The organism is Streptomyces peucetius (genome assembly GCF_025854275.1).
In the GTDB taxonomy this organism is placed as follows: Bacteria; Actinomycetota; Actinomycetes; order Streptomycetales; family Streptomycetaceae; genus Streptomyces; species Streptomyces peucetius_A.
On sequence record NZ_CP107567.1, the window covers coordinates 1,933,117 to 2,047,368 of the forward strand.

General features: G+C 71.8%; 103 protein-coding genes and 1 riboswitch (2 of these 104 cut by a window edge). Of the genes, 36 read left to right on the plus strand and 67 right to left on the minus strand.

All coding sequences use genetic code 11. From position 1 onward, the window contains the following. Positions 1–48, minus strand: the 5' end (the start) of a protein-coding gene (gene hisI / locus OGH68_RS08880) for a phosphoribosyl-AMP cyclohydrolase (protein WP_264242792.1). The gene continues 315 nt to the left of window position 1, outside the view; the window shows 48 of its 363 coding nt (coding positions 1–48); its start codon is at positions 46–48; its stop codon lies beyond the left edge, outside the window. A gap of 84 nt (positions 49–132) precedes the next feature. Here hisI and OGH68_RS08885 point away from each other — a divergent pair, with 84 nt between their 5' ends. Beyond that, a complete protein-coding gene (locus OGH68_RS08885) occupies positions 133–765 on the plus strand; it encodes a TIGR03085 family metal-binding protein (RefSeq protein ID WP_264242793.1) in 633 nt (210 codons plus the stop codon). A gap of 33 nt (positions 766–798) precedes the next feature. Here OGH68_RS08885 and OGH68_RS08890 read toward each other — a convergent pair whose 3' ends face one another. The 12 genes from OGH68_RS08890 to hisD all read right to left on the minus strand — a co-directional run bounded on the left by OGH68_RS08890 (position 799) and on the right by hisD (position 14,227). Beyond that, positions 799–2,439, minus strand: a complete 1,641-nt coding sequence (locus OGH68_RS08890) for a sodium:solute symporter family transporter (protein WP_264242794.1) — start codon at positions 2,437–2,439, stop codon at positions 799–801. A 107-nt stretch (positions 2,440–2,546) separates the two neighbouring features. Then, a complete protein-coding gene (locus tag OGH68_RS08895) occupies positions 2,547–3,869 on the minus strand; it encodes a PucR family transcriptional regulator (protein WP_264242795.1) in 1,323 nt (440 codons plus the stop codon). A gap of 163 nt (positions 3,870–4,032) precedes the next feature. Further along, the gene (locus OGH68_RS08900) at positions 4,033–6,984 is read right to left on the minus strand and encodes a LuxR family transcriptional regulator (protein WP_264242796.1); all 2,952 of its coding nucleotides are present in this window, start codon (positions 6,982–6,984) and stop codon (positions 4,033–4,035) included. Positions 6,985–7,165: 181 nt separating this feature from the next. Continuing rightward, complete coding sequence (locus OGH68_RS08905) at positions 7,166–8,092, minus strand: alpha/beta hydrolase (RefSeq protein WP_264242797.1); 927 nt, start codon at positions 8,090–8,092, stop codon at positions 7,166–7,168. Between the two features lie 290 nt (positions 8,093–8,382). Beyond that, positions 8,383–9,138: an imidazole glycerol phosphate synthase subunit HisF gene (hisF, locus tag OGH68_RS08910; RefSeq protein WP_264242798.1), complete on the minus strand. Its 756-nt coding sequence runs from the start codon at positions 9,136–9,138 to the stop codon at positions 8,383–8,385. Further along, a complete protein-coding gene (locus tag OGH68_RS08915) occupies positions 9,135–9,548 on the minus strand; it encodes a RidA family protein (protein WP_264242799.1) in 414 nt (137 codons plus the stop codon). The genes hisF and OGH68_RS08915 overlap by 4 nt, the downstream gene beginning before the upstream one ends. Beyond that, positions 9,545–10,270, minus strand: coding sequence for a bifunctional 1-(5-phosphoribosyl)-5-((5-phosphoribosylamino)methylideneamino)imidazole-4-carboxamide isomerase/phosphoribosylanthranilate isomerase PriA (gene priA / locus OGH68_RS08920; protein WP_264242800.1), 726 nt, complete (start codon positions 10,268–10,270; stop codon positions 9,545–9,547). Before priA ends, OGH68_RS08915 begins: the two co-directional genes overlap by 4 nt. Next, positions 10,270–10,920, minus strand: a complete 651-nt coding sequence (gene hisH / locus OGH68_RS08925; RefSeq protein WP_264242801.1) for an imidazole glycerol phosphate synthase subunit HisH — start codon at positions 10,918–10,920, stop codon at positions 10,270–10,272. Before hisH ends, priA begins: the two co-directional genes overlap by 1 nt. Beyond that, a complete protein-coding gene (locus OGH68_RS08930) occupies positions 10,917–11,084 on the minus strand; it encodes a hypothetical protein (RefSeq protein ID WP_264242802.1) in 168 nt (55 codons plus the stop codon). The genes hisH and OGH68_RS08930 overlap by 4 nt, the downstream gene beginning before the upstream one ends. An 88-nt stretch (positions 11,085–11,172) precedes the next feature. Then, positions 11,173–11,769 (minus strand): imidazoleglycerol-phosphate dehydratase HisB, encoded by a 597-nt coding sequence (gene hisB, locus OGH68_RS08935; protein WP_264242803.1) that lies wholly within the window; start codon positions 11,767–11,769, stop codon positions 11,173–11,175. Next, positions 11,766–12,878, minus strand: coding sequence for a histidinol-phosphate transaminase (locus tag OGH68_RS08940; protein WP_264242804.1), 1,113 nt, complete (start codon positions 12,876–12,878; stop codon positions 11,766–11,768). Before OGH68_RS08940 ends, hisB begins: the two co-directional genes overlap by 4 nt. Further along, complete coding sequence (gene hisD / locus OGH68_RS08945; protein WP_264249980.1) at positions 12,875–14,227, minus strand: histidinol dehydrogenase; 1,353 nt, start codon at positions 14,225–14,227, stop codon at positions 12,875–12,877. The genes OGH68_RS08940 and hisD overlap by 4 nt, the downstream gene beginning before the upstream one ends. Before the next feature lie 151 nt (positions 14,228–14,378). Between hisD and OGH68_RS08950 the strand changes: the two genes are divergently transcribed. The 4 genes from OGH68_RS08950 to ybaK all read left to right on the plus strand — a co-directional run bounded on the left by OGH68_RS08950 (position 14,379) and on the right by ybaK (position 18,545). After that, positions 14,379–15,983, plus strand: a complete 1,605-nt coding sequence (locus tag OGH68_RS08950) for an oxidoreductase (protein WP_264242805.1) — start codon at positions 14,379–14,381, stop codon at positions 15,981–15,983. 103 nt (positions 15,984–16,086) lie between these two features. Beyond that, the gene (locus tag OGH68_RS08955) at positions 16,087–17,154 is read left to right on the plus strand and encodes a hypothetical protein (RefSeq protein ID WP_264242806.1); all 1,068 of its coding nucleotides are present in this window, start codon (positions 16,087–16,089) and stop codon (positions 17,152–17,154) included. Between the two features lie 123 nt (positions 17,155–17,277). Next, positions 17,278–18,018: an LON peptidase substrate-binding domain-containing protein gene (locus tag OGH68_RS08960; RefSeq protein WP_264242807.1), complete on the plus strand. Its 741-nt coding sequence runs from the start codon at positions 17,278–17,280 to the stop codon at positions 18,016–18,018. Then, complete coding sequence (gene ybaK, locus OGH68_RS08965) at positions 17,994–18,545, plus strand: Cys-tRNA(Pro) deacylase (RefSeq protein ID WP_264242808.1); 552 nt, start codon at positions 17,994–17,996, stop codon at positions 18,543–18,545. The genes OGH68_RS08960 and ybaK overlap by 25 nt, the downstream gene beginning before the upstream one ends. 299 nt (positions 18,546–18,844) lie before the next feature. On the opposite strand, the gene OGH68_RS08970 is transcribed toward ybaK, so the two are convergent. Genes OGH68_RS08970 through OGH68_RS08985 form a run of 4 tightly spaced genes read right to left on the minus strand, consistent with a single transcriptional unit; the run spans position 18,845 to position 22,644 of the window. After that, the gene (locus OGH68_RS08970; protein ID WP_264242809.1) at positions 18,845–19,513 is read right to left on the minus strand and encodes an ABC transporter permease; all 669 of its coding nucleotides are present in this window, start codon (positions 19,511–19,513) and stop codon (positions 18,845–18,847) included. Positions 19,514–19,547: 34 nt separating this feature from the next. Beyond that, positions 19,548–20,375, minus strand: coding sequence for an ABC transporter permease (locus OGH68_RS08975; RefSeq protein WP_413470955.1), 828 nt, complete (start codon positions 20,373–20,375; stop codon positions 19,548–19,550). Then, entirely contained in the window at positions 20,372–21,346 is a 975-nt protein-coding gene (locus tag OGH68_RS08980; protein WP_264249984.1) for an ABC transporter ATP-binding protein, read from the minus strand. The genes OGH68_RS08975 and OGH68_RS08980 overlap by 4 nt, the downstream gene beginning before the upstream one ends. A gap of 20 nt (positions 21,347–21,366) precedes the next feature. Further along, a complete protein-coding gene (locus OGH68_RS08985; RefSeq protein WP_264242810.1) occupies positions 21,367–22,644 on the minus strand; it encodes an NYN domain-containing protein in 1,278 nt (425 codons plus the stop codon). 243 nt (positions 22,645–22,887) lie between these two features. Between OGH68_RS08985 and OGH68_RS08990 the strand changes: the two genes are divergently transcribed. Continuing rightward, positions 22,888–23,061 carry a hypothetical protein gene (locus OGH68_RS08990; protein ID WP_264242811.1) on the plus strand — a complete coding sequence of 58 codons (174 nt, stop codon included), beginning with the start codon at positions 22,888–22,890 and terminating at the stop codon, positions 23,059–23,061. A gap of 112 nt (positions 23,062–23,173) precedes the next feature. Here OGH68_RS08990 and dnaE read toward each other — a convergent pair whose 3' ends face one another. Then, positions 23,174–26,713 carry a DNA polymerase III subunit alpha gene (gene dnaE / locus OGH68_RS08995; RefSeq protein ID WP_264242812.1) on the minus strand — a complete coding sequence of 1,180 codons (3,540 nt, stop codon included), beginning with the start codon at positions 26,711–26,713 and terminating at the stop codon, positions 23,174–23,176. A 225-nt stretch (positions 26,714–26,938) separates the two neighbouring features. On the opposite strand from dnaE, the gene OGH68_RS09000 reads away from it, so the two are divergent. The 5 genes from OGH68_RS09000 to OGH68_RS09020 all read left to right on the plus strand — a co-directional run bounded on the left by OGH68_RS09000 (position 26,939) and on the right by OGH68_RS09020 (position 32,990). Next, entirely contained in the window at positions 26,939–28,264 is a 1,326-nt protein-coding gene (locus OGH68_RS09000) for a DUF2252 domain-containing protein (RefSeq protein WP_264242813.1), read from the plus strand. 65 nt (positions 28,265–28,329) lie between these two features. Next, the gene (locus tag OGH68_RS09005) at positions 28,330–29,022 is read left to right on the plus strand and encodes a hypothetical protein (RefSeq protein WP_264242814.1); all 693 of its coding nucleotides are present in this window, start codon (positions 28,330–28,332) and stop codon (positions 29,020–29,022) included. Positions 29,023–29,082: 60 nt separating this feature from the next. Continuing rightward, entirely contained in the window at positions 29,083–29,898 is an 816-nt protein-coding gene (locus OGH68_RS09010) for a DsbA family protein (RefSeq protein WP_264242815.1), read from the plus strand. Positions 29,899–30,063: 165 nt separating this feature from the next. Then, complete coding sequence (locus tag OGH68_RS09015; RefSeq protein WP_264242816.1) at positions 30,064–31,710, plus strand: alkaline phosphatase D family protein; 1,647 nt, start codon at positions 30,064–30,066, stop codon at positions 31,708–31,710. Between the two features lie 284 nt (positions 31,711–31,994). Continuing rightward, on the plus strand, positions 31,995–32,990 hold the full coding sequence (locus OGH68_RS09020) for a zinc metalloprotease (protein WP_264242817.1): 996 nt from the start codon (positions 31,995–31,997) through the stop codon (positions 32,988–32,990). A gap of 73 nt (positions 32,991–33,063) precedes the next feature. Here the strand turns inward: OGH68_RS09020 and OGH68_RS09025 are convergent, their stop codons facing one another. Next, on the minus strand, positions 33,064–33,633 hold the full coding sequence (locus OGH68_RS09025) for a dienelactone hydrolase family protein (protein ID WP_264242818.1): 570 nt from the start codon (positions 33,631–33,633) through the stop codon (positions 33,064–33,066). Positions 33,634–33,678: 45 nt separating this feature from the next. On the opposite strand from OGH68_RS09025, the gene OGH68_RS09030 reads away from it, so the two are divergent. Continuing rightward, positions 33,679–34,833, plus strand: a complete 1,155-nt coding sequence (locus OGH68_RS09030; RefSeq protein WP_264242819.1) for a mechanosensitive ion channel family protein — start codon at positions 33,679–33,681, stop codon at positions 34,831–34,833. Between the two features lie 38 nt (positions 34,834–34,871). Here OGH68_RS09030 and OGH68_RS09035 read toward each other — a convergent pair whose 3' ends face one another. From OGH68_RS09035 to OGH68_RS09050, 4 genes are read right to left on the minus strand one after another with little or no spacing between them, the layout of a single operon-like run. Next, the gene (locus OGH68_RS09035; RefSeq protein ID WP_264242820.1) at positions 34,872–35,357 is read right to left on the minus strand and encodes a GNAT family N-acetyltransferase; all 486 of its coding nucleotides are present in this window, start codon (positions 35,355–35,357) and stop codon (positions 34,872–34,874) included. Continuing rightward, positions 35,354–36,295 (minus strand): RluA family pseudouridine synthase, encoded by a 942-nt coding sequence (locus OGH68_RS09040; RefSeq protein WP_264242822.1) that lies wholly within the window; start codon positions 36,293–36,295, stop codon positions 35,354–35,356. The genes OGH68_RS09035 and OGH68_RS09040 overlap by 4 nt, the downstream gene beginning before the upstream one ends. A 17-nt stretch (positions 36,296–36,312) precedes the next feature. Next, a complete protein-coding gene (lspA, locus tag OGH68_RS09045; protein WP_264242823.1) occupies positions 36,313–36,873 on the minus strand; it encodes a signal peptidase II in 561 nt (186 codons plus the stop codon). Positions 36,874–36,932: 59 nt separating this feature from the next. After that, on the minus strand, positions 36,933–38,123 hold the full coding sequence (locus OGH68_RS09050; RefSeq protein WP_264242824.1) for a TraR/DksA family transcriptional regulator: 1,191 nt from the start codon (positions 38,121–38,123) through the stop codon (positions 36,933–36,935). Positions 38,124–38,677: 554 nt separating this feature from the next. Between OGH68_RS09050 and ileS the strand changes: the two genes are divergently transcribed. Beyond that, positions 38,678–41,815 carry an isoleucine--tRNA ligase gene (gene ileS, locus OGH68_RS09055; RefSeq protein WP_264242825.1) on the plus strand — a complete coding sequence of 1,046 codons (3,138 nt, stop codon included), beginning with the start codon at positions 38,678–38,680 and terminating at the stop codon, positions 41,813–41,815. A 417-nt stretch (positions 41,816–42,232) separates the two neighbouring features. Here the strand turns inward: ileS and OGH68_RS09060 are convergent, their stop codons facing one another. From OGH68_RS09060 to rsmH, 16 genes are all read right to left on the minus strand, one after another. After that, a complete protein-coding gene (locus OGH68_RS09060; RefSeq protein ID WP_264242826.1) occupies positions 42,233–43,375 on the minus strand; it encodes a DivIVA domain-containing protein in 1,143 nt (380 codons plus the stop codon). A gap of 49 nt (positions 43,376–43,424) precedes the next feature. Then, a complete protein-coding gene (locus OGH68_RS09065; RefSeq protein WP_177148724.1) occupies positions 43,425–43,721 on the minus strand; it encodes a YggT family protein in 297 nt (98 codons plus the stop codon). Between the two features lie 70 nt (positions 43,722–43,791). Beyond that, positions 43,792–44,397 carry a cell division protein SepF gene (locus OGH68_RS09070; RefSeq protein ID WP_264242827.1) on the minus strand — a complete coding sequence of 202 codons (606 nt, stop codon included), beginning with the start codon at positions 44,395–44,397 and terminating at the stop codon, positions 43,792–43,794. Positions 44,398–44,521: 124 nt separating this feature from the next. Continuing rightward, positions 44,522–45,241, minus strand: coding sequence for a YggS family pyridoxal phosphate-dependent enzyme (locus OGH68_RS09075; protein ID WP_264242828.1), 720 nt, complete (start codon positions 45,239–45,241; stop codon positions 44,522–44,524). Continuing rightward, a complete protein-coding gene (gene pgeF, locus OGH68_RS09080) occupies positions 45,238–45,987 on the minus strand; it encodes a peptidoglycan editing factor PgeF (protein ID WP_264242829.1) in 750 nt (249 codons plus the stop codon). Before pgeF ends, OGH68_RS09075 begins: the two co-directional genes overlap by 4 nt. Next, a complete protein-coding gene (gene ftsZ, locus OGH68_RS09085) occupies positions 45,984–47,198 on the minus strand; it encodes a cell division protein FtsZ (protein WP_264242830.1) in 1,215 nt (404 codons plus the stop codon). Before ftsZ ends, pgeF begins: the two co-directional genes overlap by 4 nt. Positions 47,199–47,482: 284 nt before the next feature. Further along, complete coding sequence (locus OGH68_RS09090) at positions 47,483–48,298, minus strand: cell division protein FtsQ/DivIB (protein ID WP_264242831.1); 816 nt, start codon at positions 48,296–48,298, stop codon at positions 47,483–47,485. Positions 48,299–48,311: 13 nt separating this feature from the next. After that, on the minus strand, positions 48,312–49,406 hold the full coding sequence (gene murG / locus OGH68_RS09095) for an undecaprenyldiphospho-muramoylpentapeptide beta-N-acetylglucosaminyltransferase (RefSeq protein WP_264242832.1): 1,095 nt from the start codon (positions 49,404–49,406) through the stop codon (positions 48,312–48,314). Between the two features lie 6 nt (positions 49,407–49,412). Further along, positions 49,413–50,819, minus strand: coding sequence for a putative lipid II flippase FtsW (gene ftsW / locus OGH68_RS09100; protein ID WP_413470956.1), 1,407 nt, complete (start codon positions 50,817–50,819; stop codon positions 49,413–49,415). 731 nt (positions 50,820–51,550) lie between these two features. Continuing rightward, positions 51,551–52,978 (minus strand): UDP-N-acetylmuramoyl-L-alanine--D-glutamate ligase, encoded by a 1,428-nt coding sequence (murD, locus tag OGH68_RS09105; protein ID WP_264242833.1) that lies wholly within the window; start codon positions 52,976–52,978, stop codon positions 51,551–51,553. Then, positions 52,960–54,030 (minus strand): phospho-N-acetylmuramoyl-pentapeptide-transferase, encoded by a 1,071-nt coding sequence (gene mraY / locus OGH68_RS09110; protein WP_264242834.1) that lies wholly within the window; start codon positions 54,028–54,030, stop codon positions 52,960–52,962. The genes murD and mraY overlap by 19 nt, the downstream gene beginning before the upstream one ends. Further along, positions 54,027–55,445 carry a UDP-N-acetylmuramoyl-tripeptide--D-alanyl-D-alanine ligase gene (locus OGH68_RS09115; protein ID WP_264242835.1) on the minus strand — a complete coding sequence of 473 codons (1,419 nt, stop codon included), beginning with the start codon at positions 55,443–55,445 and terminating at the stop codon, positions 54,027–54,029. Before OGH68_RS09115 ends, mraY begins: the two co-directional genes overlap by 4 nt. Positions 55,446–55,449: 4 nt before the next feature. Beyond that, positions 55,450–57,132, minus strand: a complete 1,683-nt coding sequence (locus OGH68_RS09120) for a UDP-N-acetylmuramoyl-L-alanyl-D-glutamate--2,6-diaminopimelate ligase (RefSeq protein ID WP_264242836.1) — start codon at positions 57,130–57,132, stop codon at positions 55,450–55,452. A gap of 16 nt (positions 57,133–57,148) precedes the next feature. After that, positions 57,149–59,122, minus strand: coding sequence for a peptidoglycan D,D-transpeptidase FtsI family protein (locus tag OGH68_RS09125; protein WP_264242837.1), 1,974 nt, complete (start codon positions 59,120–59,122; stop codon positions 57,149–57,151). A 4-nt stretch (positions 59,123–59,126) separates the two neighbouring features. Then, the gene (locus tag OGH68_RS09130) at positions 59,127–59,723 is read right to left on the minus strand and encodes a septum formation initiator family protein (protein WP_264242838.1); all 597 of its coding nucleotides are present in this window, start codon (positions 59,721–59,723) and stop codon (positions 59,127–59,129) included. Positions 59,724–59,778: 55 nt separating this feature from the next. Further along, positions 59,779–60,735 (minus strand): 16S rRNA (cytosine(1402)-N(4))-methyltransferase RsmH, encoded by a 957-nt coding sequence (gene rsmH / locus OGH68_RS09135; protein WP_264242839.1) that lies wholly within the window; start codon positions 60,733–60,735, stop codon positions 59,779–59,781. A gap of 274 nt (positions 60,736–61,009) precedes the next feature. Here rsmH and OGH68_RS09140 point away from each other — a divergent pair, with 274 nt between their 5' ends. The 4 genes from OGH68_RS09140 (at position 61,010) to OGH68_RS09155 (ending at position 66,692) form a co-directional block, all read left to right on the plus strand. Beyond that, complete coding sequence (locus OGH68_RS09140; protein ID WP_264242840.1) at positions 61,010–61,555, plus strand: beta-class carbonic anhydrase; 546 nt, start codon at positions 61,010–61,012, stop codon at positions 61,553–61,555. A gap of 198 nt (positions 61,556–61,753) precedes the next feature. Continuing rightward, entirely contained in the window at positions 61,754–62,800 is a 1,047-nt protein-coding gene (locus tag OGH68_RS09145) for an AAA family ATPase (protein ID WP_264242841.1), read from the plus strand. After that, entirely contained in the window at positions 62,800–64,164 is a 1,365-nt protein-coding gene (locus OGH68_RS09150) for a DUF58 domain-containing protein (RefSeq protein ID WP_264242842.1), read from the plus strand. The genes OGH68_RS09145 and OGH68_RS09150 overlap by 1 nt, the downstream gene beginning before the upstream one ends. Continuing rightward, positions 64,161–66,692: a DUF3488 and transglutaminase-like domain-containing protein gene (locus OGH68_RS09155; RefSeq protein ID WP_264242843.1), complete on the plus strand. Its 2,532-nt coding sequence runs from the start codon at positions 64,161–64,163 to the stop codon at positions 66,690–66,692. The genes OGH68_RS09150 and OGH68_RS09155 overlap by 4 nt, the downstream gene beginning before the upstream one ends. A 277-nt stretch (positions 66,693–66,969) precedes the next feature. Here the strand turns inward: OGH68_RS09155 and OGH68_RS09160 are convergent, their stop codons facing one another. From OGH68_RS09160 to OGH68_RS09170, 3 genes are all read right to left on the minus strand, one after another. Further along, positions 66,970–67,371 (minus strand): DUF3040 domain-containing protein, encoded by a 402-nt coding sequence (locus OGH68_RS09160; protein WP_264242844.1) that lies wholly within the window; start codon positions 67,369–67,371, stop codon positions 66,970–66,972. A 245-nt stretch (positions 67,372–67,616) separates the two neighbouring features. After that, on the minus strand, positions 67,617–68,333 hold the full coding sequence (locus tag OGH68_RS09165) for a class I SAM-dependent methyltransferase (RefSeq protein WP_413471094.1): 717 nt from the start codon (positions 68,331–68,333) through the stop codon (positions 67,617–67,619). A 379-nt stretch (positions 68,334–68,712) separates the two neighbouring features. Next, positions 68,713–69,273, minus strand: a complete 561-nt coding sequence (locus OGH68_RS09170) for an SAV_6107 family HEPN domain-containing protein (protein WP_264242846.1) — start codon at positions 69,271–69,273, stop codon at positions 68,713–68,715. A gap of 162 nt (positions 69,274–69,435) precedes the next feature. Here OGH68_RS09170 and OGH68_RS09175 point away from each other — a divergent pair, with 162 nt between their 5' ends. From OGH68_RS09175 to OGH68_RS09195, 5 genes are all read left to right on the plus strand, one after another. Beyond that, complete coding sequence (locus OGH68_RS09175; RefSeq protein WP_264242847.1) at positions 69,436–70,317, plus strand: ATP-binding cassette domain-containing protein; 882 nt, start codon at positions 69,436–69,438, stop codon at positions 70,315–70,317. After that, on the plus strand, positions 70,289–72,376 hold the full coding sequence (locus OGH68_RS09180; protein WP_264242849.1) for a YhgE/Pip domain-containing protein: 2,088 nt from the start codon (positions 70,289–70,291) through the stop codon (positions 72,374–72,376). Before OGH68_RS09175 ends, OGH68_RS09180 begins: the two co-directional genes overlap by 29 nt. 29 nt (positions 72,377–72,405) lie before the next feature. Beyond that, positions 72,406–73,020 carry a TetR/AcrR family transcriptional regulator gene (locus tag OGH68_RS09185; protein WP_264242850.1) on the plus strand — a complete coding sequence of 205 codons (615 nt, stop codon included), beginning with the start codon at positions 72,406–72,408 and terminating at the stop codon, positions 73,018–73,020. 361 nt (positions 73,021–73,381) lie between these two features. Continuing rightward, complete coding sequence (locus tag OGH68_RS09190) at positions 73,382–73,981, plus strand: DUF4126 domain-containing protein (RefSeq protein ID WP_264242851.1); 600 nt, start codon at positions 73,382–73,384, stop codon at positions 73,979–73,981. Between the two features lie 72 nt (positions 73,982–74,053). Next, positions 74,054–75,550 (plus strand): phytoene desaturase family protein, encoded by a 1,497-nt coding sequence (locus OGH68_RS09195; RefSeq protein WP_264242852.1) that lies wholly within the window; start codon positions 74,054–74,056, stop codon positions 75,548–75,550. Positions 75,551–75,604: 54 nt separating this feature from the next. Here the strand turns inward: OGH68_RS09195 and OGH68_RS09200 are convergent, their stop codons facing one another. The 5 genes from OGH68_RS09200 to OGH68_RS09220 all read right to left on the minus strand — a co-directional run bounded on the left by OGH68_RS09200 (position 75,605) and on the right by OGH68_RS09220 (position 80,040). Then, positions 75,605–76,468 carry an INSIG family protein gene (locus OGH68_RS09200; protein WP_264242853.1) on the minus strand — a complete coding sequence of 288 codons (864 nt, stop codon included), beginning with the start codon at positions 76,466–76,468 and terminating at the stop codon, positions 75,605–75,607. 51 nt (positions 76,469–76,519) lie between these two features. Then, positions 76,520–77,437, minus strand: coding sequence for a methylenetetrahydrofolate reductase [NAD(P)H] (gene metF, locus OGH68_RS09205; RefSeq protein WP_264242854.1), 918 nt, complete (start codon positions 77,435–77,437; stop codon positions 76,520–76,522). 200 nt (positions 77,438–77,637) lie between these two features. Then, positions 77,638–78,285, minus strand: coding sequence for a thiamine phosphate synthase (thiE, locus tag OGH68_RS09210; RefSeq protein ID WP_264242855.1), 648 nt, complete (start codon positions 78,283–78,285; stop codon positions 77,638–77,640). Between the two features lie 86 nt (positions 78,286–78,371). Next, positions 78,372–78,737 (minus strand): Rv2175c family DNA-binding protein, encoded by a 366-nt coding sequence (locus OGH68_RS09215; RefSeq protein WP_264242857.1) that lies wholly within the window; start codon positions 78,735–78,737, stop codon positions 78,372–78,374. Between the two features lie 127 nt (positions 78,738–78,864). Beyond that, positions 78,865–80,040, minus strand: a complete 1,176-nt coding sequence (locus OGH68_RS09220; protein ID WP_413471095.1) for an NAD(P)/FAD-dependent oxidoreductase — start codon at positions 80,038–80,040, stop codon at positions 78,865–78,867. 224 nt (positions 80,041–80,264) lie between these two features. Next, positions 80,265–80,377: riboswitch (TPP riboswitch) on the plus strand. On the opposite strand from OGH68_RS09220, the gene thiO reads away from it, so the two are divergent. The 6 genes from thiO (at position 80,375) to OGH68_RS09250 (ending at position 86,279) form a co-directional block, all read left to right on the plus strand. Further along, positions 80,375–81,598: a glycine oxidase ThiO gene (gene thiO, locus OGH68_RS09225; protein WP_264242859.1), complete on the plus strand. Its 1,224-nt coding sequence runs from the start codon at positions 80,375–80,377 to the stop codon at positions 81,596–81,598. Its footprint overlaps the riboswitch before it by 3 nt. Continuing rightward, the gene (gene thiS / locus OGH68_RS09230) at positions 81,595–81,801 is read left to right on the plus strand and encodes a sulfur carrier protein ThiS (RefSeq protein WP_264242860.1); all 207 of its coding nucleotides are present in this window, start codon (positions 81,595–81,597) and stop codon (positions 81,799–81,801) included. Before thiO ends, thiS begins: the two co-directional genes overlap by 4 nt. 6 nt (positions 81,802–81,807) lie before the next feature. After that, a complete protein-coding gene (locus OGH68_RS09235) occupies positions 81,808–82,602 on the plus strand; it encodes a thiazole synthase (protein WP_264242861.1) in 795 nt (264 codons plus the stop codon). 252 nt (positions 82,603–82,854) lie between these two features. Further along, positions 82,855–84,804 (plus strand): Stk1 family PASTA domain-containing Ser/Thr kinase, encoded by a 1,950-nt coding sequence (pknB, locus tag OGH68_RS09240; RefSeq protein ID WP_264242862.1) that lies wholly within the window; start codon positions 82,855–82,857, stop codon positions 84,802–84,804. Between the two features lie 5 nt (positions 84,805–84,809). After that, positions 84,810–85,658, plus strand: coding sequence for a deoxyribonuclease IV (locus tag OGH68_RS09245; protein ID WP_264242863.1), 849 nt, complete (start codon positions 84,810–84,812; stop codon positions 85,656–85,658). Between the two features lie 105 nt (positions 85,659–85,763). Continuing rightward, positions 85,764–86,279 (plus strand): DUF4396 domain-containing protein, encoded by a 516-nt coding sequence (locus OGH68_RS09250; RefSeq protein WP_264242864.1) that lies wholly within the window; start codon positions 85,764–85,766, stop codon positions 86,277–86,279. Between the two features lie 39 nt (positions 86,280–86,318). Here the strand turns inward: OGH68_RS09250 and OGH68_RS09255 are convergent, their stop codons facing one another. Next, positions 86,319–86,951, minus strand: coding sequence for a sulfite oxidase-like oxidoreductase (locus OGH68_RS09255; RefSeq protein ID WP_264242865.1), 633 nt, complete (start codon positions 86,949–86,951; stop codon positions 86,319–86,321). Positions 86,952–87,104: 153 nt separating this feature from the next. Here OGH68_RS09255 and bfr point away from each other — a divergent pair, with 153 nt between their 5' ends. Then, the gene (gene bfr / locus OGH68_RS09260) at positions 87,105–87,584 is read left to right on the plus strand and encodes a bacterioferritin (protein ID WP_264242866.1); all 480 of its coding nucleotides are present in this window, start codon (positions 87,105–87,107) and stop codon (positions 87,582–87,584) included. A gap of 83 nt (positions 87,585–87,667) precedes the next feature. Here bfr and OGH68_RS09265 read toward each other — a convergent pair whose 3' ends face one another. Next, positions 87,668–87,922, minus strand: coding sequence for a bacterioferritin-associated ferredoxin (locus OGH68_RS09265; protein ID WP_264242867.1), 255 nt, complete (start codon positions 87,920–87,922; stop codon positions 87,668–87,670). Between the two features lie 154 nt (positions 87,923–88,076). Continuing rightward, positions 88,077–89,429, minus strand: coding sequence for a class II 3-deoxy-7-phosphoheptulonate synthase (locus OGH68_RS09270; protein ID WP_264242868.1), 1,353 nt, complete (start codon positions 89,427–89,429; stop codon positions 88,077–88,079). 158 nt (positions 89,430–89,587) lie between these two features. On the opposite strand from OGH68_RS09270, the gene OGH68_RS36385 reads away from it, so the two are divergent. Together OGH68_RS36385 and OGH68_RS09275 are read left to right on the plus strand one after the other, a co-directional pair. Next, a complete protein-coding gene (locus OGH68_RS36385) occupies positions 89,588–89,644 on the plus strand; it encodes a trp operon leader peptide (RefSeq protein WP_413471096.1) in 57 nt (18 codons plus the stop codon). 108 nt (positions 89,645–89,752) lie between these two features. Then, on the plus strand, positions 89,753–91,648 hold the full coding sequence (locus tag OGH68_RS09275) for an anthranilate synthase family protein (RefSeq protein WP_264242869.1): 1,896 nt from the start codon (positions 89,753–89,755) through the stop codon (positions 91,646–91,648). A gap of 16 nt (positions 91,649–91,664) precedes the next feature. Here OGH68_RS09275 and OGH68_RS09280 read toward each other — a convergent pair whose 3' ends face one another. The 5 genes from OGH68_RS09280 to OGH68_RS09300 form a co-directional block, all read right to left on the minus strand. Next, positions 91,665–92,669, minus strand: coding sequence for a 2-hydroxyacid dehydrogenase (locus tag OGH68_RS09280; protein WP_264242870.1), 1,005 nt, complete (start codon positions 92,667–92,669; stop codon positions 91,665–91,667). Positions 92,670–92,780: 111 nt separating this feature from the next. Beyond that, positions 92,781–93,809, minus strand: coding sequence for a 6-phosphofructokinase (locus OGH68_RS09285; protein WP_264242871.1), 1,029 nt, complete (start codon positions 93,807–93,809; stop codon positions 92,781–92,783). A 161-nt stretch (positions 93,810–93,970) separates the two neighbouring features. Continuing rightward, complete coding sequence (locus OGH68_RS09290) at positions 93,971–94,645, minus strand: response regulator (RefSeq protein WP_264242872.1); 675 nt, start codon at positions 94,643–94,645, stop codon at positions 93,971–93,973. Continuing rightward, on the minus strand, positions 94,642–95,850 hold the full coding sequence (gene macS, locus OGH68_RS09295) for a MacS family sensor histidine kinase (RefSeq protein WP_264242873.1): 1,209 nt from the start codon (positions 95,848–95,850) through the stop codon (positions 94,642–94,644). Before macS ends, OGH68_RS09290 begins: the two co-directional genes overlap by 4 nt. Before the next feature lie 31 nt (positions 95,851–95,881). Continuing rightward, positions 95,882–96,628, minus strand: coding sequence for a lysophospholipid acyltransferase family protein (locus OGH68_RS09300; RefSeq protein WP_264249987.1), 747 nt, complete (start codon positions 96,626–96,628; stop codon positions 95,882–95,884). 240 nt (positions 96,629–96,868) lie between these two features. On the opposite strand from OGH68_RS09300, the gene OGH68_RS09305 reads away from it, so the two are divergent. Together OGH68_RS09305 and OGH68_RS09310 are read left to right on the plus strand one after the other, a co-directional pair. After that, positions 96,869–97,675 carry an alpha/beta hydrolase gene (locus tag OGH68_RS09305; protein ID WP_264242874.1) on the plus strand — a complete coding sequence of 269 codons (807 nt, stop codon included), beginning with the start codon at positions 96,869–96,871 and terminating at the stop codon, positions 97,673–97,675. Next, positions 97,668–98,222 carry a hypothetical protein gene (locus OGH68_RS09310; RefSeq protein WP_264242875.1) on the plus strand — a complete coding sequence of 185 codons (555 nt, stop codon included), beginning with the start codon at positions 97,668–97,670 and terminating at the stop codon, positions 98,220–98,222. The genes OGH68_RS09305 and OGH68_RS09310 overlap by 8 nt, the downstream gene beginning before the upstream one ends. Positions 98,223–98,475: 253 nt before the next feature. Here OGH68_RS09310 and OGH68_RS09315 read toward each other — a convergent pair whose 3' ends face one another. The 6 genes from OGH68_RS09315 to OGH68_RS09340 all read right to left on the minus strand — a co-directional run bounded on the left by OGH68_RS09315 (position 98,476) and on the right by OGH68_RS09340 (position 103,472). Next, positions 98,476–99,240 carry an endonuclease/exonuclease/phosphatase family protein gene (locus OGH68_RS09315; protein ID WP_264242876.1) on the minus strand — a complete coding sequence of 255 codons (765 nt, stop codon included), beginning with the start codon at positions 99,238–99,240 and terminating at the stop codon, positions 98,476–98,478. A gap of 92 nt (positions 99,241–99,332) precedes the next feature. Beyond that, the gene (locus OGH68_RS09320; RefSeq protein ID WP_264242877.1) at positions 99,333–100,274 is read right to left on the minus strand and encodes an ROK family glucokinase; all 942 of its coding nucleotides are present in this window, start codon (positions 100,272–100,274) and stop codon (positions 99,333–99,335) included. Positions 100,275–100,339: 65 nt separating this feature from the next. Beyond that, the gene (locus OGH68_RS09325; RefSeq protein WP_264242878.1) at positions 100,340–100,783 is read right to left on the minus strand and encodes a DUF5304 domain-containing protein; all 444 of its coding nucleotides are present in this window, start codon (positions 100,781–100,783) and stop codon (positions 100,340–100,342) included. A gap of 70 nt (positions 100,784–100,853) precedes the next feature. Next, on the minus strand, positions 100,854–102,152 hold the full coding sequence (locus OGH68_RS09330; protein ID WP_264242879.1) for an ArsA family ATPase: 1,299 nt from the start codon (positions 102,150–102,152) through the stop codon (positions 100,854–100,856). After that, positions 102,152–102,601: an SRPBCC family protein gene (locus tag OGH68_RS09335; RefSeq protein WP_264242880.1), complete on the minus strand. Its 450-nt coding sequence runs from the start codon at positions 102,599–102,601 to the stop codon at positions 102,152–102,154. The genes OGH68_RS09330 and OGH68_RS09335 overlap by 1 nt, the downstream gene beginning before the upstream one ends. A 103-nt stretch (positions 102,602–102,704) precedes the next feature. Continuing rightward, positions 102,705–103,472, minus strand: a complete 768-nt coding sequence (locus tag OGH68_RS09340) for a metallophosphoesterase family protein (protein WP_264249988.1) — start codon at positions 103,470–103,472, stop codon at positions 102,705–102,707. Positions 103,473–103,762: 290 nt separating this feature from the next. Between OGH68_RS09340 and OGH68_RS09345 the strand changes: the two genes are divergently transcribed. Further along, entirely contained in the window at positions 103,763–105,559 is a 1,797-nt protein-coding gene (locus tag OGH68_RS09345) for an AMP-dependent synthetase/ligase (protein ID WP_264242881.1), read from the plus strand. A gap of 292 nt (positions 105,560–105,851) precedes the next feature. Here the strand turns inward: OGH68_RS09345 and OGH68_RS09350 are convergent, their stop codons facing one another. Continuing rightward, positions 105,852–106,994, minus strand: coding sequence for a glycosyltransferase family 4 protein (locus tag OGH68_RS09350; protein WP_264242882.1), 1,143 nt, complete (start codon positions 106,992–106,994; stop codon positions 105,852–105,854). Positions 106,995–107,115: 121 nt separating this feature from the next. On the opposite strand from OGH68_RS09350, the gene OGH68_RS09355 reads away from it, so the two are divergent. Further along, entirely contained in the window at positions 107,116–108,384 is a 1,269-nt protein-coding gene (locus OGH68_RS09355; RefSeq protein WP_264249989.1) for a glycosyltransferase 87 family protein, read from the plus strand. On the opposite strand, the gene OGH68_RS09360 is transcribed toward OGH68_RS09355, so the two are convergent. The 5 genes from OGH68_RS09360 to OGH68_RS09380 form a co-directional block, all read right to left on the minus strand. Then, positions 108,341–109,576 carry a hypothetical protein gene (locus OGH68_RS09360; protein WP_264242883.1) on the minus strand — a complete coding sequence of 412 codons (1,236 nt, stop codon included), beginning with the start codon at positions 109,574–109,576 and terminating at the stop codon, positions 108,341–108,343. The genes OGH68_RS09355 and OGH68_RS09360 overlap by 44 nt on opposite strands. 65 nt (positions 109,577–109,641) lie before the next feature. Further along, positions 109,642–110,676, minus strand: a complete 1,035-nt coding sequence (locus OGH68_RS09365) for an NlpC/P60 family protein (RefSeq protein ID WP_264242884.1) — start codon at positions 110,674–110,676, stop codon at positions 109,642–109,644. Between the two features lie 236 nt (positions 110,677–110,912). Further along, positions 110,913–111,938: an NlpC/P60 family protein gene (locus tag OGH68_RS09370; RefSeq protein WP_264242885.1), complete on the minus strand. Its 1,026-nt coding sequence runs from the start codon at positions 111,936–111,938 to the stop codon at positions 110,913–110,915. Between the two features lie 333 nt (positions 111,939–112,271). After that, on the minus strand, positions 112,272–113,636 hold the full coding sequence (locus tag OGH68_RS09375; RefSeq protein ID WP_264242886.1) for an NYN domain-containing protein: 1,365 nt from the start codon (positions 113,634–113,636) through the stop codon (positions 112,272–112,274). A gap of 38 nt (positions 113,637–113,674) precedes the next feature. Further along, positions 113,675–113,917 carry a hypothetical protein gene (locus OGH68_RS09380; RefSeq protein WP_264249990.1) on the minus strand — a complete coding sequence of 81 codons (243 nt, stop codon included), beginning with the start codon at positions 113,915–113,917 and terminating at the stop codon, positions 113,675–113,677. Positions 113,918–114,067: 150 nt separating this feature from the next. Here OGH68_RS09380 and OGH68_RS09385 point away from each other — a divergent pair, with 150 nt between their 5' ends. Continuing rightward, positions 114,068–114,252 carry the beginning of a rhomboid family intramembrane serine protease gene (locus OGH68_RS09385; RefSeq protein WP_264242887.1) on the plus strand. It continues 547 nt past the right edge of the window, so the window shows 185 of its 732 coding nt (coding positions 1–185); it begins with the start codon at positions 114,068–114,070; the stop codon falls past the right edge of the window.

Below are 114,252 nucleotides of genomic sequence, written 5' to 3' on the forward strand. Positions count from 1 at the left end.
GGCGGCGACGGCCGGGTCGAGGCTGCTGGCGGGGACACTGCTGGTCATACCCGCCATTGTGCCGTGCCGAAGTCGGTGGCCGGCGGTGCGTCCACTGGGCGGACCCGGTGCCCCAGCCGTACGCTGGCGGCCATGTCGACCCATGCCAAGCGTGAACGGCTCCTCTTCGCTGACCTGTTGGAGGCGGTCGGACCGGACGCCCCGACCCTGTGCGACGGCTGGCAGGCCCGGGATCTGGCCGCGCATGTGGTGATGCGCGAGCGGCGGCCCGACGCCGCGGGCGGGATACTGCTCGACGCGCTGAAGGACCGGGCGGAGCGGATCCAGGCCGAGTTCGCCGCGAAGCCGTACGACGAACTGGTCCACCTCATCCGTACCGGACCGCCGCGGATGTCCCTGTACGGGATCAAGCAGATCGACGAGGCCGCGAACACGGTGGAGTTCTACGTGCACACGGAGGACGTACGGCGGGCGCAGCCGGAATGGACGCCGCGCCCCTTGGACCGTGTCTTCGAGAACGCCTTGTGGTCGCGGCTGGAGAAGGCGGCCAGGCTGCTCGGCCGGAAGTCCCCCGTCGGTCTGGTGCTGCGCAGGTCGAATGGCCAGACGGTGGTGGCGCACAAGGGCACTCCGGTGGTGACGGTGACGGGCGAGGCGGGCGAACTGACGCTCTTCGCGTTCGGCCGGCAGGACGCCGCGCAGGTCGAACTGGACGGCGACGAGGAAGCGATCACCCGGCTGCGCGAGGCGAAACTCGGGTTCTAGCCGGCCGGCCCGCTGCTGCGGGTTCCCGGACCGTCAGCGGCCCTGTGCCCACTCGGCGTGTGCCTTCTTCTGCTCATGGGGCACGGCCGGGGGTACGGGGCGCCGTCGGAGGAGTCCCGAGCCGGCCAGGGCCAGCAGGAAGCCGGCCGGGACGGTGACCAGCCCGGGCGTCTGGAGCGGGAACCAGTGGAAGTCGCGGTCGGGGAAGAGCGAGATCGGCGTGCCCGACGCCGCCGGTGAGCAGGCCATCAGCACGGTGACGAGCGGCAGCGTCCCGTACACCGCCCAGCGCACGCCGGCGGCCGTGAAGTGCCGGCGGAAGATCGCGTACAGCAGGACCGGCGGCAGCACGGACGCGGCGGCGGCGAACGCGAACGCGAGCAGCACCTGCGGGTTGCGTCCGTACGTCTGCGTCGAGACGAACACGGCGGCGGCTCCGACGGTGGCGACCGCCCAGCGCGCCAGGCGCACCTCGCCGGCCGTCGAGCGGTGTCCCCGGCTGCCGCCGCCCGACGGTCCGGCGAGGTCGCGGGCGAAGGACGACGCGGCGGCGAGGGTGATCCCCGCGACCGTGGACAGGGTGGTGGCGAACACGGCGCAGGCGACCACGGCGAACAGCAGGCTGTGCCCAGGGCCGCCGGCCCCGGGGTCGAGCGCGGTGGTGACCATGAGCAGCGCCGTGTTGCCGCCCGGGTCGGCGGCCTGGAGATGCTTGTGGCCGACGAGGGCGGCCGCGCCCAGCCCGATGACGACGACACCGGCGCACAGCAGGGCGACGGGCGCGACGGCCCAGCCGGCCGCACGGCGCACGGTGCGGGCCCCGCGCATGGGGTGCAGCCGCATGGTGATGTGGGGCATGCAGGCGGCGCCGATGACGAGTGTGAGCAGGAAGCCGGTCAGATCCAGCCACCCGGCGACGCCGTGCCCGAACTGCAGGCCCGGCAGGGCGTACGAGCCGCCCCGGCCGCTGCCCTGCCGGGCGGCGTCGAAGAGCGAGACGGGTGACCAGCCGAAGCGGTCGAGGACGAGACCGGCGAGCAGCACGACGACGGCGACCACGACGAACGTCTTGAGGATCTGGATGTAGCCGGTGCCGCGCATCCCGCCGAAGGCGGAGTAACAGACCATCAGGGCGCCGCTGGCGACGGTACATCCGGTGAGCGCGCCGGGCGGGAGGTCGAACATGGCCGTCATGATCTTTCCGGCGGTCGAGAGCTGGACCACGAGCAGCGGGAACAGGACGACCAGCGACGCGATCCCGAGGGGTCTGCGTACGGAGCGGTCGGCGAGCCGGTCGGCGATGAAGTCGCCGAGCGTGTAGATGCCGCTGCCGCGCAGGGGCCTCGCCAGCACCAGCATCACCAGGACCAGTGAGACGACGGTGGCCAGGGCGAAGAGGATGCCGTCCGCCCCGGCGAGGGCGACGGAGCCGGTGGTGCTGAGCAGCGTGGCGGCCGAGACGTAGTCCCCGGCGACGGCGAGCCCCCCGCCGGCCGGGCCGAGCGCGGCGCCGCCCGCGTAGAAGTGCTCCGGGTCGTCCTGGTCCGCGGCGGCCAGGCCACAGAGCAGGAGCGAGACGGTGACGAACGCGAGGAAGACGACGAGGGCCAGGGAGCGGCCCTCGAACCCGGAGCCCTGCGCGACGGGTCCGGCGAGGTGCACATGGGACGACATGCCGGGTACGTCACCAGTGCGGCCGGCAGTGCGTACAGCGTCCGGTCCGGCTTCGGTGCCCGTGCACAGGCGGGGGCGGTCCGGGGTGTGCGGTGCCACATCCCGAACTACCCCTGGTTCTCCAGGAGTCGGCGGGCCGTGAGCGCGAGGGAGACCTCGACGACGTCGGACGGCCGGGACAGCGAGCGGCCGGTGAGCTGCTCGAAGCGGCGGAGCCGGTTGAGGACCGTGTTGCGGTGGCAGTAGAGCCGCGTGGCCGCGCGCTGCGCGGAGCCCTCGGCCTCCAGCCAGACGGTGAGCGTGTCGACGAGGAGGTCCCGGTCGGCGGGGTCGATCCCGTACAGCGGCCCCAGTACGCGCTCGGCGAGCGCCCGGCCGAGGTCCGGGGACGAGACGACGACGGCGGCGGGGAGGTGGTCGTCGAGGAGCACGACACCGCCGGTGCGGGGGCAGGCCCGCAGTGCGGTGCCGGCGAGTCTGCGGCCCTCCCCGATCGCGGCGAGCCCGGCGACGGCCGAGCCGATGCCGACCCGGACGCCGGGACCGGCACAAAGTCCCGCGGCGAGCGCCGCGGGGTCCACGGGTCCCGCGGGTGCGGCGGCCTCGCCCTCCCGGGTCCCGGCCGGGTCGTCGGCCGCGGGCCGGGGGTCCGCCAGATGGACGATGCCCAGTTCCGCCTCCGGGGTGGAGTGCCACACCACCGGGGTGCCCGGAGGCAGCACGACCGGCGGGCCGGGCGGGTGCGGATGGGGGTCGGTGGCCGCGATCACCACGAAGCGGCCGTCCTGCGGGACACCGAGCAGCGCCGACGCGTCGGGCAGGTCGGTGATACGGGCCGTGCCGTCGAGCAGCGCCGCGGTCGTCAGCCGCAGGCGGTTCTCACGGCGCCATGCCATCCGGCGTTCTGCCTCGCGGTAGGCGTCGGCGACGACGGCGCAATGCTCGTCGACGAAGTTCCAGACGTCCGCCGCGACATGGACGAGCAGCCGTACGTCCTCCGGGTGGCGTCTGGCGGTCTCGTCCACCAGGCCCTGCCAGACCATCGCGCCGCCGATCCGGAACGCGTGCAGCACCGCGTCGAGCGGTATGCCCCGCTCGGCCCGGGAGGCGCCGATCGCCCGTGAGGTACGCCGGGCGATGTCCCGGCACTCCCGGGGGCGGATCAGGGAGGCGACGTTGTGCCGGAGCGACTGGTGCACCTCCTGCCACACCTCGGACGCGTCCGCCTCGATCGCCGCCCGGTACGCGGGCTCCTGCTCGCGCAGCTCGCCGATCAGCGTCGTGGTCAGGCCGACGACGTCGTCCAGCAGCACCTGTGCGGCACGGTGCAGTACGGCGATCGCCTCCGCGTCCAGCAGGGAGCGGGTGCGGTGCGGAGCCACGTGCGGGGCGGGGACCGCCCTGACGCGCGAACGTACGAGATTCGACATGGGCGGCCTCCACCAGAAGTCGGCTCGCTCCGGCGCGCCTCGTCCACTCGGGCACGGGCACGCCGGATCTACCTGACGCTCGCAGAATGGCATACCGCCCGGTCGGTACCCAGGTGTTTGCGGCATTGTTCTCATCACGGTCCAGCAACGCGAGCGCGCGGGGTCAGGAACCGGAACGGTCCAGGAGGCGGGCCAGCTCGGTCCGGGAGCGCACCTGCAGCAGCGCGAACACGTTCCGCAGATGGTGGTCGACGGTCCGGGTACTCACCGACAGGCGCAGTGCTACCTCCCGGTTGGTGGCGCCCTCCGCCACGTGGTGGGCGATGCGCCGCTGCTGCGGGGTGAGCCGGGCCAGCGGGCCGCCACCGGTGTCACCGGCCACCGCCTCTCCGGCCGCCCGGAGTTCGCCCTGCGCGCGTTCGGCCCAGACGCGGGCCCCGCAGCGTTCGAACGCGACGAGCGCGTCCCGCAGCGGACCGCGCGCCCGACTGGTCCGGCGGCGCCGACGCAGCCACTGCCCGTACAGCAGCAGAGTGCGACCCCTTTCGAAGTCGCCGCCCGCCCGGTCGTGGTGGGCGAGCGCCTCCTCGTAGCGGGCGGCGGCCTCCTCCGGGGGCGCGAGGAGGGCGCGGCAGCGGGCCAGCTGGGCGGGCGCGAGGGGGTCCGCGGTGCTCGCCGCCCACGCCCGGAACTCCTCCACCGCCACGGCCGCGCCGGCCGCCCGGCCCGCGAGCACGGCGGCCTCGACGAAGCACGGTACGGCGAGCATCCGCACCGCGAAGTGGCCGCGGCGCGGCCCGGGGCCGACGAGCGGGCCCAGCCGGGCGGCGGCCTCCGCGCACCTGCCCGCCGCCAGACCGGCACGGCCCACGGCCCACACGGCGAGGCCGCCGGCCTGTGCGAGGCCGTGTGCCGCGGCGACGGCGGCCGCGGCGTCCGCGTGCTCGGCGCACGCCCGGGCGTCGCCCTCGACGGACGCGATCAGGGCGAGCACGGCATGGAGGTGGGCGGCGGCGTTGCGCCGGCCCAGCCGCCCGGCGGCCCGCAGTCCCTCTTCGGCGTGCACCCGGGCGCGGGCGTGCCGGCCGGCGCGCAGCTCCCCGTACGCGAGGTGCTCCAGCGCCTGGGGCAGCAGCACCTGCGGCCCGTGGACCCGCACGGCGGCCAGTGCGCGGGCGCCTGCCGGGCACGCCGTGTCCACGTCACCGACGACGAGGGCTGCGGCCGCGGACCGCAGCAGCCCGTCCGGATCGTCGCCGCGCTCCCCCGCCTCGACGCACCTCCTCAGCAACCCGTGCCCGTCCGCGGTCCGCCCCCCGAACACGTCCCGCATCCCGGCGACGTACAGCCCGAGCGTGCCCCCGCCGCCCGGACCCGCCCCCGCCCCGGCGGCCGGGCTGCTCTCGGCCCCGTCCCGTGCGCCGCCCCCGGTGATCGTCCCTCCGCCCTGCCTCCGGAGCGGTGGGCCGGAGGCAGGGCGCGACGGCGGGGCGTCGGCGGCCGACGACGGCCCCGAAGGGCAGCCGGGCACGCCCCGCGGCGTCAGGGGTACGGGCACGCCGGGCGGCTGCGGCGGGCCCGGGGCCGGTTTCGCCGCGGACGTCGTCGGGACGCGGGCCAGGGCGGCCGCGTAGGCGGGGGCGTCGCCCATGGCCCAGGCGGCTTCCGCCGCCGCGAGGAGGGCGGCGGTCGTGCGGGCGGTGTCGTAGTCGGCCAGGAGCGCGGCGGCGGCGAGCAGGAACGCGTGGGCATCGGCGACAGGTCCGTCGCAGAGGGCGAGCAGGCCGCGCACGTAGGGCGCGTGACCCAGGGCGGGTGCGGTCCGGACACGGGTCAGCAGTGCGCGGGCGCGGCCCGGGTCGCCGCCCAGCCAGGCGTGCTCGGCGGCCACCGCGAAGCGCACGCCGCGCAGGGTGTCGTCGGCGGTGAGCTCGGCGGCCCGCTCGAGGGCCGTGGCACGGTCGGTGTGCGGCCCGGGTGCGGCCGCCGCCCCGGCCAGGGCATCGGCGAGCGCCGGGTCGTGACCGCCCGTCGCGCAGGCGAGTTGGACCAGTCTCGCCCGTGCCGGGTGCGGTCCGTCGAGCGCGGCGGCCAGCAGCCGGTGCGCGGCGCGCCTGCTGGGCAGCGGCGCGCCGCGCAGGACGGCGGTCCGCAGCAGTGGATGGGCGAAGTGGAGGCGCGTGCCGTCGCCGCGGAGAACGCCCGCCCGTTCGGCGGGCTGAAGCCGGCCGAGGTCGAGGCCGGCCGGGCGGGCGGCGCGCAGGAGCAGCGCGGCGTCGGCGCCGGCCCCTTCCGGTTCGTGCTCCTCCGCCGCCGCGGCGATCAGCAGCAGGAGGCGGGTGTCGGCGGGCAGCGCCCGGGTCCGTGCGGCGTACGCGTCCAGGACGGCTTCGGCACCGGGCAGGGGGTGCGGCAGTGGCGCGTGGCCGGCGAGCTGGTCGGGGGTGAGGCGTCCGGTGAGCGCGGTCAGCAGCCGCGGGTTGCCCCCGGCCTCGCGGCGCAGCGCGTCCCGTACGACGGGGTCCGTCCGGCCGTCCGTCAGGTGGTCGAGCAGCGCTCCGGCGGCCGTGTCGTCGAGCGGTCCGAGCCGTAGCCGCGGCAGTCCGGTGAAGGCGTCCCGGCCGCCCGGTTCGTCGCCGGCGGTGAGCAGGACGGCGACCCGGTCGCCGGGGGCGAGGCGGCGGGCCGCGAAGCCGAGCGCGACGCGGGAGTCGCGGTCCCAGGCGTGCGCGTCGTCGACGCAGACCAGCAGCGGACCGCGGGCCCCGAGGGCCCGCAGCAGTCCGAGCAGCGCGGTGGGCGCGGTCCCGGCGCGGGTCGCGTCGTCGGCCTCCGGCGGCAGGGGCCCGATCGCGGAGCAGAGCAGGGCGTGCAGTCCGCTGCAGGCCAGCGTGGCCTCGGCGGGGGCGGCCCGGGTGTGCAGGACCGCTCCTTCGCGACGGCCCTCGACGGCGTGGCGTGCGAGCGCGCTACGGCCGAGGCCCGGTGGTGCGGTGAGGACGAGGGTGCTGCCGCGGCCCTGCCTCAGCCGGGACAACATCCGGTCCAGTAGAACGAGTTCGCCGTTCCGGCCGTACAGCCGGTGGGGACTGTGGACGGTCGTCGCTGGGGTCACATCCAGCAACTTACTGCCGCGTAACCACGGTCCGGAAGGGCCGCGTCCGGCGGGCTGGGCGGGCCCCCAGCGGGAACGGCTGCGCGCTGTGCGGGCGCACAGCGCGCAGCCGTTCCGCGTCACCGGGCACCCTGCCGGTGGCGGTCGCCCGCCACCGGCGGCCCCCGTCGGTTCCGTACCGCTAGGAGGTGTGCGGGCAGTTGCCCCGGTATTCCTCGATGGTCAGGCTCGGCCGCGGCAGCGGGCAGAGGAACTGCTCGTAGCGGGTGTCATTGTCGATGAAGCGCTTGAGCCACGAGATGCTGTACTTCGCGATGGTCGTGTCGGAGCTGTTCGGCGTGAAGTGGGTCGCGTTGTTCAGCTCCAGGTACGCCTTGTCGAGCGAACCGGGCAGCGACTCGTAGAACGGTTCCGAGTGCGAGGAGACGGGGGCGACCGAGTCGCCGTCGGCGCCCACCACCAGTGTGGGCGTGCGCAGTTCGGGCCAGGTCTTGTCGGTGTTCCACCCGGTCAGCGGGATCGCCGCCTGCAGGGAGGGCCGGCTCTTGGCCGCCTCCAGCGAGCCGCCGCCGCCCATGGAATGGCCCATGACGCCGAGCCGGGAGCTGTCGATCCGGCCGCGGACGGAGCTGCGCTCCGTCAGGTAGTCGAGCGCGGCGAGGAGTTGACGGCCCCGGCTGTCGGGCTGGTCGTAGACCGAGTTGGTGTCGATGGTGAAGACCACGAACCCCTGGGAGGCCAGCCGCGGCCCGAGCCAGGCGATGCTGGACTGCCGGGCCGTGAAACCGGGCGAGATGGCCACGGCGCCGAACGTGCCGTCGGCCGTGGACGTCGGGTAGTAGATGGTGCCGCCGCCGAATCCGCTGACGAGCAGCGACGAGACGGACGTGTCCGAGACGGCGTACGGGCCCCTGGGCGCCTCGATGCTCGACACGGTGGGGGCGGGGCCCCGCTCGTAGGGGTTGTCGGCGGCCAGGGTGCCCGCTCTCGCGCTGTCGGCGGCCTGCGCGCCGGGGATCAGCGCCGTGCACAGGCCGACGGCCACAGCGGTGGCGGCCAGCGCGGTGCGGAGCTTCCGGGTGCGGCTCCGGGAGTGGGGGTGCTGCACGAGGGTGGTCCTTCCGGTCGTGGCGGAGCCACACCGGAGCGGACAGGCCGTCGTCGCCGAGGCCAGGGGGAGGTGCGCCGGGTGGAGCCGCCGTGTTGATGGCGGTACCACCGTCGGGGCGCACCCGGTCGGCGCACATCGGCAAGTTCACCGGTCGTGGCGACCCGGCCACCCGGCGGCGGACGACCCGGCGGCCGCCACACAGCCCCGGCCACCCACGGAAGGCCACCCGGCCACCCGCAACAGGTGACCCGGCCGCCGCGGCGGCCGGGTCACCTGGGAGAAACTCCTCAGCGGACCGGGTGGCCCGCCTCCCGCAGCGTGTCCTTGACCTGCGAGATCCGCAGGTCGCCGAAGTGGAACACCGACGCCGCGAGCACCGCGTCCGCGCCCGCTCCGATGGCCGGTGGGAAGTCGGAGAGCCGGCCGGCGCCGCCGGAGGCGATCACCGGGACCGTGACGTGCTTGCGGACGGCGGCGATCATCTCCGTGTCGTAGCCGTCCTTGGTGCCGTCGGCGTCCATGGAGTTCAGCAGGATCTCACCGGCCCCCAACTCGGCGGCCCGGTGCGCCCATTCGACGGCGTCGATGCCGGTGCCCTTGCGGCCGCCGTGCGTCGTCACCTCGAAGGAGCCCTCGGGGGTGCGCCGGGCGTCGACGGAGAGCACCAGCACCTGGCGGCCGAACCGCTCGGCGATCTCCCGGATCAGCTCCGGCCGTGCGATCGCCGCGGTGTTGACGCCCACCTTGTCGGCCCCGGCCCGCAGCAGCTTGTCGACGTCCTCGGCGCTGCGCACGCCACCGCCGACGGTGAGCGGGATGAACACCTGCTCGGCGGTGCGGCGCACCACGTCGTAGGTGGTTTCCCGGTTGCCGGACGAGGCGGTGATGTCGAGGAACGTCAGCTCGTCGGCGCCCTCCGCGTCGTACAGCTTGGCCATCTCGACGGGGTCGCCCGCGTCGCGCAGGTTCTGGAAGTTGACTCCCTTGACCACCCGTCCGTTGTCGACGTCCAGGCAGGGGATCACCCGTACCGCGAGGGTCATGCGGCACCTCCATCGGTTCCGGCCGGCCGGTACGCCTCGACCTCGACCTCGACGACCAGCGAGGGGTCGACGAAGCCGGAGACCACGAGCATCGACGCGGCCGGCCGGACGGCGCCGAAGATCTCCTTGTGTGCGCGCCCGACGTCGTCCACGTCGCGGGCGTGCGTGATGTACATCCGGGTGCGTACGACGTCCTCGGCGCCGAGCCCGAGCTGCTTCAGCGCGTCGATCGCCACGCCGAACGCGGTGACCGTCTGCTCGTACGGGCTGCCCGCGGCGATCTCGCCGCCGACGATCGACGTACAGCCGGAGACCAGGACCAGGCCGCCTGGAAGCTCGACGGCCCGGGAGTACCCGAAGGCCTCCTCCCAAGGGCCGCCGGACCTCACCCGGCGCACGGAACCGGTCATGCCGACACCGCCGCGAGGGCCTCCTCGAGCGTGAACGCCTTGGCGTACAGGGCCTTGCCGACGATGGCGCCCTCGACGCCCTCGGGGACCAGGGACGCGAGCGCCCGCAGGTCGTCCAGCGAGGAGACGCCGCCCGAGGCGACGACCGGCTTGTCGGTCGCCGCGCAGACGTTCTTCAGGAGTTCGAGGTTCGGGCCCTGGAGGGTGCCGTCCTTGGCGATGTCGGTGACGACGTAGCGGGCGCAGCCCTCGGAGTCGAGACGGGCGAGCGTCTCGTAGAGGTCGCCGCCGTCGCGGGTCCAGCCGCGGCCGCGCAGGGTCGTGCCGCGTACGTCGAGGCCGACGGCGATCTTGTCGCCGTGCTCCGCGATGACCTTGGCGACCCACTCCGGGGTCTCCAGCGCGGCGGTGCCCAGGTTGACGCGGCGGCAGCCGGTGGCGAGCGCGGCCTCGAGGGAGGCGTCGTCGCGGATGCCGCCGGACAGCTCGACCTTGATGTCCATGGCTCCGGCGACCTCCGCGATCAGCTCGCGGTTGTCACCGGTGCCGAAGGCGGCGTCCAGGTCGACAAGGTGCAGCCACTCGGCGCCGGCGCGCTGCCAGGCGAGCGCCGCTTCGACCGGGGAGCCGTAGGACGTCTCGGTACCGGACTCGCCATGGACGAGGCGGACGGCCTGGCCGTCGCGGACGTCGACTGCGGGAAGGAGTTCAAGCTTCGGCATCAGAGCGTCTCGATCCAATTGGTCAGCAGCTGGGCACCGGCGTCGCCGGACTTCTCGGGGTGGAACTGGGTGGCCCACAGGGCGCCGTTCTCGACGGCGGCGACGAACCGCTCGCCGTGTTCGGCCCAGGTCACCCGGGGTGCGCGCATGGCCGGGTTGGTGACCTCCAGGCCCCAGTCGTGCACGGCGTAGGAGTGCACGAAGTAGAACCGGGCGTCGTCGTCGAGGCCGGCGAAGAGCGCGCTGTCGTCGGGGGCGTCGACGGTGTTCCAGCCCATGTGCGGCACGACGGGCGCCTGCAGCGGGCCGACGGTGCCGGGCCACTCGTCGAGGCCCTCCGTCTCCACTCCGTGCTCGATGCCGCGGGCGAAGAGGATCTGCATGCCGACGCAGATGCCCATGACGGGGCGTCCCCCGGACAGCCGCCGGTCGATGACCCATTCGCCGCGGGCCTTCTTGAGTCCGTCCATGCAGGCGGAGAAGGCGCCGACGCCGGGGACCAGGAGCCCGTCGGCGTTCATCGCCTTGTCGTAGTCGCGGGTGATCTCGACGTCGGCGCCGACCCGGGCGAGCGCGCGCTCGGCGGAGCGCACGTTGCCGAACCCGTAGTCGAAGACGACGACCTTCTTCTGCGGTGTGGTGGTGGTCATCCCCAGATCCCCTGAATCCGCATGACGCCGGCGACCAGGCACATCGCGGACGCTCCGGCGAGCAGCACGACGGGCCCCTTGGGCATCTTCTGCTTCTTGAAGGAGTACACACCGCCGGCGAGGAACAGCCCGACGACGATGAGAATGGTCGACAGGCCGGTCACCGTGTCTCCTCCATCGCTTCTCCGCCCGCGCGGCGCGGAGGCGCGGGCATCGTGTCCGTCAGCAGCCCGGTGGCCGCGCGTGCGTCGCTCACAACGCACCCTTCGTGGACGGGAGAATCCCGGCGGCGCGCGGGTCGCGCTCCGCGGCGTACCGCAGGGCCCGGGCGAGCGCCTTGAACTGGCACTCCACGATGTGGTGGGCGTTGCGCCCGTACGGGACGTGGATGTGCAGCGCGATCTGGGCCTGGGCCACGAAGGACTCGAAGATGTGGCGGGTCATCGTCGTGTCGTAGGTGCCGATCATCGGCGCCATGTTCTCCGGCTCGGTGTGCACCAGGTACGGGCGGCCCGACAGGTCGACGGTGACCTGGGCGAGGGACTCGTCCAGCGGCACGGTGCAGTTGCCGAAGCGGTAGATGCCGACCTTGTCGCCGAGGGCCTGCTTGAAGGCGGCGCCCAGCGCGAGGGCGGTGTCCTCGATGGTGTGGTGCGTGTCGATGTGCAGGTCGCCGTCCGTCTTGACGGTGAGGTCGAAGAGGCCGTGGCGGCCGAGCTGGTCGAGCATGTGGTCGTAGAAGCCGACGCCGGTGGCGACGTCGACCTGACCGGTGCCGTCGAGGTTGATCTCGACGACGACCGAGGTCTCCTTGGTGGTGCGCTCGACCCGTCCTACGCGGCCGCTCATGAACTGTGCTCCTTCTTCAGTGCGCGAACCGCATCGAGGAACGCGTCGTTCTCTTCGGGCGTGCCCGCGGTGACCCGCAGCCATCCCGGTACGCCGTTGTCCCGGACGAGGACGCCGCGGTCGAGGATCTGCTGCCACACCGCGTGGGCGTCGGCGAACCGGCCGAACTGCACGAAGTTGGCGTCGGACTCCGTGACCTCGTAGCCGATGGCGCGCAGCTCCGCGACCAGCCGGTCCCGCTCGCTCTTCAGCTGCTCGACGTACCCGAGCAGCGTATCGGTGTGCTCCAGGGCCGCCAGCGCGGTGGCCTGGGTGACGGCGGACAGGTGGTACGGCAGGCGCACCAGCTGGACGGCGTCGACCACGGCGGGGTGTGCGGCCAGGTAGCCGAGGCGCAGTCCGGCGGCGCCGAACGCCTTGGACATGGTCCGGGAGATCACCAGGTTGGGGCGCCCCTCGATCAGGGGCAACAAGGAGGGGCGGTGGCTGAATTCCACGTACGCCTCGTCGACGACGACCAGCGACGGCTTCGCCGCCTGCGCGGCCTCGTACAGGGCGAGGACCGTGCCGGCGTCGACGGCGGTGCCGGTCGGGTTGTTCGGCGAGGTGATGAACACCACGTCCGGCCGGTGCTCGGCGATGGCGGCCCTGGCCGCGGCGGCGTCGAGGGTGAAGTCGTCGCCGCGCGGGCCGGAGATCCAGCCGGTGCCGGTGCCGCGCGAGATCAGGCCGTGCATCGAGTACGACGGCTCGAAGCCCATCGCGATGCGGCCGGGTCCGGCGAAGGTCTGCAGCAGTTGCTGGATGACCTCGTTGGAGCCGTTGGCGGCCCACACGTTCTCGCGGGCGACCGGGTGGCCGCCGGTACGGGTGAGATAGCGGGCCAGCTCGGTGCGCAGCTCGACCGCGTCCCGGTCGGGGTAGCGGTTGAGCTCGCGGGCCGCGTCGCGCACCCGCTCCGCGATCCGCTCGACCAGCGGCTCGGGCAGCGGGTACGGGTTCTCGTTGGTGTTCAGCCGGACGGGCACGTCGAGCTGCGGCGCCCCGTACGGGGACTTGCCGCGCAGTTCGTCGCGGATGGGGAGATCGTCGATGCCGAGGTCGTTCACTGCCCGGGCACCTTCCAGTCGAACCTCGCCTTGAGGGCCGCGCCGTGTGCGGGCAGGTCCTCGGCCTCGGCGAGCGTCACCACGTGGTGGGTGACGTCGGCGAGCGCGTCGCGCGTGTAGTCCACGATGTGGATGCCGCGCAGGAACGACTGCACCGACAGGCCGGAGGAGTGGCAGGCGCAGCCGCCGGTCGGCAGGACGTGGTTGGACCCGGCCGCGTAGTCGCCCAGGGAGACGGGCGCCCACGGGCCGACGAAGACCGCGCCCGCGTTGCGGACCCGGGCGGCGAGGGCGGCGGCGTCGGCGGTCTGGATCTCCAGGTGCTCGGCGCCGTAGGCGTTGACGACCTTCAGGCCGTCCTCGATGTCGGAGACGAGCACGATCGCGGACTGCCGGCCGCTGAGCGCGGGCTTGATCCGGTCCTCGACGTGCTTGGTCGCGGCGACCTGCGGCTCGAGCTCCCGCTCGACGGCGGCGGCCAGCTCCTCGGAGTCGGTGACCAGCACCGCCGCGGCCAGCGGGTCGTGCTCGGCCTGGCTGATCAGGTCCGCGGCGACGTGGGCGGGGTCGGCGGTGGCGTCGGCCAGGACGGCGATCTCGGTCGGGCCGGCCTCGGCGTCGATGCCGATCCGGCCGGTGAAGTAGCGCTTGGCGGCGGCGACCCAGATGTTGCCGGGGCCGGTGACCATGTTGGCGGGCGGGCAGGACTCGGTGCCGTACGCGAACATCGCGACCGCGGTGGCGCCGCCGGCGGCGTACACCTCGTCGACGCCGAGCAGCGCGCAGGCCGCGAGGATCGTCGGGTGCGGAAGGCCCGCGCCCCAATCACTGTCAAGAGGGGCCTTCTGGGCCGGGGAGGCCAGCGCGATGGACTCGACGCCCGCCTCCTGGGCCGGGACCACGTTCATGATCACGGACGAGGGGTAGACGGACCGGCCGCCGGGCGCGTAGAGACCGACCCGCTCGACCGGCACCCACTTCTCGGTGACGGTGCCACCGGGGACGACCTGGGTGGTGTGCTCGCTGCGGCGCTGGGCACGGTGCACGATCCTCGCCCGGCGGATGGACTCCTCGAGCGCGGCCCTGACCTCGGGGTCGAGCTGGTCGAGCGCCCGGGCCAGCGCGGCGGCGGGCACCCGCACCTGGTCCAGCTTCACGCCGTCGAATTTCTCCGCGTACTCGATCAGCGCCGCGTCGCCGCGATGATGCACGTCCTCGCAGATCGGCCGCACCTTCTCCAGGGCGGCTTCCACGTCGAATTCGGCACGGGGCAGCAGGTCGCGCAGAGCGCCACCCTCGGGGAGGGCGTCGCCGCGCAGATCGATTCGAGCCAGAAGATTAGATCGCAGCACGGAACCAATTCTCTCAGACCGGATCCAACGCTTGTTTCCCGTATCAGTGGCTGATACGTGCCCCACTGGATGACCATCACCACTAGCGTTCAGGCCGTCACTCAGCGGGAAGAACAGCTGTACGAGCCAACGAAGCGGAGGGGCGGCAGTGACCGAGCCGCTGGACGACGGGCCTCCGGACGGGGTGAGCCCGACCGAGCTGCAGATGTGGAACGCCTTCAGAAACGGAAGCACGCACGACCTCAGCGACACCGATCCCCTGCTGAATGATCCCTTCTCGCCCCTCCCCTGGGGCCCGGAGCGCAGTGTCCGCGCGTCGATCATGGCGCGGCTGCTGCTGAACGGCCCGGCCGCCCGGCCCGGCCGGGTCGCCGCGCTCAAGCTGCGCGGGGCACAGATCACCGGAACACTCAAGCTGGCCGGCGGCAGCATCGCCCCGTACGTGGAGCTGCACGGCTGCCGCTTCGAGAACGAGCTGCTGATGCCGGAGGCGCACTTCACCACCGTGCGCATGGTCGGCTGCGCGATACCTCGGATCGAGGCGGCCAGGCTGCGCACGGAGGGCGACCTGCATCTGCCGCGCTGCCGCATCGACCACGGCATCCGGCTCACGGACGCCCAGATCGGCACGGACCTGCTGATCAACCAGATCCATGTGCGACCGGACCGCCGGGGCCGGGCCATCACCGCCGACGGCCTGTCGGTCGCCCAGGATCTGCAGGCCGATCTGATCGAGACTTACGGCGAGTTCAGCCTGCGCGGTGCGAAGGTCGGCGTGTCGCTCAGTCTCCGCGGCAGCCGGCTGCGGGCCGCCGCGGAGCGCCGCGCGCTGAACGCGCCCCAGCTGAGCGTCGAGCGCACCCTCTACATGACGGGCGCCTGGGTGAGCGTGGCCACCGGCAACCAGGGCGCCACGCCCCCCTTCGGCACCACCACGCCGTACGGCTCGGCGGAACGCGGCTCCCGGCTTCAGCCCTTCGAATGCCACGGTGGCGTCCGCCTCGACGACGGACGGTTCGGCGACGCCGTCGACCTCCAGCGGGCGCGGTTCGTGCTGAGTCCGCGCGAGGAGCTGTCGCTGCGCCGGATCTCGACACCGGAACTGCGGTTCAACGCGGAGCGCCCCGAGGAGGGACGGGTCGTCCTCAACGGCGCCAAGGTCGTGACGCTGATCGACCTGGCGGCGAGCTGGCCCGGCCCCGGCGGCCTCGCGATGGGCGGCTTCGTCTACGAGAACCTGGTGCCGTACGAGGAGTTCCCGCTGTCGCGGCGGCTGGAGTGGGTGGCCTCCGCGACGCCGGAGTACTCCCCCGAGCCGTACGAACGGCTCGCGACCGTGCTGCGCAACAGCGGGGAGGACGCGGATGCCCGGGAGGTCCTGCTGGCCAAGCACCGCCGCCGCCGGGAGACGCTGCCGCTGGCCGGGAAGCTGTGGGGACATCTGCAGGACCTGACGGTGGCGTATGGCTACCGGCCGGGCCGTGCGGCGCTGTGGATGGCGGTGCTGTGGGCGGCCGGCGCGTTCGCCTTCGCCCAGGTCACTCCGCCTCCCATCAAGCCGGGCGAGCATCCGGAGTGGAACCCGGCGCTGTACGCTCTCGATCTGCTGGTGCCGGTGATCAATCTCGGCCAGGACGGACACTGGCGACTCCAGGGCGGATGGCAGTGGGCCGCCGCCGTTCTGGTGCTGCTGGGGTGGATTCTGGCGACCACGGTGGCGGCTGGTGCGACACGGCTGCTGCGTCGCGGCTGAGCCGCAATCTTTACCGTCTCTTGACTTCGGCCGGGGCAACCATCCGGTTGCCACCAAAGCTTCACAGGCGCCCCCTGGCGCGGCGTTCACCTGCGCCTTTTCAATGGTCCGCACCATGTCACTGCTTCGTGTCCTGATCCGTACCGCGCGCATGATGCGTCATACGCCACGGCTCGCCGCGGGCCTCACCCCCGCGGAGTCGGTACTGCTCGACGCCCCCGACGAGCGGCTCGCCCCCGTGCTGGTCGCGGCCGCCGCCGGGGAGTACGGACCGGCCGCGGAGCTGCTGGCGGCCACACGGGAATCGGCCGAATGGGAGAACCGCGACCGCTACGTCGTGCGGCTCGCGGCCTTCGCCCGCAACCGGGACGAATGGCTCGGCAACTGGCTCGCCGCGTCACCGCGCGACACGGACGCCCTCGTCGTCAAGGCCGAGCTCGCGGTCCGCAGGGCCTGGGAGTCACCCGCCCGCCCGGAACTGCTGCGCGAGCTGGCCCCGCTGATCGACGCGGCGGCGGAGGCCGAGCCGGGCGACCCCGTGCCCTGGCGGATCGCCCTCGACCACGCGCGCGGCACGCATGCCACGCACACGGCCTTCGAGTCGCTGTGGGAGCAGGCCGTACGCCGCTCCTCGCACCACTACGGCTGCCATGTGGCGGCGCTCAAGTACCTCTCCGCCCAGTGGTACGGCTCGCACCGCGAGTGCTTCGACTTCGCCGAGAAGGCCGCCGAGGACGCCCTGCCCGGCTCGCTGGTGCAGGCGCTGCCGGTGCGCGCGGCGTGCGTGCAACTGCTCGGCGGGGCGCCGAGGACGTCCGTGCAGGACGACCGGATCGACGCGGCGGCGGACCTCGCGGTCACGCTCTCCCACGAGTACGGCCCCGGCGACCCGTGGCCCGCCGAGATGCGCAACCTGCTCGCCTACGTACTGATGGCGCGGGGACGCTGGGAGGAGGCGCTGACCCAGTTCCGGCTGATCGGCCCGTACGCGACGTCCTTCCCGTGGTCGTCGGTGACCGAGGACCCGCTGGACCGGTTCCTCAGGACGCGCGACAGCGCCCGGATCGAGGTCGCCTCGGCGACGCCGCTGCCCGCGTGGCCGGGTCGGGCGCACTACGCGCGGCGGCAGGACCGCAGGGAGAGAGGACCGGCCACGGCGGCCGGGCGGTAGGGGCCGTGGGCGCGGGCTTCCGGCCACGGGCCGCGGGGACGCCGGGACGCAGGGACCGCCCATGGCCGCCGGGACGCAGGGGGCGGGAACGGCCCGGTCGCCCGACCATTACTCTTGACCGCTGTGACCACCGCTCGCCTGCCGCTCTTCCCGCTGAACTCGGTACTGTTCCCGGGCCTTGTGCTGCCGCTGAACATCTTCGAGGAGCGTTATCGCGCCATGATGCGCGAGCTGCGGAAGACGGACGAGGAGGAGCCGCGGCGCTTCGCCGTGGTCGCCATCCGGGACGGGCGCGAGGTCGCGCCCGCCGCGCCCGGCATGCCCGACCAGACCGCGGTCATGGAGCGCGGCCCCGCCGCCGGCTTCGGCCCGGACCCGGCGCAGGCGTTCCACCGGGTGGGCTGCATCGCCGACGCGGCGACCATCCGTGAACGCGGCGACGGCAGCTTCGAGGTGCTCGCCACCGGCACGACCCGCGTCAAGCTGCTGTCCGTCGACGCGAGCGGCCCGTTCCTGACGGCCGAACTCGAGGAGATCCCCGAGGAACAGGGCGAGGGCGCGGGGATGCTGGCGGAAGGCGTGCTGCGGGCCTTCCGCAGCTACCAGAAGCGGCTGGCGGGAGCGCGGGAGCGGTCGCTGTCGACGGGCACGGAGCTGCCCGACGACCCGTCGGTCGTCTCGTACCTCGTCGCAGCGGCGGCGGTCCTCGACACCCCCGCCAAGCAGCGCCTGCTCCAGGCGCCGGACACGGCGACACGGCTGCGCGAGGAACTGACGCTGCTGCGGGCGGAGACGGCCGTGCTGCGGCATCTGCCGTCACTGCCGGCCGTGGACCTGACATGGCGGCCGACGAGCCCCAACTGACGCGAGGAGTCCCTGCCTTGGCGAAGAACGCGACGAAGAAGGCGAAGAAGCAACCGGGCGGCACACCGGCGACGGTCGCGCTGACGGCCGCGGGGACGCCGTTCACCCTGCACGCCTACGAGCACGACCCGTCGTCGCCCTCCTACGGCGAGGAGGCGGCGGAGGCCCTCGGGGTCTCCCCCGACCGCGTCTTCAAGACCCTCGTGGCGGACGTGGACGGCACCCTGACGGTGGCGGTCGTCCCCGTCGCGGGCCAGCTGGACCTGAAGGCCCTTGCGTCGGCGGTCGGCGGCAAACGGGCGGCGATGGCGGACCCGGCGGCGGCAGAACGCACGACGGGTTACGTCCGCGGCGGTATCTCCCCGCTGGGGCAGCGGAAGCGGCTGCCGACGGTGGTGGACGCGTCGGCGTCGGCGCACGAGACGGTGTGCGTGTCGGCGGGGCGCCGGGGCCTGGAGGTCGAGCTGTCCCCCACGGACCTGGTGGCCCTGACGTCGGCCACGGTCTCCCCGATCGCCCGCGCATAGCCCCTGCGGGGGGGCGCTGCGCGGGCTTGTCCCCTACCCGCCCCTTCCTGTAACCGGGGCTCCGCCCCGGACCCCGGTACCGCGCTTCGCGCGGTGGCCTCAATCGCCGGCCGGGCTGCACAGCAGCCCGGCCGGGGGCACTCCCCCTACGGCCTGGCGGCGTGGGAGGTGCCCCCACCCACGCCGCCAGGCCGTAGGGGGAGATTGAGGCGCGGGGGTCCGGGGCGGAGCCCCCGGTTACGGGAAGGGGCGGGGTGGGGAACAAGCCCCGCGCAGCGGGTCGGCCGTAGGGGGAAACGTCACTGCGGAGGCGCCGGCGGCGCCTCCGGCCAGTCCGGCTCCGGGTCGCGCGGCCCGAACAGCGCCGTCAGCCCCAGATGCACCAGCATCGCCGCCACCGGCCACGCCAGCAGCACACCCTTCGCCCCGAGATCCAGGTACGCGTCGAAGGTGACCCCTTCGCCCACCTCGCGCGCATGCGCCACCACGTCCCGCTGCGGGCCGAACCACACGCCGATGCCCCAGCCCAGCAGCGAGGCGAGCAGGCCGCCCACCGCCAGGGCGACGACCAGCGCGATGCCGCCGCTCCTGCGGAAGAGGAAGACCGCCGCCGCGCTCAGCGCGCCGAGACCGACGGCCAGCAGCAGGAACGTGCCGTCCGCCCCGATCGCCTCCTCGCCCTCCGTGTCCTTGAGGAAGACGCCCTCGGAGTTGGAGATCAGCGGCACTCGCGGTGCCAGCCACAGCCACAGCAGGCCCAGGGCGACGCCCGCGAGCGTCACGGCCACCAGGATCAGCGCCGAGTCCCGCAGGTCCTTCCGACGCTCCGCGGCCGCCGCGGCCTCGTCCTTCGCCGTCCGTTGCGCATACATCGACGACGGCCCCGGCCCGGCGGGCGGCACCTGCCAGGGGTTGTTCTCCGAGGAGGGCTCGTGGGGCTGGTGCGGCGGCGTCAGAGGTGCGGTCACCCCGCCATCGTGCCAGGCCCGCCACGGCGGCGCCTCATCGGACCGCTGCCCGCCGGTAAGCCCACGTCGCGACTGCCAGGGACACGACCCCGACCACCGCGCAAACCGCGAGATCGAGGCCGACGGCGGCCCAGTCCGGGTGGGTGTCGAAGGTCCTGGCGAGGGCCTCGACCCCGTACGTGGACGGCAGCAGGTCACGCAGGTACGGAACCGGCCCGGGCAGCCGGTCGGCCGGGAGCACGCCGAGCAGCAGCGCCGCGGACATGCCGAGCTGCCCGAGCAGCGTGGCCAGCTCCTGGCGCGGTGCCAGCAGTCCGAGGGCCGCGCCGAGACCGGCGAGGGCCGCGCCGGCCAGCGGGATCACCGCGACCAGCACCCACAGATGCGTGAGCGGCAGCTGGAAGAGCATGCTGCCCGCGATCGCCGTCACCACCGTGCCCGGCACGGTGAAGGAGGCGTAGGCGGCCGCCGCGCCGAGTACCACGGCCGCGGGCGGCACGGGGAGCGTCGCATAGTGGTCGAGGCCGCCGCCGGCGCGCAGCTGCCCGAAGTACTGGGCGAGCAGATTGAGCGCGACGAACGCGACGACGAGCACACTCGCTCCCGCGACGACCGCGCGCGCCTCCGTCCCGCCGTCGACGACGCCCCGCATCAGCACCATGATCCCGACGGACTGGAAGGTCGCCACGAACAGCAGCGGGATACGGGCGACCCGCGCCCGCGACAGCTGCGCCCGGTACACGGCGGCCAGCGCCGGCAGCAGCCGGGCGCGCGGAGCGAGCTCCGCGGGGGCTTCCTCCGCCGCCGGTGCCGATCGCGCGGCGGCCACCGCCCCGGCGGATTCCGCGGACACGATGCTCACGCCTTGACCAGCCCTTTCGTCGTGTTCCCTCCGAGTGCCAAGTACACGTCCTCCAGGCTCGGCGTGGCGAGAGTGAAGTCGTCGAGCGCCGCGAACGCCGCTCCCCCGGTCACCGCGGCGACCGCCGCCCGTGCCTCCTCGGGCGCGAGCCGCAGGACCCAGCGCCGCCCGGACTCCTGTGCGGAGCCGCGGAGGGCGGCGACCTCGGGGACGTCGAGCGGGGCGCGGTCGCGCCACACGAGCTCGACCCGTACCTCACCGGCGACGCGTTCCTTCAGCCCGGACGGGCTGTCGCAGGCGATGACCCGGCCGCGGTCGAGGACGGCGACGCGGTCGAGGACGGTTTCGGCCTCGATGACGTTGTGGGTGACGAGCAGTACGGTCGCGCCGTGCTCGGCGCGGCGCCGGTCGACCGCCGCCCAGACGGCACGCCGTGCGACGGGGTCCATCCCGGTGGTGGGTTCGTCGAGCACCAGCACCGGCCGCTCCCCCACGAGGGTCGCGGCGAAGCAGGCGAGCCGCCGCTGGCCGCCGGACAGCTTCTTCAGGGGGCGGCCCGCGAGGCCGGTGAGGCCGAGCTCCTCGAGGACGGCGTCCCGCGCGGCGCGCGCCTCGCGTGCGGCCAGTCCGCGCAGCCGCCCGGTGGTCTCGGCGGCCAGCGCGACGGTCAGTTCGTCGAGTGCGGTGGACTCCTGGCCGAGGTAGCCGATGAGCCGGGAGGCGCGCTCGGGGTGGCGTACGAGGTCGTGGCCGAGGACACGGACGCTGCCGGAGTCGGGGCGCATCAGTCCGGTGAGTTGTCGCACCAGGGTCGATTTGCCCGCCCCGTTGGGTCCGAGCAGGCCGAAGATCTCGCCGCGCCGCACCTCGAGGCTGATCCCGTCGGTGGCACGCACCTCGGGTGTCCCGGGCGTGCCCCGTCTGCCGCGCGCGGCGGGGTACGTCTTGACCAGATCCCGCACCACGCACACCGTACTCACGAGGTACGAGACTACGGGGTCCGTCCGCCCCGGATGCCCTCGGGCCCCGAGTGCTCTCCCGTCGGGCCGTGCTCGGCGGCCGTCCGTACGTCGATCTCGCGCCAGAATCCCGCCCGGATCGCATACCGGTCGTGCTCGTCGATCTGGTCGTCCTTGTGGGCCAGGAGTCCGAAGCGTGCGGCGTAGCGCAGCAGTTCGCCGTCGATGCGGTGCGGGATGCGCGGGTACAGGGTGGACAGCTTCTGCACGTGCCCGTTCTCGGGCAGCCGCTCCATCCAGCGCCGTGCGAAGACCTGGCCGACCTCGAACGGGTCGCCGCCGACGGTGGTGATGTCCTCCTCGCGGTCGGCCCAGCGCTGTTCGGCACTGGTGAGCTGGGCCAGGGTCGGCAGCGAGGCGGACTCCGGCGGCTCGCCGAGCGTCGCACTGCCGGGCCGTTCGATCCAGCCCTTGTCGGAGGACCAGCGCAGGGTCGCGTTCGGCGGGTGGGCGGCGGCGGGCGGGGCGGGCTGCTGCCCGGGGGCGCGCAGGCCGGCGAGGTCCTTGGGAGTGGGCACGCCCTTGGCGGGGGCGGGCGCGGGCTCCGCGCCGTTCTCCGCGGGAGGTGTGCGGGTGCCGCCGCGTACGGCGTCCTCGGCGCGCTCGGCGGCCGCGGCGAGCGCGGACTCGGGAAGGGGGGCCGACAGGATGGCCGCGATCTCGGGCCGGGGAACCGGCGGGGGCGCGCAGACGCCGGTGAGTTCCTTGGCCCGTACGGCCCGGGTGATCCACACCCGGTCGAGCACCCGGCGTTCGTCGGCCTCCGCGACGAGGTCCTCGGACTGGTTGTAGTCGCCGTCCGCGGCCTGCACGGCCCAGAGGTGGACCGCGACGCCGTGTTCCTTGGCGGACATCAGACCGGGCAGCAGGTCGCCGTCGCCGGTGACCAGCACCACGTCGGAGCAGGCGCGGTTCCTGGCCAGTTCGGTGAGTTCCGCGTGCATCGCCGCGTCGACGCCCTTCTGTGCCCAGCGGCCGTCGCTGCGGGTCAGAGCGCCGAGCCGGACGGTCACCCGGGGCATCACGCGCAGCCGCCGGTGCTCGGGCTGGGGAACGCGGTCGGGTGCGCCGTCGAACCAGTAGATGCGGAGCAGCGGCTGCTGGGTGTCGGCTTCCGCGAGTTCGCGCAGGCCGTGGATGAGGGCCGCATGGTCGACGGTGATCCGCGATCGGGCGGGCTCTCCGGCGAGCAGGCTGGCGGCAGCGCCCAGCAGATAGCCGGCGTCCACCAGGACGACGCAGCGGTCCACGCGTACCACCCTCTTTCGCGAGCTCAACGGTGCTTGGGATCGGGGATTGTTCCGGCTTTCCTTCGAGTCTGCCCGACCACGGGAGGCTTAACGGCCGGAACTCGATCATCGGCGTGGCGGATCGGGCCAGTCCCTCCGTACCAAGGGGTGATTACGGACCGCAATGATCCAAAATGCGACGGTTATAGGCTTATGTGAGTCTGGTCGCGGCCCTGGCCCCTAAACCCCCACAGGAGGCACCCCATGGCCAAGAACAAGAAGCAGGAACGCACCCAGAACAAGTCCTCTGCAGCGGAGCGCGGCACCCAGCAGGCTCGCAGCTCCTCGATGGAGGCGCAGGCCGAGCAGCGGGCGCAGTCGGTCACTCCGTCCGATGTGGCCCACAAGGGCCGGCAGAAGCGCTTCGGCCACAACTGACCGGCTTGCCGGCCTGCATGACGCGTAATGCGTAACGCCAGAAGGGGCGCTCCCGTGACGACGGGAGCGCCCCTTCTGCGTGTTCTGCTGTCCGTACGGGACGCGGGTCCGGTCAGCCGGCCAGGCAGGACGGGCCGAGCAGCACCTTGAGGTCGCCGAAGAGTGCCGGGTCGGGCTGCACCCGGTGCCGGTCGAGCCGCAGGACGGTGGTCTTGCGGGGGCCCTGGAGCTTGATGCGCACCTCCGTGTTGCCCTTGTGGTGGCTGAGGATCTCGCCGAGGCGGCTGACCATGGGCGGGGTGACCTTGACCGTCGGGATGGTCACCACCACGGGCGCGTTGGTACCCGCGGAGGACAGGTCGGGGACCATCAGCTCCATCGCGACGAGCCGCGGGATGTCCTCGCGCTTGTCGAGCCGGCCCTTGACGAACACCACGGTGTCCTCGACGAGCTGGGTGGAGACGAGCTGGTAGGTCGCCGGGAAGAACATGCACTCGATGGAGCCGGCCAGGTCCTCGACGGTGGCGATCGCCCAGGCGTTGCCCTGCTTGGTCATCTTGCGCTGCAGGCCGGAGATGATGCCGCCGATGGTGACGACCGCGCCGTCCGCGTGCTCGCCGCCGGTGAGCTGGGAGATCGCGGCGTCCGTCTTGTCGGAGAGGACGTGCTCGATCCCGAAGAGCGGGTGGTCGGAGACGTACAGGCCGAGCATCTCGCGCTCCTGCGCGAGCAGGTACGACTTCTCCCACTCGACGTCGGAGAACTCGACGTCGAGCCCGAAGCCCGGCTCCTCGCTCGCCTCGTCACTCATGCCGCCGAAGAGATCGAACTGCCCTTCGGCCTCCTTGCGCTTGACCGCGACCACGTTGTCGATCATCGGCTCGTGGTGGGCGACGAGGCCCTTGCGGGTGTGGCCCATCTCGTCGAAGGCACCGGCCTTGATGAGGGACTCGACGGTGCGCTTGTTGCAGACGACGGCCTCGACCTTGTCGAGGAAGTCGGGGAAGGAGCTGTACTTCCCCTTCGCCTTGCGGGTCCTGATGATCGACTCGACCACGTTCTGCCCGACGTTGCGCACGGCGGTGAGGCCGAACAGGATCACGTCGTCGCCTTGCGCGGCAAAGTTCGACATGGACTCGTTGACGTTCGGCGGGAGGACCCTGATGCCCATGCGCCGGCACTCGTTCAGATAGACGGCCGACTTGTCCTTGTCGTCCTTGACCGAGGTGAGCAGCGCCGCCATGTACTCCGCGGGGTGGTTGGCCTTGAGGTACGCCGTCCAGTAGGAGACGAGGCCGTACGCGGCGGAGTGGGCCTTGTTGAAGGCGTATCCGGCGAAGGGGACCAGCACGTCCCACAGAGCCTGGATGGCCTCGTCGCTGTAGCCCTTCTCCCGGGCGCCCTTCTGGAAGAGGACGAAGTTCTTCGCCAGCTCGTCGGGCTTCTTCTTGCCCATCACGCGGCGGAGGATGTCGGCCTCGCCGAGCGAGTAACCGGCGATGATCTGGGCGGCCTTCTGGACCTGCTCCTGGTAGACGATCAGGCCGTAGGTGACGTCCAGGACCTCCCGGAGCGGCTCCTCCAGCTCCTTGTGGATCGGCGTGATCTCCTGCTGCTTGTTCTTGCGCAGCGCGTAGTTCGTGTGCGAGTTCATGCCCATCGGGCCCGGGCGGTAGAGCGCGGACACGGCGGAGATGTCTTCGAAGTTGTCGGGCTTCATCAGCCGCAGCAGGGAGCGCATGGGCCCGCCGTCGAACTGGAAGACGCCGAGGGTGTCACCGCGCTGGAGCAGCTCGAAGGTCTTGGGGTCGTCGAGCGGGAGGGAGAGCATCTCCAGGTCGATGCCCTTGTTGGACTTCACCATCTTGATGGCGTCGTCCATGATCGTGAGGTTGCGCAGGCCCAGGAAGTCCATCTTCAGCAGGCCGAGCGACTCGCACTGCGGGTAGTCCCACTGGGTGATGGTCACACCGTCGGTGTGCCGCACCCAGATCGGGGCGTGGTCGACGATCGGCTCGCTGGACATGATCACACCGGCCGCGTGCACGCCCATCTGCCGGACCAGGCCCTCCACGCCGCGCGCGGTGTCGATGACCTTCTTCACGTCCGGCTCGTTCTCGTACATCGCACGGATCTCGCCGGCCTCGCTGTAGCGCGGGTGGGAGGGGTCGGTGATGCCGTTGAGATCGATGCCCTTGCCGAGGACGTCGGCGGGCATGGCCTTGGTGAGCCGGTCGCCCATCGCGTACGGGTAGCCCAGCACGCGGGCGGAGTCCTTGATCGCGTTCTTCGCCTTGATCTTGCCGTACGTGCCGATCATGGCGACCTTGTCGGCGCCGTACTTCTCCGTCACGTACCTGATCACCTCGACGCGCCTGCGCTCGTCGAAGTCGATGTCGACGTCGGGCATGGAGACGCGCTCGGGGTTGAGGAACCGCTCGAAGATCAGACCGTGCGGGATCGGGTCGAGGTCGGTGATGCCCATGGCGTAGGCGACGATCGAGCCGGCCGCGGAGCCACGGCCGGGGCCCACCGCGATGCCGTTGTTCTTGGCCCACATGATGAAGTCGGCGACGACGAGGAAGTACCCCGGGAACCCCATCTGGATGATGACGTCCATCTCGTACTCGGCCTGCTTCTGGCGGTCCTCGGGGATGCCGCCGGGGAAGCGGCGCTCCATGCCGCGCCGGACCTCCTCCTTGAACCAGGTGACCTCGGTGTGGCCCTCGGGGATCTCGAACTTCGGCATGAGGTCGCGCTTCTCGAACATCCCGGTGGTGTCGATCTGCTCGGCGACCAGGAGGGTGTTGCGGCAGCCCTCCTGCCAGGCGTCGGACGAGTCGATGGCGTACATCTCGTCCGTCGACTTGAGGTAGTAGCCCGTGCCGTCGAACCGGAAGCGGTCCGGGTCGGAGAGGTTCTTGCCGGTCTGGATGCACAGCAGCGCGTCGTGCGCGGTCGCCTCGTGCGCGTACGTGTAGTGGGAATCGTTGGTGACCAGCGGCGGGATGCCGAGCTTCTTGCCGATCTCCAGCAGTCCGTCGCGGACGCGGCGCTCGATCTCGATGCCGTGGTCCATCAGCTCCAGGAAGTACCGGTCCTTGCCGAAGATGTCCTGGTACTCGGAGGCGGATTTCAGGGCTTCGTCGAACTGGCCGAGACGCAGCCGCGTCTGCAGCTCGCCGGAGGGGCAGCCGGTGGAGGCGATCAGACCCTCCGACCACTGGGAGATGGTCTCCTTGTCCATCCGGGGCCACTTCTGCAGCCAGCCCTCCGCGTACGCGTCGGAGGAGAGGCGGAAGAGGTTGTGCAGGCCCGTCGCGTTCGCGGCCCAGATGGTCTTGTGGGTGTAGCCACCGGAGCCGGAGACGTCGTCCCGCTTCTGGTGCGGCTGGCCCCACTGGATCTTGCGCTTGTTGCGCCGCGACTCGGGCGCGACGTACGCCTCGATGCCGATGATCGGCGTGACCCCGGCCTTCTGCGCGGAGTGGAAGAAGTCGTACGCCCCGTGGAGGTTGCCGTGGTCGGACATGGCGATATGGGTCATGCCCATCTCGTTGCACGCCTCGAACATGTCCTTGAGCCGCGCAGCACCGTCCAGCAGCGAGTACTGGGTGTGGACGTGCAGGTGCGTGAAGGGCGGCTTGGTCACGGCGACGGGCCTCCGAAGAACAGTGGGCGACAGGCTGCGGTCAGTCCCGGGGGACAGCCTGGAAGTCTACGTCCCGCCACTGACACTCCGGTCAAAAACCGCCGCACGGCGCCCCCCGGCGAGGGGCCGTCGGCCGAGTGACGGGTGGGCACTCCCGCGTACCTTCGTACGTTGCACGGGGCGGAAAAGCTGTCCCGTACGCCATGCACCAGGAGGCACCCAGAGATGCCGGTCCCGCAGCCCATCGCCGAGCAGCGCGGCGAGGAGATCCTCGCCGTCTTCGACACCGCCTTCGGCGAGCTCCTGGCCGCCGACCCGGCCGCCTTCCGGGTCAAGTTCCGCAAGATGGCGGCCTCGGCGTTCGCCTTCTACCGGGGCACGGCCTGCCTTTTCTACAACGACCTGGAGCGGGAGCAGCACGCCGGCCCCTACCTGGACGAGCGGACGGGCCGGGTGTGGATCCACGGCGATCTCCACGCGGAGAACTTCGGCACGTACATGGACGCAGGCGGCCGGCTGGTCTTCAACGTCAACGACTTCGACGAGGCCTATGTGGGCCCGTTCACCTGGGACCTCAAGCGGCTGGCCGCCTCGCTCGCGCTGATCGGCTACACCAAGGCGCTCAGCGACGACCGGATCACCGAGCTGGTGCGGATCTGCGCGGCCGCCTACCGGGAGCGCATCCATGTCCTCGCGACCGGTGCCAAGGACGACGACGTGCCGCAGTTCACCCTGGACACGGCGGACGGGCCGCTGCTCGGGGCGCTGCGCGTGGCGCGCTCGCTGACCCGGTTCTCGCTGCTGGACTCCATGACGGAGATCCGTGACTTCGAGCGCCGGTTCGCCTCCGGCGCGGGCGCGATCGAGCTGGACGCCGCCACCCGGTACAAGGTGCTGGCCGCCTTCGACGGCTATCTGGAGACGCTGCCCGAGTCCAGCCTGGCCCGCCCGGACTCCTACCGGGTCAAGGACGTCGTGGGCCGGCGCGGCATCGGCATCGGCTCTGCCGGACTGCCGTCGTACAACATCCTGCTGGAGGGCAACAGCGACGCCCTCGAGAACGATGTCGTGATCTACATGAAGCAGGCGCAGACTCCCGCGGTCTCCCGGCACATCACCGACCCGCAGGTGCGCGGCTACTTCCAGCACGAGGGCCACCGCACGGTGATCTCGCAGCGCGCCCTCCAGGACCACGCCGACCCGTGGCTCGGCTGGACCGAGCTGGACGGCTCCGGCCAGCTGGTCGCGGAGGTCTCCCCGTACGCGGTGGATCTGGACTGGTCCGACATCGACGACGTGGAGGAGATCGCGGCCGTCGTCGCCGACCTGGGCCGGGCCACGGCGACCATGCACGCCGCGGCCGACGACGAGAGCGGCCACCTGCTGGTGCCGTTCTCCACCGAGCGGGCCATCGACGCGGCGATCTCCGCCGACGAGGAGGGCTTCGGCGAGCATCTCGTGGACTTCGCGCACGGTTACGGGGCCAGGGCGCGGGCCGACCACCAGATCTTCGTGGACCTGTTCCGCAACGGCCGGATCCCGGGCATGTAGGCCCCGGACCCGGGCGGAACACCTTTTAAGAGACTCTTAAGAAGCGCATGGCACACTCGGCTGCGATGGACATCTCAGGGATGCAGCTCAGGGGGCTGCGGGCAGCGGTCTTCACGGCACTGGTCGTGACGCTGTCCGCCGCCTCCCACGTGCTGCTGTCCCGGGCCCCGCTGCCGCTGACCACCGTCGCCGCCCTCGCCGCCGCCGTGTTCGCCGTGGCCTTCGCACTGTCGGGCAAGGAGCGTGGGTTCTGGCGCATCGCCGGGCTGCTGATCCCGCTGGAGCTGGCCGCGGACACGGTCTTCACCACGGGACAGCACGTCTGCTACGGCCCTGCCGGCGGCCCGGTCTCCGGTTCGTTGCGCGCGGTCGGCTTCGACGTGCTGTGCGGCGGCGGTGAGGTCGGCGCGGCGCTGCCGGGCACGGCGCTGCCCGTGGACGGCACGGGTCTCGCGGCGGTGCTGCGCACCGCCGACCCGGCCCAGCCGTGGCTGCTGCTCGCCGCGCATGTGGGTGTCGGCCTGCTCGCCGCGGCCTGGCTGCGGCGCGGCGAGTCCGCGGTGGCCGGGCTGCTGCGGACGGTGGGCGCGTTCGCCTTCCGGCCGCTGCTGCTGGCCGTCGCCGCCGTCCACGCCCCCGGCCCCGGGCGCCGGGCGCCGCGCCCGGAGCCGTACGCGCCCCGGCCCTCGCGCACCCGTCTGCTGGTGCACTCCGTGGGACGGAGGGGACCGCCGCGTTCGGTCGCGCTCTGCGCCTGAACCGGAGATCCCCCTCTTTCGTACGTCCCTTATGTGCGTCCCCACACGGAGTGAATGATCATGAGCAAGCGCAACAGCCAGGCCAACAAGGCGGCGGCCCGCGAGCGGCTGCGCCAGGAGCGCGAGCGCCAGGCCAAGAAGGACAAGGTCCGCCGGCAACTGACGGTCGCGGGATCGTCCGTCGTCGTGCTGGCGATCGCCGGCGGCATCGGCTACGGCGTCATGCAGGCCAACAAGCCGGGCCACTGGGAGTCGGTGGCCGAGCAGTCGGACGTCACCGCGCCGAAGAACACCTCCGGTGAGAACGGCACGACCGTCGTCATCGGCAAGGACAGCGCGAAGAAGACGCTGGAGCTGTACGAGGACTCCCGCTGCCCGGTCTGCGCGACCTTCGAGCAGGCGGTCGGCGAAACGGTCGAGAAGGACGTCGACGCCGGCAAGTACAAGATCCAGTACATCGGTGCCACCTTCATCGACAACGCCACCAACGGCGAGGGCTCCAAGAACGCGCTGAGCGCGCTGGGCGCCGCGCTGAACGTGAGCCCCGACGCCTTCCTCGCGTACAAGTCGGCGCTGTACTCGGCGGAGTTCCACCCGGAGGAGAACGACGACAAGTTCGCCAAGGACTCCTACCTCGTGGAGATCGCCGATTCGGTGCCCGCGCTCAAGGGCAACGAGGAGTTCAGGAAGAACGTCGAGGACGGGACGTTCGACGCCTGGGCGATGAAGATGTCGGAGAAGTTCGACAAGAGCGGGGTCAAGGGCACCCCGACCCTCAGGATGGACGGCAGGAACGTGACGGCCGAGGGCAGCGAGAACGCGCCCATGACGGTCCAGGAGTTCACCACCGCGGTCGACAAGGCGCTGAAGGGCTGATGGTCCTCTGACGGGCGGTCACTGACCGGCGCGCTCCGGACCGTCGCCGACAGGTCCGCCGGCAGGGAGTCCGAGGCAACACTCAGGTTTACCGCTCCGGATGGGCGGGCGAACTTTCTCCGTTCGCCCGCCCTTTCGACGTACTGATCAGTAGTCTGATCGGCCGTGACCAGTCGATCTTTCTCAACTCCCAGTCGCCGCACGGTCGTCAAGGCCGCTGCCGCCACCGCCGTCGCCGCACCCGTCCTCGCGGCGGCCGCCTCCCCCGCCACAGCGGCGGAGCAGACCCCGGCCTTCCTCCACGGCATCGCGTCCGGTGACCCGCTGCCCGACGGCGTCCTGCTGTGGACCCGTGTCACTCCGAGCCCCGACGCACTGCCCGGCTCCGGCCTCGGAGCCGGGACGGAGGTGGTCTGGGAGGTCGCGGAGGACAAGGACTTCGCCCTGACCGTCGCCCGTGGCACCATCACCTCGACGGCCGCCGCCGACCACACCGTGAAGGCCGATGTGCGCGGCCTGCGCCCGGCAACCTCCTATTGGTACCGCTTCACCGCGGGCTCCACCGTCTCGCCGGCCGGGCGCACCCGCACCGCGCCCGCCGCGGACGCGGCCGCACCCGGTGTGCGTTTCGGTGTGGTCTCCTGCGCCAACTGGGAGTCGGGCTGGTTCTCCGCCTACCGTCACCTGGCCGCGCGCGGCGACCTCGACGCGGTCCTGCACCTCGGCGACTACATCTACGAGTACGCGACCGGCGGCTACCCGGCGGAGGAGTACGGCGTACGGCAGCACGAGCCGAGACACGAGATCGTGACGCTCGCCGACTACCGCCTGCGGCATGCCACCTACAAGACCGACCCGGATCTCCGGGCCCTGCACGCCGCGCACCCGCTGATCGCGATATGGGACGACCACGAGCTGGCCAACGACGCGTGGGCCGGCGGCGCCGAGAACCACACGCCCGGCGCCGAGGGCGAGTGGGCGGCCCGCGTCGCGGCCGCCAAGCAGGCCTACTTCGAATGGATGCCGGTCCGCGCGTCCACGGAAGGCACGGTCTACCGCCGGCTGCGCTTCGGCAAGCTGGCGGATCTGCATCTGCTGGACCTGCGCTCGTTCCGCTCGCAGCAGTCGAGCATCGGCAACGGCGACGTGGACGACCCGGACCGCACGCTCACCGGCCGGGCGCAGCTGGACTGGCTGAAGGCGGGCCTCGCGGCCTCCGACGCCTCGTGGCAGCTGGTGGGGACCTCGGTGATGATCTCGCCGGTCGCCTTCGGTTCCCTTCCCGCGTATCTGCTGGAGCCGATCGCCGAGCTGATGGGGCTGCCCAAGGAGGGCCTGGCGGTCAACGTCGACCAGTGGGACGGCTACACGGACGACCGCAAGGAGCTGCTGACGCATCTGGCGCAGCGCGGTATCGAGAACACCGTCTTCCTCACCGGCGACATCCACATGGCGTGGGCGAACGACGTCCCGGTCAAGGCGGCGACGTATCCGCTCTCGCCTGCGGCGGCGACGGAGTTCGTGGTGACCTCGGTGAGCTCGGACAACCTGGACGACCTCCTTCATGTCGCCCCGGGCACCGTCTCCCTGGTCGCGTCGGCCGCGGTGCGGGCCGCCAACCGGCATGTGAAGTGGGTCGACATGGACGCACACGGCTACGGCGTCCTGGATGTGACCGCCGAGCGCTCCCAGATGGACTACTACACGATCTCCGACCGGACGAAGCAGGACGCTTCGTCGTCGTGGTCGCGGTCCTACCGCACCCTCAGTGGAACGCAGAAGGTCGAGCGGGTGAACCAGCCCGTGCACTAGGGGCGATTTTCGGCCATACGCCGATGCATTAACAGAAGATCACATCGCTACGGCGGGTGGCGTGTCCCGCACCATGAATGCGGACACACCACCCGTCGTCGTCACTGCACTCGTTACGTGCAGATCTCAACTCCCGGACATGACCGAAACTTTTCTCCCCGATGTCCACAATCACCCGTGGATTGATTGGGCTTGAACGATCCTCATCAACATCTGACATGCACCCGTAATCTCCCCGCGGTGGCCAAGAAAGGCCTCCAGACAACCCCCCGCGAGGAGACGTAATGCGCGCTCTTGCCCGTATATCCCCCCGACTGCGCCACCGTGCGGTCGGTACGGCGATCATGGCCGGAACCCTGGCCCTCGCTCCGCTCTCCGCCCCTGGCAGCGTCGCCTCCCCCAAGGCACCCGTGTCCGCCGCCGCGTCCGCCGAGGAGTGCGCCGAGGACGAGCACGCCGGCGCCACGGCACGTGAGTCCCGCCCCGGCGCGGACCACGCCCACGAGCCCAACGAGATCTCCGAGGCCAAGGCCAAGGCCATGGACGCGGACCTCAAGAAGAGATTGGACGCCGCGCGTACGAGCGGCAGCAGTCTCGCCGCCGCCACGACCACGATCCCGGTCTACTTCCACGTCATCCACGACGGCGAGACCGGCAAGCTGACCAGCAGCCAGATCAACAGCCAGCTCGACGTCCTGAACGCCGCCTACGCCGGCCAGGGCAGCGGCAACACCGACTCCGGCTTCCAGTTCACCCTGGCCGGCACCGACTACACGGACAACGCCGCCTGGTACAACCTCAGCTCCGGCTCCACCGCCGAGAAGGAGATGAAGTCCACCCTCCGCCAGGGCGGCGCCGGCGCGCTCAACTTCTACACCGCCAACCTCGGCGGCGGGCTGCTCGGCTGGGCGACCTTCCCGTCCTGGTACCAGTCCGACCCGTCCATGGACGGCGTGGTCGTCCTCGACGCCTCGCTGCCCGGCGGCTCCGCCACCAACTACGACGAGGGCGACACCGCCACCCACGAGGTCGGCCACTGGATGGGGCTCTACCACACCTTCCAGGGCGGCTGTAACGGCAAGGGCGACTACGTCTCCGACACCCCGGCCGAGAAGAGCCCGGCCTACGCCTGCCCGACCGGCAGCGACAGCTGCAAGCGGGACGCCGGTGTGGACCCGATCCACAACTTCATGGACTACACGTACGACTCCTGCATGTACCAGTTCACCTCCGGCCAGGTGCAGCGGATGAAGGACCACTGGTCCGCCTACCGCGCCTGACCCGCCCCGACCGGTGCCGCCCGTCGCGCCCCGCGTGCGCCGGGCGGAACCGCCGCGTCCGGCCCCGGCCTCCTCAGAGCGTCACGAGGAACCCGAGAGCCGCACGCCAGGTCTGCTCGGCCGACGGCTCGTCGTAGTCCGGCAGATCCGGGTCGGTGAACAGATGCCCGGCCCCCGGATAGCGGTGGACCTCCACATCGGCGCCCGCCCGCTGCATCCGCAGGTACCAGGTGTTCAGCCAGTCCTCGGTCTCGAACGGATCGGGACTGGCGACATGCAGCTGCACCGGCAGGTCGTCCACGCTCGCCCCCTCCGCGATGTCGGAGGTGCCGTGCAGAAGCAGCAGGCCGCGTGCCTTCTCGTCGCCGAGCGCCAGATTCTGCGCGAGCGCCCCTCCGAGCGAGAACCCCGCGTACACCAGCCCCTGGTCGGAGTACGGCGCGGCGGCGTGGATCGCCCGCCGCAGCAGCTCCTCCGTACCGATCCTCTCCGCGAGCTCCCGGCCTTCCTCCACGGTCTCGGCGGTTTGTCCTTCGAACAGGTCGGGCACGCGAACCTCGTGCCCGGCGGCACGGAGCCGGTCCGCGGCCGCGTGCACCGCCGGACGCAGACCGAAGGCCGAATGGAAAAGGATGATGTCCATCCGGATATCCTGCCAGCCGCCTTCGCCACCAGGAGTCAGGGAGACATGGAGAACGTACTGCGCCCGCTCGCCGTCATCGGCGGAGCCGTCGTGCTGGCGCTGGCGCTCGGCTGGGCCGTCGACCGGCTGCTGCGCCGCATCGACAACCGCCACCCCGAGACGCCGCTCTGGGACATGCTGCGCAGGTGCCGACTGCCGTTCCAGCTCGTGCTGCTCGGGGCACTGCTCCGCGGGGCGTACGGCGAGACCCACTGGTCGCTGGTCGAGCGGCACGAAGCGGGCATCGGCCATGTGCTGTCGCTGGTCCTGATCGGCGCCAGCGCGTGGCTGGTGACACGGATCGTCTCCGCCGTCGTCGAGTCCTCCTACACCCGTTACGCGGCCTCCACCCGGGACGCCGCGCGGGTCCGCCGGGTGCGGACCCAGATCACGCTGATCATGCGCATCGTCACGGCGATCGTCGCGGTCGTGGCGGTCGCGGCGATGCTGCTGACCTTCCCCGCCATGGAGAAGTTCGGCGCCTCGATGCTGGCCTCCGCGGGAATCGTCGGCATCGTCGCCGGTGTCGCGGCCCAGTCCACCCTCGGCAATCTCTTCGCCGGCTTCCAGATCGCCTTCGGCGACATGGTGCGGATCGGCGACACCGTGGTCGTGGACGGCGAATGGGGTGTGATCGAGGAGGTCACGCTCACCTTCCTCGCCGTACGGACCTGGGACGAGCGCCGTATCACCATGCCTGTGTCGTACTTCACCAGCAAACCGTTCGAGAACTGGTCGCGCGGCGGCGTCCAGATGACCGGGACGGTCTACTTCCAGCTGGACCACTCGGCGCCGGTCGCGCTCATGCGCGAGAAGCTCCAGGAGATCCTCCACGGCTGCAAGGCCTGGGACGGCAGGGACTGGAGCCTCGCCGTCACGGACACCACGCCCAGCACGATCGAGGTACGGGCGGTCATGACCGCGAAGGACGCCAACGACATCTGGACGGCGCGGTGCGCGGTCCGCGAGCAGATGGTCGCCTGGCTGTGCGAGAAGCACCCGTACGCGCTGCCGCGGATCTCGACGGCGGCCGCCTCGCTGCCGCCCGCGGGGCAGTGGCCGAAGCAGGCGCGGCCGCCGCGGGCGGAGGAGATCCACAGCAACAACGCGGGCGACTACGTGCCCGACGCGGACAACACACCGCGCACCGGACGCGGCTGACAGCAGCAGGACCCGCACCGGCGGGACGGGCCCGGATGTCAGGAAGCCGTGAGGACCCGGCGCATCGCCAGATGCGGCATGCCCGCGTCCAGGAACTCCGTCCCGTACGCCTCGTAGCCGAGCCGCTCGTAGAAGCCCCGCGCATGGGTCTGGGCGTGCAGGTCGACCGCCGCGAGACCCCGCCGGCGCGCCGCGTCCTCCAGCGCCCGGACCAGCGCCGCGCCCACGCCGAGGCCGCGCGCCGCCCCTCTCACCGCCAGCCGGCCGAGCGAGCCGACCGTGAGGTCACCGCCGGTCTTCCCGAGCGCCGACGCCCCGTGCAGCAGCCGGCCGGTGCCGAGCGCGACACCGTCGGCACCCACCGCGAGAACATGGATCGTGTCGGCGTCCTGAGCGTCGAAGGCGTCGTACTCGATGTCCTCCGGGACCTGCTGTTCGGCGACGAAGACGTCCTTGCGGACCGCGAAGCACATCTCACGGTCGGCGTCTCCGGCGGCGACCCGCACGCTGTACTCCACCGTCATGCGCTCTCCGCCGCGATCTTGTCCAGCGCCTGCTGGAGGTCGTCCGGGTAGCTGCTCTCGAACTCCACCCACCGGCCGTCCGACGGGTGCTCGAAACCGAGACGCACCGCGTGCAGCCACTGCCGGGTCAGGCCGAGCCGCTTCGCGATCGTCGGGTCCGCGCCGTAGGTGAGGTCCCCCACACAGGGGTGGCGGTGCGCCGACATGTGCACCCGGATCTGGTGGGTGCGGCCCGTCTCCAGCTTGATGTCGAGCAGCGACGCCGCGCGGAACGCCTCGATCAGGTCGTAGTGCGTCACCGACGGCTTGCCCTCCGCCGTGACCGCCCACTTGTAGTCGAGGCTGGGGTGCCGGCCGATGGGCGCGTCGATGGTGCCGCTCATCGGGTCGGGGTGGCCCTGCACCAGGGCGTGGTAGCGCTTGTCGACGACCCTGTCACGGAACTGCTGCTTGAGCAGGGTGTACGCACGCTCCGACTTCGCGACGACCATCAGACCGGACGTGCCGACGTCGAGGCGGTGCACGATGCCCTGGCGCTCGGAGGCACCGGACGTGGAGATGCGGTACCCGGCGGCGGCGAGCCCGCCGATGACGGTGGTGCCGGTCCAGCCCGGGCTCGGATGCGCGGCCACACCGACCGGCTTGGCGATCACGACGATGTCGTCGTCGTCGTGCACGATCTCCATGCCCTCGACCGGCTCCGCCACGATCTGCACCGGCGCGGGGGCCTGCGGCATCTCCACCTCGAGCCAGGCACCGCCGTGCACCCGCTCGGACTTGCCGACGACCGAGCCGTCGACCAGCACCTTCCCGGCAGCGGCCAACTCCGCGGCCTTCGTACGGGAGAACCCGAACATCCGGGAGATGGCGGCGTCCACACGCTCACCCTCCAGGCCGTCGGGTACGGGCAGGGTGCGGATCTCGGGAATCGTACTCACCCGTCGAGTATGCCTTGTCAGTCCTTGTGGACTGTCCCGTCGGGGTCCAGCCCCTTGAAGGAGAGCAGCACGATGAGGACGCCGCCGCACACGATCGCGGAGTCGGCCAGGTTGAACACGGCGAAGTGCGCGGGCGCGATGAAGTCCACGACCGCGCCCTCGAAGACGCCGGGCGACCGGAAGATCCGGTCGGTCAGATTGCCGAGCGCCCCGCCCAGCAGCAGACCGAGGGCGATCGCCCAGGGCCCGCTGTAGAGCTTGCGCGCCAGCCGCACGATCACGACGATCACGGTCGCCGCGATGAAGGTGAAGATGATGGTGAAGGCCTCACCCATGCCGAACGCGGCGCCCGGGTTCCGTACCGCCTCGAACTTCAGCCAGTCACCGATGATCTCGATCGGCTCGTGGTGCTCCAGCTTGGCCACCACGAGCAGCTTGCTGCCGAGGTCGAGCAGATAGGCGACGAGCGCCACCGCGAACAGCACGGCGATCTTGCGCTTGCCCTTCGGCGGCTCGGCGGGCGCCGCAGCCTCGTCGTCAACATCTGGCGTACCGATGATGCGCTCCGCCTCTGCCACGTGAGTCCCTCGACCTAGGTACCTGACTGAGGACGAGGGTACGGCACGCCTGCGCCGGGTCAGCCCCTGCGTTCCTGCTTCTGCTTGCACTCGACGCAGAGGGTGGCACGGGGGAACGCCTGCATCCGGGCCTTTCCGATCGGTTTGCCGCAGCTCTCGCAGAGGCCGTACGTCCCGGCGTCGAGACGCTGCAGCGCCCGCTCGGTCTGCTCCAGCATTTCGCGACCGTTGGCCGCGAGCGCCATCTCGTGCTCGCGCGTGATGTTCTTGGCGCCGGTGTCGGCCTCGTCGTCCCCGGCGCCGTCGCCGGAGTCCCGCATCAGCCCTGCGAGGGCCGCCTCTGAGGCGGTGATCTCCGCGTTCAGCCGGGCCGCCTCGCCCTCGAGCCCGGCCCGCGCCTCGTCGACCTCCTCCTGGGTCCACGGGTCCTCGCCGGGCCGTACCGCCAGCTCACCCGGCGGCGTCGTGGCCACCGAACGGGCCGTCGGCATCGCCACCGCGCTCCCGCCTGCGCCTGATGCCCTACCCGCGGTCTTCTTCGCTGCCACCGTCCTGGCTCCTGTCTGCTTCGCGGCCGCGGGCGCGGCCTCTTTGTCGGCGGTCATCTTGTCGACGACCTCCTTGGTGACCGGCCCGGGCGCCACATCGGCATCCGCACCGGCCTTCTTCCCGGCCCTGCGGACCGTGTTCGTCCCACCCGCACCACCGGCCTGCTCCCCGGCCGTACGGCTCGCCTTCCGCGTCCCGGCGACCTTCCCGGCCGCGGTCTTCTTGGCCGCGGTCTTCTTGGCTGCGGCCTTCTTGACCTGGGCCTTCTTGGCCGGCGCTTCCTCGGGCGCCGTCTTCATGTCCGGCACCCTCTTGGCTACCGCCTTTTTGACCGGCCCCTCCTCGGACGCCGTCTCTTTGGCTGCGGTCTTCTTGGCGGCCGCCTGTTTCCCTGCCGCCGTCTTCCCGGGCACCGGCCGCTCGGCGGCGGATTCGCCGCGAGCCTGCTCCTTGGCCGCGGCATCCTTCGCCGCCGCCTTCTTGGCGGCCGCCGCCGTCTTCTTGGCAGCGCCTGCGCCTCCCGATGTCTTCTTCGCTGTCCCCGGGCCGCCTGTCGCCGCCGAGGCGGTGGCCTTACTGGACGTGGACTTCCGGGGCCGAGCCGTCTTCCCCGAGGGCTGGGACGCGGGCACCTTGGATTCCGCCGCCGCGGCGGCGGAACGCGCGGACGCCGTCTTGTCGGCGGACTTCTTCGCCACCATGGCCGCGGCCCCTTCACATATTGTGATCTTGCTCGCGAATCGTGCTGGGACGATAAATCGACACCAGCCCCGCGGCAACGGGGCACGCCGCCGATTCCGCCCGTCCCGGGCCGCGAGAAGCCAAGCCTGCATCCGTTGTGCCCAGCTCCCCGCCCGGTAATCCGTCCGGCGCGGCGTGCCGTGCCCCGCCGGGAGCCCTGTGGCCATTCGGGTCAACCGCGCCGCCGCGGAAAAGCGGTCGGCCGGGCCCCGCACGGGCCCGTACACTGGGCGCAGCGAAAGGCGTGGATGGGGACGAGTAGCGTCGTACGCAGCCATGAGCGACCCGGGGACGGTGAGAGCCCGGGGGCCAGCGCGGCGTGAAGCATCACCCCGGAGCCGCCGGAAGAAAGTCGCGGGGGTCCCCCGCGGCCGGTAGAACCGGCTTCGCGACCCCAATGAGGGGGCGGTGACCTGTGCACCGCCAAGGAGGGTGGTACCGCGGGAGCCGGCCGCACAGCACCGGCGCTCGTCCCTCCGACGGAAGAGAAGTTGTCCGCCGGAGGAGTTCGTACATGACACCCCCCCAGTACCGTCAGGTGCCGGCCCAGGTCGACCTGCCCGCGCTCGAGCACGCCGTGCTCGACTTCTGGCGCGAGAGCAAGATCTTCAGCAAGAGCCTCGAGCAGTCCGAGGGCCGCCCCGAGTGGGTGTTCTACGAGGGCCCGCCCACGGCGAACGGCATGCCCGGTGCGCACCACATCGAGGCCCGCGTCTTCAAGGACGTCTTCCCCCGCTTCCGCACCATGCGCGGCTACCACGTGGGTCGCAAGGCCGGCTGGGACTGCCACGGCCTGCCGGTCGAGCTCGCCGTCGAGAAGGAGCTCGGCTTCTCCGGCAAGAAGGACATCGAGGCGTACGGCATCGCCGAGTTCAACGCCAAGTGCCGTGAGTCGGTGACCCGGCACACGGACGCGTTCGCCGAGCTGACGACCCGCATGGGCTACTGGGTCGACCTCGACGACGCCTACCGCACCATGGACCCGGACTACGTCCAGTCGGTGTGGTGGTCGCTGAAGGAGATCTTCAACAAGGGGCTGCTGGTCCAGGACCACCGCGTCGCCCCCTGGTGTCCGCGCTGCGGCACCGGCCTGTCGGACCACGAGCTGGCACAGGGCTACGAGACGGTCGTCGACCCGTCCGTCTTCGTACGCTTCCCGCTGACCGGCGGCCCTCTCGCCGGCGAGGCGGCGCTGCTGGTGTGGACGACGACCCCGTGGACCCTCGTCTCCAACACGGCGGTCGCCGCGCACCCCGACGTCACCTACGTCGTCGCGACGAACGGCGAGGAGAAGCTGGTCGTCGCCGAGCCGCTGCTGGAGAAGGCGCTCGGCCAGGGCTGGGAGGCCACCGGGCAGACGTTCACCGGCGCGGAGATGGAGCGCTGGACGTACCAGCGCCCGTTCGAGCTGGTGGAGTTCCCGGCCGAGGCGCACTACGTGGTCAACGCCGACTACGTGACCACCGAGGACGGTACGGGTCTGGTCCACCAGTCCCCCGCGTTCGGTGAGGACGACCTCAAGGTCTGCCGCTCCTACGGCTTGCCGGTCGTGAACCCGGTCCGCCCGGACGGCACCTTCGAGGAGGACGTGCCGCTGGTCGGCGGCGTCTTCTTCAAGAAGGCCGACGAGGCGCTGACGGCCGACCTCCAGACCCGCGGTCTGCTCTTCCGGCACATCCCGTACGAGCACAGCTACCCGCACTGCTGGCGCTGCCACACCGCGCTGCTCTACTACGCGCAGCCGTCGTGGTACATCCGCACCACCGCCGTCAAGGACCGGCTGCTCGCGGAGAACGAGGCGACCAACTGGTTCCCCGACTCGGTCAAGCAGGGACGGTACGGCGACTGGCTGAACAACAACATCGACTGGGCCCTGTCCCGCAACCGCTACTGGGGCACGCCGCTGCCGATCTGGCGCTGCGAGGACGACCATCTCACCTGTGTCGGATCGCTCGCCGAGCTGTCGGAGCTCACGGGGACGGACCAGTCGGGCCTCGACCCGCACCGTCCGTTCATCGACGAGGTCACCTTCGCCTGCCCCCAGTGCTCCGGTGCCGCGACGCGCGTGCCGGAGGTCATCGACGCCTGGTACGACTCGGGTTCGATGCCGTTCGCACAGTGGGGCTACCCGTACAAGAACAAGGAGATCTTCGAGAAGCGCTACCCGGCGCAGTTCATCTCGGAGGCGATCGACCAGACCCGCGGCTGGTTCTACACGCTGATGGCCGTCGGCACGCTGGTCTTCGACAAGTCGTCGTACGAGAACGTCGTCTGCCTCGGCCACATCCTCGCCGAGGACGGCCGCAAGATGTCCAAGCACCTGGGCAACATCCTGCAGCCGATCCCGCTGATGGATCAGCACGGCGCGGACGCGGTCCGCTGGTTCATGGCGGCCGGCGGCTCTCCGTGGGCGGCGCGGCGCGTGGGGCACGGCACGATCCAGGAGGTCGTGCGCAAGACGCTCCTCACGTACTGGAACACGGTGGCCTTCCAGGCCCTGTACGCCCGTACGTCGGGCTGGTCCCCCTCCGCCGCCGACCCGGCGCCGGCCGAGCGCACCGTCCTGGACCGCTGGCTGCTCTCCGAGCTGCACGCGCTGGTGGACCAGGTCACGCAGGCCATGGAGGCGTACGACACCCAGCGCGCGGGCAAGCTCCTCTCCGCCTTCGTCGACGACCTGTCGAACTGGTACGTGCGCCGCTCGCGCCGCCGGTTCTGGCAGGGTGACGCCGCGGCGCTGCGCACCCTGCACGACGTGGTGGAGACGGTCACGCGGCTGATGGCTCCGATGACGCCGTTCATCACCGAGCGGGTCTGGCAGGACATGGTCGTGCCCGTGACTCCGGACGCGCCGGAGTCGGTGCACCTGTCGTCGTGGCCGGTCGCCGACCTGGACGCGATCGACCCGACGCTGTCGTCCCAGATGACGCTGGTGCGCCGCCTGGTCGAGCTGGGCCGCGCCACACGTGCCGAGTCCGGTGTGAAGACCCGGCAGCCGCTCTCCCGGGCGCTGGTCGCGGCGAACGGCTTCTCCTCGCTCTCCGAGGAACTCCGGGCGCAGATCACCGAGGAGCTGAACGTCTCCTCGCTGGCGTCCCTGTCGGAGGTCGGCGGCTCGCTGGTCGACACCACGGCCAAGGCCAACTTCCGGGCGCTCGGCAAGCGCTTCGGCAAGGGCGTCCAGGACGTCGCCAAGGCGGTCGCCGCCGCGGACGCAGCCGCGCTGTCCCTGGCACTGCGCTCCGGCGAGGCGTCGGTGGAGGTCAACGGCGAGACCGTGACGCTCTCCCCGGAGGAGGTCATCATCACGGAGACCCCGCGGGAGGGCTGGTCGGTCGCCTCCGACTCGGGCGCGACGGTCGCCCTCGACCTGGAGATCACGCCGGAACTGCGGCGGGCGGGTCTGGCGCGTGACGCGATCCGCCTGATCCAGGAGGCGCGCAAGAACAGCGGCCTGGACGTCGCGGACCGTATCGCGCTCCGCTGGTCCTCGACGGACCCGGAGGTGTCGTCGGCCCTCGCGGACCACGCCTCCCTGATCGCGGACGAGGTCCTGGCGGCGGACTTCGCGGACGGGGACGCGGACGCGTCGTACGGCGAGCCGTTCACGGACGAGGGGCTGTCGCTGACGTTCCGCCTGCGCAAGGCGTAGCGACACGCGCCACGCGCGCCACGGGCCCGGCCACGCTGTTGGCCGGGCCGGTCGGCTTTCCCCCACACGCCTCTCCCCCTCACCGGAGTCTCCACCCCCGCGCCTCAAACGCCGGCGAGGCTGGTTTCGCGCAGCGAAATCCAGCCCGGCCGGGGGCGCCTCCCACGGCCGCCAGGCCGTAGGGGGAGATCGAGGACACCGCGCGACGCGCGGGACGGGGCCCGGGTGGAGCCCCGAACTCTGCCCGGAGGGCGGTGAACGGGTCCGGGCGGAGCCTGCCGAGAGAGGCGGGGCAAGCCCCCCACAGGCGGCCCCGCACCCGCGCACGCAAAAAGGCCGGGCCCGGAGCGTGTGAACACGCCCCGGGCCCGGCCCCGCTGTCTGCCGACGGCTACGCGCGCTGCGCGCGCAACCCCGTCAGTTGTCGTCCTCGTCGATCAGGAAGCCCCGCATCGGCGACGGCGCCTGCTGCATCGGCTGCGGCGCCTGCGGCCGCACCGGTGCCATCGGCTGGGTCATCGCCGGCGTCATCTGCTGCTGCCCGCCGTAGGACGGGCCGGACTGCGAGGGGCCGCCGTGGCCGCCCATCGTCTGACCGCCGCCGTAGGACGGGGCGCTCGCGCCGGCCGGTGCCATGGAAGGCGCCGGGGACGGCGGCAGCGACGCGGCTGCGGGCTGGCGCGGCGGGGCCAGGGAGTCGTCCGCCTGGGTCTCCAGCTGACGCAGCTGGCTCTCCAGGTAGGACTTCAGCCGGGTCCGGTACTCGCGCTCGAAGCCCCGCAGGTCCTCGACCTTGCGCTCCAGCGTGGCGCGCGCGGACTCGAGGGAGCCCATCGCGACGCGGTGCTTCTCCTGGGCGTCCCGCTCGAGCGCGTCGGCCTTGGCGCGGGCGTCCCGCTCCAGGCCCTCGGCGCGCGAACGCGCCTCGCCGACGATCTTGTTGGCCTCGGAACGGGCCTCCGCGATCGCCTGGTCCGCGGTCTGCTGGGCAAGCGACAGGACGCGCGCGGCGCTGTCACCGCCGGGTCCCTGACCCATCGGGCCAGGACCCTGCGGGCCGCCGTGACCGCCCATGGGGCCGCCCATCGGGCCACCCATGGGTCCGCCCTGCATCGGGCCGTGGCCCATCGGGCCGCCGGGGCCCTGCTGGCCGCCATGACCCTGCTGGCCACCGTGACCCTGCTGGCCACCGTGGCTGGGACCGGCCGGCAGCTGAGGAGCACCACCGGGCAGCTGGGGGGGACCCATCTGCGGGGGCTGCTGCTGGACCGGGGGTCCGGATATGGCGGCGGGCACCGGGGCGCCGGGTCCTCCCGGACCGCGGCCGTCCTGTGGCTCCGGAGGTTTACGCATGCCCTGCTGCTGCTGTTGCTGATTCTGTGCGGCCGCACGGGTCGCCGCGGCCAGCTTCGCGCGCAGGTCCTCGTTCTCACGGAGCAGACGGGTCAGCTCGGACTCGACCTCGTCGAGGAAGGCATCGACCTCGTCCTCGTCATAGCCTTCTCGGAGGCGGACGGTCGTGAACTGCTTGTTCCGCACGTCCTCGGGAGTCAGCGGCATCTCTTCTTCACCTCTACGTAGTCGTCGGCAGTCGGCAGGACCGTATCGCTCACATCGAGTTCCCCACTCCACGAACGATGGAGATCAGGATGTAGACGATGATCATCAGAACGAAGAAGGACAGGTCGAGTGCCACGCCCCCGAGACGCAACGGCGGGATGAATCGCCGCAGAAGCTTGAGCGGTGGATCGGTGACAGTGTAGGTGGCCTCCAGAACGACCACCATCGCCTTACCGGGTTGCCATGAACGCGCGAACTGGAAGACGTAGTCCATGACGAGCCGGAAGATCAGGACGACAAGGAAGCACATCAGCGCGATGTAAACCACCTGTAGTGCGACGCTCATCCCGCGCTTCCCTCTCCCCTGGATCCCATCTCAGCCGGCCCTGCGGCCGGGTCGTTCCCCGGTGTCTTTCTCAGCTCTGGTTGAAGAACCCGCCCTCTGCGATGCGGGCCTTGTCTTCCGCCGTGACATCGACGTTAGCAGGCGACAACAGGAACACCTTCTGTGTCACTCGCTCAATGCTGCCATGCAGACCGAAGACGAGTCCCGCGGCAAAGTCGACAAGTCGCTTCGCATCCGTGTCGTCCATCTCCGTCAGATTCATGATCACGGGGGTGCCTTCGCGGAAGTGTTCCCCGATGGTACGGGCCTCGTTGTAGGTCCGCGGATGCAGTGTGGTGATGCGGTAGGGCTCCCGCTCGGACACGACCTTGGGCATGATCACCGGTGCGTTCTTCTCCATGCTCGGGCGTTCAGGTGTGATGGATGCCACGGGGGCGATTCGCGCCGGACGTCCACTGTCGATCGGGAGGGGGGCGGGCTCGCGCTGCGCGGGCGGCGCCGCCACCCGCACCGGCTCCTCACGCTCCACCTGGCGAGGAGGCTGATGCCGCCGGTGCTCCCGCTCGGGCTCCGGCTCGGGTTCGAAGTCGTCATCGGGGTCGAAGCCCCGGCCGTCGTACCCATCGTCCTCCACGAGGCCGAGGTAGACCGCCATCTTGCGCATCGCGCCGGCCATTCTCTGAGTCCTCCGCTCTGTGGTGGATCGGCATTCGTCACCAAGTGCCCGCGATCCACTCGGTCTGCCCGCAATGAGCGGGAATGACCATATTTTCTGCTGTGGTCCGACTTGCTTCGCGACGTTACCCGAGCCGGGGTCGGACTCCGAGTACCGCCGTACCGACGCGCACATGTGTCGCTCCGGCCGCGACGGCCTGCTCGAGGTCCGCGCTCATCCCTGCTGACACCATGTTCGCAGCCGGATGGGCCGCGCGCAGGCCGGATGACAATTCCATCAGCCGCTCGAACGCCGCCTGTTGCCGTCCCGCGTACGGTCCGGAGAGCGGAGCGACGGTCATCAGCCCGTCGAGCCGCAGCCCCGGCGAGCCGGCCACGGCCGCGGCCAACTCCTCGATCCCGTCCGGCGCCACGCCGCCGCGGGACCCCTGCTGTCCGGACTCGGCATCGAGGGCGACCTGGATCAGGCAGCCGAGTTCCCGCTCCTCCCGCACCGCGGCGGCGGACAGTGCGGAAACGAGCTTCATCCGGTCGACTGACTGCACCACATCGGCATAACTCGCGACAGAACGGACCTTGTTGGTCTGCAACTGACCGACGAAATGCCAGTGAAGATTCAGATCCGTACATGCGGCGGCCTTGGGAGCCGCGTCCTGATCGCGGTTCTCCGCCACATGACCCACACCGAGTTCATGGAGGATCCGCACATCGCTCGCCGGGTAGGTCTTGGTGACCACGATGAGGGTCACCTCCTCCCGCGCGCGGCCCGCTGCGGCGCAGGCGGAGGCGATACGTTCCTCCACCGCCGCCAGATTCCGGGCGAGTTCGGTTCTGCGGTCGGTCATGGGGTTTCCCGGTCCTCCAGCCAGACATATCCGGCGAGCCGCCCGGTCGTGCGGTCACGGCGGTACGAGTAGTGGTCACGCGATTCAAGGGTGCAGACCGCCGACTTCCGCCGGTCACGCACCCCGAGTGCCTCGAGCTGGGCGTGCACACCTGCCGTGACGTCGACCGCCGGGGTGCCCCAACCGGTCTCAGACCAGGCGGCGGGCTCCACCGCGGCCACTTCGGACCGCATGCGCTCGGGGACTTCGTAACAGCGACCGCAAACGGCCGGTCCCGTACGGGCGATGATGCGTTCCGGTTCCGCGCCCAGCTCTCTCATCGCCTCGACGACGGCAGGCACCACACCCGCGACCATGCCGGGACGGCCGGCGTGTGCCGCCCCGACCACCGAGGCGACCGGGTCGGCGAGCAGGACCGGGGTGCAGTCGGCGGTGAGCACGGCGAGGGCGAGACCGCGCCGCGTGGTGACCAGGGCGTCGACCTCGGGGACCGCACCGTCCCCCCATCCGCCGTCCACCCGGGCGACGTCCTTGCCGTGGACCTGATTCATCCAGACGACCCGGGCCGGGTCGAGTCCGAGGGACTTGGCGGCGATCGCCCGGTTGGCGAGCACGGCGTCCGGGTCGTCGCCGACGGCGCCGCCCAGGTTGAGCTCCTCGTACGGAACGGCGCTCACCCCGCCCCACCTGTCGGTGAAGGCGAAGTGCGCGCCGCTCTCGTGTATCGCGTCGTGCTGCACTGTCACTTCAGGAAGTCCGGGACATCCAGCTCTTCCGCCTGGCTGTCCGGGTACGGACGGGCCGGCGGGACCTGTGCCGGACCGGAGGACGAACCGAGGTCGCTCGCTACCGGGGCCGGCTCGACGGGGGCGGCAGGCTCCTCGCGCACGGGCACGGTGCCGAGGCCGCCGGCGGGGCGGGGGCTGTCGGCGGGCCGGGCCGGGGCGGAGGGCTGCTCGTCGCGCTTGGCCGACGTGGAACCGATCACGTTCTCCCGGCGGGCGGGCGGCTGGCCGCCGTCGAAGCCGGCGGCGATGACGGTGACCCGGACCTCGTCGCCGAGTGCGTCGTCGATGACGGCGCCGAAGATGATGTTCGCCTCGGGGTGGGCGGCCTCGCTGACGAGCTGGGCGGCCTCGTTGATCTCGAACAGGCCGAGGTCGCTGCCGCCGGAGATGGACAGCAGCACACCGCGGGCGCCGTCGATGGACGCCTCGAGCAGCGGCGAGGAGATCGCCATCTCGGCCGCTGCCACCGCGCGGTCGTCGCCACGGGCGGAGCCGATGCCCATGAGGGCGGAGCCGGCCTCGGACATCACGGACTTGACGTCGGCGAAGTCCAGGTTGATCAGACCGGGGGTGGTGATGAGGTCGGTGATGCCCTGGACACCCGACAGCAGCACCTGGTCCGCGGACTTGAAGGCGTCCAGGACGCTGACCTGGCGGTCCGAGATGGACAGCAGCCGGTCGTTGGGGATGACGATGAGGGTGTCGACCTCTTCGCGGAGCTCGGCGATGCCGTCCTCCGCCTGGTTCGCGCGCCGGCGGCCCTCGAAGGTGAACGGGCGGGTGACCACACCGATCGTCAGGGCGCCCAGCGAGCGGGCGATGTTGGCGACGACGGGAGCGCCGCCGGTGCCGGTGCCGCCGCCTTCACCGGCGGTGACGAAGACCATGTCGGCCCCCTTGAGGACCTCCTCGATCTCCTCGCGGTGGTCCTCTGCCGCCTTGCGACCGACTGCCGGATTCGCTCCGGCTCCGAGGCCCCGGGTGAGTTCGCGGCCGACGTCGAGTTTGACGTCGGCGTCGCTCATCAACAGCGCCTGAGCGTCCGTGTTGATAGCGATGAACTCGACGCCCTTGAGACCGACCTCGATCATTCGGTTGATGGCATTGACACCACCGCCGCCGACACCGATGACCTTGATGACTGCGAGGTAGTTCTGCGGTGCTGCCACGTCGAAGGCCTCTCGCCTCGAGTTACGTGTCGCCACCTCGCGGGACCGCGGTGCGACGACTGATGTCGAATGGGGACGGCCCGACAAGCCGACTGCCGACCCGAACCCTAACGCTGAAGTTTAGGGTTACCAGTGTGTCTGTTCCCTGGACTCTTCCGAACAGGACACTAAGTCGACAAGTGGCGCCCGTTCAACGAACACGCCGAACCTCCCGTTTTTCTTTTCACCCTATGTGATCACGCACAGCCATGACCAACCAGGGTGCTGGCCAGCGCAGATGCCCGTCAACTCCCCGACGCGGCAGGGGCGCTGGGCGCGCTCACATCGAAGTACTCGGCTTTCGGAGCTGCTTTCATGAGCGCTTCGAGCGCACGCGCCTTCGCCCCGCCGCCTTCGGAGCTGCCCCACACCACGGTCCGATTGCCGCTCAACTCCAGGGAGATGTAGTCGTACGAGACTACTTTCACACTTTTCAGATCGGCGGCGGCTTTCGCGGGAAGTCCACCTCGGACCCGGACCGCCTCGGCCACCAGGCGGTCCGCGCCGAATCGCTTCAGACTCGGCGACCGGTCAACTTCCAGGCGCAGCAGGGGAACACCCTTCGGCGCTTCGGCGACTGTGGCGAACCGGACGCCGTCTGCGTCCACTTCGACAAACTCCGTACCCTTTTCGAGCAGAAGGACCGGCTTTCGTTCGGTCACGACCAGTTCGATCCCGTGCGGCCATGAGCGTCCGACCTCCACGGAGTCGATACGGGGCAGAGCCCGCAGCAGCCGGGCCTCGACGGCGTCCGTGTCGACCGAGACGAGGGGCGCGCCGATCGGCACCCGCGCCGCGGCCTCCACCTGGGCCGGGGTGAGTACGTCGGTGCCGGTGGTCTCCACATGTTCGGCGCGCAGCCACGAGGAGCCGTAGAGCAGCCAGAGGACGCCGGCCACGAGGAGGAGCGCGCCGGTGGCGATCAGCAGGAAGCGGGGGCCGGGCCGCCGGAAGCGTCCGGCGGCAGTCTCCTCGCGGGGCGGACGGCCCTTGCCGTCCGGCCCGTTCGATCCGTCAGAGGGGCCCAGCGCACTGCGTTTCGCGGTGGTCGGTCCGGCCACGCTCCCTGCCTTCTCACGCCTGGCGGCGTGCCGCAATCGCCTCGTACACCATGCCGACGAGCAGGTCGTCGGCGTCCCTGCGGCCGAACTCGGCGGCCGCACGCGACATCTCGTACAGCCGGTGCGGATCGGCGAGCACCGGAAGGACGTTGCCCTGGACCCACTCGGGGGTCAGCTCGGCGTCGTCGACCAGCAGTCCGCCGCCCGCCTTCACCACCGGCTGGGCGTTGAGCCGCTGTTCGCCGTTGCCGATCGGCAGCGGGACGTACGCGGCGGGCAGACCCACGGCGGAGAGTTCCGCGACGGTCATCGCACCCGCGCGGCAGAGCATCATGTCGGCCGCGGCGTACGCGAGATCCATCCGGTCCACGTACGGTACCGGCACATAGGGCGGCATGCCGGGCATGTTGTCGACGTGCGGCAATTCGTTCTTCGGCCCGACCGCGTGCAGGATCTGGATCCCGGAGCGCTGGAGCACCGGGGCGATCTGCTGGACCACCTCATTGAGCCGGCGGGCACCCTGCGAACCGCCGGAGACCAGCAGCGTGGGCAGGTTGGGGTCGAGGCCGAAGGCCGCACGCGCCTCGGGGCGGACCCTGGCGCGGTCGAGCGTCGCGATGGTGTGGCGCAGCGGGATGCCGATGTAGCGGGAGTTGCGCAGCTTGCTGTCGGGCGTGGCGACGGCCACCCCGGCGGCGTAGCGGGAGCCGATCTTGTTGGCGAGGCCGGGGCGCGCGTTGGCCTCGTGGATCACGATCGGCACGCCGAGGCGCTTGGCGGCGAGGTAGCCGGGCAGCGCGACGTAGCCGCCGAAACCGACGACGCAGTCGGCCTTCGTGCGTTCGATGATCTGCTCCGCGGCCTTGATGGTGCCGCGCAGCCGCCCTGGGACGGTGATCAGCTCAGGGGTGGGTTTGCGCGGCAGCGGAACGGCGGGGATGAGCGCCAGTTCGTAGCCGCGTTCCGGCACGAGCCTGGTCTCGAGACCGCGTTCCGTGCCGAGGGCTGTGATGCCCACGGCCGGGTCCTGCCTCCGCAGGGCGTCCGCGAGGGCGAGCGCGGGCTCGATGTGGCCGGCGGTCCCCCCACCGGCGAGTACGACATGCACCGAAATTCACCGCTCTCCGGACGGACGCTTCTTGACGCGCCGTCTCATCGTCTTCCATCTCACCCCGGGCCTCCGCACGGCCAGGGCCGCCTTCGCCGCGGGTTCCTCTCGCGCGAAGGCGATCAGCAGTCCGACGGCGAACATCGTCGGCAGCAGGGCGGACCCTCCGTAGGAGAACAGCGGCAGCGGGACTCCGGCGATCGGCAGCAGACCGAGCACCGCACCGATGTTGACCACGGCCTGGGCCGTGATCCACGTGGTGACGCCTCCCGCCGCATACCTCACGAAGGGGTCCTCCGTGCGTCCGGCGACGCGGATACCCGCATAGCCTAGAGCCGCGAACAGAGCGAGCACCGACAGCGTCCCCGCCAGGCCCAGTTCCTCCCCGGCGACGGCGAAGATGAAGTCGGTATGCGGTTCGGGCAGTTGGCCCCATTTTTCCACACTTGCACCGAGGCCGGAACCGAACCATCCGCCAGAGGCAAGAGCATAGATGCCGTGCACCGCCTGCCAGCACTCGCCTTCCGGGCCGAGGTCGATCGCGCCGATGCACTCGAGCCGGGACATGCGGTTCTCGTTGGTCCTGATCAGCATCAGCCCGACGAAGCCGGCGACGCACAGAACACCGGCGAAGAGCCGGGTGGGCGCCCCCGCGAGCCACAGCAGGCCGAACAGGATGGCGGTCAGGATGATCGCCGTGCCCATGTCGCCGCCGAGCATGATCAGCCCGAGGAGGAGGAAGGCGACGGGCACCAGCGGCACCAGCAGGTGCTTCCACTGGGTCAGCAGCCGCCGGTCCTGCTTGCGGGCCAGCAGGTCGGCACCCCACAGGATCAGGGCGAGCTTTCCGAACTCACTGGGCTGGAGCTGGAAGGGGCCGCCGAGGTAGATCCAGTTCTGGTTGCCGTTGACCGCATGCCCTATCCCGGGGACCTGGACCAGCACCATCAGGAAGACGGTGATCACCAGCAGCGGATAGGACAGGGCCCGGTGCAGTTTGGCCGGCATCCGCGAGGCGATGAGCAGGAGTGCGGTGCCGATGACGGCGGCGACGAACTGCTTCTGGAAGAAGTAGGAGGCGGGGAGCGAGTACTCCAGCGCCTGGATCATCGACGCGGAGTACACCATGACGAGGCCGAGGACCGTGATCAGCAGGCTGCTGCCGAGGATCAGGTAGTACGCGGTGAGCGGCCGGTCCCAGGCCCTGCGCGCCTGCTCGTACAGCCGGCGCGGCCCCCGGGGACCGGCGGCGCCGGGCTTCCGTGGGATCCGTGGCCCGCCACCGCCCCGCACGCCGGGCGCGCGGCGCGTCTCGCCGCCGACCCGGCTCCGCAGCGCGAGGCCGGCTTCGCCGGCGGGCGGACGTACGGTGCCGGCCGCGCCGGCGAGCGCGGGCACCGGCCCTGCGGGCACGAGCCCGGCGATCCACGCCCCTGCGGCGTGCGCCGCGCCACGGGCGACGGCGGCGGCTGCTCGCGCCGGACCGACGCGGCGGCCGCGCCCGTCCCCCCGTCCCGCCCTCTGCGGCCCGTCCGCGGGGCCCCGGCCCTGCTTCGCCGGGGCAACGCCGGCGGGCGGTGTGCAGCCGCCTGGGGCCGGCGTCGCCGTCCCAGCCACGACCTCAGGCACACCCGGCACCGCCACAGGCCCGCCGGACACGGGGGCGGCCACACCGTCGAGGCCCGGCGTCGTCGTCCCCGCCACGGCACGCGGCCCGCCCGGCACCACCGCAGGCCCGCCGGAAACAGGAGCAACACCATCGGGGCCCGGCGTCGCCGCAGGCGCGGCAGCGGCCGCGGGGATCCGGCCCGCATGCCTCGCCGAGGCGACGCCCCCGGGCAGGGGGCAGCCGTCGGCGGCCGGCGTGGGCACAGGCCGGACGGTGTGTGGCGGGCCCGGGGGGGCCGAGGGCGTCGAAGCCGGACGGTCGGCGGCTGGGTGCGAGGGCGCAGGGGCATGCCCCTGCGGTACGGGAGCGACGGCTGGTGCGTGCTCCGGGGCCGGACGTCGTCGTGGTGACGGAGGGGGAACGGCTCCCGCGGTGGAGGACGTGAGGGCATCTCCCGGGGCCAGTGGCCCGTCGGTGGGCGGCATGGTCGCTGTCCCCTCCAGTCGTGCCCGGCGCCGGCCGGACCTCGCGGCTGTCAGGCGTGCTCGTCGGCGAGGGCCCGGACCGCTTCCGCGAAGGCCTCGCCCCGCTCGTTGTAGTTGGTGAACATGTCCATCGAGGCGCAGGCCGGCGCCAGCAGGACCGTGTCTCCCGGCCGGGCGAGCGAGGCCGCCTCCCGTACCGCCTCGGACATCGCCCCAGTGTCGGTCCGCTCGAGGTCGACGACCGGGACCTCGGGCGCGTGTCGCGCGAGGGCTTCCCGGATCAGGGCACGGTCGGCCCCGATGAGGACGACACCCCGCAGCCGCTTCGCCGATGCCGTGACGAGCTCGTCGAAGGTGGCGCCCTTGGCAAGTCCCCCGGCGATCCACACGATCGGCTCGTACGCGGCCAGAGACGCCTGGGCCGCATGCGTGTTGGTGGCCTTGGAGTCGTCGACGTAGGCGACCTCCGCCACGTCCGCGATGTGCTGGATGCGGTGTGCGTCGGGCCGGAAGGCGCGCAGTCCGTCCCGTACCGCGGCGGGCTCGACACCGAAGGCGCGGGCCAGCGCGGCCGCCGCGAGGGCGTTGGCGATGTTGTGCGGCGCCGGCGGATCGACGTCGGCGACCTCCGCCAGCTCCTGGGCCTGCTTCTGCCGGTCGGCCACGAACGCCCGGTCGACCAAGAGGCCTTCCACGACGCCGAGTTGGGAGGGCCCCGGCGTGCCCAGGGTGAAGCCGATGGCCCGGCAGCCCTCCTCGACGTCCGCGGCGCGGACCAGGTCCTCGGTCGCCGGGTCGGCGGCGTTGTAGACGCAGGCGACCGTGTTGCCCCCGTAGATACGGCCCTTGTCGGCGGCGTACGCCTCCATGGAGCCGTGCCAGTCGAGGTGGTCGGGCGCGAGGTTGAGCACGGCCGCCGAGTGGGCGCGCAGCGAGGGCGCCCAGTGCAGCTGGTAGCTGGAGAGCTCCACGGCGAGCACGTCGTACGGCTCGTCGCCGAGGACGACGTCGACGATCGGCGTGCCGATGTTGCCGATCGCGGCGGTCCGCAGGCCCGCCGCCGTCAGGATCGAGGCGAGCATCCGGGTGGTCGTCGTCTTGCCGTTGGTGCCGGTGACCGCCAGCCATGGTGCCGCGTCGGGGCCGCGCAGCCGCCAGGCGATCTCGACGTCGCCGACGACGTCGACACCGGCGGCCGCCGCCGCGGCGAAGAGCGGGCTGGTCGGCTTCCAGCCGGGCGAGGTGACGACGAGGTCGGTGCCGGCGGGCAGGGTCTCGGCGTCACCGAGGCGCACGGCGATGCCCAGTTCGGCCATCCCGGCCGCGCGCGCCTCGTGCGCCTCGCCGGATCCTCCGTCCACGACGGTGACCTTCGCGCCGAGGCCGGCCAGGGCGCGGGCGGCGCTGATGCCGCTCACGCCGAGGCCGGCGACGGTGATGTTCCTGCCCTGCCAGTCGCTCACTTGTCGGCTGCCCATCCCGCGTAGAAGAGACCGAGGCCCACGATGACGCACATGCCCTGAATGATCCAGAACCGGACCACCACAAGGACTTCGGACCACCCCTTGAGTTCGAAGTGGTGCTGGAGCGGCGCCATCCGGAAGACCCGCTTGCCGGTCATCTTGAACGAACCGACCTGGATCACCACGGACATGGTGATGAGGACGAACAGTCCGCCGAGGAGGGCGAGCAGGAACTCCGTGCGGGAGCAGATCGCGAGGCCCGCGAGCGCGCCGCCGAGTGCGAGCGAACCGGTGTCGCCCATGAAGATCTTGGCGGGTGAGGTGTTCCACCACAGGAAGCCGAAGCAGGAGCCCATCAGGGCCGAGGCGACGACCGCGAGGTCGAGCGGATCCCGTACCTCGAAGCAGGCGTTGGGATTGGTCAGGGTCACCGCGTTGGCGCAGGACTCCTGGAACTGCCACAGCCCGATGAAGGTGTACGCGCCGAAGACCATCACCGACGCGCCGGTGGCGAGGCCGTCCAGACCGTCCGTCAGGTTCACGCCGTTCGACATCGCGAGGATCATGAACAGCGCCCAGACGACGAACAGCACTGGGCCGATGGACCAGCCGAAGTCGGTGATGAACGACAGCTTGGTCGAGGCCGGGGTGTTGCCGCGCTGGTCGGCGAACTGCAGTGACAGTACGGCGAAGGCGATGCCGACGATCAGCTGGCCGGCCATCTTCGCCTTGGCCCGCAGGCCCAGCGAGCGCTGCTTGACGATCTTGATGTAGTCGTCGAGGAAGCCGACCAGGCCCATGCCGGCCATCAGGAAGAGCACCAGGACACCCGAGAAGGTCGGATCCTCACCGGTGATCACCTTGGCGAGCGCGTAGGCGATGAGCGTGGCCAGGATGAAGGAGATGCCGCCCATGGTGGGCGTGCCCTTCTTGCTGCCGTGGGTGCGCGGGCCGTCGTCACGGATGAACTGCCCGTATCCCTTGCGGGCCAGCAGCTTGATCAGCAGCGGGGTACCGATCAGCGTCAGGAAGAGACCGATGGCTCCCGCGAAGAGGATCTGCCTCATCGGACGGCACCCTCACCCTCGAGACCCTCGAGCAGCGCCTGTGCGATCCGCTCCAGACCGACCGACCTGGAAGCCTTCACCAGCACGACGTCTCCCGGGCGCAACTCTGTGCGCAACAGGTCGACCGCCGCCTGCGCGTCGGACACGTGCACCGACTCCTCACCCCACGAACCCTCGTTGTATGCGCCCAGTTGCATCCAGGACGCCTCCCTGCCCCCGACCGCGACGAGCTTGCCGACGTTGAGCCGGACGGCGAGCCGTCCGACCGCGTCGTGCTCGACGAGTGCCTCGTCACCGAGCTCGGCCATCTGGCCGAGCACCGCCCACGTGCGCCCCCCTTTGGCTCGTGCGGCCTCGCCCATGGCGGCCAGCGCACGCAGCGCGGCACGCATGGACTCGGGGTTCGCGTTGTAGGCGTCGTTGACGACCGTCACGCCGTCCGGACGCTCGGTGACCTCCATGCGCCAGCGGGAGAGGGTGCCGGCCTCGGAGAGCGCCAGGGCGATCTCGTCGACGGGCATGTCCAGCTCATGGGCGACGGCGGCCGCGGCGAGCGCGTTCGACACGTGGTGCTCACCGTACAGCCGCATGGTCACGTCACTGCACCCGGTGGGTGTGTGGAGCGTGAAGGTGGGTTGCCCGTGTTCCGTGAGCCGGACATTCTCGGCGCGTACGGCGGCGTCGTCGGCCTCTCCGAACAGCAGTACCCGGGCTTCGGTGCGGGATGCCATGGCGCGGACCAGCGGGTCGTCGGCGTTGAGCACGGCGACGCCGTTCTTCGGCAGCGACTCCACCATCTCGCCCTTGGCCTGCGCGATCTGCTCGCGGCCGCCGAACTCGCCGATGTGGGCGGTGCCGACGTTCAGGACGAGGCCGATCGTGGGCGGGGTCAGCTCGGTGAGGTAGCGAATATGGCCGATTCCGCGCGCCCCCATCTCCAGCACCAGATGCTCGGTGTCCTCGGTGGCGCGCAGTGCGGTGAGGGGCAGACCGATCTCGTTGTTGAGGGAGCCGGGTGTCCAGACGGTGGGGCCCTTGCGCTGGAGCACCTGGGCGATCAGGTCCTTGGTGCTGGTCTTCCCGGCCGAGCCGGTGAGCGCGACGACCTGGGTGCCGAGGCGTCCGACCACGGCGCGGGCCAGGCGCCCCAAGGCGTTCTGCACGTCGTCGACGACGATGGCCGGCACACCGAGGGGGCGGGTGGCCAGCACGGCCACCGCGCCCTGGGCCACCGCGCGCTCCGCGTAGTCGTGGCCGTCGACGTTCTCGCCCCGGAAGGCGGCGAAGAGGCTGCCGGGCTCCACGGCGCGGGAGTCGATGACGACGGGGCCGGTGACGGGCGTGGCCGGATCCGATATGTCGTGCGACTGCCCGCCGGTGATGTCGGCGATCTCGGCGAGGGAGAGGGCGATCACTGGGTCATCCCTGACTGTTCTTGACGGCTGCGCCGCTGAGCGAGCGTTCGATGGCTGCGCGCAGCACCTGGCGGTCGTCGAACGGGCGGATCACTCCCGCGATGTCCTGGCCCTGTTCGTGGCCCTTGCCCGCGACGAGCACGGTGTCGCCCGCCTCCGCGCGGGCGACGGCCGCGGCGATGGCGGCGGCCCGGTCCTCGTGGACCATCACGTCGCCGCGTTCGTGGATCGGCACCTCCGCCGCGCCCGCGAGCATCGTGGCGAGGATCGCGAGGGGGTCCTCACCCCGCGGGTTGTCGGAGGTGAGTACGGCGGTGTCGGCCAGTCGCGCGGCCGCGGCGCCCATGGGGCCGCGCTTGGTGCGGTCGCGGTCGCCGCCGCAGCCGAGCACGATGTGGATCCTGCCCTCCGTCACCTTGCGCAGCGAGCGCAGGACCGATTCGACGGCGTCGGTCTTGTGCGCGTAGTCCACGACCGCCAGGTACGGCTGGCCGGCGTCGACGCGCTCCAGCCGGCCCGGCACGCCGGGTACGGCGGCGATTCCGTCGGCGGCGGTCTGCGGGTCGAGCCCGGCGACGGCGAGGGTGACGACGGCGGCCAGGGTGTTGGCGACGTTGAACGGGCCGGGCAGCGGCGCCTCGGCACGTACCCGCTCGCCCGCCGGGCCCACCGCGGTGAAGGTGGAGCCGCGGGTTCCGACCTCGACGTCCTCGGCGCGCCAGTCGGCGTCCGGATGGCCCTCGGCGGAGAACGTGGTGACGGGCACCGTGGCCTCGTCGACGAGCCTGCGGCCGTACTCGTCGTCGAGGTTGACGACCGCCTTCCGGCTGCGGCGCGGGGTGAACAGCTGCGCCTTCGCCTGGAAGTAGTCCTCCATGTCGGAGTGGAATTCCATGTGCTCGGGGCTCAGGTTGTTGAAGACCGCGACGTCGAAGACGCAGCCGTCGACCCGGCCGAGCACCAGGGCGTGGCTGGAGACCTCCATGGCGACCGAGTCGGCGCCGCGTTCGCGCATGACCGCGAACAGCGCCTGCAGGTCGGTGGCTTCGGGGGTGGTGCGCTCCGACTTGATGCGCTCGTCGCCGATGCGCATCTCGACCGTGCCGATGAGGCCCGTGGAGCGGCCGGCCGCCTTGAGACCGCCCTCGACGAGATACGCGGTCGTGGTCTTGCCCGACGTGCCGGTGATGCCGATCTGCAGCAGGTCGTTGCCGGGGTGGCCGTAGATCTCCGCGGCGAGTTCGCCCATCCGGCCGCGCGGGTCCTCGGTGACGAGCACCGGAAGGCCGGTGGCGGCGGCGCGCTCGGCGCCGGTCTTGTCGGTGAGGACGGCAGCGGCTCCGAGGTCGGCTGCCTGGGCCACGAAGTCGGCGCCGTGGAGGCGGGCACCCGGCAGGGCGGCGTACAGGTCGCCGGGGCGTACCGCCCGTGAGTCGTGGGTGATGCCGGTGATCTCCGCGGCGCCCTGGGTCTGCACCCCCAGCCGGGCCGCGAGCTCCGTGAGCTTCGTCGGGCGGGGCCGGTCAGGACGGGGCGCTCCCGGGTGTTTCGGGGCGGCGTCCTGCTGGGTCGTTCGGTACTGATCAGCGTGTGGCACGGCGGTGAGCGTACCGGGCGCACCGGGCGCGGGCGAAAATGAGGTGCGGTCCTCTGGTCGGTTCCCGGAATCGGGGGTGATCGTCGTCACTGGTGATTACCTCCGGTCACTCACCGGGTTCGAAGGTCACGGGCAGGTTCGCGGGTCCCTTGCCGGTCGGGGCGACCCGCAGGGTCTTGAGCGCGAACGCCATGACCTTTTGGTAGATGGGTCCGCAGATCTGGCCGCCGAAGTAGCTGCCCCTGGTGGGGTTCTGGATGGCGCAGTAGACGGTGATCTGCGGGTCGTCGGCCGGTGCGAAGCCGGCGAACGAGGCGGTGTAGCCCTTGTAGACGCCCAGTTCGGGGTCGACGCGGTTGGCCGTTCCGGTCTTGCCCGCGACACGGTAGCCGGGGATGCGGGCCTTGGTTCCGGTGCCTTCCTCGTCATCGACGACGGACTCGAGCATGGCGGCCAGGGTCTTGGCGGTCTTCTCGCTGACGACCCGCGTCTTCTCGGGCTCCTCGGCCGGTGTGAACCGCCCGTCCGGGCCTCTGGTGCCGCGGATCAGGGTGGGTTCGACGCGTACGCCGCCGTTGGCGATGGTCGAGTACACGGAGGCGGCCTGCATGGCGTTGACGGACAGGCCCTGTCCGAAGGGGATCGTGTACTGCTGCGAGGTGGACCAGTCCTCGGGTGCGGCGAGGATGCCCGGGGTCTCGCCCGGGTAGCCGAGCCCGGTCGAGCTGCCGATGCCGAACTTGCGCAGGTAGGAGTGGAGCACCTTGTTGGCCTCCGGCTGGGTCTCCCCGAGTTGCCCGGTGGCCAGGATCGTGCCGATGTTGCTGGACTTGGCGAGGACGCCGTTGAGGGTGAGATACCAGGTGGGATGGTCGATGTCGTCCTTGAAGAGGCGGTCGCCGCGGTGCAGCCGGTTGGGGACGACGACATGAGTGCCCGGGCTGGCCTTCTTCTCCTCGAGCACCGCGGCCATGGACATCACCTTGGCGGTGGAGCCCGGTTCGAACGCGTCCTGGAGGGCGGCGTTGCCGAGTGTTCCCGGGGTGATGGTGGCGAGGTCGTTCGGGTCGTAGCCGGGAGCGTTGGCCATGGCGAGGACCTCGCCGGTGCGGGTGTTCTGCACGATGACGTAGCCGCGGTCGGCCTGCGACTTCTCGACCTGCTCCTCCATGGCCTGCTGGGCGGCCCACTGGATGTCTCGGTCGATGGTGAGCTCGACGTCACTGCCGGGGACGGCGGGCACCTCGCTCGACGTGGCGGTGGGCACGCGGCGGCCGCCGGACTGGGCGTAGGTGATGGTGCCGTCCTTGCCCGCGAGCGTCTCGTCGAGCATGGACTCGATGCCGCCGCCGCCCCGGTTCGCGGCGTTGACGAAGCCCAGTATCCCGGCGGCGAGATCGCCGTTGGGGTAGACGCGCTTGCTGCTGGGCTCCTGGAAGACGCCCGCGAGCACATTGGCCCCGGGGCCGCCCCTGCGTTTGTCGGCGGCGGCCTTCTCCGCGTAGACGCCCTTGAGGTCCTTGATCTGGTTCCACACCTGCGGGGTCTGGCGGCGGGCCAGCACGGCGTAGCGGGAGCCGGGCTTCTTCAGCTTCTCGGCGAGGTCGGCGGGGTCCTTGCCGAGGATGGGGGCGAGGAGCTGCGCCGCCTGCTCGGGCGCGTTGGGCGAGTTGCTGTCCTCGGGCGTGAACATCTTCGGGTCGGCCGTGATGTCGTGCGCGTCGACACTGGTGGCGAGCGCGATCCCGGCACGGTCGGTGATCTCGCCGCGTTCGGCGGCGAGCTTGTGGCTGAGGTAGCGGTTCTTCTCCGCCTTGGCCGCGTAGGCGCTCGCGTCTACGGCCTGCACCTGCAGCAGCCTGACCACGAACGCGAGCATGACCAGAGTGAGACCGAGGCTGACCAGCCTCAGCCTGGGGCGCGGGTTGCCGAGCCGGACGCGCCGGGGAGCCGGGCGCTGTCCGGTGCGCGGCCGGCCGGCCCCTGCGGGGGGCCGCCGTGGCCGCTGCCTCGAGCTCTGGGCGGAGGGCCGCCGTGCCGGGCCTGGCACCCGGCGCCGCGGTGGTTCCTTGGAGGGCACTGCGTCACCTGCCGGAGGTCGTCGGGTTCGGCTGCGGGGACGTACGGGAGGATGGGGCCGGGCCGGTGTCGCCGGGTCCGGCGGGCGGCCCGGACAGCCCTTGGGTCTGCGGGGACACGGCGGTGTCCGGCTGCGCCGGGGTGCCGGACGGCGCGGCGCCCTGCGCGGAGGGCGCGGCGGACGGGTCGCCGGCGACGGTGTCGGACGGCTGCGGTGAGGGCGGCAGGGGCTCCGCGGTGGCCTTCTGCGGTACGCCGAGGACCTTGCCGTCCGGGCCGAGGAAGGCGGGGCCGCCGCCGGGCACCATGCCGAGCTCGCGGGCCCGGCGCTCGAGGGCGTCGGGGGCCGACCGGCGGTCGACGTCCCGTTGCAGCGCCTGCTGCTCGTCGGTGAGTTCGTCTGTCTTCTTCTTGAGCTCGCTCAGCTCGAACGATCCCTGGCTGAGCGACGAGTTCAGCAGCAGGAGGGTGATCAGCCCGCCGGACAGGATGAGCACGACCAGCAGGACGAAGGGTGCGCGGGCCGCGGTGCTCGGCCCCGCCGGCATCAGCCGCGCGAGTCGCGCGGCCGATCCCTTCAGCTGCTTGGCCGGTGTGCTCAAGGTGTCCTCCCCTTCGGGGCTCCGTCGGCCGTGCGCGTTTCCCGGTTAGCCGCGTTCACGCGACGTCCTCCCGGATGCGCTCTGCCCCCCTCAGACGCGCCGGGGCCGCGCGGCGGTTCTGCGTGACCTCTTCCTCGGTGGGCAGCTCCGCTCCGCGGGTCAGCAGTTTCAGCCTGGGCTGGTACCGCTCGGGGACGACGGGCAGTCCGGGCGGGGCGGTGTTCGCGGCGCCGGCCGCGAAGACCTGCTTGACCAGCCGGTCCTCGAGGGAGTGGTACGAGAGGACGGCGATCCGGCCGCCGACGGCGAGCGAGGAGACCGCGGCGGGGATGGCCCGCTCGAGGACGGACAGCTCGCCGTTGACCTCGATGCGCAGGGCCTGGAAGGTGCGCTTGGCCGGGTTGCCGCCGGTGCGCTTGGCGGCCTGGGGCAGTGCGTCGCGGATGAGTTCGACGAGCCGGGCGCTGTTGGTGAAGGGCTCCTTCTCGCGCTCCCGCACGATGGCGGACACGATCCGCTTGGCCTGCTTCTCCTCGCCGTAGGCACGCAGGATCCGTACCAGTTCGCCGGGCGGGTAGGTGTTGAGGACCTCGGCGGCGCTGAGGCCGGTGGTCTGGTCCATGCGCATGTCGAGCGGGGCGTCCTGGGCGTAGGCGAAGCCCCGGTCGGCCTCGTCGAGCTGCATGGAGGAGACGCCGAGGTCGAACAGCACGCCCTGCACCTTGGGGATGCCGAGACGGGCGAGGACCTCGGGCAGCTCGTCGTAGACGGCGTGCACCAGCGTCGCGCGCTCGCCGAACGGGGCGAGCCGTTCGCCCGAGAGGCGCAGCGCCTCCTTGTCCCGGTCGAGCGCGACGAGCCGCGTCCCGGGGAAACGCTCGAGCAGGGCCTGGCTGTGGCCGCCGAGGCCGAGGGTGCAGTCGACGACGACACCGCCCGGCTCCTGAAGCGCGGGGGCCAGCATGTCCAGGCACCGCTGGAGCATCACCGGGACGTGTCGGGTCTGGCTCATGCGCCCTCTCAGATCCGGCGCGGGCGGGTCATGGCCGGGCCGTGCGTACGCCGCGCACGCGGGGAATTGTGCGGGAAACCACCGGTTGTGCGGTTGGTGTCCGTGAACTTCGCGTCACTTTAGTGCACTGGTCCGGCCGGTCAATCAACCGGCCAGCGCGTCGCACGGACCGCCGTGTCAGGCTTGTGGGTTACCTCACAGGCCGGGTCGTTGACGTTCTTTTGTCCGCTCTCACACCGGGCCGTCGGCGGCGGTGACCGGTTACCTTCATTGCATGTCGACTTCTGCGCACCAGCCCGCCACCGACGCCGTGCGTACCGGCGGAACCGTCACCGATCGTCTTGTCGAAGCGAACCGGAAGTACGCCGCCCAGTTCCAGGACCCGGGCATGGACGCCCGCCCGGTGCTCAAGGTCGCCGTGGTCGCGTGCATGGACGCCCGGCTGGACCTGCACGCCGCGCTCGGGCTCGATCTCGGCGACTGTCACACGATCCGCAACGCCGGCGGCGTGGTCACGGACGACGTGATCCGCTCCCTGACCATCAGCCAGCGCGCCCTGGGCACCCGCAGCGTGATCCTCGTGCACCACACCGGCTGCGGTCTTGAGACGATCACCGAGGAATTCCGTATGGAGCTGGAGGAGGAGGTCGGGCAGCGGCCCGCGTGGGCGGTCGAGGCGTTCCGCGACGTCGACCAGGACGTCCGCCAGTCGATGCAGCGGGTGCGCACCTCGCCGTTCCTGCTGCACTCCGACGACATCCGCGGCTTCGTCTTCGACGTCACGACAGGGCTGCTGAGGGAGATCGACCCCGCTGAGTGAGCAGCCGGGCACCTGACGAAACGGCTCAACCCTGACATATCCCGCCCACTTGTCCACAGGCAAGTGACACAACACGGGAACGCAAACAAGAATGCCTGTGGGACGTGCTTCCGGACCCTCCGGAAGCGGTGTCCGTGTTTCGGGGTGGGCCGTGCCGTCTGAAGGCACCGGCCCTATGAACGGGCCGAGGAGGGCCGGGTGACGACCTATGACGATCGAGCGAGCCTCACGGATCTGACCACCACAGCGGATCGCGTCCGCAGGTCGGTCGAGAGCGTGATCGAGGGCAAGCCGGAGGTCGTACGGCTTTCGCTGACCGTGTTGCTCGCGGAAGGACATCTGCTCATCGAAGATGTCCCCGGTGTGGGCAAGACGATGCTGGCCAAGACGCTGGCGCGATCCATCGACTGTTCCGTACGGCGCATCCAGTTCACGCCGGACCTGCTGCCGTCCGACGTCACCGGTGTGTCGATCTTCGACCAGCAGCACCGTGAGTTCGAATTCAAACCGGGCGCGATCTTCGCCCAGATCGTGATCGGCGACGAGATCAACCGCGCGTCGCCCAAGACGCAGTCGGCGCTGCTGGAGTCGATGGAGGAACGCCAGGTCACCATCGACGGGCACAGTTACGAACTGCCCAACCCCTTCATGGTGGTGGCCACGCAGAACCCGGTGGAGATGGAGGGCACCTATCCGCTGCCCGAGGCGCAGCGCGACCGCTTCATGGCGCGCGTCTCGATCGGCTACCCCAGCGCCGCCGCGGAACTCCAGATGCTCGACGTGCACGGCGGGGTCTCCCCGCTGGACGATCTGCAGCCCGTGGCGCACGCCCACGACATCGTGAAGCTGATCGAGGCCGTGCGCGCCGTGCACGTCGCCGAGTCCGTCCGCCGGTACGCGGTGGAGCTCGTCTCGGCGACGCGCAGCCACCCCGACCTCAGGCTCGGCGCTTCCCCGCGCGCCACGCTGCACCTGCTGCGCGCCGCGAAGGCGTCCGCCGCCCTCAGCGGCCGCGAGTACGCCCTGCCGGACGATGTGCAGGCGCTCGCCGTGCAGGTGCTCGCGCACCGGCTGCTGCCGACGGCGCAGGCACAGCTGAACCGCCGGACCGCCGAGCAGGTCGTGCTCGACATCGTCCAGCGCACCCCGGTGCCCACGACCGGCAACGCCGAGGGCTCGTACGTCGGCGGCGGCCCGGACCGGCCGGCGTTCTACGGCCAGCAGTCCGGCGCCCGGCGGCTGTGATGACGGCTGCAGGGCCCGATGCCCCGCCGGTCCCGGAAGGCAGGAACACCGGCGGGGTACGGGCGGCGCTCGGCGGGCTCACCACCCGCGGCCGCTCGTTCCTCGCGGCCGGTGTGGCGGCCGCCGCCTGCGCCTACGTCCTCGGTCAGGGCGACCTTCTGCGTGTCGGGCTGCTGCTCGCCGGGCTGCCGCTGATCTGCGTGGCCGTGCTGTACCGGACCCGCTACCGGGTCGCGACCAGCCGGCGGCTGTCGCCCGGCCGGGTGCCCGCGGGTTCGGAGGCGCGGGTCCATCTGCGCATGGACAACGTCTCCCGGATGCCGACCGGTCTGCTGATGCTCCAGGACCACGTGCCGTACGTGCTGGGTCCGCGGCCCCGGTTCGTGCTCGACCGGGTCGAGGCGGGCGGGCGCCGCGAGGTCTCCTACCGGGTCCGCTCGGACCTGCGGGGCCGTTACCCGCTGGGTCCGCTCCAGCTGCGGCTGACCGATCCGTTCGGCATGTGCGAACTCGCCCGGTCGTTCAGCGCGTTCGACACCCTCACGGTCGTCCCGCGCACCGAGGCGCTGCCCGCCGTCCGGCTCGCCGGTGAGGCCTCCGGGTACGGCGACGGCTCCCAGCGCTCGCTGGCCCTCGCCGGCGACGACGACATCATCCCGCGCACCTACCGCTACGGCGACGACCTGCGCCGGGTGCACTGGCGCTCCACCGCGCGGTACGGGGAGCTGATGGTCCGGCGCGAGGAGCAGCCGCAGCGGGCCCGGTGCACCGTGCTGCTGGACACCCGGCAGGTGGCGTATCAGGGTGCCGGGCCGGACTCGGCGTTCGAGTGGGCGGTGTCCGGCACGGCCTCCGCCCTGATGCACCTGCTGGAACGCGGCTTCGCCGTGCGGCTGCTGACGGACACCGGGAGTGCGGTGCCCGGTCAGGGCGCCGACGGGTTCGCCGGTTCGTCGCAGGAGTCCGCGGACGCCGCCGGGACGATGATGGACACGCTCTCCGTCGTGGACCACTCCGACGGGGCCGGCCTGTCCCGCTCGTGCGACGTGCTGCGCGGCACGAACGAAGGGCTGCTGATCGCCTTCTTCGGCGACCTCGACGACGAGCAGACCGCGCTGGCCGCCCGGATGCGCCGGCGCAGCGGCTCCGCGGTGGCGTTCGTGCTCGACAGCGGTACGTGGCTGACCGGCGGCGCGGTGCCCGGCCCGGTCGAGAAGCGGCTGCGGCAGCTGCGGGAGGCGGGGTGGACGGCGCTCGCCGTGCCGCCCGGCGCGCGGCTCGCGGATCTGTGGCAGCAGGCGGCACGGGAGCGCGCCGAGCCGTCCGGCACCGGTGCGTACGGTTCGTCGGGAGGTTGGTCATGAGCGGTCGCGGAAGGCTCGCGGTGTGCGCCTTCGCCGCCACGCTGATGGCGGCGGGGGCCCTGCTGCCACTGGTGGACCCGCCCAACTGGATGTTCCAGGCGGCGTTCCTGCTGGCGGTCCAGACCGGGGTCGGCGCGCTCGCCCGGCGGGGGCCGCTGGCCAGGCCGCTGACCGTGGCCGTGCAGGCGCTGGTCACCCTGCTGGTGCTCACCCTCGTCTTCGCACGTGACCAGAGCTTCCTCGGTGTGCTGCCGGGACCCGACGCCTTCGCCCACTTCGGCGAGCTGCTGCGGGCCGGCGCCGACGACGTGGGCCGATACGCGATCCCGGCCCCGGCGACCGACGGCATCAGGCTCATGGTGATCGGCGGTGTCCTGCTGATCGGCCTCGCGGTCGACGCACTGGCGGTGACGTTCCGCAGCGCGGCCCCGGCCGGTCTGCCGCTGCTGGCGCTCTACTCGGTGGCCGCCGGGCTGTCCGGCGGCGGCGCCGGCTGGCTGTGGTTCCTCCTGGCGGCCTCCGGCTATCTGGTGCTGCTGCTCGCGGAGGGCCGGGACCGGCTGTCCCAGTGGGGGCGCGTGTTCGGCGGCGCCACGACGGCCAAGAACCGTTCCACGGGCGGCCTCGACCAGGCGGAGGACCGGCCGCAGGCACCGGTCCGCGCCGGCCGCCGGATCGGCGTGCTCGCGCTCGGCATCGCGCTCGTGGTGCCGGCGGCGCTGCCCGCGCTGGACGGCGGGCTGATCGGCGGCGTGGGCAACGGCCCCGGTGGCGGGGTCGGAGGAGGCGGCGGCACGATCTCGGCCGTCAACCCCCTGGTCTCGCTGCAGGACAACCTGAACCAGCCGCAGAACCGTGAGGTGCTGCGGTACCGCAGCAACGCGCCCGCCGACCAGGACATGTATCTGCGGATCCTTGCCCTCGACCGGTTCGACGGCACGTCGTGGCGCTCCTCCGAGCGCAAGGTCACCGGTGTGCCGGAGCGGTTGCCCGAGCCGGCCGGCCTGAGCCCGTCGGTCCAGGTCACCGAGGTCCGGACGAATCTCTCCGCGGCCGGTTCGTACAAGCAGAACTGGCTGCCGATGCCCTTCCCGGCGACGACGGTGGCCATCGAGGGGCGCTGGCGCTACGAGCCCACCGGACGGACCCTCGTGGGCGACCGCGACCAGACCACGGCCGGTGCGCAGTACTCGGTCAACAGCCTGATCGTGCAGCCGACCCAGGAGCAGCTGGCCGCCGCGCCCGCGGCGCCCGCCGCGCTGCTCCAGGAGTACACCCGGGTCCCCGACGTGCTCCCGGACGACGTCCGGCAGGCGGCGCGCACGGTGACCAGGGGCGCGGCCAACGACTACGAGCGGGCGGAGAAGCTCGAGGACTGGTTCTCGGTCGACGGCGGCTTCACCTACGACACCGACGTCCGGTCGGGTACGGGCGTCACCGCGATCAGCCGCTTCCTGAAGCAGAAGGAAGGCTTCTGCGTCCACTTCTCCTTCTCGATGGCCGCGATGGCCCGCACTCTGGGCATCCCCGCCCGTGTCGCCGTGGGCTTCCAGCCGGGCACCACTCAGTCGGACGGCACGGTGTCGGTCGGTCTGCGCGATGCCCACGCCTGGCCGGAGCTGTACTTCGAGGGTGTGGGGTGGACCCGTTTCGAACCGACGCCGAGCCGTGGATCCAGGCCCGAGTACACCCAGGAGCAGACGCCCGTCGGGGGTCCCTCGGATCCGGCGCGCCCGGAGCAGGGCACTTCGGCCGCCCCCGAGCAGTCGGACCGGCCGGACGACGCCTGTCCCCGGCACGAACGGCAGCTGGGCGAGTGCGGCGCCGCCGATCCGCGTGACGTGCAGCCCCCGCAGGCCGACGACTCGTCGCTGGGCACGGTGCTGCTGACCGCCTTGGGTGTCGGGGCCGGACTGCTGCTGCTGTCGGTGCCGCTGCTGTGGCGGATCGTGACGCGGTCCAGGAGGCTGGCCGGCTCCCCGGGCCGGGCGGCGAAGGACGAGCCACGCGCACGCGGTTCGGACCCCGGCCCCTCCGGGGAGGGCTCCGTGTCTCTCGACGCGCGGGGCGGTGCGGTGGCCGGACGTACGGCCGTGGCCGATCCCGCCCGGACGCTGGCGATATGGCAGGAGGTCACGGACTCCGCGTGGGACGTGGGCGTCCTCCCCGACGATTCACTGACGCCCCGCAAGGCGGCGGCACGCATCGTCAGGCTGGGCAAGCTGGAGGACGAGCCCGCTGCCGCCGTGCACCGGATGGCCCGCTCCGTGGAGCAGGTCCTCTACGCGCCCGTACCGAAGCCCGGTACGGGTCTCGCGGAAGACGCCCGGCGGATCCAGGCGGGACTGATCAAAGCCGTGGGCTTCCGGACCCGGATGCGAGCCCTTCTGCTGCCCCGCTCCTCCGTCCGCGTCGTATGGGCGCTCTCGGAACGCTGGTCGGCCGTGACGGACCGGTGGCGCGTGCGGCAGCTGCGGCTGAACCGGTGGGCACAGACGCTGCGGCGCCCGTCGCGGCAGCGGGGCTGAGACGCCGGGGTCGCTCCCGTACCGGGCTCGCGGGTCCGGTACGGGAGCGGCAAGGGTCCGGCACCGGAGCGGCCCGGCATCCACTCGGCGGCGCTCCCCCGCGCGACGGCCCCCGCACGGAGTGCACAGGAGTGTGTGCGCAGTCGCTCCCGGGCGCGTGTGCGGAGCAGGCACATGCGCAGCTCGTGAGGACATGTGTGAGGGGCGACGCTCCACGAGCGTCGCCCCTCACATGTGTTCCGGTCGGATCCTGTACAGGTCTGTGGCCTCGCGGACCTCAGTGGCCGCCTTGTCCACCCTGTTCGTCGCGGCGGCGCTGCCACCGCTCCTCGATCCGGCTCATCATCGATCTGTGCTGGTGAGACCTTCGACGCCCCTGCTCACCGGAGGCCTGCTGTTCGCCCGGCTTCGGCGCTTTGCGCCAGCCCGTGATCGCGAGAACCGCACAGCCGAGCATCACGAGGAAGCCCACCACACTGATCCAGATCTGCTGGGCGACCATTCCGGCCATGAGGAGCGCGATACCCACCAGGAAGCCTGCGACTGCCTGGTAGACCCGTCGCCGGGTGTACGTACGCAGCCCGCTTCCCTCAAGCGCTGTCGCGAACTTGGGATCTTCGGCGTACAGCGCTCGCTCCATCTGCTCGAGCATTCGCTGCTCGTGCTCCGAGAGCGGCACGGAGTCCTCCTCGTCGTCGGTCGCGGGGACGACCGGTAGCGGCCCTTTCAGGATAGGCAGGGATTCGCCCCCGTGAAACCCGCCCTCTCGCAAACGCCATTCCGGGCCGCCATGCCCGATCGGGTGCTGAGGCGTTGATTCCCCAACCTCCGATCCGTCATGCCGGATGGTGTCCCCCGATCATACGGTGCGAATCCCGCCGGCGGAGGGTCTGTGGCGTACTCCATCTGCGGCTGCGCCCCTGATCAGCCGCGCTTCTCGCCCAGGACGTGCAGCTGGGTCGCGACCGAATGGAAGGCGGGCAGCTCGGCGGCCGCCGCCTCCAGCTTCAGCAAGGCCTCCAGAGCACCGGGCTCGGTGTCCACCAGAACGCCGGGGACGAGGTCGGCGAAGACCCGCACACCGTGCACCGCGCCCACCTCCACACCGGCCCGCGTGACGGCGTCGGTGAGCTGCTCGGCCGTGAAGCGGCGGGGCACCGGATCGCCCGTGCCCCAGCGGCCGTCGGGGTCGCTCAGCGCCTGCCGGGCGTCGTTGAAGTGACCGGCGAGGGCGCGGGCGATGACGGCACCGCCGAGCCCGGCGGCGAGCAGGCTGAGCGCTCCGCCGGGGCGCAGCGCCTCGACGGCGTTGCGCACGCCCTCGTCGGGGTCGTCGACGTACTCCAGGACGCCGTGGCACAGGACGGCGTCGTACCCGCCGCGCTCGACCACGTCGAAGAGGCCGTGAATGTCTCCCTGGACGCCGCGCACCAGGTCGGCGACCCCGGCCTCCGCTGCCCGGCGCTCGAGGGCGAACAGGGCGTTCGGGCTGGGGTCGACGACGGTGACGCGGTGGCCGAGCCGGGCGGCGGGCACCGCGAACTTACCGGTGCCGCCGCCGGTGTCGAGGATGTCCAGGTGGTCCGTCCCGGTCGCCTTGACCCGGCGGTCGAGGGCGTCCTTGAGGACCTCCCAGACCACGGCGGTGCGGACAGAGGCGCGAGAGGGGCGCGGTGGGGTCTCCCCACCGGTGGGGGACGGTTCCGACACGGCAGTTGGCTCCTCGGGCGATGTTGCTGGCTGGCCTGCGCCCACCCTATTGCCTCCGCCGTCCCGGCCGACGCTCCGTCTCGTCCTGCGGCGTCACGCGCCCTCCCCCGATTCGCGTGCCGCCCGGGTCCGCCCCGGCCCGGCACCCGTGCCACGGCTCCCGCCCTCGACGCCCCCGCCGGGGGTCCTCCCGCCCCGTGCCGCCGCGATGTCCCGGCCGGTGCCGCCCCGACTCCCGCGCAGGAGCCGCTGCGCGGGCGGTCCGCGATGCCGGCGCCCGCCTCCCCGTTCACACGCCGGCGCCACCCGGTCACATGGCGGCGTCCCCCCGCCCCTCCGGCGGCGCCACCTGCTCCGGCTGCCGGCCCCTGGGCTGCGGCAGCACCGGCTGCAGGACCAGCAGCCGTTCCACCAGCCGCAGGAACATCGCGGCGTCCCGGAGCAGATCGTCGGCCTCGCGGTGACTGGCCGCGCCCTGTATGCCCGCCTCGGCGCGAGCGCGGCGCTCGGCCCCCGAGGCGAACAGCAGACTCCACTCGGACAGCTCCGGCGCGATCTCCGGCAGGACTTCCCAGGCACTGCGGATCCGCTGTCTGCGCCGCGGGCTGGTCTCGGGGCGTCCGCGGGCGGCGAGCACCGCGGCGGCCGTGCGCAGGGCGGCCAGATGTGCCGTGGCATAGCGCTCGTTGGGCTGGTCGAAAGCAGCCGCCTCGTCGAGCCCCGTGCGGGCCTGGGCGAGCAGGTCGAGGGCGGCGGGCGGCGCGGTGGCACGGCGCAGGACGGGATGGACGTCGTGCGCCGGGCCGGTCGATGAGGGGGCAGGGCCGGTGGCGCGACGCCGGTGTGCGGCGGCTGCTGAGTAGCTGGCCATGACGAGCCTCCTGTCGTCGTGTGACGGCGCTGTGGCCGTATGTGTCCATGGTCGAGGCACCCACTGACAATCGCCGCTGACCTGGCACTTTGCATCGATCGGGGGTTCGAGGATAGTTTTTGAACTGACTGGTCAGTTCAAAACTGACGGAGGGATTCGGGGATGGGAATCGGGGTGGGAGACGTGGACGGCCCCTACGGCGCGGCGGTGTGCGCCTCGGGACTGGGGCTCAAGGGCCCGCGCGGCTGGGCGTTCCGCTCGGTGGACATCGATGCGGAGCCGGGCGCACTCGTCGCGATCGAGGGCCCGTCCGGCTCCGGGCGCACCTGCCTGCTGCTGACGCTCACCGGACGCATGCGTGCCACCGAGGGCAGCGTCGAGGTCGCGGGCCTGCCGCTGCCCCGCAGAATGTCCGCGGTGCGCCGGATCAGCGCGCTCGGTCCGGTGGCGGGCGTCAGCGATCTCGATCCGGCGCTGACCGTGGCCGAGCACCTGCGCGAGCGGGCGCTGCTGCAGCGGCGCTTCGACGGTTCGCTGCGCGCTCTGCTGCGTCCGCGCGCGGAGCGGGCCGCCGCGGCACGGGAGCGGGTCGGGCAGGCCCTCGCCGCCGCCGGGCTCGACGTCGCGACGCTGCCCAAGCAGGAACGCACCGCTGTGCGCGACCTCGGGCGGCTGGAGGAACTGCGGCTCTCCGTGGCCCTCGCGCTGATCGGCCGCCCCCGGCTGCTCGCGGTCGACGACGCGGACCTCAAACTTTCCGACGCGGAACGGGCCACGGCCTGGGCCCTGCTGCGTTCGGTCGCCGACAGCGGCACGACCGTGCTCGCCGTGTGCAGCCAGGCCCCGGAGCAGGCCCTCGTGGTGCCCACCGGTACGGCCACGACGCCCGGAGCCGATGCCGACACCGACACTGCCGTCCCGGACGCCGCCCCCGCCACGACCGGGACCAGCACGAGCACCGACACCGGAACCACCACCGACACCGACACCGACACCGACGAGGAGGGACCGGTCGATGCGAGCACCGAAACTGGCCGCGCTTGAGCTGAAGCGCTTCGGCCGGGGCAAGCTGCCGGCCGCCGCGATCGTCGCCGTGCTGCTGCTGCCGCTGCTCTACGGCGCCCTGTACCTGTGGTCGTTCTGGGACCCGTACGGCAGGCTCGACAAGCTTCCTGTCGCCCTCGTCAACGACGACAAGGGCGCCACCGCGGCAGGCCGGAAGATCTCCGCGGGGGACGAGATCACCGAACGCCTGCGGGGCAGCAAGGTCTTCGAGTGGCACGAGGTCACCGGCGCCGAGGCCCGAGACGGCGTCGAGAACGGCACGTACTACCTCTCGCTGACCGTGCCGGCGGACTTCAGCCGGCGCATCGCCTCCAGCTCCGGCGACTCCCCCGAGACCGGGGCGCTCCAGGTCCGCACGAACGACGCGAACAACTACATCGTCGGGCAGATCTCCCGCACGGTCTTCTCCGAGGTGCGCACGGCCGCGTCGACCAATGCCTCCCGGTCGTTCCTCGACCGGATCTTCATCTCGTTCTCCGACATCCACGACGCGACGGAGAAGGCGGCGAAGGGGGCCGACAAGCTCAAGAACGGTGTCGGTGAGGCCAAGAAGGGCTCCGAGAACCTCGCGAACGGCCTGAAGGACGCCGAGAGGGGCAGTGACAAGCTCGCCGGGGGCATCAAGACGCTGCACAAGGGCGCCGGTGAGCTGGAGACCGGGTCCCGTCAGGTGGCCGAAGGCACGCAGGAGTTGACCGACAGGGTGAACGGAGCCGCCGACCGCGCGCGCCCGTACCTCAAGGACAACGGCAAGTCGATCGGGGACTCGGCCCGGCTGGTGGCCGACACCTCCCGTGCCGTCCGGCACAACCTGGACCGCCTGGTCGAACGGGCCCCCGCCGCCGCCGTCCTGGCCCACAGGTCCGCCGACGCGCTGAGCGAGATCCACCGCACCCAGTGCGAGGACGCCCTGATCCCCGACCCCCGGGCCTGCCCGGAGCTGAAGCGGGCCAAGGTGACCGCGGCCGACGTCGCCACGATCGCGGACGACCTCAACGTGCTGGTGGCAGGCAGCGACGGCGACCTGAAGAAGCTGCAGAAGCAACTCGTCGACCTCGAGAAGAAGGCCGACGCCCTCGCGCAGCGCGCCCCGAAGCTGGACGAGGACCTGGAGTACGCGATCGGCAAGATCAACGAGCTCAACGCCGGTGCCCACAAGGTCGCCAGGGGCGCGGACCGGCTGCACACCGGCCTCACCACCGCCAAGACCGGCTCCACCGACCTGGACACCGGTGTCGGCAAGCTCAAGAAGGGCGCCGGTGAGCTGGACGGCGGGCTGTTCCGGCTGGCCGACGGGTCGACCGAGCTGGCGGCCGGGCTGGGCGACGGCGTCCACAAGATCCCCGACTACGACGAGAAGGAGCGTGACCGCCGCACCGAGGTGATGGCCGACCCGGTGCAGCTGGCGAGCCGGTCGCTGCACTCGGCACCCAACTACGGCACCGGCTTCGCCCCGTACTTCATCCCGCTCTCCCTCTGGGTGGGCTCCATGGTGGCGTACATGATCATCCAGCCGCTGAACCGCCGGGCGCTGGCCACCGGAGCGTCCGCGTGGCGGATCGCGCTGGCAGGCCTGCTGCCCGTGGCGTCGCTCGGCCTGCTCCAGGTCGCCGCCCTGATGTCCGTACTGCACTGGGGTCCGGGGCTCCAGCTGGCGAACGCGGCCGGCACCGTCGGCTTCCTCGCACTCGTCACCTGCTGCTTCGCGGCGATCATCCAGTGGCTCAACGCCCGCTTCGGCGCAGCCGGCCGGATCCTCGTCCTCGCCGTCCTGATGCTTCAGCTGACGTCGGCGGGCGGCACCTACCCGGTCCAGACGAGCCCGGGCTTCTTCAACGCCGTCCACCCGTTCCTGCCGATGACGTACGTCGTCGAGGCGTTGCGCAGGCTCATCACGGGCGGCGGCCTCGGCCCCGTGTGGCAGGCGTGTGCGGTGCTGCTCGCCTTCACCGCGGGAGCCCTGGCCCTGACCGCGCTGTCCGCACGGCGCAAGCAGGTGTGGACGCTCGACCGGCTCCACCCGGAGCTGAGTCTGTGAAGGCCGCCGGACCTGTGAGAATCGACGGCATGGACAGCAGCAGCACCAGACGCCGGGCGACCCGCGCCAAGCTCTACGAGGCGGCCGTCACGCTCATCGCGGAGCAGGGGTTCTCGGCCACGACGGTCGACGAGATCGCCGAGCGTGCCGGGGTCGCCAAGGGCACGGTGTACTACAACTTCAAGAGCAAGACCGAGCTCTTCGAGGAGCTGCTGCGCTTCGGCGTCGGTCTCCTCACCGCCTCGCTGCAGGAGGCCGCCGACCGTACGGCGGGCCGCGGCGGCACCAAGGTCGAGGCGCTGGACGAGATGATCAGGGCCGGTCTGGTCTTCATCGACCGCTACCCGGCCTTCACCCAGCTGTACGTCGCCGAGCTGTGGCGCACCAACCGCGCCTGGCAGTCCACGCTTCTCGTGGTGCGCCAGGAGGCGGTGGCCGTCGTGGAGACGGTGTTGCGGGAGGGTGTGGAGGCGGGTGAGCTGAGCGAGGACATCGACATCCCGCTCACGGCCGCCGCGCTCGTCGGGATGGTGCTGGTGGCGGCGCTGGACTGGCAGGCGTTCCAGCGGGAGCGGTCGCTGGACGACGTGCACGGGGCGCTGTCGCTGCTGCTGCACGGCCGGGTCAGCGGCCGCCGGGACTGACGTCCCTTCCCCGCCGGGGCCGGGTGCACGGAACGCCGGACGGGCTGGATCTCCAGCCCGCCCGGCGTCTCCCGTTCCCCGTTCCCCGTACCCCCGTGGTGCGAAGAGCCCGGTCCCCCGTTGTCCCCCGTGGTCATGGGCCCTCCGTACCGCAACCCCCGTTCCGTCAGGGGAGCCGCGCCGTTCCGCCGCCCCGTGCCGGCGGTGCCGGCGCCGCGCCCCTTCCGTGGTCCCCACTCTTCCGTCCGGACGGGCCGGACCCCATCCGCGCGCGTACTCATCTCGGCGCCTAGGTACGGATACTCAGCTCTCCGTGCTGATCCTCACCCGCCGGGGCACGGGACTGGTTACGATCACGTCCGTGTCCGTACTCCCTCTCGTCTTCACCAGCGGCTGGGCCAGCGGGATCAACGCCTATGCGGTGATCCTGCTGTTCGGTGTCTTCGGCGCGACCGGCGTGTCCGACCAAGTGCCCGAGTCGCTGCAGCGCACCGATGTCCTGATCGTGGCCGGTGTGCTCTTCCTGTGCGAGGCGGTGGCGGACAAGATCCCGTACGTCGACTCGATATGGGACTCGGTCCACACGGTGATCCGGCCCGTGGCCGGCGCCGCGGTCGCCGCGCTGCTGGCGGGGCAGAGCGGGTCCCTGCCCGAGATCGCGGCCGGCGCCGTGGGCGGCTCCACCGCGCTGCTCAGTCATCTGGTCAAGGCGGGCACCCGCATGGCCGTCAACACCTCGCCCGAGCCGTTCAGCAACATCGGCGTGAGCCTGGCGGAGGACCTGGGCGTCGCCGGGATCATCTCCTTCGCGGTCTTCAACCCGGTGGCCGCCGCGGTGATCGCGGGCTCGCTGCTCGTGCTGGGCATCGTCACGGTGGTCTTCCTCGCCGCCAGGATCCGGCGCTTTCTGCGGCGCAGGGCGCGGCGCCGGGAGGAGAGGCGCCTGGCGAGGGCGGCATGACGAGTCCGCCCCGGCCACGGGCCCACCGCCCCGGGCCGTGGCCCGCCGGGCCCGGGTAATAAAGTCACGGACATGGCACGGATTGCGGTGATCGGCGCCGGGATGGGCGCCATGGCGACTGCCGCCCGGCTGGCCGTGGCAGGCCACCGGGTGACGGTGTACGAGCGTGCGTCCACGCACGGCGGCTCGGTGGGCCGCTTCGAGCGGGACGGCTTCGCCTTCGACACCGGCCCCGGTCTGCTGCATCTCCCGGCGGTCTGGCGCGACCTGTTCGTCAAGACCGGCAAGGAGCCCCTGGAGCGGTGCGTCGAGCTGACGCAGGTGGATCCGGCGAGCCGGCACGTCTTCGCCGACGGGACGGACGTCCGGCTGCCCAACGTGTCGCGGGCCGGCATCCTTTCGTCCCTGGAGGCGGCGCTCGGGCCCGGATCGGGCGAACGCTGGGGCAGTTTCCTCGGCCGCGCCCGGGACGCCTGGGAACGTTCGCGCCGCCCGCTGCTCGAGGAGCCGCTGCCCGCGGACACCTCCCCTTTCTCGAAGGACCCCTATCCGGCGCTCCGGCAGGGCCTGTTGCGGCGGCCGGCCCGCACACTCGGCGAGATCGGCACCCGCGAACTGCGCGACCCGCGCCTCGCCGCACTGCTCGGCAGCCATGCCACGGCGTACGGGCTGGACCCGCGCACGGCGCCCGCCGCCGCCGCGGTGCTGCCCTACATGGAGCAGACCTTCGGCTCCTGGTACGTGAAGGGCGGTCTGCGCGCCCTCGCCGACGCGGTGCACGAGCGGTGCCTGGCCAGGAAGGTGGAGTTCGTCCTCGGCACCGCCGTGACGCGTGTGCTGGAGAAGGACGGCCGCGCGGTGGGCCTGGAACTGGACCGCGGCGGGCCGGTGGAGGCGGACATCGTGGTGTCCGGTGCCCCGGTGCCTTCCCTGTTCGAGAACCGTGTCGTCTCAGGGGACCGGCCCGCCGAGTGGCCGCGCCGCCGGACGGGCGGGCGGACGGCACGGCTGACGGTCCATCTGGCGCTGCGCGGCGGCCGGCCGGCCGACGCCGTGCACCGCACCGTGGTGCACGCCCCGGACCCGGCGGCCGAGTGGGACGCGATCGACGCCGGCACGACCGGCCCGCGCCCGACCGTGGTCGTCATGCGGCCCGACGACCCGCTGTTGCGGCCCGACGACGACCACGAGACCGTCACGCTGACGGCCACCGTGCCGGCCGCTCTGAGCGGCGGACGGACCTGGGCAGAGGCGGCCGGAGCGGCGGCGGACCGGATGGTGGAGGCGGCACAGGCCGCGGTGCCGGGCCTGCGCGAGCGAATCCTGTGGCGTGAGGTGCGCACTCCTGACGACATCCGCCGGGACACCGCCTGCGCGGCGGTCCCCGCCCCGGCTCTCGCCGGGGGGTCGGGCGCGTTCCTTCCGGTGCCCAGCACCGGGCCGCTGTCCGGTCTGTACTTCGCCGGCGGCTGGGCGCACCCCGGCGGCGGGCTGGCGCACGCGGGCATGTCCGGGGCGCTGGTGGCCGGACTGATCGTGGAGGGTGCGGACTTCCGCGGCTCCCGTTGAGCGGCACGCGGCCGCCTCGGGCGGCCGCGCCGCCCAACAGCGGTACCGCTGCCGCTAGTAGCGGTACTGCTGCTGCTCGTTGTAGCCGGAGTCGTAGTAGGCGGAGGGCTGTTCCTGGTCGCTCTCACGCTGCTGCGGCACCCATACTCCGCCGGGCGGGGTCTCGCTGTAGCCGTCCTGCTGCCCGTACGCGGCGGCGTACTGCTGCTGTTGCTGCTGGTCGCCGTAGCCGGCGCCGTAGGGGTCGTAGGTGCTGTACTGCTGACCGCCCACGTACGGATCGGAGTAGGTGGCGTACTGCTGGGTGCTGCCGTAGTCGTACTGGCCGGCGTAGGTCGGCTGCTCCGCGGGCTGCTCGGGGGAGTGGTCGGCGTACGCGTCGTAGGCGTCGTAACCCGCGGCGTACGGCATGTGGCCGGTGTCCTGCCCCTCGGGCGTGTCGTGCTGCGGCTCGTCCTGGTGGGCGGCGTAGGCCGCCGGGGTGTAGACGCCGTACTGGCCGGTGTCGTCCGGCATCGGCTGGGGCTCGTAGACGTCGGGGGCCGCTGCGGGGGGCGCCGGAACCTGTTCGGGCGTGTCGTAGGAGATGTCGGTGACCTCGAGCGTGGGCTCCTGGTTCGCCTCCGGGGCGGCGCCGGACCGGCGCCGCCTGCTCACGCCGGGGCTGCCGCCCAGTGCCCAGCCGGTGGAGAAGCCGCGCCGGAAGGAGAGCGTCACATAAGTCTGGCCGACGGCGAACGCCATGGCGCCGACGGCGATCACCGGCACGGAGGGCAGCAGCACGCCTATGACGACGCCGAGGAAGCCGCAGAAGGCGAGCACCCGCCAGCGCAGGCGTGCCTTGTACTGCAGCAGCACCTCACCGAGCAGCCACAGCGCGACGATGCCGAACGCGATGTAGAGGACCGTCCAGCCCATGTCCGCCCCTATCCTGCGGCCGCCGGCCCCGGGGCGGGGCGGTACGACCGGTCACGACTGCTCGTGCAGTCCGAGATTCTCGTAGATTTCGAGCGTCGCGGTGGAGTTGTTGAGCGTGATGAAGTGCAGCCCTGGAACACCCTCGGCAAGCAGCCTCGCGCAGAACTCCGTCGCGAACTCGATGCCAATGGAGCGTACAGCGGCGGGGTCGTCCTTGACCGCGAGGATCCGCTGTTTCAGCTCGGCCGGGAAGTGCGCGTTGCTGAGAGTGGCGAACCGTTCGATCTGTCTGACGCTGGTGACGGGCATGATCTCGGGGATGATCGGGGTTTCGCAACCCGCTGCACCGACCCGGTCGCGAAGGCGCAGATAGTCCTCGGGCCGGAAGAACATCTGCGTGATCGCGTAGTCGGCGCCGGCGCGGCACTTGTCCACGAAGTGCCGGATGTCCTCGTCCCACTCCGTCGAGCGCGGGTGCATCTCGGGGAACGCCGCCACACCCACACAGAAGTCGCCGGACTCCTTGATGAGCCGGACGAGGTCGGCCGCGTACCGCACTCCCTCGGGGTGCTCGACCCACTCGCCCATCGGGTCGCCGGGCGGGTCGCCCCGGACGGCGAGGATGTTACGGATGCCCGCGTCCGCGTACTGGCCGATCATGTTGCGCAGCTCGGCGACGGAGTGGTTCACCGCGGTGAGGTGGGCGACGGGTGTGAGGGTGGTGTCCGCGGCGATCTGCTGGGTCGCCTTGACGGTGCCGGCGCGGGTGGAGCCACCGGCGCCATAGGTCACGGAGACGAAGTTGGGAGCGACCGCTTCGACCCTGCGCAGCGCGTTCCACAGGTTCCGCTCGCCCTTTTCGGTCTTGGGCGCCCAGAACTCGAACGAGTACGACGTCTTGCCCGTCGCAAGCAGGTCGCGCACCGTCCGTGCGCGATCCGTTCTGGTGGAAGCAGTACCGAGGGCCATACGGGCAGGTTAGCCAGATGGAGGGGGTCCCCCAACCAGATCGGGGAAAAATGTCGCCTTTGTCCATCTCTTGTCCATGCCTTGGACAGAAAACGGACGATCAGCACGGCATGATCACCACCGCCACCACCGGACCTCCGGGGCCACGCGACACCCGGGACCACGGGACACCCGGGGCCGCCGCCGGCTTCAGGGGGACGTCAGAGCCTGCCCCTGATCCGCTTCGCCAGGCCGGCCGAGGCCGACGCCGGGTCGTCCGCCTCGGTGATCGCCCGTACGACGACGACCCTGCGTGCACCGGCGTCCAGCACCTCGTCCAGATTGCCCGCGTCGATACCGCCGATGGCGAACCAGGGCCGCTCAGCACCCAGGCCTGCCGCGTACCGCACCAGACCGAGGCCGGGAGCGTGGCGGCCGGGCTTGGTGGGGGTGGGCCAGCAGGGACCGGTGCAGTAGTAGTCCACGCCCGGCTCGACCGAGGCGGCCGCCGCCTCGGACTCGGAGTGCGTCGAACGGCCGATCAGCACGCCGTCGCCGAGGATCGCCCGCGCGGCGGGCACCGGCAGGTCGCCCTGCCCCAGGTGCAGCACGCCGGCGCCGATGGCGTGCGCCACGTCGGCGCGGTCGTTCACCGCGAGCAGCTTGCCGTGCCTGCGGCAGGCGTCGGCGAAGACCTGGAGGTGTTCCAGCTCCTCACCGGCTTCCATGCCCTTTTCGCGCAGTTGCACGATGTCGACCCCGGACGTCAGCACGGCGTCGAGGAACTCGGGAAGGTCACCCTGCCGCTTGCGGGCGTCCGTGCACAGATAGAGCCGGGCGTCGGACAGCAGCGCGCGAGCCGTGGCCATGAGGTGAATCCCCCCGTCGGGCGGCCGGATGCACGGGCCGGGCGGCCCGGCCCGTGCATCCGGCCGCGATGATGTTTTCCGATGTGTCAGACGGCGAGCGCCTGTGCCCGGCGCTTCACCTCCGTACCGCGATTCTCGCTGAGCGCCTGCGCGGGCGTGCCCGGCAGGCTCGGGTCAGGGGTGAAGAGCCATTCCAGCATCTCTTCGTCGGTGAAGCCGTCGTCCCTCAGGAGGGTCAGGGTCCCCGAGAGGCCCTTGACCACCTTGTCGCCGTCGATGAAGGCGGCGGGCACCTGGAGCGTCCGGTTCTCACCGCGGCGCACGGCGATCAGCTGGCCTTCCTTGACCAGCTGCCGCACACGCGTCACCTCCACATCGAGCATTTCCGCGATGTCCGGCAGGTGAAGCCAGGCGGGGACGAGAGCATCGATCTTTGCGTCAATCTCGGTCACGGGAACAAGCCTGCCATCCAGGACCGACAGTCGGTAGCCGGGACCTGCCGTGCCGCCGCCTTCAGGGGCCAAGGAGCGGCCTTCAGGGTGACAAGGCCGCCGCGTTCGAGGGGCAAGGCCGCCGCCTTCAGGTCGACAGGGCCGCCGCCTTCAGAGGGACCGAGGGGTCGGCGGCCCGCTCCCGGTCCAGCGCCGCCCCGGACTCGATCAGCTTGCGTCCCTGCGCCAGGTCACGCGGCCTGCCCACGGCCAGCAGGGCCACCAGGGCGCCACCGCGCAGCCACAGCACCGACCAGGTCTCTTCCGTCGGGTCGCCGCGCCACAGCAGAGTGTCGGCGGCGCCGTGGTGGCCGGCGTACTGGACGTAACGGCCGAACTGCTCGGACCAGAAGTACGGCACCGGGTCGTACGGCTCGAGGTCCGCGCCGCCGCCGGTGATGTTCGCGGCGACCGTGCGCGGCCCCTGGAGCGCGTTGTCCCAGTGGTGGACGAGCAGCCGCTCCGCGTAGCGGCCGGACGGATACGAGGCACAGTCCCCCACGGCGTACACATCGGGGGCACGGGCGCGCAGATACCGGTCCGCGACGACCGCGCCGTCGGGGCCCAGCTCGATACCGGAGCCGGCGAGCAGACCCGTGGCGGGCCGGGCGCCGATGCCCACGACGACGGCACCGGCCGCGATCCGGCGGCCGTCGGCCAGGACGACGGCGCCGGGCTCGACCGCGGCGACCCGGGCACCGGTGACCAGCTCGGCCCCGTACTGCGCGTACCAGGCGGCCATCGGGGCCGCGACCTCGGCGGGCATGGTGCCGGCGAGCGGACGGTCGGCGGCCTCGACGACGGTCACCGCACAGCCGGCCTGCCGGGCGGCCGTCGCGAACTCCGCGCCGATCCACCCGGCGCCCACCACGACGACGTCGTGCTTCTCGGCGAGCAGGGGCCGCAGCCGCGCCGCGTCGTCCAGGGTGCGCAGCAGATGGACACCAGGGACGCCGACCGCGCCCGGGAGGGTGACCGGCTCCGCGCCGGTGGCCAGCACCAGCACGTCGTACGGGACGGGACCGGCCGCGGTGTCCACCTCGTGGGCGTCCGTCCGCACTCCGGTCACCTCGACGCCGAGGCGCAGTTCGACGTCGAGGACCTCGAAGTCGATGTCGAAGGCCGAGCCCTCCGCCGTGCCGAGCAGGACGGCCTTGGACAGCGGGGGCCGGTCGTACGGCTGGTGCGGCTCTGCGCCGATCACGGCGACCGGGCCGGTGAATCCCCGCTCGCGGAGGGCGACCGCCGTCTGCACACCGGCCATGCCCGCACCGACGATCACCACGCGACGCCGCGCCGCTGTCTGTTGCTGCCGTTCGTCCACCCGCACACCTTACGTACCTGACGACGGGTCAGGAAGGCGGCTCCGCCACCACGCTCGTCCCGCCGCCCTCCCGCGGAGCCTTCGGCCGGCGAGTCCGTCGAGGCTCTTCGCCGCGCTGCGGCTCCCTTACAGAGCGTCGGGGCGGGAGGTTAGGGTGGCCACCGTAAGGCACTCGCGGGAGCCCGGACGCACCGGGCTGAGAGGGAGGCTGGCCGGCCTCCGACCGTACGAACCTGATCCGGGTCATGCCGGCGAAGGGAGGGGCTGGACGCCCATGTCGTCTCGTACACCGTGTTCCCCCGACGTCCTTGTCGTGGGCGGCGGAATCATCGGCCTGGTCACGGCCTGGCGAGCAGCGCAGCAGGGCCTGCGGGTCGCCGTCGCCGACCCGCAGCCGGGCGGCGGCGCCGCGCAGGTCGCGGCCGGCATGCTGGCCGCCGTCACCGAACTCCACTACGGCGAGCAGACGCTGCTCGGCCTCAACCTCGAGTCTGCCCGCCGCTACCCGGCCTTCGTCGCCGAACTGGAGGAGGCGAGCGGGCAGCAGGTGGGCCACCGCTCCTGCGGCACGCTCGCCGTCGCCCTCGACGCCGACGACCGCGCGCATCTGCGCGAACTGCACGCCCTGCAGATCCGCTCGGGGCTCGAGTCCGCATGGCTCTCCGGCCGCGAGTGCCGCCGCCTCGAGCCGATGCTCGCGCCCGGCGTACGCGGCGGGCTGCGGGTGGACGGCGACCACCAGGTCGACCCGCGACGGCTGGCGGCGGCGCTGGTCACGGCCTGCGAACGGGCCGGGGTCGAGCTCCGCCGCACCTGGGCGGAGCGGCTGGTCGTCGAGAGCGACCGGGCGGTGGGGGCGGTCCTCGCCGACGGCGGCGAGCTTCGCGCCGGGCAGGTGGTCCTGGCGGGCGGCAGCCTGAGCGGACGGCTGAACGGCGTACCGGCGGACGTGCTTCCTCCCGTACGGCCGGTGAAGGGCCAGGTCCTGCGGCTGACCGTGCCGCGTCCGTACGCGCCGTTCCTCTCGCGCACGGTGCGCGCCGTGGTGCGCGGCAGCCATGTGTACCTCGTGCCGCGCGAGGACGGCGAGCTCGTCGTCGGCGCGACCAGCGAGGAACTCGGCTGGGACACGACGGTCACCGCGGGCGGGGTGTACGAGCTGCTGCGCGACGCGCACGAGCTGGTACCGGGCATCACCGAGCTGCCTCTCGTGGAGACCCGCGCCGGGCTGCGGCCGGGCTCGCCCGACAACGCGCCGCTGCTGGGCTTCACCGACCTGCCGGGGCTTCTGCTGGCCACCGGGCACTACCGCAACGGCGTCCTGCTCACCCCCGTCACCGGCGACGTGCTGGCGGGCGCGCTGGTGAGCGGCGAACTGCCGGAGGTGGCACGGCCCTTCTCGCCGCGTCGCTTCACGGGCGGGCGCCCGGGCGAGCGTCCGGCCTCGCGGGAGGCCGCTGTCCGCCGGGACACAGTTCTTCAGGAGCAGTCCGCATGACCGTCTCCGTCTCCGTCAACGGCGAGGCACGCGATCTCGCCCCAGGAACCACGCTGGACATCGTCGTCGCGGAGCTCACCGCGGCGCCCTCGGGTGTGGCTGCGGCCGTCAACGAGGCGGTCGTCCCGCGCAGCCAGTGGCCCGGCACCCGTCTCGGCGACGGTGACCGCGTCGAGATTCTCACCGCAGTGCAGGGAGGCTGACCAGCCATGGCAGACGACCGTTTCACCATCGGCGGGACGACGTTCGACTCCCGGCTGATCATGGGTACGGGCGGGGCGCCCAGCCTCGACGTCCTCGAACGCTCCCTGGTCGCGAGCGGCACGGAACTCACCACCGTCGCGATGCGCCGCCTCGACCCGACCGTCCAGGGGTCGGTGCTCTCCGTGCTGAACCGGCTCGGGATCCGGGTCCTGCCCAACACCGCGGGCTGCTTCACCGCCGGTGAGGCCGTCCTCACCGCGCGCCTGGCACGGGAGGCGCTGGGAACCGACTGGATCAAGCTCGAGGTCGTCGCGGACGAGCGGACCCTGCTGCCCGACGCGGTGGAGCTGCTGGACGCGGCCGAGACGCTGGTCGACGACGGCTTCACGGTCCTTCCGTACACGAACGACGACCCGGTGCTCGCGAGGAAGCTGGAGGACGTGGGTTGCGCCGCGATCATGCCGCTCGGCTCCCCCATCGGCTCCGGGCTCGGCATCCGCAACCCCCACAACTTCCAGCTGATCACCGAGCAGGCGGGCGTGCCGGTGATCCTGGACGCGGGCGCCGGCACGGCGTCGGACGCGGCGCTGGCGATGGAGCTGGGCTGCGCGGCGGTGATGCTGGCGTCGGCGGTGACGCGGGCGCAGGAGCCGGTCCTGATGGCGGAGGCGATGCGGCACGCAGTGGAGGCGGGGCGGCTGGCGTACCGGGCGGGCCGCATCCCCCGGCGGCACTTCGCCGAGGCGTCGTCTCCGGTCGAGGGGCGCGCGACGCTGGATCCGGAGCGGCCGGCGTTCTGACGGCCCTGACGGGGCGGGGGCGCGCGGGCGGGGCGGGGCCGCTGCCCGGGGCTTGCCCCCTCCCCGCCCCTTCCCGTAACCGGGGGCTCTGCCCGCGGACCCCCGCGCCTCAAACGCCGGCGAGGCCGGGGCTACCTCCCACGGCCGCCAGGCCCTAGAACAACCGGCCCCGCGCGTCACAGGTCGGCTGCAGTACCGGTCCGCGCTCGCAAGCCCGTCGGACCTGTTCGCCCCTGCTCGTAGAATCGGCGCGTGGATACGACCCTCCAGGACCCCCTCGTCGGGCAGGTGCTCGACGGCCGCTACCGAGTCGATGAGCGCATCGCCGTCGGCGGCATGGCCACGGTCTACCGGGCCGTCGACACCCGTCTCGACCGGGAGCTCGCCCTCAAGGTGATGCATCCGGATCTCGCCACGGACGCCACGTTCGTGGAGCGTTTCATCCGCGAGGCGAAGTCCGTGGCGCGGCTGGCGCACCCCAATGTCGTGGGCGTGTTCGACCAGGGCGCGCAGGGTGCGTACGTCTATCTGGCGATGGAGTACGTCGAGGGCTGCACCCTGCGTGACGTGCTGCGCGAGCGCGGCGCGCTGCAGCCGCGGGCCGCGCTCGACATCCTGGAGCCCGTGCTGGCGGCGCTGGGCGCCGCGCACCGGGCCGGTTTCGTGCACCGGGACATGAAGCCGGAGAACGTGCTGATAGGGGACGACGGCCGGGTCAAGGTCGCCGACTTCGGTCTCGTACGGGCGGTCGGCTCCGTGACCAACACCTCCGGCACGGTCCTCGGCACCGTTTCGTACCTCGCGCCGGAGCAGATCGAGTACGGCACCGCCGACACCCGCGCCGATGTGTACGCGTGCGGAGTGGTCCTCTACGAGATGCTGACCGGCGCGAAGCCGCACGGGGGCGACACCCCGGCCCAGGTGCTCTTCCAGCATCTGAACGCCGACGTGCCGGCGCCGTCCGCGCTCTTCCCCGGGCTCGCCGTCGAACTGGACGAGCTGGTGGCGAGCGCGACCGCCCGCAACCCGGAGGTACGCCCGCACGACGCGGTGGAGCTGCTCGCCCGGACGCGCGAGGCGCGGGCGGCGCTCGGCGCCGAGCAGCTGGACGCACAGCCGCCACAGGCCCGGCCGGAGGACGACGGGGACGCCCCGGCCGCGGGCGCGCCCTCCGACGAGGACCGCACGGACGTCATCCCGCGGGCCCTCCCCGGCGAGGAGCCCGGTGTGCACCACACGGCCCGGCTGGTCCTGCCGCCTCCGGAGCGTCCGGAGCCGGAACCGGTGCGCTCGGCGGGCCGCGGCGTACCGATGTCCGGCCGCGGTCTGCTCACGCTGCTGATCGCGGTGATCGCGGTGCTCGGTGTCGGCACGGGCGTCTGGTACATCAACTCGGGCCAGTTCACCCGCGTGCCGGCCCTGATCGGCAAGAGCGAGACGGAAGCCCGTCAGGCCCTCGACAAGGCCGGGCTCGAGGTGAAGTCCGTCCGGCACGACTTCAGCGAGACCGTCGCTCGCGGCACCGTCATCAAGAGCGATCCGGGTACGAACGAACGGATACGGGACAACGGCTCCGTGACGATCGTCGTCTCCCGCGGCCCGAAGATCGTGAAGGTCCCGGACGTGGAGAACAAGCCCTTGGCACAGGCCGAGCGCGAACTCCGCGCGGCCGGGCTCGCGCCGGGCGTGGTGACCAGGGAGTTCGACGAGAGCGTCGCGCAGGGCTCGGTGATCGCCACCGACCCGGCGGCGGGCAGCAGCCGCAGCCCCGACACGGCGGTGTCGATCGTGGTCAGCAAGGGCGCGCCGATCTCCGTCCCTGATGTCACGGGCGACACCGTCGACGAGGCGACCGCCGAGCTCGAGGAGGCGGGCCTGAAGGTCGAGGTCGCGGACGAGCGGATCCATTCGGCCGAGGAAGCCGGTTCGGTCGCCCGTCAGTCGGCGGCCGAGGGCACCCGGCTGGCGGGCGGTGACACGGTCACGCTCACGGTCTCCAAGGGCCCGCGGATGATCGAGGTCCCGGATGTGGTCGGCGACAAGGTGGACGACGCCACGGCCGAGCTGGAGGAGGCCGGCTTCGTGGTGAAGGCCGAGAAGAACTTCCCGTTCCTCGGCGACGAGGTCGAGAGCCAGTCCGTCGAGGGCGGCGGCCGTGCGCCCGAGGGCAGCACCATCACCATCAAGATCAAGGGGCTCTAGTTCTGATGCGCAACCCTGTCGGCGGCCACGTGCCCGTGGCCGGCGGCCTCGCCACGACCGGACTCGGCTACGCACGGGAGCTGGGGGCGGAGACCGTGCAGGTCTTCGTCGCCAATCCGCGAGGCTGGGCCACGCCCAGGGGCAACCCGGCCCAGGACGAGAAGTTCCGGGCCGAGTGTGCCGCCGAGTCCATCTCGGCCTGGGTGCACGCCCCGTATCTGATCAACTTCGGCTCTCACACGGAGGCCACGGCCGAGCAGTCCGTCCTCTCGCTTCGGCACTCGCTGCGCAGGGCCCGGGAGATCGGCGCGCTGGGCGTGGTGGTGCACACCGGTTCCGCGACGGGCGGCCGCCCCCGCGAGGTGGCGCTGGCGCAGGTGCGGGAGCGGCTGCTGCCGCTGCTGGACGAGCTGACGCACGACGACGACCCGTTTCTGCTCCTGGAGTCCACGGCCGGGCAGGGCTCCTCGCTCTGCTCCCGGACCTGGGACTTCGGACCGTACTTCGAGGCGCTCGACGCGCATCCCAGGCTGGGCGTCTGCCTGGACACCTGCCACATCTTCGCGGCCGGGCACGATCTGGCGGCTCCCGGCGGGGTGGCCGAGACGCTGGACCTGCTGGTGGGGACCGTGGGTGCGGGCCGGCTGAAGCTGATCCACGCGAACGACTCGAAGGACGTCGTCGGGGCGCACAAGGACCGTCACGAGAACATCGGCGCGGGACACATCGGCGAGGAGCCGTTCCGCGCGCTCATGTCGCATCCCGCCACCGAAGGCGTGCCGCTGGTCATCGAGACTCCCGGCGGCAAGGAGGGGCACGCAGCGGACGTGGAGCGGTTGAAGAAACTTCGCTGAGCCCTTCCGGAATACCCCCAGGGGGTATACGGTTCCTGTTGTCGACAGGAACCGCTACCTGACGTTGGGGGCATCGCCATGCAGCACGAAACGCACGCCGGGCACATGGGACACACCGAGCACACCCACGACGTCCACCACGGGCACGAGGGGCACGGGGGCCACACCCACCACGGCGGGGGCAAGGTCAGCTGGGGCATGGCGGCCAAGGCGACCCTGCACTGCCTCACCGGCTGCGCCATCGGCGAGGTGCTCGGCATGATCATCGGTACGGCGCTGGGCTGGGGCAACGCCCCCACAATGGCCCTCGCCATCGTCCTGGCCTTCTTCTTCGGTTACTCGCTGACCCTCTGGGCCGTCGTACGGGCCGGCGTGAGCCTGAAGGCCGCGATCAACGTCGCCCTCGCCGCCGACACCCTCTCCATCACCGTCATGGAAATCGTGGACAACGGCGTACTGCTCATGGTCCCGGGAGCCATGGACGCCCATCTGGCCGACGGGCTGTTCTGGGGCGCGCTGGCCTTCGCGTTCCTCGTCGCCTTCCTCGTCACCACGCCGGTGAACAAGTGGATGATCGGCCGCGGCAAGGGGCACGCGGTGGTCCACCAGTACCACCACTGATCCGCACCACCAGCGGCCGCGGGACCGCCGGCCCGGGGCTCAGAGCTCCGGGCCGTCCCCCGGTTCCTCCTGGTAGGAGTAGCGTTGCTCCCGCCAGGGGTCGCCGAGGTTGTGATAGCCCCGCTCTTCCCAGAAGCCGCGGCGGTCGGCCGTCATGTACTCCACGCCGCGGACCCATTTGGGCCCTTTCCAGGCGTACAGATGCGGCACCACCAGGCGCAGCGGAAATCCGTGCTCGGCGGTGAGCAGTTCGCCGTCCTTGTGGGTGGCGAAGATCGTGCGGTCCGCCACGAAGTCCGAGAGACGCAGATTGGCGCTGAAGCCGTACTCCGCCCAGACCATCACATGGCTGACGGCGGGCGCGGGCGGCGCGAGCTCGACGATCGCGCGGGCGGGCACACCACCCCATTCGGCCCCCAGCATGCTGAACTTCGTCACGCAGTGCAGATCGCCCTCGACGGTCGAGAAGGGCAGCGCCGAGAACTCCTCGTGGCTCCAGCAGTGCTTCTCACCGTCGGCGGTGGCGCCGAAGACCCTGAACTCCCAGCGCTCAGGCTTGAACTTGGGCACGGGCCCGTAATGGGTGACAGGCCAGCCTCGCTGCAGTCGCTGCCCCGGCGGAAGCTCGGACTCCTCTGGTGCGCGGTATTCCCGGCTCTCCGGCTGACCCATGCCCTCAATGGTGACAGACCGGGAGGGGTGGTCATGACCAGGTCTGGGCCGATTCGGGCAACTCCTACTAAGCATGCACTTACTGGACGCTCCGTGGTCACGGTGCGAGGATGCGCGGACCTGCCCAGTACACGCGTGGAAGGAGCCTCTGCGATGCAGGGCGACCCCGAGGTCATCGAGTTCCTCAATGAGCAGCTGACTGCCGAGTTGACCGCGATCAACCAGTACTTCCTGCACGCGAAGATGCAGGAGAACTTCGGCTGGACGAAGCTCGCCAAATACACCCGTGCCGAGTCCTTCGACGAGATGAAGCACGCGGAGGTGCTCACCGACCGGATTCTCTTCCTGGACGGTCTGCCGAACTACCAGCGGCTGTTCCATGTACGCGTCGGACAGACGGTCACCGAGATGTTCCAGGCCGACCGGCAGATCGAGGTCGAGGCGATCGACCGCCTGAAGCGCGGTATCGACGTCATGCGGACGAAGGGGGACGTCACCTCGGCGAACATCTTCGAGTCGATCCTCGCCGACGAGGAGCACCACATCGACTACCTCGACACCCAGCTGGAGCTGGTCGACAAGCTCGGTGAGGCGCTGTACATCGCCCAGGTGATCGAACAGCCGGAGGGCTAGGCGGACAGCCGGAGGGCGGGCGAGGAGCCGGAGGACACGGCGGCAAGGCAAGGCGGCGGGCCCGGAGGCCGACGTCCGGCAGGCTAGGCCGCCTCGTCCAGGGCCGGAGGGGTGCCGTCGGGGTCGACGGCCAGCACGGACGCGCCCTTGCCCTGCTCCAGCAGCTCACGGCGGGGGCACGCACCGCGGCCGAGAATCCCCTGTATGCGTCGCACGCAGGAACCGCAGTCGGTGCCCGCCTTGGAGACCGACGCTATCTGGCGGGGAGTGCAGGCTCCGGCCTCCGCGTGCTCCTTGACCTGCTTCTCCGTGATGCCGAAGCACGAGCAGACGTACACGCGGTTCACCTCCCCGGCGGGATCGATTCGGTTCGCCGTCCCGATTGATCGGTGAGGCTAACCTAACCTTACCCGCCGTCCCCGGACCGCAAAAGTCCCGCATATGACAGTAGGGCGTGGATCACATCGATCCACGCCCCACTGTCATTGATCACTACTGGTTGCGGTACATCTCCGCCACCAGGAAGGCCAGGTCCAGTGACTGGCTGCGGTTGAGCCGGGGATCGCAGGCCGTCTCGTAGCGCTGGTGCAGATCGTCGACGAAGATCTCGTCGCCGCCGCCCACGCATTCGGTGACGTCGTCACCGGTGAGCTCGACATGGATGCCGCCCGGGTGGGTGCCGAGCGCCTTGTGGACCTCGAAGAAGCCCTTGACCTCGTCGAGCACGTCGTCGAAGCGGCGCGTCTTGTGCCCGGACGCCGCCTCGAAGGTGTTGCCGTGCATCGGGTCGGTCACCCAGGCGACGGTCGCGCCCGAGGCCGTGACCTTCTCGACCAGCTCGGGGAGCTTGTCGCGGACCTTGTCGGCGCCCATGCGGACGATGAAGGTCAGCCGACCGGGCTCCCGGTCGGGGTCGAGACGGTCGACGTAGGTCAGCGCCTCGTCCACCGTCGTCGTCGGCCCCAGCTTGATGCCGATCGGGTTGCGGATCCTGGAGGCGAACTCGATGTGCGCGCCGTCCAGCTGGCGGGTGCGCTCACCGATCCAGACCATGTGGCCCGAGGTGTTGTACAGCCGTCCCGTGCGGGAGTCGGTACGCGTCAGGGCCGACTCGTAGTCCAGCAGCAGGGCCTCGTGGGAGGCGTAGAACTCGACCGTGCGGAACTCCGCAGGGTCGGTGCCGCACGCCTTCATGAAGTTCAGCGCGTTGTCGATCTCACGGGCGAGCTGCTCGTAGCGCTGACCGGACGGGGAGGACTTCACGAAGTCCTGGTTCCAGGCGTGCACCTGGCGCAGGTCGGCGTAGCCGCCGGTGGTGAAGGCGCGGACCAGGTTGAGCGTCGAGGCGGAGGCGTTGTACATCCGCTTCAGGCGCTCGGGGTCCGGGACACGGGCCGCCTCGGTGAAGTCGAAGCCGTTGACGGAGTCGCCGCGGTAGGTCGGCAGGGTCACACCGTCGCGGGTCTCGGTCGGCTTGGAGCGCGGCTTCGAGTACTGGCCGGCGATCCGGCCGACCTTCACCACGGGCACGGAGGCGGCGTAGGTGAGGACCGCGCCCATCTGGAGCAGGGTCTTGAGCTTGGCCCGGATCTGATCGGCGGACACCGCGTCGAACGATTCGGCGCAGTCGCCGCCCTGGAGCAGGAACGCCTCGCCCTTGGCGACGGCTCCCATCCGGGCGCGCAGCTGGTCGCACTCGCCCGCGAAGACGAGCGGCGGATACGACTCGAGGTCCGCGACTACTTCGCGCAGAGCCTCGGCATCGGGGTACTCGGGCTGCTGCGCCGCGGGCAGGTTTCGCCAGGTGTTGCCACCAACGAGGGTGGTCTTAGCGTTCACGGTCACCCTGTCAACATTACGGGGTCCCGGAGAGCGTCCACGCCGCCGCTCAGTAAGTGAGACGGCCACTGCGCGGGCACCCCCGCCGCATCGCGCGCGTCCGGGGCCCGCCAGGGCCCGGACGTCGCTGCGGCGCCGGGCAGGGATGCGTTATGGTCGGCGGCATGTTGGCGCAGCAGGCACAGAGCTGGTGGTGGACCGCACATTCGGCGGCCCACTGATACATCGCGCGCAACATCCGATCGCGAAGGCCGCCCGAGGGGCGGCCTTCAGTCTTTCCCGCGGCCAGCGGGGACCGGCCGTTCCTCCCACCCGGAAGGAACCGACCGATGATCATCAGCAGACTGCTCGAGGACGACTGCCCGCCCTTCGCGCTGCTGCGCCGGCGCACTCCCGGCCATGACCACGACGTCGTCGAGGTGCTGATCGGCGAGGTGCGGGAGGTGGAGCGGCTCGCGGCCGTGCCGGTGGGCGAGGGGCCCTCGCTCGCCCTCGTCCCGTTCCGCCAGATCGCGGAGCGCGGCTTCGACGTCACCGACGACGGGACACCACTGTCGGTGCTGGTCGCCGACGAGTGCCACCGGCTTCCGCTCGCGGAGGCGCTGTCCGCGCTCCCCCGCCGTGCCGTGCGCGTCGAGAACGGGGAGTTCGACGTCGACGACGAGGAGTACGCCGGCATCGTCCGTCGCGTCATCGAGGACGAGATCGGCCGCGGCGAGGGGGCGAACTTCGTCATCCGCCGCACGTTCACCGGGCGGATCCCCGGCTTCGGCCACGCCGACGCGCTCGCGCTGTTCCGCCGGCTGCTGACCGGCGAGCGGGGCGCGTACTGGACCTTCGTCGTGCACACCGGCGAGCGGACCCTGGTCGGCGCGAGCCCCGAGGTGCATGTGCGCATGAGCGGGGGCACGGTCGTCATGAATCCGATCAGCGGCACCTTCCGCTATCCGCCCGAGGGGCCCACGGCCGAGGCGCTGCTCGGCTTCCTCGACGACCGCAAGGAGCGCGAGGAGCTCTCCATGGTGGTCGACGAGGAGCTGAAGATGATGTGCGCGGTCGGCGACATGGGTGGTGTCGTCGTCGGCCCCCGGCTCAAGGAGATGTCCCATCTCGCGCACACCGAGTACGAGTTGCGGGGGCGGTCCTCCCTCGATGTGCGCGAGGTGCTGAAGGAGACCATGTTCGCGGCCACGGTCACCGGCTCGCCGGTGCAGAACGCCTGCCGGGTCATCGGGCGCCACGAGGTGGGCGGGCGCGGCTACTACGCGGGTGCCCTGGCGCTGATCGGGCAGGACGCGGGCGGCGCGCAGACGCTGGACTCGCCGATCCTGATCCGCACCGCCGACATCGACGCCGCCGGGACGCTGCGGGTGCCCGTCGGGGCGACGCTGGTGCGGCACTCGGACCCGGCGGGCGAGGTCGCGGAGACCCACGCCAAGGCGGCCGGCGTGCTGGCCGCGCTGGGCGTGCGGCCCGGTCCGACCCGTACGCACGAGGCGGTCCCGCAGCTGGCCGAGGATCCGCGGGTGCGGGCCGCGCTCGACTCACGGCGGGCCGATCTGGCGCCGTTCTGGCTGCGGATGCAGGACGGGATGTCCTGCGCCCACGGCGCTCGGGGAGCGTCCGCGCCGTTGTCGGGGCACGCCCTGGTCGTCGACGGCGAGGACACCTTCACCGCGATGCTGGCGCATCTGCTGCGCTCGACCGGGCTCGACGTGACGGTCCTGCGGTTCGACGAGCCGGGGCTGCGGGAGCGGGCGCTCACTCACCGGGGACCTGTGGTGCTCGGCCCGGGCCCGGGCGACCCGGTCGACACCACCGATCCGAAGATGCAGTTCCTGCGGGCGCTCGCGGCCGATCTGCTGAAGGGACACCGTCACGGGCTGCTGGGCGTGTGCCTGGGACACGAGCTGCTGGCCGCGGAGCTGGGGCTGGAGATCGTCCGCAAGGACGAGCCGTACCAGGGGGCGCAGGAGCGAATCGACTTCTTCGGCCGCCCGGAGACGGTCGGCTTCTACAACAGCTTTACGGCCCGCTGCGACGAGGCCGCCGCGGCCGAGCTCGCCATGCACCGGATCGAGCTGAGCCGGGACGAGGCCACTGGGGAGGTGCACGCGCTGCGCGGCGGCGGCTTCGCCGGGGTGCAGTTCCACCCCGAGTCGGTGCTCACCATGAACGGCGCGGCGCTGACGGCGTCGCTGCTCGCCGGGGTGCTGGTCGGATAGCGGAGCCCCGGGGCCGTCAGGGGGTGGGCGCGGCGGGGACGAGGACGTTCTCGCTGCGCCGGCCCGCCAGATAGTCGTCGATGTTGCGCGCCGTGGTGTCCACGATCTGGGCGACGGCTTCCGCGGTGTAGTACGCCTGGTGCGAGGTGACCAGCACGTTCGGGAAGGTCACCAGCCGGGCCAGGGTGTCGTCGTCGACCGCTTCCATGGACCTGTCGAGGAAGAACAGGCCCGCCTCCGCCTCGTACACGTCGAGCCCCACCCCGGCGAAGCGGCCCTTGCGCAGTTCACCGACGAGGGCGTCGCTGTCGATCAGGCCCCCGCGGCTGGAGTTGACCAGGATCGCGTCGTCCTTCATGGCCCGCAGTTCACCCGCGCCGATCAGATGCCTGGTGGCGGGCATCAGCGGTACGTGCAGGCTGACCAGGTCGGCGGCGGTGAGGAGTTGGTCCTTGTCGACGTACTTCATGCCCAGTTCGACGCAGGCCGGGTTGGGCGCCAGGTCCCAGCCGAGCAGCTCCATGCCGTAGCCGTGGGCGATCCGGGTGAACGCCTCACCGATCTTGCCCGTACCGAGCACACCGACGGTGCGGCCGCGCATGTCGCGGCCCATCAGCCCGTCCAGCCGGAAGTCGAAGTCGCGGGTGCGCATCGAGGCGCGCACGATACGGCGGTTGACGGCCATGGCCAGCGTCCAGGCGAACTCGGCGACGGAGTACGGCGAGTAGTACGACACCCGCGCGACGGTCAGGCCGAGCCGCGCGGCCACGTCGAGGTCGATGTTGTTGAAGCCGGTGGAGCGCTGGGCGATCATCGCCGTGCCGCCGGCGGCGAGCCTCTGCAGCACCTCCGCGTCCAGCTGGGCGTTGACGCTGGTGGAGATCACCTCGTGGCCTGCGGCGATGGCGGCGGTGTCCACGCCCAGGAACACGTCCAGGCAGCGGACCGTGTGGGTCCCCGCGAACGCCTTCTCGATCAGCGGCTTCTCGTCGGGCTGGACGCCGAAGGCGAGGATTTCCACGGATTCTCCCGGTTTACGAGCTGTGGGCCGGATATCGCGAATATACGGCCCACAGTCCGTCGCGTCAGCGGAGGCACATCGCGTCCGCCGCGCCGGGTCGTCCCGGTCGCGTCAGCCGAAGAAGACGCCGACCTCCTCGTAGAGCTTCGGGTCGACCGTCTTGAGCCTGGCCGTCGCCTCGGCGATCGGGACCCGCACGATGTCGGTGCCCTGGAGCGCGACCATCTTGCCGAAGTCGCCGTCCCGGACGGCATCGATGGCGTGCAGCCCGAAACGGGTGGCCAGCCAGCGGTCGAAGGCGCTCGGGGTGCCGCCGCGCTGAACGTGGCCGAGGACGGTGGTGCGGGCCTCCTTGCCCGTACGGCTCTCGATCTGCTTGGCCAGCCACTCGCCCACGCCGGAGAGCCGGACATGGCCGAACGAGTCCAGCGTGCCGTCCTTGAGGACCGCCTCGCCGTCCTTGGGCACGGCACCCTCCGCGACGACCACGATCGGGGCGTAGCTCGCCTTGAACCGGGAGGTGACCCAGGCACAGACCTGGTCGACGTCGAAGCGCTGCTCGGGGATGAGGATGACGTTGGCACCGCCCGCGAGGCCCGAATGAAGGGCGATCCAGCCCGCGTGACGCCCCATCACCTCGACGACGAGGACGCGCATATGGGACTCGGCGGTGGTGTGCAGGCGGTCGATCGCCTCGGTGGCGATGCCGACGGCGGTGTCGAAGCCGAAGGTGTAGTCGGTGGCGGACAGGTCGTTGTCGATGGTCTTGGGCACGCCGACGCACGGGACGCCGTACTCGTCGTACAGCCGTGCCGCGACACCGAGGGTGTCCTCGCCGCCGATCGCGACGAGCGCGTCCACCTCCTGCTTGGCGATGTTCTCCTTGATCCGGCGGATGCCGTCCGCTTCCTTCAGCGGGTTGGTGCGGGAGGAGCCGAGGATCGTGCCGCCGCGGGGCAGGATGCCGCGGACGGTCGGGATGTCGAGCGGGACGGTGTCGCCTTCGAGCGGTCCGCGCCAGCCGTCGCGGTAGCCGGTGAACTCGTAGCCGTACTCCTGCACACCCTTGCGGACGAGGCCGCGGATGACCGCGTTGAGGCCGGGGCAGTCGCCGCCCCCGGTCAGTACTCCGACGCGCATGGAAAACTTCCCTTCGCCTGGTGAGCCCTATGACCGTCACGCTAATGGTGACGCAGGTCACTCAGGGATGGGCCGAACGGTCAATTCCTGTGGAATGAAGCGGCGTTGACCGAACACCATTCACTCGTACGGGTACCAGTGCCGGGCGTTCACAAGCACCGTCAGGCGTCGTCCAGACCGCGCTCGATCGCGTACCGCACCAGCTCGACGCGGTTGTGCAGCTGCAGCTTGCCCAGGGTGTTCTGCACATGGTTCTGCACGGTGCGGTGCGAGATGACCAGCCGCTCCGCGATCTGCTTGTACGACAGACCCTTGGCCACCAGGCGCAGCACCTCGGTCTCGCGCTCGGTCAGCTGCGGCGCCTTCGGCTCGTCGCCGCCCGCCGCCGGTGCCGGCTCGGAGGCGAGGCGCCGGTACTCCCCCAGGACCAGACCCGCGAGGCCCGGCGTGAACACCGGGTCGCCCGCCGCCGTGCGGCGCACGGCGTCCGTCAGCTCCTCGGTGCTGGCCGACTTCAGCAGATAGCCGGTGGCGCCCGACTTGACCGCCTCCAGGACGTCGGCGTGCTCACCGCTGGCGGACAGCACCAGCACCCGCAGTCCGGGCAGGGCGGAGACGAGCTCCTTGCACACCTGCACGCCCGGCATCTTGGGCAGGTTGAGGTCCAGTACGAGCACATCGGGCGTGACGGCCCTGGCCCGGCGGACGGCCTGCGCGCCGTCTCCCGCGGTGGCGACGACCTCGAACCCGGCCGCGGCCAGGTCGCGGGCGACCGCGTCCAGCCACATCGGATGGTCGTCGACCACCATCACCCTGATCGTCTGCTGCTCGGTCATCTTCCTGCCTTCCCCCGTGGGATCCTCAGTTCTACTTCCGTGCCCTGGCCGGGGACCGAGACCAGCTCGGCCGTCCCGCCGAGATCCCGCAGCCGCCCCCGGATGGACTGGGCGACTCCGAGCCGCCCCTCCCCCGCCGCCTGCGCGAGCCGGCCCTCCGCGATGCCCGGTCCGTCGTCCCTGACCGTCACGATCACCTCGTCGGGCCAGTCCTCGACCAGGATCCACGCCCGGGCGGCCTCCCCCGCGTGCTTGCGCACATTGTCCAGGGCGGCGCCGACAGCGGCCGCGAGTTCACGGGCCGCCGCCCGGTCCATCAGCACGGGGGCGCCCGGCTCCGACAGCGTCACCCGCGATCCGGCGTGCGGGGAGAGAAGCGTCCGCAGGTCGGCCGGCTGCGCCGGTCCGTCGTCGTCCGGTACGTCCACGATCCGCACGACCGCGCCCTGCGACTCGTCCTCGGACACCCGGGAGGCGGGGACCAGGCCGCCGGCGACCAGGTTCCGCAACGCGACCTCCTGCTCGCCGGCCATCCGGCCGAGCTCCTCGGCCTCGCCGCCCAGCGCCGTGCCGCGCCGCTGCACCATCGCCAGCACCTGCAGGACGCTGTCGTGGATGTCGCGCGCCAGGCGCTCCCGCTCGCGGGTCGCGGCCTCGATCTCCAGCGCGCGGGCGAGGGTGCGCTCGGAGGCCCGGGCCACCTCGACGACGTAGCCGATCGCTATGGAGGCCACCCACACCAGCAGCACGTTGTGGAACGTGTCCCGGCTGGGCTCGCCCCGCTCGACGATGTTGGCGACGGCGACGAACGAGGACGCGAAACCGGCCCAGCGCCAGCCGCCCTTGATGGCGAAGGCGAGCACCGAGCCCGCCGTCCAGATCGACGGGAGGGTCGGGCCGTCCTGGGTCTGGGCGTGGGCATCGGCCAGCGGGGTGAGCATGATGCCGGTCAGTGCGACGGTCAGGTCCGCCACCAGGAAGGCTTTGGTGCAGCGCGCCGCGTTGGCCACCTTGGGCAGGGTGGCGAGGGTCCACACGACCAGCACCGCGAGGAAGCAGACCGCGACCATGGGGCGCTCGAAGTTCTGCCGGGTGAAGACGAACAGCAGCACCGCGTAGACCATGGTCAGTACGCGGTAGGCGGTCAGCGCGCGCCACAGCGGCAGCTCGACCGACATCCGCACGACTCTCTCGCGCCTGGCCATGTCCCCCACCCCGTACCGGTGCCGCGGCGGCTCAGGCGGCCGGCCGCTGCGACTTCTTCGCCTTCTCGGCCTTCTCGGCCTCGGCACGGGCGGCCTTCTCGGCCTTCTCCGCGTCGGCGATCCGGCGCTTCGCGGCCGTCGCGTAGATGTCGACGTACTCCTGACCGGACAGCTTCATGATCTCGTACATGACCTCATCGGTCACCGAACGCAGAATGAAGCGGTCGCCCTCCATGCCGTGGTAGCGGCTGAAGTCCAGCGGCTTCCCGATCCGGATACCCGGACGCATCAGCTTGGGGATCACCTTGCCGGGCGGCTGGATCTTCTCGGTGTCGATCATCGCGACGGGGATCACCGGCGCGCCCGTGGCGAGCGCCACACGTGCGAGACCGCCCGGCTTGCCCCGGTAGAGGCGGCCGTCCGGGGAACGAGTGCCCTCCGGGTAGATACCGAACAGTCCACCGGACTCGATGACGTCGATACCGGCCTTGATCGCCGCCTCGCCGGCGCCGCGCGCGCCCGAGCGGTCCACGGGGAGCTGACCGACGCCCTTGAAGAACGCGGCCGTCATCCGGCCCTTCACACCGGGCGAGGTGAAGTACTCGGCCTTCGCGATGAACGTGACCTTGCGGTCCAGCACCGCGGGCAGGAAGAACGAGTCGGAGAACGACAGATGATTGCTCGCGAGGATCGCGGGGCCCTCTGCGGGAACGTTCTCCAGACCCTCCACCCAGGGCCTGAAGGCAAGCTTCAGCGAGCCTCCGATGGAGAACTTCATGGCGCCGTAGATCAACTCGAATGCCTCCTGTTGCCGTCGAACAGACCTTAACCCGACGCCCGCCCCCGTCCCTCCGCGCCGGGTCACGTCACAACCGCCCCGCCGTGTGGATACGGCCCTGGTCGGTGTCGGTCCGGTCGCGTACCGTGAAGTGCACCGTTCGACCCTCCCGCACACCTCGCACATCCCGTACATGTCGTACACCCGTACACCCGTACACCTCACGAACAGGAGACCCCGGTGCCGGTCCTTCCCGGAGCCGAGCCCTACCGCCACGAAGGCGGCCAGGTCGGCGTTCTTCTCTGTCATGGATTCACCGGCTGCCCGCAGTCGCTGCGCCCCTGGGCCGAATACCTGGCGGAGCGGGGGCTCACGGTCTCCCTGCCGCTGCTGCCCGGTCACGGCACCCGCTGGCAGGACATGCAGGTCACCGGCTGGCAGGACTGGTACGCGGAGGTGGACCGCGAACTGCGGACGCTCCAGGAGCGCTGCCGGGTGGTGTTCGTCTTCGGGCTCTCCATGGGCGGCGCGCTCGCGCTGCGGCTCGCCGCCAGGCACGGTGACGCGGTACGGGGCGTCGTCGTGGTCAACCCGGCGAACAAGGTGCACGGCGCGATGGCGTCCCTGCTGCCCGTCGTCCGCCACCTTGTGCCGTCCACGAAGGGGCTGACCAGCGACATCGCCAAGGAGGGCGTCGAGGAGCTGGGGTACGACCGGGTGCCGCTGCACGCCGCGCACTCGTTGCGGCAGTTCTTCCGGCTGGTCGACGGGGAGCTGCCGCAGGTCACGCAGCCGTTGCTGCTGCTGCACAGCCCCGACGACCATGTGGTGCCGGCCGCCGACTCGGCCCGGATCCTCAGCCGCGTCTCCTCGGTGGACGTCACCGAGGTTCTGCTGGAACAGAGCTACCACGTGGCGACGTTGGACCACGATGCGGAGCGGATCTTCGAGGAGAGTCACGCGTTCATCGACCGGCTCGCTCCGGGTGCGGGGACCACGGGGTCGCCCGCGCCGGAAGCCTTGGGAGGGAGCACGACCGGTGGCTGACCAGCACGACGCGGACCGCGAGCCGCAGCCGATCGACGAGGACGCCGCGTGGGCGGCGATCGTCGCCGGGTACGGCGACGAGCCGGCCGACCCGCCGGGCGCGAAGCCGTTCAAATCGGTGGAGGACCTGGCGCTGCTCGAGGGAGACGTCAACGAGACACCGGGGCGGCCGGCCGGACCGCCGCCCGAAGAGGACAAGCCCGCGCTCGGGAGCTCGGTCACCTTCGCGCCGGGCGTCGGCGGACCGCGCGACTACCAGGTCGCACAGCCGTCGGACGACGACTTCGACGACACCGACGAGGGCCACTTCGTCCCGCCGGAGCCGCCGCCGCTGCCGGAGGCCGACGTGACGGCCAAGTTCGCCTGGCTGGCGGTGATCGGCGGGCCGGTGCTGATGCTGATCGCGGTGATCCTGCGGTGGGACATGACGTGGTGGCTGACCACGCTGTGCATCGGCGGCTTCCTGGGTGGTTTCGCGACGCTGGTGGCGCGGATGTCGCACGACGACGACGAGTCGGACGATCCGGGGCGGGGCGCGGTGGTGTGACGGCCGTGCGTGGCCGCTGCGGGGGCTTGTTCCCCCACCCCGCCCTTCCCGAACCGGGGGCTCCTCCCCCTAGGCCTGGCGGCCTGGGGGACCCCCACCGGACCCCCGCGCCTCAATCGCCGGCGGGGCTGCAGTGCAGCCCGGCCGGCGTTTGGGGTTACCGCGCGAAGTGCGGTACGGGTCCGGGCGGAGCCCGGTTTCGGGAAGGAGCGAGTAGGGGAACAGCCCACCGCAGGCGCCAACCGCCCGCCCCCTACCCCGTCGCCGGAACCCTCAGCGCCCCCAGCACCGGCAAGTGGTCCGACGCCGCCCGCAGGTCCGCCGTCGAGACGCCGGGCAGGTCCCGCGGGACCCCGCAGCCCAGCACCTCCACCCCCTCCGTCGCGAACACCGCGTCGATCCGCTGGTGCGGATCGCGCGCCGTCGACGTGTGCTCCCCGCCCCACGGGGCCACCGCCCAGCAGTCCTGGAGTTCCCCCGCCAGGCGGCGGAAGCTCCGGCCGCCGGGGCGCTCGTTGATGTCGCCGGCGACGACCGCGTGCGGCACGTCCATCGCCTTCACGCGGTCGAGCAGCATCCCCGCCTGCGCGTGACGCTCGTCGCTCTGCAGGCTGAGATGGCAGCTCACGACCCCGAGCCGCGCGCCCGCGAAGCGGACGACCGCCGTGGCGAAGCCGCGCCGGTGGAGGCCGGAGCGCAGTGGCAGCAGCAGGTCCTCGGTCCACTCGACCGTCGCCCGCAGTGAGCACAGCAGCAGCGGCCCGGCCGCCGTCGCGCCGCCGGAGAGCATCACGAGATCGGTGGCGGCCGCGAGCCGTGCCGCGTGTTTGCGCCAGCGGAAGAAGCGCGGCGCCTCCTGCACGAACACCAGGTCGGGCTCGCAGGCGCGGATCACCCGGGTCAGCGCCGCCTCGTCGTCGCGCAAGGAGCGGACGTTGTAGCTCAGGACCCGGATCACGGCCGAACCGTCCGGGTCGGACCGGGATTTGGGCAGCGCGAAGATCGGGTCGGTCGCCATGGGAGCAAGATACGACGGTGCCCGCCACGCTTCCTGAAGGCTGGGGCCATTCAGGAGGCGTGGCGGGCGCCGATGTCGCGCAGTGGGGCGGCTCAGCCCTGGCGTGCGAGGTCCGCCGCGCCGACGAGCCCCGCTCTGCCGCCGAGTTGCGCGGCGAGCACTTGGGCGTGCGGGCGCCACTGGCCGCCGATCAGCCAGCGCCGGAAGGACTTGCGGATCGGGTCGAGGACGAGGTCGCCCTCGTCGGAGACGCCGCCGCCCACGATGAACGCGGACGGGTCGAACAGGGACGCCAGGTCGGCGAGACCGGCCCCTGCCCAGCGCGCCAGCTCACGGAAGGAGTCGACGGCGACCGGGCAGCCCTGCCGCGCGGCCTCGCTGATGTGCTTGCCCTGGATGCCGTCGATCGTGCCGTCGCCGAGGCCGAGCAGGATCGTCGCGTTCTCCGGCGTGGCGTTGGCGCGCTGCCTCGCGTAGCGGACGAGGGCGCGGCCGGAGGCGTACTGCTCCCAGCAGCCCTGGCTGCCGCAGCCGCAGAGGAGCCCGTCGGGCACGACCCGGATGTGGCCGAACTCGGCGGCGACGCCGAACCGTCCGCGGCGCAGTTTGTTGCCGATGATGATGCCGCCGCCGAGGCCGGTGCCGAGGGTGATGCAGATGACGTCCTCGTGGCCCTGGCCGGCGCCGAAGCGGTATTCGCCCCACGCGGCGGCGTTGGCGTCGTTCTCGACGACGACGGGCAGGCCGACGCGCTGTTCGACCTTGTCCTTGAGCGGCTCGTGACGCCAGTCGATGTTCGGCGCGAAGAGGACCGTGGCGCGCTTGTCGTCGACGTAACCGGCGGCTCCGATACCGACGGCCTCGATGTCGTGCCCGGAGCCGGCGCCCGCGACGGCCGAGCAGATCGCGTCGACGATGCCTTCGGGAGTCGACGGGGTCGGCACGGTGTGCGTCTCGAGAATGGCGCCCTCTTCGTCGACCACTCCCGCCGCGATCTTCGTGCCGCCGATGTCGACGCCGATGGTGAGTCCCATGTGTCCCTCAGTATTCGGTCGAGCCCCGCTATGGCCAACCGTACCCGAGGGCGGGCATGCCCTGGTCAGTCCAGGTCGATGTGCTCGCTGCCTTCGGGGCCTTCGTCGCGCGGATCGTCGGTCTTCCCGGCGTCATCGGAGGGGTCGGGGCCCCGGGTCCAGCGCCGCTCCTGGCCCTCGACGGCGGACCGGTACGCGGCGAGCAGCTCGCCGCCCGCGGCCGCGAGATGGTCGAAGACCTGCGGGTTTCGTTCGATCACCGGCTCGACAGCGGCCTTCGCCTGGTCGACGAACTGCTGGACGGCGCCCTGCGCGGCCATCCCCGGCAGGGACGACTGGAAGGACGTCACCTTCTCGGCGACGGCGTCGAGGAGTTTGCGCAGCTCCTCCGCGGCCGAACCGGGCGGCCGGCCGTACTCGGCGTGCCGTCGGGCCTGCTCGTTCCGGAGGTCCTCCTCGCAGGCGGCGGCCCAGGCGTCGGCGTCGGGGCGCTCGGTCGCATCGCTCATGACGTACTCCTGGGTGTGCCGCGTCGAGGGGTTGTGTGCCTTCGACGGTACCGGAACGGTGGTACGGCGTTCACGGTGTCCGCGGCCACAGACCGGGGTCGGGCGCGAAACGGACCGTGAGCACGCCGTCCGTGAGCCCGGCGCCGGCGACGGTGCAGCGGCGCAGCGCCGAGGGCAGCGGCAGGTTCCTGCGGAACGGCCCCGCGCCCACCAGGAGTTCATCCCCGCGGCGGACGAGGGAGAGCGTCTCCTTGACGGAGCCGGGCAGATCCAGCTCCCACATGAAGAGGGCGTCCCCGGCCCGCGGAGGGTGGCCGGCCGCCGACGGTCCCGTGACCCGGCCGAGGTCGCCGGCGGTGTTCCGCCCGTCGCGCTCCGGCCCGCCCCGGTCCGGCCCGGCGGCGAGTCCGTCGCCGCCACCGTGGCCACTGTCGCCGCCGCCGTCGCCGCTGCTGACCGCGCCGCTGCGCACCGCCCGGGCGTGGAGCAGAGCGAGGTCGTCGAGGCCCTGGGGGTCGCGGCCGAGGTGGGGCACCTCGCACAGGGCGGTGCCCGCCGGCCAGGTGCCGTACCACTCGTGCAGGCACTTCTCCTGCTGCGCGGCGAGACCCGCGATCCAGGGGTCCGCGGACTCCTTCGGCAGCGTCCGGTTCGGTACGAGCATGTCGACGCGCAGCCCGTGCAGGGCGATCCCCGTACGGGCCTCGGTGAGGGCCGCGGCGGCCTTGGGACCGGGCTCGGCGACGATCCGGAGCGTGGTGTCCGGGGACTCCACGACCCACTGCACACCTGCGAGCTCCGTGTCCCAGCGCTCGGCTGTCGCGTACAGCCACTGCGCGGGCATCGGCACGCCCGCGAGCTGGGCGAGCATCGGGCGCAGCGCGCGGGCGGCCTGGCGTTCGGGCGGCAGCAGACGGCGCAGATAGCGGCGCAGTTCCTCCGGCAGGGCGAGCAGCGCGATCGTCTCGCGCAACGGCGGCATGTCGACGACGACCACTTCCCAGTCGCCGCGCGAGGCGACGACGAGCGCGCGCAGCAGCGCGAACTGGTCGCTGCCGGGCAGCCGTGTCAGCTCGGCGTCCTCGAGCCGCGCGGCGCCCAGCAGGTCGAGTGCCGCCGAGGCGCGTTCCTGGAGGTCGAGGAACTCTGCGCGGAAGTCCGCGCCGGCGTCGATGCGGGCGGCCCACAGGCCGGCGTGGACAGGGGCCGGTTCCTCGTGGCCGGCGGGGAGCGGGGTGCCGAGGACGTCGCCCGGGTCGGCCGACAGGAACAGGGTGCGGCGGCCGTCGCCGGCCGAGGCGAGCGCCGTGGCGGCGGCGACGGTGGTGCGGCCCGCGCCGCCGAGGCCGGTGACGAGGACCTTGCGCATCAGGCGCCGGCGCCGCTCTCGACGCGCTTCTTCAGACCGGCCAGGGCACGGTCGATGATGACCTTCTCGGCCTTGCGCTTGATCATGCCGAGCATCGGGATCTTGACGTCGACGGTGAGCTGGTACGTCACCTCGGTACGGTCGCCACCGCCGACCGGTGCGAGGCGGTACGAGCCGTCGATGGCGCGCAGCATCTGGGACTTCACCAGGGTCCAGCTGACCTCGTCGGCGCCGTGCCAGGTGTAGGCGAGCGTGTGGTCGTCCTTGATGGCGCCGGCGTCCAGCACCAGGCGGACCTGCTCGGCCCGGCCCTGGTCGTCGGTGGCGAGCACCTCCGCCTGCTTCACCTCGCCGGTCCACTCGGGGTAGCGGGCGAAGTCGGAGATGACGCCCATGACCTCGGCCGGCGCCGCATCGATCGTGATGCTCGAGCTGGTGTGTTCCGCCATCTCTGCGGCTCCCTCACAGTGCGGTACGGACCGGGCTGGTGTACGGGGTGCAGGCTATCGCGACCGGGCCGCACGCCGGCGCGTGGCCCGGGGCGACGCGACGTCACCAGGCCAGCGAGAAGGGGCGCCCGCCGGCCGCGAAGTGCCCGACGTTCACGCACTCGGTGGCGCCGATCCGCATCCGGCTCACGAGCGGCTGGTGGACATGGCCGAAGAGGGCGTACCGGGGCCGGGTGCGGCGGACGGCGTCCAGCAGCGCACGGCTGCCGCGCTCGAAGCGGCGGGCCACGGTGTCGTACGTCAGCTCGGGGACGTCGGGCGGGATGTGCGAGCAGAGCACGTCGACCTCGCCGATCGCCTCGACCTTGGCGGCGTACTCCTCGTCGGAGATCTCGTAGGGCGTGCGCATCGGGGTGCGCAGTCCGCCGCCGACGAAGCCGAAGACCCGGCCGCCGATCTCGACGCGCTCGCCGTCGAGGACGGTGGTGCCGGGGCGGGCGTACTCGTGCCACAGGGCCGGGATGTCGACGTTTCCGTAGGTCGCGTACGTCGGAGTGGGGAAGGCCGCGAACATCTCGGCGTACTGGCGGCGCACGGCCGACTCGATGGCGGACTCCCGGTCCGTGCCGAGCTCCGCCCAGAGGCGGCGGCCGAGGTCGCGGGCCTCCTCGAAGCGCCGGGCGGTGCGCAGTTCCACGATCAGGTCGGCGTTCGCGACCCCGAACAGGTCGGGGAAGATGCCGCGCGAGTGGTCGGCGTAGTCGAGGAAGAGCACCAGGTCACCGAGGCAGATCAGGGCGTCGGCGCCATCGCCGGCGATGGCGAGATCCTTTGCATTGCCGTGCACGTCACTGACCACGTTGACTCGCATGCCTCGCATGACGATCACCCTAGAGCGCAGTCGTCAGAACTGGGTAGAGGGGGCCTACCTGCGGTTACTTGGGCTCTGCGGCAGGAGTGGAATACGCTGCGCGAAGTACAGCCATCAACGTGTGACGCACAGAACATTGGCCTGGAACCCCTATCGGGAACCGAGTACTGGTGGGTAACGTCCGGGCAGTCCAGTCGTGCTCACCCCCACCGAGCACCTGCCCGATCTTGGACCGCAGCCGGTGCATCACACAGAGCCGTGGCGCCGGCGCCCGATGAGGAGCAGCAGTCTTGCGCGAGTTCAGCCTTCCGGCCCTGTACGAGGTCCCGACGGACGGCAACCTGACGGATCTCATCCGCCGCAATGCCGCGCAGCACCCGGATGTGGCGGTGATGGGCCGTAAGGTCGCCGGCGCGTGGGCCGACGTGACCGCCACCCGGTTCCTGGCCGAGGTGCAGGCCGCCGCCAAGGGCCTCATCGCGTCCGGCATCCGGCCCGGCGACCGGGTCGCCCTCATGTCGCGCACCCGGTACGAGTGGGTCCAGCTCGACTTCGCGATCTGGAGCGCCGGTGCGGTCACCGTGCCGGTCTACGAGACCAGCTCCGCCGAGCAGGTGCAGTGGATCCTCGGCGACTCCGGCGCCACCGCCGTGATCGTCGAGAACGACACGCACGCCGCCGCGGTGGAGTCCGTACGCGAATCGCTGCCGGACCTGCGCCACGTCTGGCAGTTCGAGAAGGGCGCGGTGGACGAACTGACCGCCGCGGGCGCGGAGATCTCCGACGCCACCGTCGACGAGCGCAGCGCGAGCGCCAAGGCCGACGACGTGGCGACGATCGTCTACACCTCCGGCACCACCGGCCGCCCCAAGGGTTGTGTGCTCACCCACCGCGCCTTCTTCGCGGAGTGCGGCAACCTGGTCGAGCGCCTGAAGCCGCTGTTCCGTACGGGCGAGAGCTCGGTGCTGCTGTTCCTGCCCGCCGCGCACGTCTTCGGCCGCATGGTCGAGATCGCTGCCGTGATGGCGCCCATCCGGCTCGGCTGCGTGCCGGACATCAAGAACCTCACCGACGAGCTGGCCTCCTTCCGGCCGACGCTGATCCTCGGCGTGCCGCGGGTCTTCGAGAAGGTCTACAACTCGGCGCGGGCCAAGGCCCAGGCGGACGGCAAGGGCAAGATCTTCGACAAGGCCGCGAACACGGCCATCGCCTACAGCCGCGCCATCGGCAGCCCGCAGGGCGCGCCGCTCGGTCTCAAGATCAAGCACAAGGTCTTCGACAAGCTCGTCTACAGCAAGCTCCGCGCGGTGCTGGGCGGCCGCGGCGAGTACGCGGTCTCCGGCGGCGCGCCGCTCGGCGAGCGCCTCGGCCACTTCTTCCGCGGCATCGGCTTCACGGTCCTCGAGGGCTACGGCCTGACCGAGTCGTGCGCGGCGACCGCGTTCAACCCGTGGGACCGGCAGAAGATCGGCACGGTCGGCCAGCCGCTGCCCGGCTCGGTCGTCCGCATCGCCGACGACGGCGAAGTGCTGCTGCACGGCGAACACGTCTTCGCCGGCTACTGGAACAACGAGTCCGCGACGGCGGAGGCGCTGGCCGACGGCTGGTTCCACACCGGCGACATCGGCACCCTCGACGAGGACGGCTACCTCGCGATCACCGGCCGCAAGAAGGAGATCATCGTCACCGCCGGCGGCAAGAACGTCGCCCCCGCGGTGCTCGAGGACCGCATCCGCGGGCACGCCCTGGTCGCCGAGTGCATGGTCGTCGGCGACGGCCGTCCGTTCGTCGGCGCGCTCGTCACCATCGACGAGGAGTTCCTCGCCCGCTGGGCGGCGGACCACGGCAAGCCGGCCGGCTCGACGGCGGCATCGCTGCGCGACGACGCGGACCTGCAGGCCGAGGTCCAGAAGGCGGTGGACGACGGCAACGGCGCGGTCTCCAAGGCGGAGTCGGTCCGCAAGTTCCGCATCCTGCCGTCGCAGTTCACGGAAGAGGCGGGGCACATCACGCCGTCGCTGAAGCTGAAGCGGAACGTGGTGGCGAAGGACTTCGCGGACGAGATCGAAGCGATCTACCGCGCGTAGCGCGGCTTACGGGTGGGGCGGGTGGGCCTGCTTGGCGGGCCGGCCCCCTCCCCGCCCCTTCCCCAAACCGGGGGCTCCTCCCCCTAGGCCTGGCGGCCTGGGGGGGGACCCCCACCGGACCCCGCGCCTCAATCGCCGGCCGGGCTGGATTTCGCGGAGCGAAATCCAGCCCGGCCGGCGATTGAGGCCACCGCGCGAAGCGCGGTACCGGGCCCGGGCAGAGCCCGGTTTCGGGAAGGGGCGGGGTGGGGGAACGGCCCGCGCAACGGACGCGCCCCCGCCCGCCGAGCGCTCACAGCAGCGCGACCAACCGCTCCGCCAACAGGTCCCACCGCCAGCGTTCCTCGACCCACGCCCGCCCCCGCTCGCCCATCCGCCGGCGCAGGTCCGGGTCCTTCAGGAGCGTGACGATGCGGTCGGCGGACTCCTCCGCCGAGCCGCCGCGTACGACCCAGCCCGTCTCGCCGTCGAGCACCGCGTCCGGCGCGCCGCCCGAGTCGCCGGCCACGACCGGGAGTCCGGTCGCCGACGCCTCCAGGTAGACGATGCCGAGGCCCTCGACGTCCAGTCCGCCCCGGCGGGTACGGCACGGCATGGCGAAGACGTCGCCCGCGCCGTAGTGCGCCGGGAGCTCCGACCACGGGACGGAGCCCGTGAAGCGGACCGATCCCTCGACGCCCGTCGCGGCCGCGAGACCGCGCAGCTCGTTCTCGTACGGCCCTCCGCCGACGATCAGCAGCACCGCGTCCGGCACCTGCGCCAGGATCGCGGGCATGGCCCGGATCAGCGTGTCCTGGCCCTTGCGCGGGACGAGACGCGAGACGCACACGACGACCGGCCGGTCGCTCAGTCCGAGGCGGGCGCGGACCGCGTCCCCGCCGGAGCCGGGGTGGAAGGTCTTCTCGTCCACGCCCGGCGGCAGCTGCACCATCCGCGCCGCCGCCTCGGGCGTGAGCGCCGCGGCGATACGCGAACGCGTGTACTCACCGAGATAGGTGATCGTGTCCGTGCCCTCGCCGATCCGGCGCAGCAACTGCCGGGCCGCGGGCAGCTGTGCCCATCCCGCCTCGTGGCCGTGCGTGGTGGCCACCAGCCGCCGTGCGCCCGCCCTACGCAGCGCCGGGGCCATCAGCCCGAGCGGAGCGGCGGCCCCGAACCACACGGACTCGCAGCCGTGTTCGCGCAGCAGCTGCGTGGCCCTGCGCGTCACGCGCGGGGTGGGCAGCAGCATCGTCGTACGGTCCCGGACGACGGTGAAGGGCTGTTCGGCGTCGAAGGCCGCGGTCGCCTCCACGCCCTCCCGGCTCCGCTTCCACGTGGACGCGTAGACGACGAGCTGCCCGGGGTCCAGCCGTAGCGCCATGTTGTGCAGGAACGCCTGGATGCCGCCGGGCCTGGGCGGGAAGTCGTTGGTCACGATCAGGGTCTTGTGCATCGCCGCCGACAGTACCGAACCGCCCCGGCACTGGTTCCGGCACGGCCCCGCCTCATGTCCGGGCACCGGCGTGCCCGGCATCATGAAGGTGCCCGTAACCGGACGAAAGGGGCACAACGGCATGGTGGTGGCGAGCGTCGCCCGGCATCCCGTCCCGGTGTGGGTCGTGACGAGGGCGGTGCTGCTGCTCTGCCTGTCGGGGGCCGTCACCTTCCCCGGCCCCGACGTCACGACCGATGTCTCGGTGATCTACCAGGGCTGGCACGAGATCCTGCGGACCGGCACCTATCCGCTGGACGACGTCACCTGGCAGTACCCACCGGGTGCCGCGCTCGCGATCCTCGCTCCCGGCCTGCTGCCGGGCCTCGGCTACGCCCCCGCGTTCTTCCTCCTGACGCTGGTGTGCGACCTGCTGGTCCTGGTCCTGCTGTTGCGTACGGAAAGCGGCGGAGCAGCACGTCGCGGCACCTGGGTGTGGGTGGCGGGGGTGCCGCTGCTCGGACCGACCGTCTACGCCCGGTACGACCTGATGGTGACCGCCGCGGCCGTCGGCGCCCTGCTCGCGGGCGTGCGCCGGCCCCGGGTGATGGGCCTGCTCGCCGGTCTGGGCGCGCTGCTGAAGGTGTGGCCGCTGCTGGTGCTCCTCGGCACGCCGCGCGGCCGGGCGACCCGCCGGTCCTGGTCGGCCGCGGCGGTCGCGGTGACGGCTGTGACCCTGGCGCTGGCCGCCGCGGTGCCGGGGGCGCTGGCCTTCCTCGCCTCCCAGCGTGACCGGGGCACCGAGATCGAGTCGCTGGGCGCCCTCGTCTTCCACGTCTGGCGCCACTTCGGGTGGCAGGGCCAGGTGCTGCTCAACTACGGCTCCGTCGAGTTCCTCGGCCCGTACGTCCCGCTCGTCAGCACTCTGGCCCTCGCCCTGTCCGTCGCCGCGCTCGGCTGGCTGGTGGTGTGGCGGGTTCGGGCCCGGCAGTTCACGGCCGCCACACCGTGCGACGCGGCCTTCGCCGCCGTTCTGCTGTTCACCACCACGAGCCGGGTGATCAGCCCCCAGTACCTGGTGTGGCTGGTCGGCCTGGCCGCCGTGTGCCTGGTGCACCGCTCCAGCCGGATGCTGAGGCCGGCCGTGCTGGTCCTGGCCGCGACCGGTGTGACGCTCCTGGAGTTCCCGTTGTGGTTCTCGCACGTCGTGGCGAGCGACCCGCTGGGGATCACGCTGCTCGTGGTGCGCAACGGGCTGCTGGTTGCAGCGACGGTCGACGCGTGCCGACGGCTGTGGCGGCGGACCGTCACGGAGGCGGCACGGCCGCGGCCGGGTCCGGGGCCGGGGCCGGGGCCGACCGCGGCGCTCAGTCCAGAACCCCGGTCAGGTAGTCCCGCCACATCGCGGTGAGTTCGGCTGCCGTGGTGCCCAGTTCCTCGCTCAGCGCACGCTCCACCGCACCGTCCCGGTACTGTCCCTCGCCGACGGTCCGGTAGAACGCGGTGAGCTTCTCCTCGCCCCAGCGCTCCGCGATCATCGCGCAGGCCAGCCGTCCGCCCTCGTAGGCGCGTGCGAGCGCGCCGGCGTCCCCGTCGAACGAGAAGTCCCGGTCGTCGGGCAGCCCGGCCGGCACGTCCCCGGCCCGCACTGCCTCCTGCATCTCGGGGGCGGCCTCGGCGGCGGTACGGCCCGTGCCGCGGTACGCGACCCAGTCCGCGAAGCCCTCCGACAACCACATCGGCGTCACGGCGGAGGTGTGCGCGCGGGTCGCCACATGGGTGGCCTCGTGGGTGAGCACCACCCCCTGCCCGAAGTCGCCGAGCAGCGCGTACGCCTCCGGGTTCACGACCACCCGGTCCGCCGGGGACTCGACCTCGCGGTTCGTCTCGCCCGTGGTCACGGCGGCTATGCCCCGGTACCCGGCGGCCGGCGCGCCTAGCAGCCCGCCCATCCCCTCCACCGACGCCGGCACGAGCACGACGACGCGGCCCGCCCACTTCGACGGCCAGGCGTCCGACACCGCGGGCACGGCCCGGTCGGCCGCCGCCGCGAGATCACGCAGCCGCTCCTGGTCCTGGCCGACGCCGAGGACGATGCTGTGGCTGCCCCGGGCGACGTCCACGTCGCCCTGCTGCCACAGCTGCTGCCGCGGGGTGCCGGTGCCGGTTCCCGCGCGGTCGGCGGTCACGTACCAGCGGCCGTCGCGCTCGGCCAGCTCCAGGGTGCGCGAGACGGTCATGGGCGCGGTGTCGTAGCCGGCGATGCGGTAGCGCACCTCGGCGTCGGCGACGGCCGTCGCACCGTGGTGGCGCACGTCCTTGACCAGGTACTCCCAGGAGCCCAGCGGCACGTCGGCGAGATTGTCGAACTCCTCGCCCTGCGCCTCCCGCAGCGCGGCGGCGCCGGGCTCGAGCGACGCGAGGTAGGCGGCGCGGTCGTGCCCGAGCAGCGCGGCGGCGCGGGCGTCCAGCGTCCGCCGGATCTCCTCGACGGCGGGGTCGGCGGGCGGGCCGGCGACAGCACACCCCGCGAGCAGCACGAGTGCGGCGGCGGTGGCGGCGGCTGTGCGCGGGGGGCGCGGCTTGTGCGGGTGGCCTGCCATCCTGCGATGGTACGTAACGTACCGGGCGTGCGGGCCCCCGCGCAGCGGCCCCGCCCGCACGCCCGTTACACCCGCGTCACCGCGTGCACCGGCATCATCCCCACCGGGTCGTACCGCACGGACGCCCCCGGGTACGGCGCGTGCACCACCTGCCCGTTGCCCACGTACATGCCCACGTGGCTGGCGTCGCCCCGGTACGTCACGATGTCCCCCGGCCGTGCCTGTGACAGCGGTACGCGGCGGCCCGCGTTCGCCTGGGCCTGGGAGGTGCGGGGGAGACCGACGCCCGCCTGGGCGTAGGACCACTGGACGAGGCCGGAGCAGTCGAAGCCGGAGGGACCGTTGGCGCCCCAGACGTAGGGGCGGCCGACGACGCTGCGCGCCGCCATCGTCGCGGCCGCCGCGTGCGGGGAACCGGCCGAGAGGCCGGACAGGTCGGGGAAGGCGTCGCGGCCGGAGCGCGAGGAGCGGTCGTGCGGGTCGCGTTCCCCGGCCGGCAGGGTGTTCAGCAGCCGGCGGGCCTCGCCGAGCTTGCGCTCGACGGTGCGCTTGTTGTCGGCCACCGCCTGCCGGCTGCGCTCCAGTTCGGCGAGGTCTCGTGAGGCCTCGGCGCGTTCCTGGCCGAGGTGCCGCTGCTCGCGGTGGAGGTCGTCCAGCGCGGCGGAGTGGCGTTCGCTGATGCGGTCGAGCGTGGCCGCCGCCTCGAGGTAGCCGTCGGGGTCCTCGGAGAGCAGCAGGGCGAGGGCCGGGTCGATGCCGCCGGAGCGGTACTGGGCGCCGGCCACGGATCCGAGCGCCTCACGCATCCGGTTGATGCGTTCCTGGCTGCGGGCGACCCGGTCCTGGGCGTGGGCCACCTCGTCCTTGAGGTGCTCGACGCGCTCACCGGCCTTGTTGAACCGCTCCGTGGCGCGCTCGGCCTCCTCGTAGAGCCGGTCGACCATGGCGCGGGTGGCCTCCGGTCCGGTCCCCGGCTCGGCGCCGGCCGGTGCGGCACCGGCTCCGAGGGCGGCGGCGGCCGTGGCCGCCGCGGCGGACAGGACGGTGCCCCGGGCGCCTCGGGTGAGGCCGGGCTGTGAGGATCGGCGGTGGGAAACCACGTGCCGCGCTCCCTTCCGCAGGACTTCCGGGAAACCGGGGTTCGGTGCGCGGCAGAGAGTAGCCGGGTGAACGCCCGGTGACCAAAGACCCCACCGGGCATACAAAGTGACGCCCCGCCGGAGACCACAGGTCACCGGCGGGGCGTCGCGTCAGTTCGTAAGGGGCGAATTCCCCCGTTCGGGCGAGTGTGAAGTCCCGCCGAACGATCCGCCCGGTCTTTCGCGTTGCGGGTGCGTCAGATACGCACACCGAACTGGAAGGGCATGTTGTTGATCGACTCGTAGCGCACGTTGGTGCCGCTGCGCGGGGCGTGCAGCACCTGGCCGTTGCCGGCGTAGAAGCCGACGTGGTGCAGGTCTCCGTAGAAGATGACCAGGTCGCCCTGCTTGAGCTGGCTCTGCGAGTAGATTCGGGTGCCGGCGCTGGCCTGCGCCTGCGAGGTGCGCGGTATGGAGACGCCGGCCTGGGCGAACGCCCAGGAGGTGAGGCCGGAGCAGTCGTAGGAGTTCGGGCCGGAGGCGCCGAAGACGTACGGCTTGCCGATCTGCGACTGCGCGGCGGCGAACGCGGCGGAGGCGCGCTGCGAGGCGGGCACGGCCGGGCCGAGGTCCACCCGGGCGCTGGCACGGTTGGCGCGGCTCTCGTCGGCGGCGAGCGCGGCGCGCTCCGCGGCGGTGAGGGAGTTCAGGAGCTGCCGCGCCTCCGCGAGCTTGCCCTGGACCTCCTTCTTCTTCTCACCGAGGGTCTTGCGCGTCTCGGCGAGGTCGCCGAGCTTGCTCTGGGCCTCCTGGCGCTGCTGCGCGAGGGTGCGCTGCTTGGCCTGGATCTCCTGGATGGCCTCGGTCTGCTTGGCGCCGAGCTGGTCCAGCGCGGAGGCCTTGTCGAGGTAGGTGTCCGGGTCACCGGAGAGGAACAGCTGGACGGAGGGGTCGATGCCTCCGGTGCGGTACTGGGCGCTGGCGACCGAACCCAGGCTGTCCCGCAGCGTGTTGAGCTCGTCCTGTCCGCGGGCGACCTTGTCCTGGAGCGCGTCGATCTGCTCGTCGAGCTTCTCCTGCTGCTCCTTGGCCCCGTTGTACTTCTCGGTGGCCTTCTCCGCCTCTTCGTAGAGCTTGTCGACCTTCTCCTTGACCTCGCTCTTGCTCGGCTTCGGGTCGGCCTGGGCGGTCTGGGCGGTCAGGGCAACGGCCGCAGCGGCGGTCGCGGTGAGCACGGTCACGCGGGTGCGGCTCGGCTGCTTGGGACGACGGTGGGACGCCACGAAGGCGAGCTCCTTCTTCCTCGAGCCGCCTACCGGGCAGTGGGGGATGGTCGGTCCCCGGCGTCCGTACGTCGGATCCCTGGGGGAAATAGGGGCGAACTGCACGAACTCGGCGGTTCCTTCGCTGTCACCCCGGATGGGTGATCAACCGCGCGAAGGTTCGAGGCCTGACCCTAGTGACCTTCTTGTGATCAGTTCAAATCCCCACAGGGAAAATCTTACCCGCGAACACCATTCTTTACTCTCATCACACGCGTAGTGATGGCCACTTGACACAACGTCCCGCCTGGAGTGACGCCAAATCGGGCATATGCCGCCAGAGTTGCGACAGGGCTACGAGACGCGCGAAAGCCGCTTCAGCAGCAAAGCGGACGCGACCGGTCTGGCGCCCGCCTTCGCGACGCCGTCGGCCACCTCCCGGTCGGTGGAGGCCACCACCACGGGCCGGCCCGGCGGCTCCGCCCGCACCAGCTGGCGGATCAGTTCGTCCGCGGTCACACCGGGCTTGGAGAAGAGCACCCGCACGCCGCGCGGCGGCGCCAGCAGCACCGGCGCGGCCAGCTCGGCCCCGTCGAACACACAGGTGATCTCGGCCCCCGTGCGGGCGGCGAGCATCGACAGGCCGCCCAGCAGCCGCAGCCGCTGCTTCTCCAGCGGCATCGTGGGATAGCCGGTCTTGGTGACGTTGTAGCCGTCGACGACCAGATGCGCCTGCGGCAGCGCCAGCAGCTGGTCGAGCAGGGCCGGGTCCGTCTCGGAGAGCGCCCGCGCCGCGATGTCCTTCGGCGACATCCGACCCGGCTCCACGGCGTCCACCGTGTCGGCCGGATGCATGCCCGCCGGTGGCAGGGCCAGCTCACGGCGCAGCCCCTGGGCGGCGTCGAGCACCGTGTCCAGGAGGAGCCGCAGCCGCATGTCCTCGACGGAACGGCCCTCGCGGGCGGCCCGGCGGCCCGCCTCGACCGCCGCCTCGGCCTCCGCCAGCCGTGCCTTGAGCCGCCGCGTCTCGCTCTCCGCGGCCGACACCTGGGCCGCGGCCTGGGCGCGGACGCTGTCGAGCTCCGCGTCCTTGCGGCGCAGGGCGGCCTCGCCGCGCTTGACGTCGGCCTGGGCACTGCGGAGCTTGCGGTGGAGCGCCTCGCCGTCCTTGCGGGCACCGTCCAGCTCGGCCCGCAGCCGCTCGGTCTCGGACTTGATCTGGCCGCGGGCCTCGTCCAGTTCCTCGCGCAGCCGGTCCAGCTCGCGCCGGCCGGCCTCGTCGGCCCGCTCGGCGTCGGCCCGCTGGACCTCCTCCCCGGCGGCGGCGACCATCTTGACCCAGCCGGCGGGGCGCAGCACATAGGCGGCCGCCGCGACGTCCACGGGGTCCGCGGCGGCGGGCGGCGACCCGGACTCCAGGGCCCTGGCCAGCTCGGGCTGCGCCTTGCCGAGCCGTTCGCCGATGCGCTGGCGGAAGACGGCGTCGCCCTCCAGCGCGGCGGCCATGGCGTTTCCGGCGAACTTCGCGCGCCGGGTCGGGGTGAAGCGGGCATACTGGCGCAGCTGGGCGGGGAGTTCGGCGACGGTCAGGCCGCCGAACGCGTCGGAGACGAGGGCGACGACCCGCCGCCGTACACCTTCCGGCAGCGGGCGGTCGAGCGCCTCGGCGGCGTCGCCGGCCGCACCGGCCGGCTCCGCGCCGTTGTCAGGCTGCTCCACGATCCGTTCACCCCTACCACCCGTGCGGGCCGCTCCGTTCAGGAACCGGCGCCCGGCCTGTCCACCAGCTCGATCTGGTCCACCGCGTTGCACCACCGGCAGCGGACCGACTCGATGGTCTCACTGACCACCTCGCGCTCCTCCACGTTCGGCTCGCCCGCCAGGTCCAGATGGACGTACTCGACGACCTTGGACGAGCGTGTGACGTCGAAGCGGGTCAGATTGCCGCAGAGCGTGCAGCGCCACCTGGTGTCAGCGGTCGGCGAGGGAACCGTCGTCATCGTGCCGTCCTCTTGTCTCATGCGGGAGCGGATACCGCGGTGCGCCGTCGAACTGCGGATGTACTGCCTGTAACCCTACGGCCTCGCGGGTACCCGATGTCGCGGCGAGGCACTCTGTACCGTTCGGCCCTGCTACGCCATGCTCTGTCCATGATCAGTCGGTGGGGCGCGGCCAGGGATGCGGTCAGGAACGCGGCGACGGGACCTGCGGTGACGTACGGCCTGATCGCGGTGTGCTGCGCGATCTTCGTCATCAGCCCGGTCTCGGGTCTGAACCCCTCGTACGGCCTCGGCGACCGGCTGCTGGTGGCGCAGGCGGCGTACTTCGAACGCTG

Bases quoted from the DNA above. Each gene is read 5' to 3' on its own strand.
- murD (WP_264242833.1), bottom strand. From the start codon at position 52,978: ATGGGCAGCCGACAAGTGAGCGACTGGCAGGGCAGGAACATCACCGTC.
- OGH68_RS09220 (WP_413471095.1), bottom strand. From the start codon at position 80,040: ATGGCCGGTGTGCAGACGGCGGTCGCCCTCCGCGAGCGGGGATTCACC.
- OGH68_RS08915 (WP_264242799.1), bottom strand. From the start codon at position 9,548: ATGACCGGTTCCGTGCGCCGGGTGAGGTCCGGCGGCCCTTGGGAGGAG.
- OGH68_RS09020 (WP_264242817.1), top strand. From the start codon at position 31,995: ATGCGCGCTCTTGCCCGTATATCCCCCCGACTGCGCCACCGTGCGGTC.
- OGH68_RS08955 (WP_264242806.1), top strand. From the start codon at position 16,087: ATGGTCCGCACCATGTCACTGCTTCGTGTCCTGATCCGTACCGCGCGC.
- OGH68_RS09010 (WP_264242815.1), top strand. From the start codon at position 29,083: ATGAGCAAGCGCAACAGCCAGGCCAACAAGGCGGCGGCCCGCGAGCGG.
- OGH68_RS08890 (WP_264242794.1), bottom strand. From the start codon at position 2,439: ATGTCGTCCCATGTGCACCTCGCCGGACCCGTCGCGCAGGGCTCCGGG.
- OGH68_RS09330 (WP_264242879.1), bottom strand. From the start codon at position 102,152: ATGCGCAAGGTCCTCGTCACCGGCCTCGGCGGCGCGGGCCGCACCACC.
- OGH68_RS09070 (WP_264242827.1), bottom strand. From the start codon at position 44,397: ATGGCCGGCGCGATGCGCAAGATGGCGGTCTACCTCGGCCTCGTGGAG.
- OGH68_RS09035 (WP_264242820.1), bottom strand. From the start codon at position 35,357: ATGACGGTGGAGTACAGCGTGCGGGTCGCCGCCGGAGACGCCGACCGT.
- OGH68_RS09175 (WP_264242847.1), top strand. From the start codon at position 69,436: ATGGGAATCGGGGTGGGAGACGTGGACGGCCCCTACGGCGCGGCGGTG.
- OGH68_RS09245 (WP_264242863.1), top strand. From the start codon at position 84,810: ATGCGCAACCCTGTCGGCGGCCACGTGCCCGTGGCCGGCGGCCTCGCC.
- OGH68_RS09320 (WP_264242877.1), bottom strand. From the start codon at position 100,274: ATGGGACTCACCATCGGCGTCGACATCGGCGGCACGAAGATCGCGGCG.
- OGH68_RS09255 (WP_264242865.1), bottom strand. From the start codon at position 86,951: ATGGGTCAGCCGGAGAGCCGGGAATACCGCGCACCAGAGGAGTCCGAG.
- OGH68_RS09170 (WP_264242846.1), bottom strand. From the start codon at position 69,273: ATGGCCAGCTACTCAGCAGCCGCCGCACACCGGCGTCGCGCCACCGGC.
- thiS (WP_264242860.1), top strand. From the start codon at position 81,595: ATGACCGTCTCCGTCTCCGTCAACGGCGAGGCACGCGATCTCGCCCCA.
- thiE (WP_264242855.1), bottom strand. From the start codon at position 78,285: ATGGCCACGGCTCGCGCGCTGCTGTCCGACGCCCGGCTCTATCTGTGC.
- OGH68_RS09325 (WP_264242878.1), bottom strand. From the start codon at position 100,783: ATGAGCGATGCGACCGAGCGCCCCGACGCCGACGCCTGGGCCGCCGCC.
- rsmH (WP_264242839.1), bottom strand. From the start codon at position 60,735: ATGAGCCAGACCCGACACGTCCCGGTGATGCTCCAGCGGTGCCTGGAC.
- OGH68_RS09155 (WP_264242843.1), top strand. From the start codon at position 64,161: ATGAGCGGTCGCGGAAGGCTCGCGGTGTGCGCCTTCGCCGCCACGCTG.
- OGH68_RS09060 (WP_264242826.1), bottom strand. From the start codon at position 43,375: ATGCCGCTGACTCCCGAGGACGTGCGGAACAAGCAGTTCACGACCGTC.
- hisF (WP_264242798.1), bottom strand. From the start codon at position 9,138: ATGACCCTCGCGGTACGGGTGATCCCCTGCCTGGACGTCGACAACGGA.
- OGH68_RS09290 (WP_264242872.1), bottom strand. From the start codon at position 94,645: ATGACCGAGCAGCAGACGATCAGGGTGATGGTGGTCGACGACCATCCG.
- ileS (WP_264242825.1), top strand. From the start codon at position 38,678: ATGACACCCCCCCAGTACCGTCAGGTGCCGGCCCAGGTCGACCTGCCC.
- OGH68_RS09180 (WP_264242849.1), top strand. From the start codon at position 70,289: ATGCGAGCACCGAAACTGGCCGCGCTTGAGCTGAAGCGCTTCGGCCGG.
- thiO (WP_264242859.1), top strand. From the start codon at position 80,375: ATGTCGTCTCGTACACCGTGTTCCCCCGACGTCCTTGTCGTGGGCGGC.
- bfr (WP_264242866.1), top strand. From the start codon at position 87,105: ATGCAGGGCGACCCCGAGGTCATCGAGTTCCTCAATGAGCAGCTGACT.
- OGH68_RS09050 (WP_264242824.1), bottom strand. From the start codon at position 38,123: ATGGTGGCGAAGAAGTCCGCCGACAAGACGGCGTCCGCGCGTTCCGCC.
- OGH68_RS09315 (WP_264242876.1), bottom strand. From the start codon at position 99,240: ATGGCGACCGACCCGATCTTCGCGCTGCCCAAATCCCGGTCCGACCCG.
- OGH68_RS08990 (WP_264242811.1), top strand. From the start codon at position 22,888: ATGGCCAAGAACAAGAAGCAGGAACGCACCCAGAACAAGTCCTCTGCA.
- OGH68_RS09200 (WP_264242853.1), bottom strand. From the start codon at position 76,468: ATGGGCTGGACGGTCCTCTACATCGCGTTCGGCATCGTCGCGCTGTGG.
- OGH68_RS09150 (WP_264242842.1), top strand. From the start codon at position 62,800: ATGACGGCTGCAGGGCCCGATGCCCCGCCGGTCCCGGAAGGCAGGAAC.
- OGH68_RS09335 (WP_264242880.1), bottom strand. From the start codon at position 102,601: ATGGCGGAACACACCAGCTCGAGCATCACGATCGATGCGGCGCCGGCC.
- OGH68_RS09235 (WP_264242861.1), top strand. From the start codon at position 81,808: ATGGCAGACGACCGTTTCACCATCGGCGGGACGACGTTCGACTCCCGG.
- OGH68_RS09355 (WP_264249989.1), top strand. From the start codon at position 107,116: ATGGTGGTGGCGAGCGTCGCCCGGCATCCCGTCCCGGTGTGGGTCGTG.
- OGH68_RS09195 (WP_264242852.1), top strand. From the start codon at position 74,054: ATGGCACGGATTGCGGTGATCGGCGCCGGGATGGGCGCCATGGCGACT.
- OGH68_RS09300 (WP_264249987.1), bottom strand. From the start codon at position 96,628: ATGAAGTTCTCCATCGGAGGCTCGCTGAAGCTTGCCTTCAGGCCCTGG.
- priA (WP_264242800.1), bottom strand. From the start codon at position 10,270: ATGCCGAAGCTTGAACTCCTTCCCGCAGTCGACGTCCGCGACGGCCAG.
- OGH68_RS09075 (WP_264242828.1), bottom strand. From the start codon at position 45,241: ATGACCGACCGCAGAACCGAACTCGCCCGGAATCTGGCGGCGGTGGAG.
- OGH68_RS08895 (WP_264242795.1), bottom strand. From the start codon at position 3,869: ATGTCGAATCTCGTACGTTCGCGCGTCAGGGCGGTCCCCGCCCCGCAC.
- OGH68_RS09360 (WP_264242883.1), bottom strand. From the start codon at position 109,576: ATGGCAGGCCACCCGCACAAGCCGCGCCCCCCGCGCACAGCCGCCGCC.
- mraY (WP_264242834.1), bottom strand. From the start codon at position 54,030: ATGAGGCAGATCCTCTTCGCGGGAGCCATCGGTCTCTTCCTGACGCTG.
- macS (WP_264242873.1), bottom strand. From the start codon at position 95,850: ATGGCCAGGCGCGAGAGAGTCGTGCGGATGTCGGTCGAGCTGCCGCTG.
- OGH68_RS09140 (WP_264242840.1), top strand. From the start codon at position 61,010: ATGTCGACTTCTGCGCACCAGCCCGCCACCGACGCCGTGCGTACCGGC.
- OGH68_RS09025 (WP_264242818.1), bottom strand. From the start codon at position 33,633: ATGGACATCATCCTTTTCCATTCGGCCTTCGGTCTGCGTCCGGCGGTG.
- OGH68_RS09000 (WP_264242813.1), top strand. From the start codon at position 26,939: ATGCCGGTCCCGCAGCCCATCGCCGAGCAGCGCGGCGAGGAGATCCTC.
- OGH68_RS08885 (WP_264242793.1), top strand. From the start codon at position 133: ATGTCGACCCATGCCAAGCGTGAACGGCTCCTCTTCGCTGACCTGTTG.
- OGH68_RS09185 (WP_264242850.1), top strand. From the start codon at position 72,406: ATGGACAGCAGCAGCACCAGACGCCGGGCGACCCGCGCCAAGCTCTAC.
- OGH68_RS09340 (WP_264249988.1), bottom strand. From the start codon at position 103,472: ATGCGAGTCAACGTGGTCAGTGACGTGCACGGCAATGCAAAGGATCTC.
- OGH68_RS09250 (WP_264242864.1), top strand. From the start codon at position 85,764: ATGGGACACACCGAGCACACCCACGACGTCCACCACGGGCACGAGGGG.
- OGH68_RS09380 (WP_264249990.1), bottom strand. From the start codon at position 113,917: ATGACGACGGTTCCCTCGCCGACCGCTGACACCAGGTGGCGCTGCACG.
- OGH68_RS09275 (WP_264242869.1), top strand. From the start codon at position 89,753: ATGATCATCAGCAGACTGCTCGAGGACGACTGCCCGCCCTTCGCGCTG.
- hisH (WP_264242801.1), bottom strand. From the start codon at position 10,920: ATGACCACCACCACACCGCAGAAGAAGGTCGTCGTCTTCGACTACGGG.
- OGH68_RS09005 (WP_264242814.1), top strand. From the start codon at position 28,330: ATGGACATCTCAGGGATGCAGCTCAGGGGGCTGCGGGCAGCGGTCTTC.
- hisB (WP_264242803.1), bottom strand. From the start codon at position 11,769: ATGAGCGGCCGCGTAGGACGGGTCGAGCGCACCACCAAGGAGACCTCG.
- OGH68_RS09350 (WP_264242882.1), bottom strand. From the start codon at position 106,994: ATGCACAAGACCCTGATCGTGACCAACGACTTCCCGCCCAGGCCCGGC.
- metF (WP_264242854.1), bottom strand. From the start codon at position 77,437: ATGGCCCTCGGTACTGCTTCCACCAGAACGGATCGCGCACGGACGGTG.
- ybaK (WP_264242808.1), top strand. From the start codon at position 17,994: ATGGCGGCCGACGAGCCCCAACTGACGCGAGGAGTCCCTGCCTTGGCG.
- OGH68_RS09285 (WP_264242871.1), bottom strand. From the start codon at position 93,809: ATGCGCGTCGGAGTACTGACCGGGGGCGGCGACTGCCCCGGCCTCAAC.
- OGH68_RS09030 (WP_264242819.1), top strand. From the start codon at position 33,679: ATGGAGAACGTACTGCGCCCGCTCGCCGTCATCGGCGGAGCCGTCGTG.
- OGH68_RS09065 (WP_177148724.1), bottom strand. From the start codon at position 43,721: ATGAGCGTCGCACTACAGGTGGTTTACATCGCGCTGATGTGCTTCCTT.